Below are 83965 nucleotides of genomic sequence, written 5' to 3'. Positions count from 1 at the left end.
GAGTTACAAATAATAATATATAAAAAAACCTCGCTTTCCTCTGCAATTCACAAAGTATTGGCAAGGTTTAAATGTATTGATACTAAGCTTTTTCTGCTTTTTACATTAAAGTTATAAGGATTTAATGTCGATTATAATTTGACTTATGGAATAAGCAATCATTAATTTTGAAAAAATGACTTTTAGCGATCTAATGTGTCGATTTGCTCATTTCTGTAGTGGTATGTGTCGAGGGTGCAATGTTTTTCGATCAAAGTTATCGATATTATTGTTTTAAATTAGTTAATTAAGATAAAGACTCTGAATTTTGATCTATTGAATTAAATAGCTATCAAGTAGAGCACTATATTTGTATTATCTGCGTCGAACAAAAGGGCTTTATCGTTATTTAAATAATTTATTAAGATGTAGGCGTTCTTCAACGTCTCCATTATGACTTTATAGCTCTAAGCAGTTCGTAGTTTATCTTCTTGTATTTTTACAACAAGAAACTGCATGAAAACTTATGTTTAAAACAACTTCGATGCGGTATTTACCTTGATTTTATTAAGGTAAATCAGCGGGCAAAACTTTAATTGTGTATAAAGGAATTATGTAATGAAAATGAATAAAACGATTTTGGCTGCAGCTTTGGTATTGGGTTTTGCTTCTGTGGCTAACGCTGCTGACCAAGGTCAAGGTACTGTAACTTTCAATGGTTCTATCATTGATGCACCTTGCTCAATCGCTGCAGGTTCTGATGCACAGACTGTTGAAATGGGCCAGATCTCTAACGTGGCACTGCAGAATGGCGGCAAATCATCTGCACATGATTTCCAAATCAAATTGGAAAACTGTGACATTACTACGCTGAAAACTGTAACTACCACTTTCGGCGGTGATGAGTCATCAGCCGTTCCTGGCCTGCTGGGTATCACTGGTGTAGCTGAAGGTGCTGGTATCGCAATCGTTGATGGTACTGGTACAGCTATTAAACTGGGTACTGCGACTGCTGACCATACCCTGGTTAATGGTAACAACACCCTGGCATTCTCTGCTTACCTGCAGGGCAGCACTGTATCTGACGCTATCAAACCAGGTAGCTTCTCAAGCGTAGCTGACTTCACGCTGGCTTACCAATAAGCATCATTTTCTAATTCGACATGCGGATTTTTCCGCATGTCTTTTTCTCTTGAGAAAGATACGTGCTGGATGAGTTAGGTGATTTATGTCCAAGTCATTTTTTTTGATAGTGCCTCCTTCCTTACTGATGGCGTCATTGCTGAGTCTTCCGGTAATGGCTGATCCCATGAAAACAGATTGGGGCCGCGTGAGTATGGAAGGAAGTATTACTGATACCGCTTGCGCTATAGATCCAGGAAGTTTGGAACAAACCATTGATATGGCAATTCTGCCTATCGGTCAGTTGGTTCAAAACGGCGTTGGAGATGACCATCCCTTTGCGATCCGTTTGCTAGATTGCACGATAGTTCATCCCGATCCAGACAAATCGAACCGGCAACATTTTGCCGTGACATTTGATGGTGCCGCGGACGGTAATAATTTTGCGGTTTACGGAGAAGCCGAAGGAGTAGCAATGCAAATCATTGATGATAAAGGCAATGCATCAACTCCAGGGGTAGCATCACCGGAAATAAATATCATCCCTGCTGATCTGAAACTCAATTATGCCCTGCGGTTAGTGGGCAATGGCAAGATGCTGCGTGCTGGAACTTATCATTCTAGCGTTCGTTTCAAATTGGATTATTACTGATTTCAATGAGTAAGGTGACATATCCCATGGTATCCGCTCGTTCCATTACCTCCGGTATTGCCTGTCGTGATTTATTGCGAATTCTGATTGCTGTTGCATTAAGTGGCAATGCGTATGGTGTGTTTGCTAGTGATGATATTCAGTTTAATACAGATGTGCTGGATACCAAGGATCGCGCTAACTTTGACCTGAGCCAGTTCTCCCAACGCGGTTATATCATGCCCGGGAGTTATAACTTATTGGTTAGTATGAATAAGCAGGAACTCAGTGAACAGCCGATTGTATTCTATGTTTCTGAGAAAGATCCCAAAAAAAGTGAGGCGTGTTTATCACCTCAGTTAATTGAATTACTGGCATTGAAAGAAGATAGCTTCAAAAAGCTAACCTGGTCGCGTGATGGGGAATGTCTGGATATCAGCAGCTTGCCCGGCTTGACTGTGGAGGGCGATTTGGCCACTTCATCGCTGCACCTGAGTGTGCCGCAAGCTTGGTTGGAATACAGCGAACCGGATTGGGATCCGCCATCTCGTTGGGAAGACGGTCTTCCCGGTGTGCTGTTTGACTATAACCTGTTAGGCCAGTTGAACCGCCAGCAAAAGAGCAATACCAGCAATAACACCTTGAGCGGGAACGGAACCACCGGCGCTAACTTAGGTGCCTGGCGCCTACGTGCTGATTGGCAGAGCCGAATTGATCAGGTTTCTGGTTCACCGACTGAACGCCAATGGGATTGGAGCCGTTATTACGCCTATCGCGCTATCCCGAATTTGGGTGCTAAGTTGACGCTGGGTGAAGATTTTCTGAACTCCGCCATCTTTGATAGCTTCCGCTTCAACGGCGCTAGCCTGGCGACGGATGACAATATGTTACCGCCGAATTTGCGTGGCTATGCACCTGAGATTACCGGTGTTGCCCGAACCAATGCGCGGGTCATTGTGAGTCAGCAAGGGCGAGTGTTGAGTGAAACACTGGTCGCTGCCGGTCCTTTCCGCATCCAGAACTTGAACAGTTTTGTTTCTGGAACGTTGGATGTGCGAGTAGAAGAGCTTGATGGACAAATTCAACGATTTCAGGTGAATACCGCCAGTATTCCTTACCTGACCCGCCCTGGTATGGTGCGCTACCGCGTGGCTGCAGGTAAGCCTTCGAGTATCGGGCATCGCTCTGAAGGGCCGGTATTTGGTACCGGGGAATTCTCCTGGGGGATCAATAGCGGCTGGTCATTGTTTGGTGGTGGGATCAGCGGTGAAAACGAATATCAAGCGGCATCCATGGGGATTGGCCGTGACTTGATGGAATTTGGTGCAGTGTCGGTTGATATGACCCAATCGTGGGCCACTTTACCCGAGAAAGGCACTTTGAGTGGTGGCTCTTATCGAGTCAACTATTCGAAAAACTTTCAGGAAACAGGCAGTCAGGTGACATTTGCTGGCTATCGCTTCTCTGAACGTAATTTTATGAGCATGACGGAATATCTCGACACACGTTATCGCGGTAATACCGTGGGCGGCAATAAAGAGATGTACACCATCAGCTTCAACCAGCAATTTCAGGATCTGGGGCTGAGCGCGTATCTGAACTATAGCCATCAAACATATTGGGATCGCTCGGCGAATGACCGCTATAACCTGTCACTCTCGCGCTATTTTGATATTGGCAAAGTGAAAAACGTCAGTATGACATTCTCGGCTTTCCGGAACCGTTATAACGAAAGCAATGATGATGGGGTGTATCTGTCCTTGTCTATGCCGATTGGCAACACGGCAACAATCAGTTATAGCGCGTCAGTCAATGGCCGTGAAAACAGCCAGCGAGTGGGGTATTCCGATCGCATAGATGCCCATAACAACTACCAGGTCAATACCGGTGTAGCACGTAGCGGCGCGTTGGTCAGTGGTAACTATAATCACATTGGCAGTAGCGCGGATATTAACGCCAATGCCAGTTATCAGGAAGGCCAATACTCTTCCGTCGGTGTCGGTGTTCAGGGCGGGGCGACTATTACGGCTGAAGGCGGGGCTCTACATCGGGTGAATACGCTTGGTGGAACCCGACTGTTACTTGATACCCAAGGGGTATCCGGTGTTCCAGTTCAGGGATATGGCTCGTCAATACGCACCAACAGGTTTGGTAAAGCGGTGGTCGGTGATGTGAACAGCTATTACCGCAACCGGGCCAGTATAGATATTGATAACCTGGCGGATGATGTTGAAGCCAGAGGAACCGTAGCACAGGTCACACTGACTGAAGGTGCTATTGGTTATCGCCGCTTTAATGTGATTTCCGGCGAAAAAGCGATGGCCATGATACGCATGGCAGATGGCACCTCACCGCCATTTGGGGCCACCGTATTAAATGAAAATAAGCAAGAGACCGGCATTGTTAACGACGACGGTTCCACTTATCTCAGTGGGATAAAAACCGGTGAAACTATGTCAGTAAACTGGAATGGGAAGGCGCAATGCAGCATCACCCTACCGAAGGCACTTTCTCCGGCAATACTGGCGAATCTACTGCTGCCTTGCCAGCCGATAGCGGCGGGGAATAAGCCCCCGGCATCAGAGTAGAAAGCTTTAGTAATGAACCTGTGGATAACCGCGGGTTCCGAGAAGAGAAAATGTTCGGTGCCACCCGGTTCTGACAAAAATTAATTCGAAGGAAAAAGTAATGAAATTGAATAACAAACTGCGTATCACCACGATTTTGGTGACGGCACTTATGACTCAGCAAGCAACAGCAGCGATTGCACTGGATAGAACTCGGGCCATTCTTAATGGCGGCGATAAGTCCATTAGCTTGAATATCAGCAACCAGAATAAGGAATTGCCTTATCTGGCGCAGGGTTGGATTGAAGATGAACAGGGTAACAAGATCAATTCACCATTGACGGTGGTTCCACCGGTTCAGCGTGTAGAACCCGGTGCAATGAGTCAGTTAAAAATACAGTCCTTGCCAGCGGTGAGCCAGTTGGCGCAAGACCGGGAAACCTTGTTCTATTTTAACTTGCGTGAAATTCCACCGCGCTCGGACAAGCCCAATACTTTGCAAATTGCTTTGCAAACGCGCATCAAACTTTTCTACCGCCCAGTGGGCATCGTGCCCCAAAAGGCCGATATGTCGACACCTTGGCAGGAAAAGTTACAGCTGACTCGTCAGGGCGATCGTTACCAGGTTAATAACCCGACACCGTATTACATCACACTGGTCGATGCCAGTGAGAGCAAAACCGGGAAAACAGCTGCGGGCTTCAAGCCACTTATGATTGCGCCAAAAGCGCAGGGTATGTTGGATGTCAGTGCCGGCGCATTGGGTAGTAAACCCGTGCTGACTTATGTCAATGATTTTGGTGGCCGACCAAAATTGGTATTTGGTTGCACGGGTAGCACGTGTTCTGTGGTTGAAAGCATCAAGTAACGGTGTATTTCTGGGCGCTGCATAAAAAGACTGGGCGGATGTCAGGCTGAACAATGAATAAGGAATATGGGATGACTGTTGTTTTTAGGGGAATAGTTACCCGGCTGACTCCGATGGCCATGATGTCCATCATTAAGATGACAGCCATTGCAGGGACGGCGGCCGCAGTGATGACATTATTGTTAAGCAGCTCTGCATGGGCGCTAACTAAGACGGCAACAGTCACTGTTTCAGTCACTATTTTTGCTGCACCGCCTTGTGAGATTAACAGCAACAACACGATTAACGTCGATTTCGGCGATAGCGTCCTGACATCCAATATTGATGGTGTCAACTACATGCAGCCGGTGAACTATACGCTGAACTGTACTGCGGCAGCATCTAATGCGCTGAAAATAAGTATTAAGGGGAATGGTGCGACTTTTGATACCAGTCTCTTGAAAACCAGCAATTCAGCTTTGGGGATCAAATTGATGCGCGATGGGCAGCCACTTGCACTTAACGCGACAACCAATTTTACCTATCCGAATGTTCCTTTGTTGCAGGCGGTACTGATCAAACAAACAAATGCGACGTTGAGCACCGGCTATTTTTCCGGCACAGCGACTCTGGTTGTGGAGTATCAATAATGAAAATTAACTCACTTATTCCACGCTGTTCAGTTGCAGTAGTGCTGGTTGTTGGTAGTACGTTGGCCTATGCGGACAACATGCTGTTCTCGGGCACATTAATTAACCCCGCCCCTTGTGTGATTAATGGGGGGATAATTATTGATGTACCTTTTGGGGAAAATCTGGGTGTGAACAAAATTGATGGCATCAATTATACCCAGACAGTGCCTTACAGCATTACTTGTGAAACGGTCGGTGGCAGTTTGGCATTGGGTATCACGATCGTGAGCGCATCTGTTGCTACATTTGACCCCGCAGCAATACAAACTGATGTTGGGAACCTGGGTATCCGTATTATGAAAAATGGCGTTTCTTTTCCGCTGAATACCCGCGTTGCTTATGACAAAGATAACCCGCCGGTACTTAAAGCCGTTCCTATTAAGGCGACGGGCGCAACATTAAGTGAAGGCAGTTTTGAGGCCACCGCTACATTATTAGTGGATTATCAATAGGATCAAATGATGACTAATTTAAATCAGCTGATGCGCCGTGGGCGAACTATTTTAAGTATTCTGATTCTGAATATTTTTTGGGCTATACCGGCATCGGCTGCTGATAATATGCGTTTTCATGGCGCATTAGTTGCCGAACCCTGCACCATTCGCCCAGGTGATGAAGCCATTAGTTTGAATTTCGGTACGGTAGTCGACAAATACCTATATTCGAATCAGCGTACTTTGGGAAAACAATTCCAAATACACCTGGTTGATTGTGACATTAGCCTGGGTACAACGGCCAATATTAAGTTTACAGGCAATGATAATCTTAAATTACCCGGATTATTGTCCGTCGATGGTAATGATGTCGGAATAGCCATTGGTCTTGAAACATTGGCTGGGAAAGCTTTGCCCCTTAATCAGTCGAGTGATGATATTGCACTTGATACAGGCAACAACATTATTACCTTGAAAGCTTATGTTCAGGGTGAGCCAGATGCAATAACGCAACGCACGATTAAACGCGGTGAGTTCAGCGCCGTCGCAACATTTAATCTGCAATATTATTAATGTGATTTCCCCATTAATTTTATTTCAATACGAATATGTTAACGCTGAAACTCATTATCAACAGCTTAAATGCCGATATGCGGATAGAGACAATGGAACTTAAACGAATGACACAGCCTAATATGCGCTTAAGTAGCCAATATTTCTGGCTAATTGCTTGCGTGCTGTTTTTATTTCCACTTTATAGCCAGGCCAGTGCTTGGGTTTCGACGCAAACGCGGGTCGGACAACAATACCAAGGAACATACTCTTGGCCGAGCGAAGAAATGCAGGGGACACTTTGTACTGCTGCATCTTGTTCTGTGGCGATATGTCACTACTCGACAGCGGCCAATGCTGAAATATGTGGTAACCCATCCAATGCCTTGACGCGAGTTATTGTTTCTCAGGGCGCGACTGCCGAAGTGATGAGAGCGGCCTTTGTGGCTAAAAATGGGGTGTCGGGGAGTTGGGGTACTGTAACAACTGAGCCATTGCGTGCGGCTGGCAGCTGCTTTGGTGTGATGTATTGGCAAGGTTCGAATGATGGTAATACCAGTGGTAGGGTTATTCCCGGCTCTTATTGTGGCGCGGTTCCACCGACCCCAGAAACCTGTGAAATTACCGGTGATGTCTATATCAATTATGGTTCACTTAATCAACAGAATGTTGATGGCGCAATAAAAAGTGAGCCATTAAACATCAAATGCACAGTCAGAACATCGCTGAAATTAACTCTGGTAGGTAGCAAAAGTATCAACCTTGGACAAAGTGGCAAACTGACCTCAACATTAAAAATGTCAGGGCAAGATCTATACAATGGTGTCACGATAGACGCAGCCGCGGGGCAGACACCTTTCCCGATTGAATCAACACTTCATTCGGTGGGATTACCTGATGCGGGCACCTTTAGTGGTAGTGGAGTGGTTATTATGTCCTACCTCTAAATACAGAATCATATGTACTCATTGGCTGAGTACATGATTATTATGAATATAAAATAGCGCTTTAAATTCGCTATTTTTATATTCGTAACTCGGGTGGATTTACTGTTATTTCATTATGGCAGCAGGCTCCCGTGGCATTTATTTATATATAATTTAAAATTAAATAAATGTTATATTTTAGTTGTAATGCATTACATTAATATAGTATAAATTCACTGCGTTAAATTAATGGTTGTTAGCAATAAAACTTAAGATTAAAACGCATACTTCAATGGGCTATTAAATAATAGGCTATAAATTTTTTATTTTCCTTTAAGGATTTTTCTCATGAAAAAAATGAACATGGCTGAAGCAAATACAATCGTTGGCGGTACTGGCGTAACTTGTAAAGATACTTACGAGTGGTTGTCAGGTAGCACTACTTTGACTTGTCAGGCTATTACTACTTGTACTGACAAACACGGTAAAGTGACTAGCCGTACAGCTACAGCTAGCAACATTGCTAACTGCAAATAATATATAAATTAAGTATTCGTTAATTTTTATCGATATTTAATAGTATCCCAGGTAAGTGCGGGAGGGATTTCTGTACTTACCTGATTTATTTCTTTAAATGTGTCACTGATGCTTAAATTCAAGAATTTTCGCATTAATTGAATGTTAGAAAGATTATTTCGTGGGCATAAATGTTATTTGATTCTGTTTATGTCTTACCTGAACTCTGATTGTGAATAGAACTGAATCTATGTCTACTGAAAATAATATGTTTAGGAGTAAGGGATTTTTTATAGGCTATACACTGTTAGTTATCCTTATTTCTTCATTGATAACAACGGCCTATTTCCACTATTTCGTTCTTAATCAGGATGAACAGGAAACCCTATTCGCTGTCAGCAGCAGTGAAGTTGAAAACAGCCCAATCAAAGACGATAAAACGATTATCGAGATCTTCTCTTATGGCTGCCATTACTGCGCCATCAATGAAGAGAATGTGACCCAATTAGAAAACCGCATGCCAGAAGGGACGCGTTTTGTTCGCCTGCATATCAGCAGCGATAAAACCACCGGCTTGGGGCGTTTTGCACCTGTTTTCGCGACCTTATCTGTCATGGGTATTGAACCGCAGCATCGCCAAAGCGCTTACAAAGCGGTGCTCGAAGACAACATCGACCTGAGCGATAACAGCCAGCTCGAAATCTGGCTAAAAGCCAATGACATTGATGTTGCCAAATATCAGCAAGTGAGCCAGTCAGCTGAAGTGAAAGAGTTGCTAGCCTATATGACGGCGGTGACCGCACATTACAAAATTGATGCTACTCCGACCTTTATTGTGGGTAAAAAATGGCTAGCGCTACAGGATCGTCAATTCCCGGCGTTCTCAGATCATCTCTTGTCATTACTCGAGCACGATAAGGCGCTGGAGAAATAATGAGACTGTTAGCCGTATGGAGCTATTTCGCCTGGAGAAACCAGCTCGACAAACTGGCTTTTAGTGGGCGCTTACTCGCCCGCTGGCAGGGAAAAATAGCTATCTGGCTGTTGCGGCACGGTGATTATCGTTTCTTACTGATGCTCGGCGCTTTGCGCCGGGCTTTAGGTTTGGTTTCACGGCATCAGAAAAATCTGGCGCGGGTGGCGGCGGCGAATAGCCAGTGTCTATTAGAAAGTCACAATCGCCCATCGGCACAGAATTTTATTCGTACCGCACAGCGCCGTCAGGTGTTGGAGCTGGCCGCAACTTATGGTCAAAATCGGCGAATTTTAGCGCAGTTAGCCGCCTGTACTGAGCAGTTAGACAGCCAGGTGAGTGCGCTACATGAAGCCGGTTCGCCGGTTATTCTCGCGCCGCTGCACATGGTTTCTGATGTGCTCGCGGGCATGGTGGGTGCGGGGGCTTATCCGGGGCAGGCCACTGTGGTGGTGTCAGCCAGTGCTGAAGCTTATGAAGAGCAGGCGCGGCAAATGGGCGGAGTGAATATTTCCTATTGTTCTATCCATGCTGACAGTCGTGCAATCGCCGGTAACTTGATGGCCGCCATCATGGAAGCCGCCGAGCATAAGCGGAATATTATGATTTTTCCGGATATTACGCCGGATTACACCGTCAATAACCAGCCAGCAGAAACGGCAAAAATGCCCTGCCAGCTGTTTAGCCGCCCTGCCAATTTGCACAGCGGCATTATTCGCCTTGCCAGAGCACTGTCAGCGCAGGTGGTTTTTTATTATCTGTATTACGACAAAGAAATAAAAATTCATATTTATCCTGCGCTTAGTGCGCGGGAAATAAAAAGTAAATTACCTGAATTGATTGAAACATCAATGACGCAGCATCCGCAAGATTGGCTGTTATGGCACTCACATTCATTATTTTTTATTAATGAATAATGTCACTTACGAAGAATAGTAGAAAATGGAAAAGATAATCCCAACGTTAGTTTTTCAAAGCGAAACCAATGAGTGTGGTTTGGCCTGTATTGCGATGCTGGCACAGACGCAAGGCATTAACGCACCGCTGGAAAGCTTACGGGAGCGCTATCCTGCCTCTGCGCACGGCACGTCACTGGCTACGCTTTGTACTATTTTATCTGAGTTGGCTATACCGGCTTATCCGGTGGTGTTTGAACATCAGGAATTGTCGGCTTTACCGCTGCCAGCCATTCTGCACTATGGCGCAAACCATTATGTCTTGCTCGCCTACCGTAAAGGCAATTATGTCTGTGTCATGAACCCGGCTATCGGGCAGCAATTATTGCCAATGGATGCATTAAAAGCAGAAATCAGCGGCTACGCACTGGTGCTTGACTCAGAAACACCTGCGGACCCTGAAGCGGCTAAGAAGATTGAACACAGCAAGCGGCTCAGTGCGCTCGACTGCATGAGTTTGAAAGAAACCGCCAGTGTTCGGGGTATTTACTGGCTGATGACGTTGGCATTTCTTATCTCCCTGACACTGTTTATTATGCCGACCATGGTCAGCAGCGCTATTAATGACGTGTTTTCTTCTGCGGGCGATAAAGATTTCCCTTATTTCTATTTCCTCCTGGCGTTTGTGGTGTCCACTTCACTCGCCTTTTGCGTGCGATACATCACTGAGCGTTATATCAAACACTTTGTGGTGCTTAACAGTGTCGCCGGTTTCTCCCGCTTACTGAGCCACTCGCTTAACTTCTTTGATAAGCGCGCGCCGGGTGACATTTTCAGCCGGTTCTCGAACTGGCAGATGGCCGCCACCCAAAAAATCGAGCTGGATAACGGCTTGCGTACCGACTGGATAATCGGTGCCATCGCGCTGGCAGTGATGTGCTATATGAGCCCACTGTTGGCGATGGTATCTGCTATCGGCGTTATGTTGATGGGGCTTATCAGTATTTGGGCCATCTATCGTGACCGCTATTACACCCAGCAGTTGCAGGTAAAAAGTGCTGAGCAAAGTGATTTTATTCTGGAAACCATTCAAGGTTTTTCCACCATTAAATCTGCCGGTTTATCCAGCCAACGCCAAGGGGTGTTTGCGGGCCTGGCACTATCATTGTTCACGGCGTTACAGAAGAAGAAAATCTACGATCAGGTTAAAAATAGCCTGTATCAGCTGATTGGCAGTCTGGAAATGGTGTTCTTTATGCTGCTGGCTTTGCCATTGTTGAAGCAGGGGACACTGAGCTTGGGCGAATTCTTTGCCTACAGTTTCGTGCGCGAGATTTTCACCTCGTACATCACCAAGATTTTCTATGCCATTTTGCAAAAAAACCAGTTGCACGTCATTGATATCCGCGCGCGTGACCTGTTCCCTACCGGGCAGTCAACGCCGTCAGAGAAGAGTTCAGCAATTCCAACAGCGCCGCCAACATTTGCGCATAAGCTGGTTTATCAGAATATTCGTTTTGCCTACGACGCCAGCCAGCCGGTATTGCGCGATTTGTCCTTGTCACTGACACGCGGGCAAAGTGTGGCGATCATCGGTGAGTCCGGTGCCGGGAAAAGTACCTTGCTGAAAGTGATGGCGGGATTGATGCCGCCGCAAGAAGGGCAGGTATTGGTCGATGGCGAAGCTGTCGATTTCCAGCAGGCCCATGCGCTGTTTTTCCTGCAAAGTCAGGAAGACATTCTGTTTAATGCCTCGGTATTACAAAACATCACTTTGTTTGATGGGAATCTGGACACCGATAAACTTCAACGTATCGAGCGCTCATTACAAGGGCTGCAATTAACTTCAGTTATCAATAAGTTGCCAGGTGGTCTCAGTGCGCTGGTGCGCGAAAGCCACGCGGCACTCTCTTTGGGACAACGCCAGCGGTTATTACTGGCTCGCGCCATGTACAGCAATTGCCCGGTATTGGTACTGGATGAACCCACTGCCAATCTGGACGAAGACACCGCCCAGCTGGTGATGCAGGCTTTGTTGGCCCATTGCCGTGAATATCAGAAAACATTGATAACCGTGACTCACAGTGAAAGTGTCTTGCCACTGTTTGATAAGATTGTCCGCTTGGATGACGGCCAGTTGGCACATTTTTCTCAGCCAGCGACGTCAAATCGCCTGACACCTGCGGCGGTTAACTGATGCATATCACTATGACGAACAAGAAACTGCGTTTAGCGCTGATATTCGTGTTGCTGCTGGTTGCCAGCGGGATTGGGATTGCGCTGTCATTATCGGGTAGCCAGCAAGATGCCCCGCCGCTCACCGAAACCATTGGGCGCGGTGATATTGAAAAGTACGTCATGGCGACCGGCAGTTTAAAACCGTCATTACAGGTTAATGTGGGTGCGCAGGTTAACGGGCAGTTAACCAAACTTTATGTCAAACAGGGCGACCGCGTGACCCGTGGTCAACTGTTGGCGGAGATTGACCCAACCTTGCAACAGAATGAATTGCGCAAGTCAGAAGCCGAATTACAAAGTGCGCAGGCGCAAAAACAAGTGGCGCAAGCCCTGTTACGCCAATATCAGTTGGAGTTGCGCCGTCAACAAACATTGGTAGCGGAAAACGCGGGCGTGAAAAGTGCGTTAGAGAAAGCGCAGGCGCAATACGAGAGTCAGGTAGCGCAATTACGCGTTAACGAAGCTTTGATTGAGCAAAGCCAGGTCGCGCGGGAAACGGCAAAAGCTAATTTAGCTTTTACGCGGATTATGGCGCCGATTGACGGCGAAGTGTTGGGCATCGTCACCAAAGAGGGGCAAACCATTGTTTCCTCACAGACGGCACCGACCATTCTGGTGCTGGCGAATGTCGATACCATGACAGTCAACACCCGTATTTCAGAAACCGACATTCTTAAAGTCAGTGTCGGCCAGCCATTATGGTTCTATGTGGTGGCTGACCCCGAGCGCCGCTATGAAAGCCAGATGGGGGCTATTCAGGCGGCTTCTGCCGACAGTTTGCGCGAAGACAGCACCGCGCCACAGACCAATCAGCAACCTTCTGCGGTTTATTACAATGGCATATTCAATATCGCCAACAGTGAGCGGCTATTACGCACCTCAATGACTGCGCAAGTATTCATCATTACCGCACAGGCAAAAAATGTGCTGCGGGTGCCGCTGGCGGCTCTTGGTGAACAACAGCCGGATAAACGTTATCGGGTGGTTGTTAGTCATAATGGCGGCAGCAAAAGCCAGCAAACCACGGTGCGTTGGGTGTTGCTCGGCTTGCGTAATGACCAATATGCCGAAGTAAAAGAGGGGCTGGAACCGGGTGAACAGGTGGTGCTGACGGGGACGCCGTCGGGAGCTAACAATGCAGATTAATGCTGTTCATAGCGCTGATACTGTTCATAGCGCTGAAACTGTTCATACCGCAGATGCTAACCGCGACCCATTGATTCAACTCAAGGGGATTTATCGTCATTTTACCTCCGGCACAGAGTCGGTGGCGGTGCTTAAGGATATTTCGCTGTCAATTCACAGTGGCGAGATGGTGGCGATTATTGGTGCTTCCGGCTCGGGTAAATCGACGCTGATGAATATCATCGGCTGTCTGGATAAACCGACGCAGGGTGAGATGTCAATCCACAACATCCCGACGCGGCAGGCCAGCAGTGAACAGTTGGCGCAATTACGCAGCCAATACATTGGTTTTATTTTTCAGCGCTATCATCTGATGCCGTACCTCACGGCAATGGAGAATGTGGTGATCCCGGCACTTTATACCGCGATGACCACCGCCGAACGTCAGGAACGCGCAGCTTATTTGTTGCGCCGTCTGGGGCTGGGCCAGCATTTGTTGCACAAACCGGCACAGTTGTCGGGCGGGCAACAACAGCGAGTGAGTATTGCCCGCGCGCTGATGAATGGTGCCGGGATTATTCTGGCCGATGAGCCGACCGGCGCACTCGACAGCGCCAGCGGGCAGGAGTTGATGGGCATTTTGCACGGCCTGCACCAGTCCGGCCACACCATTATTATCGTGACTCATGACCGCAATATCGCCAATCAGGCGCAGCGTATCATCGAGATTAGTGACGGTGAAATCATTGCGGATCGCAATAATGAGGCTATCGGCACAACCGCCATTCACGCCGCATTGCCCAGCCCGGTCGCCACAGGCCGCCCACACTGGTGGTTGAGTGTGAGAGAAGCTATCAAGATGGCGTGGCGCGCCCTATTGGGTCACCGAATTCGCGCCTTTTTATCCATGCTTGGCATCATTATCGGCATCTCGTCGGTGGTTTCTTCCATGGCGGTCGGAGAAGGCGCACGTCAGGAAATCCTCAGTGAAATCAGCCAACTGGGTATCAGTAATATGGAGATTCGCCCAGGACTTGGCTGGGATAAGCCGCGCCCTGATTTTGAGCGCGCCCTCAGTGTGGCGGATGTCGATTTACTCAGCCGCCAGCCCTATGTCGAGAATCTGTCGCCCGTGGTCAGTAAAACGGTGACGGCGATCCATGGCGACAAACAAGTGATGATTTTGCTCTCCGGGGTCGGCCAGGGTTTCTTCAAGGCGAGCGGGCTGAATATTATGGCCGGCGATAGCCTGACACAACATCATGTTAACTCCCGCGAGCCGGTGGTCATCTTGCAACCCGAGCTGCGCGATACCCTGTTTGCTGCCGGGCAAGATCCTATTGGCGAAATTGTCCAACTGGACGGCATCCCATTGCGGGTGATTGGTATTGCTAAGCGCGCCGGTTCGTCCTATGGCGGATTATTGACGGCCTGGATGCCCTATACCTCTCTCACTGAGCGAATTTCGGGTGATATTCCGCTGGAATCTATAGCCGTGCAGATTGGTGAAAACTACAGCCTGAATGAAGTGCAACGCGACATCGAAAAGGTGCTCGACAGGGCGCATGGTCAGCGGGACTTTTTCATCCTGAGCAATGACCAGATGAACCGAGCCATTCAGAAAACCTCTGATTCGATGACGCTGCTGATCACCTCCATTGCCGCGATTTCACTGCTGGTGGGTGGGGTGGGCGTGATGAATATCATGTTGGTGTCGGTGACTGAGCGCACCCATGAAATCGGTATCCGCCTGTCGGTAGGTGCCCGCCCGAGTGACATCATGACCCAGTTCCTGATTGAGGCGGTGGTGATTTGTACTCTCGGTGGCCTGATTGGCATTATTGGCTCCGCGCTGGCAGGGGTGGTTTTCTCGTGGGTTACCCAAGAATTCACCATGATCTTCACCTGGCCGCCGTTAGTGATGGCCTGCAGTTTCTCTGCACTTATCGGCTTAGGTTTTGGCTTTTTCCCCGCGCGCAATGCCGCTCGTTTACACCCTACAGAGGCATTGGCACGAGAATGAAAAGATTAATTAACGCCATGTTATTTAAAAGCTTAGTGTTATTTAAAAGCCTGGTGCTAATGATGAGCTTGGTGCTGGTGGGCTGTGGCGCATTACTGAAAAGTGACTATCAGCGCCCGATGGTGTCGATTCCCGACGAATGGCGAATTAAAGACAGTGGCGGCAGTTACCTGCATCACAGTGTGCACTGGTGGGAAAATTTCGACGATCCACAATTATCAGAAAGCATCAGCCGCATGCTGGTCAGTAATAATGACTTGGCCACGGCGGGCTTGAAGTTACAGCAAGCACGTTTGACGGCCGGGCTGACCAATACCAATATGACCCCGAATGTCACTTTGACTGGCGCGGGCAGCAATACCCGATCACTGAATGAGAATACTGGGCCGCGCGAAAGTTATAGCACCTCGTTTGGCTTGAGTTACGAGCTGGATTTATGGGGTAAATTGGCCCGCGCTCGTGAGCAATCCGCATGGTTGGTCAATGCGACTGAACAGGATCGACAGGTCACCGCGCTGTTATTGATTGGAACCACCGCCGATCTCTATTGGCAGATTGCGAAATTTAATCAGCAGTTAGATTACCAACAGACGGCACTGGCTATCTCGCAAGACACCCTCAAGATTGTGCGCTCGCGCTTGGCGGCGGGGGATGCCAGTGAAATCGAGTTGTTGCAGGCGCAACAAGCTTTGCTGGATAGGCAAAATCAGTATCAAAATCTGGAGCAGCAGCGCGAAGTGGCGCGTAACGCCATGGCTTTGCTGTTTAACCGCGCCCCTAATTATCGTCAAGCGGAGCGTAAGTCATTGGATTTACAGCAACAGGTGCCGATTGCCGCCAGTTTACCGCTAGAAGTTATTGCCCAGCGCCCGGATGTACAGGCGGCCGAGTGGCGCTTGCGCGCCGCCTTAGCCGGGTCTGATGTGGCAAAACTGAATTTCTACCCGACACTTTCGCTGGGTGCCACATTAGATGCTGGTAGCGCGGTGTTTTCACAATGGTTTAGCAATCCGAGCCGGACACTCAGTGTCAACAGCGCGCTGCCTTTCTTGCAGTGGAACAGGGTGCAGCTCACCATCGACCAGTCAAAGCTGGAGGTGAAATTAGCCGCGGTCGATTTCCGCACCAAAGTCTACAGCGCACTGAAAGATGTTGATGACGCAATGATAGGGCGGCTGAGTTATCAGCAGCAAAAACAGAATCAGTGGCAGAACCTGCAACTTAGCCAGCGTCGGCTCAGCCTGACGAACAGCCAATATCAAGCAGGTGCCGTTTCATTTCAGACCTTACTGGACGCGCAGGATGCCCTGCTGACCAGTGAAACCAGTTTGCTCGAACTTCAATATAACTATTTAAATGCCACCATGAAATTGTGGTTGGCATTAGGTGGCGGTGTTGATAACAGCAGGGACAGTAAAGGAATTAAATCATGACGAATACAGTTAAACAGCGCCGGGTTGTTGTCACCGGTTACGGCTCGGTAACTCCTCTGGGCATGAGCGCGCAGCAAAGCTGGGCCGCGATTATGGATAACAAATTAGGTTATCGTTATTACGATAAATCCGAGCAGGGCATTAAATCGCGCTTTTTCGGCCTGTTGGATGCGGAACCCAATTTGAAATCAGTTCCTGCGGCTATACGCCGCCGCCTGCCGCGCTATGCCCGGTTGGCATTGGCCGCGGCCCGCGAAGCGATGCAGATGGCGTTCGCTGAGAAATCTGTCGCAGATTATTATGATTTGCTCGATTGCGGCACCATTATCGGCAGCGGCTGGGCCGGGCAGGATGAAACTCACGATAACTATGAAGGTTATTTGGAAACTGGGCTGGGCACGCCGTTCGGCTGTTTCTTGTCGATGCCTAATGCCGGTACCGCCGCTTGCAGTTTGTACTGGGGATTGCGCGGCTATCAGAATTCCCCGATTGCTGCCTGTGCCACCGGCACCATTGCAATTGGCGATGCATTTGAAATCATCCGTAGCGGGCGAGCATCAATGATGTTGGCGGGGGCGGGTGAATCTCTGCGCAGTGATGCGGCCGTGTGGAATATCGATATTTTAGGTGCATTGGCGCGCGAGCAAGAAGATGCGACCAAAGCGAGCTGCCCATTCAGTTTGGACCGAAACGGCTTTGTATTATCCGAAGGCGCGGCGGTGCTATGTCTGGAAGAGCGGGAAGGGGCGATTGCCCGTGGTGCCAACATCCTCGGCGAAATTAAAGGTTACGGTAACTATTCCGATGCCTTTGATTTCACTGCACCGGCGGAAGACCGGGTTGCACGGGTGAAAACGATTCAACACGCTTTGCAACAAGCGGGTTTGAGCGCCGATGAGATTGATTACGTGAACTTGCACGGCACCTCGACTCAGCTTAATGACCTGAATGAAACCCAATCCATTAAACAGGCCTTTGGCGCTGCGGCTTATACTACGCCACTGTCCAGCACCAAATCCTATTCCGGCCATTTGATTGCGGCGGCGGGCAGCTTTGAATCTATTATCTGTCTGCAAGCGCTGGCGCATCAGATAATGCCTGCGACCTGTAATCTGAAAAATGCCGACCCGCAATGTGACCTTGATTACATCAGCGAAGGGCATCGGCCAAAAGCTTTGCGCAACACGCTAAACCTGAGTTTCGGCTTTGGTGGCGCGAATGCCGCATTGGTTATCGGGTTGGATTAAGCATGACTGTTAACACGACGTTTAACTACAACTACAACCTCAATGATGCGGAACGTTGGGCGGCGTTTTCCGGCGATTACAACCCGATCCATTTTGATCTGCAACATGCGCAGCATTTGGGGCTGGAACAACTGACTGTCCACGGCATGCGCGCCATGCTGGATATCAAATATCAGCTCAGCACGGCGTTATTGCCGGTATTGCCGCCAGTGGAGTTTCTGCGTTTTAACGCCCGCTTACGCCAACCGGTACAGTGCCATATGCCGTATCAGCTGCAAGTCAGTCAAATGCCCGAGCAGGTGAGTGGCAATCTGATTGATATTAGCAGCGGTGAGAATTGCTTTAACGGCAAGCTGCGCAGTGCGCCCGCACTGGTACAAACTGACAATGAACATTGGGTTTCTTTGTCTGCGGACGAGGTTTTCCAGTCAAGCCAGCAATTCCTGGATGATGCATCACAACCAGCTGAATGCTGGGGGTTTTTTGATGCTCTGCTGTTTAAATTGTTGGTTGCTGCGCCGCAAACACTGGCTACCGCCAAACAGGTGTTACCGGGGATTGAAGCAGAAACCTTGATTGATGTTTTCAAGTATGTGCCGGTTATCCAGACTCACCATGATGTGCATTTCAGTGCGGATTTACTGCGCATCAATAACCCGAATCTATTTGTCCGCAGTGCATTGCACTACGCCATTGAGCCGACACTGATTGTCGGCAACCCGAATGATGGCTGGGTATTGCGCGCGGCTATTGCGGCCCGTTCCGACTTAGGGCCATTAATGACCACAGCTGTAACATTGAAAACGTGGCCGTTAGCCGCGCATTAAAAAAGGATAAGATCATGGAAAAGTATCAACACGTTTATGACACTGTATGTGAAATGTTGTGTGACGCCAAAGACTTAGAGATGTCTGCATTGTCACCTGAAATGCCACTGCATCAGTTAAAACTCGACAGTCTGGATTATGTCGAATTGATGGTGCTGGCAAAGCGCGAATTCGGCGCGACGCTGAATGCTGAAATGTTTATGGAAAATCCGGACATGACTTTAGGAGAGCTTTGCCAGAAGTTGGCCGAGCAAAAGAAATAATATTATGAGCAAGCAATGGGTGTTAATTACCGGCGGCAGCCGTGGTATTGGTCGCGCCTTGGTCGAAGAACTGGCTAAAGAGTGGGATGTGGTGTTTACCTGGCGCAATGGTGAGCAACAGAGCCGCGATGTTATCGACAGCTGTGAAGGGCTACCCGGTAAGGTGACCCGCTATCGCTGTGACGGCAGCAATGAAGCGGATGTCGATGCACTCGCGCCGCAATTGTTAGAAAAATATGGCCCACCCAGCGCGGTAATTCATAATGCCGGTATTAGCGGTGACAGCTTACATATTCAGCAGAATGGTGATAACTGGCGCAATGTGCTGGACACCAATCTGAATGCGGTTTTCTACTGGAATAAGCATGTTTTGCCAGCAATGATGATGCAGGGCGAAGGTGCCGTGTTGCTGATGTCCTCGGTGACCGCGATAAAAGGTAATATCGGACAGAGCGCTTATGGTGCCAGTAAAGCGGCGATGATTGGCCTTGGCCGCTCACTGGCGCTTGAGATGGGCCGCTTTAATATTCGAGTTAACTGCTTATTGCCAGGGGTAATCGACAGCGATATGACGCGCGACATGCCTGCCGATGCCTTAAAAGGATTGCGTAAACAGATACCTTTACGGCGTTTGGGAAGTGCGCAGGAAGTCGCTCGAGTCAGTGCTTTTATGATAGGTAATGATAGCCGCTATATGACCGGCCAGACCTTGGTGTTGGATGGTGGGTTAACGGCGTGATGAGGGTTGCCATGGAGGGCAAGGTCATCAAAGTTATCAATGTTATCAAAGCTATCAATGTCATAGGCTATTGCCAGCCCCTATGCGCTGGCAATCAAAAGTCGCTACTCGGATATATTCCATTTATGCGCTAATGTGGATTTTGTCTCGCCTGCCAGCCATTGGTTTACTTCTTTCAATAATGGCTGATTATCTTTCGCCATCATATACACTTTGTAGCTGCCGGTGCCGGGTAATATTTCCGGTGTTGCGACACAAAATACGCCTGGCTCTTTGCTCTGGTAATAATCCCCTTCGATTAAGTCAGTAAACATAATATCCGCACTTTGATCTCGGACTCCCTGCAAATTAGCCACGTTATCTTTGGTTCGGATGATTTGTGCTTGCTTGATATTGGCGTCGACAAACGATTGATTGGTACCACCGGGATTGACAATAACTTTCACCGCTTCGCGATCAATTGCCGCCAATGTAGGGAATTTTTTGGATTGCTGGCAATTGGCTAAGGCTATTTTGCCGTTCTTCACCACCGGGCTGGATAATGCGAATTGTGCTGCGCGGCCGGGTGTTTCTGTGACGCCACCCATCGCAATATCAAATTTGTCTGCCGCTAAATCTTCAGAAAGTGTTGGCCAACTGCTGGGTACAAAATTGACTTTAAGCTGCAGATTGTCACCCAGGGATTTTGCCATATCAATATCGTAACCAATCAATTTCCCCTGTTTATTATGAAAGGCCAAAGGGGCGTAGTCACCGGGAACACCAATCCGTAATTCCCCACTTTGTTTTATTTCTTGCCAATTTTTCGCTAAAACCGGTTGGCTGCTGATTAATGCTACGACCATAATTCCCAGAGGTAATTTCTTCATTTTATTCCTGCTTTTTTATAAAATTCAAAATGAGAATAACGTGATGTCTTATTTTTAATCAATGATTTTATTGGAGAATAAAAAATGGGCCTCCTGCATTACCACAAGAGGCCCTATATCAGACACTTTATTTAGAAGTTAACTCGGAAGCCGATGTTAGCCATCACTGGTGACTCGACATACGTGCCCTTGCGATAATTGGCTTCAGCATAAACCGTAGTTTGCTTAGTCAGGTTAACATCCATACCCAGCCCATACTTAGCTGTATTTCCAGATAAATCATTATTAAAATCATTAAATTGGTTAATAATTACTGTATTTGACGTAATAAACTCTCGTTCAATCGCAACTTTAGCGTAAGGGCGAATAATCGCGCCATTTTTCAGATCAAACTTCGTCCCAACGTGGGTCCCTAATTCGCCTTTTGCTGAGCGGTTATTATCAATGTTCGCCTTCATGCCATTGCTAAGTGCAATATCTTTTGCTTGTGCAGTGAAATAACTGGCACGAGCATAAGGTTCTACAAACCAATTATCAGAAAGCTTGTAATGGTAACCCGCCTCAACTGACCCACCTACTGCACTTTGGTTATAATCACTTTGTACAGAACCGCCGTTAGTCATATTGGCATTCAGTGAGTTTTTAAAGCGGTTAGCTTTCAGAACAGTATCAATATAATAGCCGCTATTATCGAAATAACTGCCATAAGCACCCAGGCTATAGCTATCAATCTTACTGTTTCCGCCACGAGCATGTTTCACGCTGTTATTGCTATAAGAGGTAAAACCGCCTAAGACTAACTGGCCTGAAGACAAACTAAATACTTTATCGGCACCTATTTCAAAGCCATCTTGCTGTAAACGATACGCAGCATCATGAGCGGCACTGACGCGAGTATTATTGGTCAAATAGCGGCCCCAAACACTGGCGTTGTCACCCTTACTGTTATTTAAATCACCTTTGCGTAAGCGCAAATTCTGCAATTCGCCATCAAAAATAAACTGATTTGCTGAAGCCATACTTAACACCGCATCAGTGGATGGCGTTGTCTTTGTTCCTGGCTCTATGGGTGCAGGTCCTGGTTCAATTGTTACAGGTACCTCGGGTTCTGGCTCTAATGGCGCAGTGGGACCTTCAGGCTCAGGCTCAGGTTCAAGACCCGCATCCAAAGTGCTGCCTAAATACCATAAGTTACCTCCGGCCCGTGCCGAGTTATCCCACTTGTTCAGACCATAGACATATGTACCACCATCAATTTCAGTGATGTTTGCACCACTGAGTGAGGCTAGAGTGAATTGAGCATGGCCACTAAGATCGTGAATAAGGTCCAATGTTGTCTCGCCTGGCGCGGTTATCTCAGCGCCAGAATCGTTTACCATCACTTTGTGCAAACCGCTGGCATTCGCGATAGTCACAAAGTTACCTTTACCTTCAGCAATTGACGTGTTGAACAGGAAAGAACCTGAGCCCGAAAGTGTCCCAATATTTAATGAGGTATAATGACTGCCAGTACCTGACTGGAATGCAACCTCACCGCCATTCAAAATTAAGTCATCAATGGTTGCAGAGGCATGATTCGCAGCATTATAGCGCACGACTAAATGAGTATCTTCACCATTAAGAACTACATTTTGTGCATAAGCCCCGTTAATTTCATCAGTATCAAGATAGACAGAGGCCGCATTATTAATTTGTGTCAGTCCGGTTAATTTACCTCCGGCTCGCACCCAAGAATAAGCGCCGTCAAATAAGGTGGTATCCTGTGATTCACCACCAGCATAAATATTTTGGTAAGAGGTGCCGTTAAATATTGCAGCATTAGCAAGCCCAGTATCATCAATGCGCTGGGAGGCTTTATCATAAAATTTCGCATCAACACTATGACCATTAGCTGCAACAATTTGTCGGCTGGAGTCTACAAATCCAGAGTCATATGATGTGGCTTTGGTATCCCAGTTATTCGACTCTTTCTTCATACCCCATAACATTTCATAGGAAGTATCTTGATAGCGGCTATTAGTAATATACGGATTAAATTCAATACTGCCATCCTCAGCAGTCTCAGTATAAATATTTCCACCCATTGCGAATTGCGTGGAAACCACTACCGCGGAATGACCTTTGGCAACCGTTTGGTCTGCTGATGTCATTACCCACATCAGACTATTATTCAGCGTGGTATTTTCTGCCCGCCCTTCATAAGTTGGGCCACCTTGATAATGAGTGCCGGTGATAGTGAAACGGCTATTATTGACCTCGGTATAGCGAATAGTACCCAGAGCTACCGCGGCAGAGAAGTAATCATGAGGTTTATATAATTCATATCCTTCACCATTAAAGATGAAATGGTGATCTTCTGTCCCTGCTGTTACGCCGTTTCCGAGAGAAATACTGTGAAATTCACCTGCACCAGATTTTGTTTGTTCGCAAATATCATTGACGGTGTAGCCTACACAAGGCGCTGCATTGACACTTGCTGTGCTCGCCGTGTAAATAATAGATGAAATAGCAATGCTCAAATAGGTTCTTTTTATATGGATATTCATTACGGCAAGATTCCTGGTTATTTTATTAAATTTATTGGTATTCACGTATTCTCAGTTGATACGTTATTATTTAGAGGTGTTTATTGATTTAATGAGTGGTATTTTTAATAAATATAATAATGATTATTTGAAATGATTTATAAATTCAAATTAATGAATGTTAATGTTCTAAATCGATGAGAGGATTGTAACAAACTAATCTTTGGCAGAGTATGGGAACTCACGAGCATCTTTGTAGGAAAAATCTTAGCTGCGCATGAAAATGATCCAGATCAATGTTAAGATAATTGACTGAATATTCGTTAGGTGCTGTTATATGTTATCGATAATTAGTGGAGAATATCCGCAGATTATCAAGGCTGCGGATATTGATGATATCAATTCTTGCTATTGATGTGGAATATATTCCCCAGTCAGGCTTTCAAGGAATGCGACAATATCTTTGACGTCTTGCGGCGGTAGGCTAGTCCCCACCTGATATTTCAACATCATTTCAACGGCCTGATTTAAATCTTCGGCTTGTGCATCGTGGAAATAAGGTGCTGTCAAAGCAATGTTCCGCAGACCCGGTGTTTTAAAACGGTGCATATCACGAGGATCTTTAGTGACATTAAAACGCCCTTGGTCGTCGGTTGTCAGCTCTTTTGATCGATCTGCAAAGTAATCACCTTTTAATCCCATGAGATCATAAGACTGCCCACCAATATTTTTACCCACGTGGCAAGTGTCACATTTATTTTGCTGGAATAAAGCCAGTCCATTTTTTTGGCTGGCAGTCAGGGCATTAACATCACCTTTCAAATAGCGGTCAAAAGGACTATTTGGCGTGGTCAGTGTTTTTTCAAATTCAGCAATAGCATCAGTAATGGTGTGCTCTGAATAGCCTTGCGGATAAACTTGAACAAATTCCTGTGTTAATTGTGCATCCTGTTGCAGCTTATTAATAATGTCATTCCACGAGGCTGATGCCATTTCCACCGGATTCAGTGGTGGCCCACCGGCCTGTTGTTGTAAATCAACGGCGCGGCCATCCCAGAATTGATTCACATTGAACACGGCATTGAAGACTGTTGGCGCATTTATTCCGCCTTTCTGACCATCAACGCCGGTTGAGGTCGCCAAATTATCGACCCCACCTTTGGAGAGCAGGTGGCAACTGGTGCAGGAGACGGTGTTATCGCTGGACAACCGCGGGTCATGGAAGAGGCGGGAACCCAATGCCACTTTTTGACTGTCGACGGGCAATGCATCTGGCAGTGGTTGCAATGTCAGATGTTGCATGTCACTGCTGCTGGTGGAAGGGAAATGTTCCGCCCGCTGTGCTTTAACCCAATCAAGAATTTGATTTCTTTCTTCAGCATTGATACCTGAAGCCCAGTGTAAAACGGCAAAACGCTGCGGTGGCATTTGTTCGCGATCAATGGCCGATTCGATTTTTGCTAAATCAGCCTCCGGTACTGCGCGATTTTCTTTAATCGCCAATAAGGTCGGTTCCAATGAGAAATATTGGCTACCTTGTTGAATATCGTAATCCATTAATTGTTTCACGCCAGGGATCGCCGCATAAAACGGCAGAGATGCACTGCGGGTATGGCAATAATCGCAACCCTTTTGATAAAACAGATTGCTGATCTGTTGGTTAGTTATTTTTGTATTGCTTACAGAGGGGGATGTATCGTGAGATAATTTTTTCTCCTCGTTGATTAATGTGTTACTGCGTGCGTTATCCGCCATGTAGATATAACCCGTTACGCCCAGATAACCTGCAATTACTAATATACCTCCACCAATTAGCCATTTTCTTATCACAGCAGCACTCCTTTGTTGTGTGGAAAGCGCTAGTCGCTTTCACATTTATGTTTTCACCCAGACAATAACCCTATTTATTAAATGGGATTATCTCTGGGTTGTGCTGAGGGAGGGTTGACTTTTATCAAGCTACTGGAGCAGCTTTGCCTATCATTGAGATAGCCCTTGCCTATGGAATAAGAGAATGGCTGGTGATGACCAAGTAAGCGCCGGATTATTGGCGTGGTGCCGCACAGTACGGTTTTATGGAACGGCCGCATATTCCGGCGTTATTATAAGGTAGTGCTGATATGGATTGTCAGTTTGAACTGGATGATGTGACTTATTATTATCACCTGCCGAGTGATCAAGTGGTGGAGATCAGCCGCCGGGTTGTTATTTAGTTGATAATAAAGCGGCTCGCCAATAAAAAGCCGCCAGCGGAAATATGATCCACTGGCGGCTTGGTTTATTATTTTACGTGTCGGGCAGAGCTAGGCTTTGGTGCCTCGCGCGGCAATAATGGCATCGGCCACATTACGTGGTGCTTCAGCGTAATGCTTGAATTCCATAGTATAAGTCGCGCGGCCCTGTGACATGGAACGCAATACGGTAGAATAACCGAACATTTCTGATAACGGCACTTCCGCCCGGATAATTTTCCCGCCACCGACCATCTCTTCCATGCCTTGCACCAAGCCACGGCGAGAGGAAAGGTCGCCCATCACATTACCGGCATACTCTTCCGGTGTTTCCACCTCGACACTCATCACTGGCTCAAGGATCACCGGCGAGGCGCGTTTGACAGCTTCTTTGAAACCAAAAATGGCGGCCATTTTAAACGCCAGTTCCGATGAATCCACTTCGTGATAAGAACCGAATGTCAGGGTCACTTTCACATCCACCACCGGATAACCGGCTAGAACCCCGGTATTGGTGGCTTCTAGCACGCCTTTTTCTACCGCGCCGATATATTCACGCGGCACCACGCCGCCTTTAGTGGCATCAACAAAAGCAAAGCCGCTACCCGGTGCCTGCGGTTCGAGGGTAAAGACCACATGGCCGTATTGCCCTTTACCGCCGGATTGACGCACAAATTTGCCTTCAACATCTGTCACGGTCTTGCGCACGGTTTCGCGGTAAGTGACTTGCGGCTTACCGATATTGGCTGCCACACCGAACTCGCGTTTCATGCGGTCGACAATTATCTCCAGATGCAATTCACCCATGCCGGAGATAATGGTCTGGCCTGATTCCTCGTCAGTCCGGATACGGAATGACGGATCTTCCGATGCCAGCCGTTGCAGTGCGAGACCCATTTTCTCTTGATCGGCTTTGGTCTTAGGTTCAATCGCTTGCGAAATAACCGGCTCAGGGAATTCCATTCGCACCAGCGTAATCACCGCATCTGGGTCACACAGGGTTTCCCCGGTGGTGACATCCTTCAAGCCGACACAGGCGGCGATATCACCAGCGCGGATTTCGTCCACTTCAATCCGGTTATTGGCATGCATCTGAACAATACGGCCAATACGCTCTTTTTTGCCGCGAATCGGGTTGTAAACACTGTCGCCTTTGCTCAGCACACCTGAGTAGACGCGCACAAAAGTCAGCTGGCCGACATAGGGGTCGGTCATCAATTTGAACGCCAGCGCCGAGAATCTTTCATTATCATCGGCCTTGCGGCTCACTTCGTTACCGTCTTCATCTGTGCCGCTGACCGGCGGAATGTCTATTGGCGATGGCATCAGTTCAACCACTGCATCCAACATGCGCTGCACACCTTTGTTCTTAAAAGCACTGCCGCACATCATTGGCTGAATTTCACCGGCAATAGTCCGGATGCGCAGACCTTGAGTAATTTCATCCACCGTCAGGTCGCCGGTTTCCAGATATTCAGTCATCAGCGCTTCAGAAGCTTCAGCCGCCTCGGAGACCATTTTTTCGCGCCACTCATTCGCGGTCGCCAGCAAGTTTTCCGGGATGGGTTCATAGCTGAACGTCATGCCCTGAGAAGCCTCATCCCAGATAATGGCGCGCATCAGCCGCAAATCTACCACGCCGGTGAAGTGCTCTTCACTGCCGATGGGGATCACAATGGGCACTGGATTGGCTTTCAGCCGATCAATCATCATCTGGCGGACGCGGAAAAAATCAGCGCCGGGGCGGTCCATTTTATTGACGAATGCCAAGCGTGGCACACGATATTTATTGGCCTGACGCCAGACGGTTTCGGATTGTGGCTGCACGCCACCGACCGCGTCATACACCATGACCGCACCATCAAGCACCCGCATGGAACGCTCCACTTCTATGGTGAAATCCACATGTCCGGGGGTGTCGATAATGTTGATGCGGTGCTCGGGTAAGGTTCCGTCCATCCCTTTCCAGAAGCAGGTCACGGCAGCCGATGTAATGGTAATGCCACGTTCCTGCTCCTGTGCCATCCAGTCAGTAGTCGCGCCGCCATCATGCACTTCACCTAGCTTATGACTGACGCCAGTGTAGAACAAAATACGCTCGGTGGTGGTGGTTTTACCGGCGTCGATGTGGGCGGAGATACCAATGTTGCGATAGCGTTCGATAGGAGTTTTACGTGCCATATTAAGTCCTTAAAGATGATGGCAATTTCGGGGTGGGCGGTTTTATGCCCTACCGGGAAGTTGTTGGCTTATGTTCAGTATTGCTGCTAATGATTTCTTGATCGCCATTAGTATAGCCCCATTGTACGAATATACACGTACAATTTAATTATTTGTTCTGAAACTGTGCAATAATAGTGGTGGGCAATGGTTGAGGGGGTTTTCATCATTGCACTAGAATTATTAGTAGGGCCAAGATGGAGTATAGGCTATATTGCCGCCCGCCAAGGGCCACTTGATATGGCCGAACCCGGCAGTTTGACGGGAGATTTTCCTGCGGATTGCTACTTATTTTATAGGAACACTATGATTGCGAATCATCCTGAGCGTGAGCAGATTCGGTTGGAAAATGTGCTGACGGCTTTAGGTAATCCACTGCGGTTGGCTGTGGTGCGTAGGCTGGCGGCGGGGGGGGAACATGCCTGTGGCACTCTGGTGCACGGGCTGTCTAAATCGACCTTAACCCATCATTGGCGCGTATTGCGGGAAAGTGGTGTTATCTGGCAACGGCCTAGCGGGCGCGAGAGTTTGTTATCACTGCGGCGCGATGATATTGATGCCCGCTTCCCCGGCTTATTGGATGTGTTGCTCAATGCGGTAGCCAATGATGCGACTACCGATGAGTCGACGGCAAAACATCTACCGGGAGAGTGAGTTGAGGGCGGTTATCATATTCACCGCCCTCGATGAGCAGGTTAAATCTCTTGGGCGTGTGCCAACACAAAATCTTCTGCTGCCTTTGACCACAACCCATCAGTTTTGCGCAAAATGACTTGTAATTCCTGTAGTAACGGCGAATCTTGTTCGGTGCTCATCAATTCACTTAATGAGGTTAGCGGCATATTCTTACCGGTATATACCAACTTTTTACCGCCGATAATTTGCGGCAAATTCAAGGTGGTTTCCGCAGCATCATTTAGCCCAAGAATGTGGGATACCACTTTGCCGGCATTGACTTTCTTCGCTTCAATTAACTTCACGGCTTCGCGCATGTCTTCGGTATTGCCCCCTGAGGTGCCGACATAATGGGTAAAGGAATAATGGAGGTCGTAGAAATTAACCGACGCCATAAAATTCTTATCCTGTGGACCAGCAAAGAAATTAAAGCAGCCATCCGGTGCTAATAAGCTCGAAGCTAATGTGACTAATTCAGCTGAAGGGACGAAAACGAAGATATCGTCATAACCTTTGCCCTCCGTCAGTGCCATTAAACGTTCAAACTGATCATCAGTTTGTTTGGTATTAAGATAATGTACTTGAGTCTGCGGCTCGCTCGGATACAAGCGGGCGGCATAATCCAGTTTTTGCTGGTGACGGTCGGTAATAACCAATAATTGCGGATTAACTGGCCCATGCAACGCGTAATCAATGGCTAATAACCCCATTGGGCCGGTGCCCCCCAGAATTAATACATTACCGCCGGGTTTGATCCCCATTTTATGTTGATAAGTGCCGGGAACCAGGTGGTAATTGGCATTAAATGCGCCGATAACGCAAGACAGTGGCTCTACGAATGAACCTTCAAAATAACTTTCACCTTCATATGGCAGCAAGCAATCTTGCTCCATAACTTCATTGGGAATAACCACATGAGTGGCTTCACCGCCGACATAAGGGAAAGAATAGCCGGGGCAATCCGGGCGGTCGGGTAATTGCAGATTAGCCTGAATCACATAACGGCTGCCGGGCTTGAATTTATGCTGCCATTTCTTACCGACTTGCAGGATATTGCCGCAAAACTCATGGCCAATAATAATCGGATTTTCCGCCACATTATCCGGCACTTTTTTATGGTCAGCCCCCAAATTGGCTTCTTTCCACGATGAGAGGCAAATACTGTCGGTCACGACAGTGGCCAAAATTTCATCATCGCCTATTTCCGGCAAGTTGAAGCTTTCCAGTCGCAGGTCATTTTTACCATATAAACGCAGTGCTTTAGTTTTCATTTGGAACCACCTCAATTATTTTTAAATATCAAACAGCAGGTCGAATAAAAAACTTCAAATCGAATAAAAAACCTCCCGGCATTAATCAGGAAAGAATACCAAGCCATGAGCCTAAAATTCCGAGGCCAAACAGGGAGAAGATGAGCCAGATAGGGTTAATTTTGCGTTTGAGTAAACGCATCATTAACAGGGTAAGCCCCAGCGCCAGCAAGCCCGGGCAAAGCTGATCCAGAATGTTTTGCACCGTCATGGTCACAGTGGTGCCGTCGTGACCTGGTGTCTTCGATATCACCAGCGGCACATTGATACTGGTCCATTTGGTGACCAATACCCCCATGATAAACAAGCCGAGAATAGATGCGCCCTCGGTCAGTTTTTGCAGCAAATTCCCGCCAAGATCTTTGACGATATTGATGCCCTTATTGAAACCGTATTGCAGTCCGAACCATTTCAGCGCCAGGCGCACAGAGTTAAAGGACAAGAAGAACAGAATCGGCCCCAGCACATTGCCATTCAGTGCCAGCGAGGCTCCCAAAGCTGCTGTAATTGGGCGCAAAGTCCCCCAAATCAGCGGGTCACCGACCCCAGCCAGCGGCCCCATCAGCCCGACTTTCAAGCTATTGATTGCCCCTTCATCAATATCAGCGCCATTGGCTCGTGCTTCTTCCATCGCGGCGGTGACGCCAATCACCGGCCCACAAACTGCGGGAGTGGTGTTAAAGAACACTAAATGGCGTTTTAACGCGGCAATTTGGTCTTCTTTCAATGGATACAAGCGCTTAATTGCGGGCACCATGTCATAGCAGAAACCCAGGCCGTGAATACGTTCGTAGTTAAAAGAGGCCTGTTGCAAATTACTGCGTAAAAACATTTTAAACAGATCAGACCGGGTTAATCGTTTGTTTAATGTGGTCATGTCGGCGTCTCCTAATCTTCTAATTCGTCAAGTTTGGCTTGGCTGGCTTGGGCTACAGGCGCTGCCGGTTTCTGATAAAGCGGGTTCAACTGGATATACAGCAAGGCAATAATCAGGCCGATGCCGCCGAACGCGAGCAGGCTGAAACCGAGATAACCTCCGACAATAAAACCGAGGAAGAAGAAGGGCATAAGATATTTCACGCCCATCATATTGAGTACCATGGCGTAGCCGACCACCACGATAAATCCGCCCGCAATTTGCAACCCATGGGTCACTACCGTTGGAATGGCACTGAGCATATGACTAACGGTATCGGCGCTGACAAAGATAGACACGATCAATACCGGAATGGCGACTCTCATGGCCTGAACCAGTAATGCCGACACATGCATAAAATCAATCATGGCAAAATTAGCTTTTTCCGCGGCTCGATCAGCTGCGTGCTGGAACGCCACAGTGATGGTGCGGGCAAAGACGGTTAATACTTGGCCAGCAGCGGCTACCGGTAGGGCAATGGCGATCCCGGTGGCAATATTCTGATGACCGACAATCACCAGAATGGTGGCGATAATACTGGCGAGCGCAGAATCAGGGGATTGCGCAGCACCCACATTCATCCAACCCAGGGCGATTAACTCCAGCGTACCGCCGAGGATAACGCCAGTGGTCATATCGCCAAGAATCAAGCCAGTAATGGTGCAAGCAATTAATGGTCGGTGAGTTTGGAATTCATCCAGCACGCTGCCGATACCGGCAATACATGAGAAAATAAAGATTAAGATTATTTGTAGTAAACTTATTTCCATGGTGGACCCCTTTGGACAATACAACACCGTCATCACTGCTATAGCCGTTGACTATAATTAAATAGTTGCATTGCCCAGGTTAATTAATCGGATTTAAATGTTTAATAAAGCCTGAGTTATTATTTGTCTGGTAATTGACGTGCCGTTATTTAGACTCCAACTCGCGTAATTTTTTAATCACATCCACGTCAGGATCGGAAGTGACTACCCGTAAATCTAAATGAACGCCGCGTTCAGCTAATGCGTAAAAGGCGTTAATATCACTTTGATCAACTGATACAGCCTTGGTTAATTGTGTTTTTCCGTGTTTAAAGGCCATGCCTCCAATATTAATGACGGAAATTTTCACACCCTGATCCACCAATCGTAAAACATCATTTGGATTGGTAAATAAATAAAAAACAGTGTCGTTAACATAATTCGGGTTGTGGTAAACGGCCACTGCTTTTTCAATGTTCACGACATTCACTTTAATTCCCGGTGGTGCCGCCTGTTTTAATAATGTTTTCCGGATTTCATCGTTATAAACTTCGTCGCTACAAATAATAATACGCCCGGCTTTGGCTTCTTTAGCCCAAACCGTGGTGACCTGACCATGAATCAGCCGGTCGTCAATTCTTGCCAGATTGATTTTCATATAAAGTCAGCCTCTTCTTCTTCGCTATTTTGTTGGTGTCGGAATGACTGCACGCACTGGGTGCCAATATCGAGTAAATAGTCTGTCAGTTCTTCTGCCGCCATCACTTGCTGGTTATCGGCAATTTCCAGTGCTAAGGGCAGAGATAACCCACTGATGACCTGAATACGGCTATCACTGAATGCCAGTCGCGCGGCGGCGTTATAAGGGCTACCACCTTGTAAATCCACCGCAATCAGCCAGGCATCATTTTTATTCTTTGCTATGACATCCTGCATTTTCTTCACTAAGTCTTCGGCGTTTTCACCTCGGTTAAACAGCAACGGGGTAATATTTTGTGTTTCGCCATACACCATATTGACCGAGTTGAGCATTGAAACTGCTAAGTCACCGTGGGCACAAAAAATGACATTAACCATTATGCCTCCTATTAGCCGCGAGTTTTGCCACCGGCAATGTTATAGGTCACACCAGTGATATAACTGGCACGTTCGGATAATAGGTAAGTCACGAAATCGGCAATTTCTGATAGTTTCCCGGCACGGCCAATTGGAATCGCATTCTTGGTATAACCGTCGCGCAATTGTTCAACGGTGATATTGCGGGTGTAGGCCAGAGCTTCTTCATAATCGAGAGTGCGCAAACCGGTTTTTTCTAAAATGCCGGGTGCGACACCTACCACACGGATGCCGTATTTCCCCAGTTCTTTGGCCCATGAGCGGGTAAAGCTGTATAGCGCGGCTTTAGTCGCGGCATAGCAACTTTGGCCTTCTGAACCTTCCAATCCGCTTTCTGAGGTGAGGTTAATAATGACGCCGTTTTTATTTTCTATCATATTGCGTGCTACAGCTTGTGACATCAGATAGACCCCTTTCTGATTCACATTAACCATTTTTTCAAATTCATTATCTTTCAGTTCATATTGACTATGACTTTGCTTGGGATCGACTAACAGTCGTGGGAGATTAATCCCCGCATTGTTGACCAGCGCATCAATATGCCCGTGTTGAGTCAAAATATTATCTATTGCTGCTTGTACGCTGGTGCGGTCAGAAATATCCAGCTGAATAAAATTCAACTGTGGATTGTTTTTAATATCACCCTCAAGTGGATTAACATCAGCTAATTGAACCTTGGCTCCTGCCGCCAGTAATTCTTCTACAATGGCATAACCAATACCTGACGCACCACCGGTGACAATAACCACTTTATCTTTTAAATTTAGCCAATCGCTCATGAAATTTCCCTGTCTATCTAATTTTGGATAATACTCGGCCACATACCGAAAGTATGATTTGTTAAAGGGTCTTTAGGTTTTAAGGGGGAGTTAACCCCACTTTCATTATTAATGAATAAATTATGCCGTGAGTTTTAATATCTCCTCGGCAGTTTCTTTGGTGGTCACCAAGCTATTAATATATTTTCCTTTAATCGCGCCGATGATCCCGCTGATTTTATCGTGAGAGTGCGCAATTCCAATGGAATAACGGGCTTTCTTAATTTTGTCTAATTGAATAGTAATGGTTTTATCCGAGATAGTGGTTTCAACCGGGTTACCCTGTAAATCATAAAAACGCGAGCAGATATCTCCGGCAACCTGCCGGTCATTAAAGTGGTCAATAACATCACTACCATAAAAAGCGCGCCAGGTGGAATTCCCTGAAATATTGGGTGAACCAATGCCAAATATAGCGATATCCAACCGCTGCCAATAATCGGCAATAGCCTGATAATGCTGAGATTGCACAATACCATCACGGATAACACTCTTTTCCAGAATGGCCGGGAAATCGATCAACAATGACTCGCCTTTTAATTTCATGGCGGCGCTGTAGACCAGCGTATTGACATGAAAGCGGCTTTCTAATTTACCTGAAGGGCCGCCAACCATAGGAATACAGGTTAATTGGCGCGATACCGGCGAGGTATCCATTTGCTCAACCAGTGTGGCAATCGCGCTGCCCCAGGAGAAGCCCAGAATATCGCCATTTTCAATAATTCTATTCAGTAATGCGCTGCACTGTTTTGCCATCAGTATTAGTTGATTTTCTGGCGATGAGTCCTGTTCGCAAGAAACAACAATTGCCTCACGTAATTTAAAGCGCGATTTCAACTGCTGTTCCAACAACAAATTTTCGTTATAGTTATAGTTGATTGAAATAGTGACAATGCCTTGTTCGCGTACTTTTTTCAGCATTCGGCTGATGCTGGTGCGGTAAATTCCCAGCGCCCGCGCTATCTCAGCTTGTGTGAAATTTTGCTCATAATACATTTGTGCAACTTTCACCATCAGGCGCAGATCATCGCTCTTTTCCATTTCAGCCTCTTGCACATTTGTGCAGATGTCATTAAGTTATCTATGACCTGATATAATCACTTTCTATTTTTTAAGTCAAAAGCACAAAATAATGAATCTCATTACAACTGTGCAATAATCCACTCATTATCATATTTAAATTAACTTCAGATATCGCACACCTGTGCAATTATCTTTAATGATATGATTTATATTAAATAATTGGAAAAGCGGTTTTTGTGTCATCCTGCTTTATTCCGAACAAATATTCGATTCCGATCACATTTTTATTTTGCGTGATAGGGTGGGTTTTGCACATATGTGCAAATAAGGTTTATTGCAGAACAACTCCCAGCGAGAATTAGCCGAGAGTTGTCAGGAAAAGGGGGTTAATTCAGCAGCGGTTTATAGTGATGGGGCTGGCGCATGGCGACCAAATCTTTACGGCGCACCACATTGGTAGGATAGGGGCTGCCCGCGAGTGAGCGAGTATCAATTGTCTGTGTGACGGCTTGTGTTTCTTGCCAAAGCAGTCGCTCAAGCCGTGGAAAAGTAAAGGTTTCTGGCCCGAATACTCCGCTATATCCTCCGCGCTCATTGATGTCATCGACGGCATTAGCAAAGGCCAGATAAAGATTATTTTCCCCTGCGCGGGTTCTGAATAAGTGCCAGTGCAGCGGGTCGGCTCCAGTCGGAATGGGGTAATTCTGCACCACAGCACTGCCCTTATGCGCGGCGGTAAAACCGGCCGGCAGGGCGGCGGAGCAGGCGATAATATCGCAACCCATCAGGGCCAAAATGCGCGCTGATTCGGGTAGCAGTGCATCATGGCCCAATAGCAATCCGACTCTGCCGAGCGCGGTATCAAACACCCGCCAGTGTTCCCCTGCGCTGGCCCACTGTTGATTTTGTTGGGAAAGATGAATTTGCCGATAAGTGCCGACTATTCCCTCTGGCCCAAACAAAACTTGTGTGTTGTAGTTTTTATCCTGCTGTTTTTCGACCATTCCCACCACCAGATACACCCGCAATTTCATCGCCAGGCGAGCTAGCGCCTGCACGGCTGGGCTTTCTAGTGTTTGAGCATCAGCCGCGCCGGCGTGATAGCCGGTCAGGGCTAATTCCGGGAAGACAATTAGTTCGCTACCTTGTTGTAAAACGGCGTTTTCTGTCATGGCGGTAATGGTCGCCAGATTGTCCTCTACCTGTTCAGTCGAGCAGAACTGCGCCACCGTGATGCGGCTCTGTTTGCCCGCAGGCAAAGGCTGTTGCCCGTAAAGCCCAAAGAAATCCTGCGGATTCCACAAAAAACTGTCACTTAATAATGAGTGATAATAGTCAGGGCGGCGCTGCTCAAACACTAACTCGCCCAATACCTGGCGCTGGCGGCTGCGGCTGATATCAACTTCGGCATAAGCTATTCCGTTGCCGTCATCCACCACCGCCGCAATGTTGCCATCAGGTTCAATAATGCAGCTGCCGCCGCTAAATTGGACTCCGCGCTCTCGCCCCCAGCGGTTGCTTTCTAATAAATAGCAGCCATTTTCCATGGCCCGGCTGATCCAGTAAGGGGCGGGTGTGCGCTCCGCCAGCCAATTGCTGATATGGCAAATCACATCAGCGTCATCCAGCGCCAGCAAGCGGGCGGTTTCGGGAAAATGAATATCCATACAGACCAACATGCCAATCCGCCCCAGCGGCGTCTCAAACACTTGATGCCCGACATCCCCTGCGGCGGCCCATTTAGGTTCTGAAATATACGGGTGACTTTTGCGATGACAGCCAATGACCCCTTGCGGCCCGATGAGTACCGCACTGTTGTAATACAGGGCGGTTTGCGGGTCTACCTCCGGCATGCCTAACACGATATAGCATTGATAACGTTGGGCTAATTCCGTAAACCGGGCGGTGCTTTCGCCGGGGACGGTTTCGACCATTGGCGCGATTTCCTGTCGGTCAAACCAACAGTAGCCGGTGGTGGCCATTTCGGGGGTGGTAATCAGACGAGCACCTTTTTGTGCCGCCTGTTCTACCAATGCCAATAACTGCTGCAAATTTGCCTCTTTGGCAAACATGAGGGGTTCAAACTGAATGGCGGCGGCAAGATAAGGGGCTATCGACATGATTATCCTCATAAATTCTGAATGATGTATTGGGGTGGCTCCGAATAATCGAAACTCAGTTTTTCCGGTTATTAGCGGCTCCTGGGGTGGTCCAGGAGAAAATATCATTGGCCTGAATCAGTGCGCATGAAATCTCTTCGACAGTAATGCGTTTGTCCATGGCCTGATGGCGCAGGATTTCGTAGGCCTGTTCTTCACCAATGCTGTGCATCCGCATCAGGATGGCTTTGGCCTCACCGACTTGGCGGACGCCCAGCACTTTTTTCTCCAGCCGCTCAATACGCTCACTCATCTGCCGCTGCTGTTGGGCATGGTGCAAAGCAAACACCATCGCCGACAGCAAACCGGAGGCGCGCAGGGGGGTGGTTATGGTGGTGTCCGCGCCCATTTTGAGTGCCTGGTCAATAAATGTGGGGTTTTCATAGGCGATAACCGCGATCAGAGCATGTTTGTTGGGAGCGAACCATGAAACATCCGGTTCGGGATTATCTGACTGTAATGCATAGAAAATTAAGTCAGTATCGGCGGGGAGTTGCTCGGGAATGGGCCAGAAAGCTTGAACTTTAAACCCCATCCGGCGCAAATGATTGGTCAGCGTTTCGCCATCGTCATCGTCGGGGTGTAACACTACACAGCGGACTCCGCGGCTGAGTAAGAGGGCGGTTGGGCTGATTCTGCTATCGCTAGGTCGCATGTGGATACCCCACTGTCGTGAGTTTCGTGACCCAATCGCCCTGAATCTGGTGGGTCATATAGGGGTCGGGTTCGACGATACGGCGAGATTCCTGCACGATAGTAAATTGCCCACTTTCATTCGCCATACCAATGCGCGGATAAAGCCCGGTATGTTGATTCAGCGGATCAATACGAATGCGGCCTTGTGGCGCATCAAACTGGCTCCCGCGCAGGGCGGCAGAAAGTGGATAAATATGGTCACTGCCGCACTCTGCCATAGCTTTAGCGAATAAATGCACCTGACTGTAGGTGGCTTCCCAATTCATGTCGGTGGTGAGTTCCGGCCCGAATTGTTGATGGAATTGTTTGAGCGCCGATTGATTGGCTTTAGTATCAATACTTTGGAAATAAGGGGCTGAACTGAAATGACCCTGTGCCAGTTCCGCCCCCATAATGGCAATCTCTGTTTCTGATGTATTCAGGCTACCAATAGGCATACGGGCAGGATCTAGCCCCGCGGCCTGATAAGCTTGATACAAGAAAGGGACGGTTTGTCCGACCACGGTGCTAAAGATGAAATCTGGCTGCTTTTTGCTTATTTCCTCAATGATGGGCAGGAAAGCTTCATAAGGAGCATTCAGATCAAGGTAGCGCTCGCCAATCACCGCGCCATCATGGCGTTGCAGAATCAGCTCCTGCATGTTGCGGTTACATTCGTAGGGGTAAATATAGCGCGAGCCAATCAAATACACGCGCGCGCCAAACTGCCCAGTTAAATAATCCGCCAGTTGCACACAGTTTTGATTGGGTGCAGCACCGCCATAGAAAATATTGTCAGAAAACTCAAAGCCTTCATATAGTTGCGAATAGAACAGCAGCCGCCGATATTTCTCTACAATGGGCGACATCGCTTTGCGGCTACTGGAGGTATAGCCGCCAAAAATCACATTAACTTCATGCTCGACAATCAGTTGCTCGGCCAGAGCACGAAACTGCGCATCGTCAGATTGTGGGTCAAAATGAATTGCATTCAGCGGCCTGCCGTTGATGCCGCCATGGTGGTTAATTTCAGCAATCGCCTGTGTCGCCCCACGCCATTGCGACAATTCTTGTGCCGCCGTCACTCCACTGAAAGAGTACAGCAAGCCAATATTGACCGGGATATCTGAGCTCATAGGCACCTGCTTACACTATTAAAAGGATGATTGTGCGAATGCGCATAACCCCCCGGCGTATACCGAGGGGTAGGGATTATTACGCTAAAAGTTCTTTGTTAAGCATCGCGCCGACGGTGTATTTGGGGTCAACCATATTGCCCAGCCGCACTTTGCCGCATTGGCTGAGTAGCATGTAGGCATCCCACTGTTCGAAACCAAAATCGGCCACTAACCAGTAAATCAGGTCACGATAAGCAATGCGGGTGGCATCCTCTAATGGGCGGGCGCTGCCGATACTCATGATGGTTTCGGCGTTTTCCATCCGTGGCCAGGAGAGTTGCCAGTTTTTAATCAAATCCACTTTGATGGTGGTGATGGAGGCGAACTCCACCGCAGTGCCGCAAATCTCGCCATCCCCCTGACAAGCATGAGCATCACCAATAAACAGGCGGCCGCCGGGGGCGCGCACCGGCAGATAAGTAATGCTGCCCGGCCCGATGTCCGGCACGTCCATATTTCCGCCGTGATTATCCGGAGTCAGAGAATTGATGGAGTCAATTTCCGGCGACACACTCAGGGTGCCGATATGCGGCTTATAGGGCAGGGTATGGCGCTCGCTCCAGTAGACTTTTTCATGGTCGAGCTTAATCATGCGCACTTTTTCCGGCAGCGGATCATTGAGCATGGCGGTCAGGTCGGTGCCGGTCAGCCCCCCAAAATGCGGGATCATGGCGCAGATGCCGTGCGGGTTAACCCCTCGCGGTAACATGGATTCAATATAGACCGCAATCACATCGCCTTTCTCCGCGCCATTGACCATGATCGGGCCATTCTGCGGGTTGAGAAACGGCATTTTGAGCAGTTGGCTTGGGATATCTTGCTCTGAGCTAATCGCCCCTTCGAAAGCATCCCGCGTGTCGACAATCACCCGGTCACCGGGTTCAATGGTCAGCACCGGCGTTGAGTAAGGGCCGATAGTGTAGTGAAACTCTTTCTGCATCTCTTCCGTCAAATGGTGGGTCACCGGTTTACGTCCCGCACCGACACCGCGTTTGACCATGATTGATTCTTCCAGCCATTTCATTAGCAATTCTCCACGTCATTAGGGTATAGCGGTATCCGGCTACAAAGCCAGATGACGGCGCATTAAAAGATCATCAGCAAGTTGTTGTTGTGAAAGGTTTTCTACCACTTGACCTTTATCCATTACCGCACAACGTTGCGCGGCCCGCTGGATCATCGCGATATCCTGCTCGACCAGAATCACCGCCACATGCAGCTCGCGGGCAATGCGCACCAAAGTGTCGGCAATGATATTGACGATAGAGGGCTGTACGCCCTCAGAAGGTTCATCCAGCAATAACACTTTTGGCGAGCCGACCAAGGCTCTGGCGATAGCTAGCTGTTGTTGCTCGCCGCCACTCATGGTGCCGGCTTTTTGTTTGAGTCTTTGACGCAAAATCGGGAAGTAATCCAGTACCCGCTCCAGTAAGTCTTGGGCAAACTCGCGGTGTTCACGGACAAATTGCATGCCGACTTGCAGATTTTCCGCCACCGTTAGCCCCGCGAAGACTTCGCGCCCTTGCGGCACATAGCCGATCCCCAGCCGGGCACGGCGCTGCGGCGAGGCTTGAGTGATATCAATTTCGCCTAACAAAATTTGCCCTTGTTGCGCCGGAACTGCGCCAATCAAAGTGCGCATTAAGGTGGTTTTCCCCACGCCATTGCGGCCAATCAACCCCAAGACTTCTGCCGCATGCAGTTGCAGCGCGACGCCATTGAGCACTTGCCCGCCGCCATAACCGCCAGTCAGCCCCTCTATGTGCAAAACCACGTTATTCATACCGCTTTCCCCAAATAGATATCTGCCACATCCTCGCGCGCCAGCACCTCAGCGGCATTGCCGTCAGCGAACACTTGCCCGCCATGCAGGACGGTGACTTGTGAAGCTATTTGCCGTACGAATGTCATGTCGTGCTCCACCACCATCAGCGTCAGGCCGTCATTTTGCATCTGCTTGATAAGTTCGCCGGTGAGATAGGTTTCATCGATAGATAAACCGGCGACTGGCTCATCAAGCATCAGCAGAGTGGGCTGTAGCGACACCGCCATGGCAATTTCCAACCACTGTTTCTTGCCGTGAGATAAATTACCGGCCAGTTGGTGGTATTCAGTGCTGAGTTTAAAGCGCTCTAATAGCTCATCGACACTGACCGCCTGCGAGCGAACTTCTGGGCGTAAGTGACTGAGTGATAACTGTAAATGCTGCTCAACAGTCAGTTCCGGGAAGATGCCGGGGATCTGAAACTTAATACTCATGCCCATGCGAATGCGCAGGAAGGGCGGCAAAGTATTCAGCCGCCGATTAAAGAAGCGGATATCCCCATTGCTTGGCGTATGTTCGCCAGTCAGCAATTTGAAAAAGGTACTTTTACCCGCGCCATTCGGGCCAATCACACAGCGGACTTCACCACGGCGGATTTGCAAATCAACTTGATTGATAACCTGAATACCGCCAAAGCGCTTGCTTAGCCCACGGGTTTCGAGGATCAAATCTTGCGCTGTTTGATTCATAGCGATTCCCCTTTTTTCTGACGAGCGGCAGACCAGCGGGTGATTTTCTCCGCCAACCAAGGTAACAGGCCGTTGGGCGCGGTCAGCACCACAAACAGCAGAATGGCACCCAGCAAAATCATGGCGTATTCGCTGCCGTAAATAGCCAGCCATTGGGATAGCCACACCAGCAGGGCGGTGATGACTGCGGTACCAAAAATATTTTTACGTCCGGCAGTCGCCACCCAGATAACTGGCATCGCGGCGGCGGTCAGCCCCATGGCGGACGGCGTGATATAAGAACCCCATAAGGTATACAGCGCGCCGGATAGCCCGGAGAGCACGCCGCCGAGCACAAACACCAGCAATTGGTAGCGGCGGATATCAATCCCCAGCATTTCTGCCCGGCGCGGGTTCTCGCGGATAGAGGCCAGTGTCAAGCCAAAATCAGAGCGCAATAACCGCCGAACCCCCCAGTAAACACCGGCAAGCAGCAGAATAATCAGGTAGTAAAAGGCATTGCCTTCCAGTGTCAGCAATGTGCCGTCGAACCACGGCAGGGAGAGCGGCGGCATACCGGACATGCCATTAAAACCATTCAGTCGCGCACTGCCGATAGACCATTGCGGGCCAGCGGTCTGCGACATAAAAGTTTCCAGCACCAGAGTGAAAGACAAGGTCACGATGCCGATAAAAATGCCGGTCACTCCGCCGTAAAACATCAGATAACCCAGTGCCGCAGCCACCGCAGCGGCCACCAGCAAGGCCATAATCAAGCCCGACCAGGTGGAGAGCACCCCATCGCCGAAATTCAACGTCATCACGCCGTAGGTGTAACCGGCCAGGCCAAAGAACGCGGTCTGCCCGAAAGATAAAATGCCGCCATGCCCCCACATTGCCGCCAACCCGATGGCACAGAATGTCCACAGCAGGAAGTAGGAAAAGTCGCCGATCATGGCGCTATCGACCACCAACGGCAGGGCGAGAGCGCCCGCCAGAATGAGCAGCGCTGCCAGCCGAGTGGTGGACGGCGTGCGTTGTTTTGCCGCCGATAAATGAACAGAAGTTGTTGTCACATGCAGCTCCTAGCGGTTACGGGTAAACAGGCTGCCAATACCGTTAGGTAATAAGCGGATAACTAAGACGGCGGTAACCAATAAGCCAACTTGCCCGGCTAATTGTCCATACCAGGAATTCAGCCCAGTTTGTATTGCGCCTAATGCAATCGCTGCAGGAATGGTGCCAACAAGTACATTTGCGCCCCCCACGACCACCGAAACAAAGGCTTGCACGATAAAACTGCTGCCCATGGTGGGAACGGCGGTCAGTGTTGGGGCATAAATGGCCCCTGCTAACCCAGCCAGCCCAGCCCCTAGCGCGAATGTCAGGGTATAAATCCGGTCAGTTTCCAAACCCAAACAAGAAGCCATGCGGGCATTTTGAATGGTGGCTCTGGCGCAGACGCCGTAATTGGTGTGGAAAAACAGCCAATAGAGCACCATTAAAATGGCAATGGCGAAGAAGGGCAGTAAGGCACGGTAAGTGGCAAACGAGTATTCGCCGAGGGTGAAAGAGCCGAAAGGTGTCGACAGCCCCTCGAGTGACGGGCCGGCAATTAGCAGCATACTTTGCTGTACAATCAAGCTGATAGCCCAAGTGGCGACTACCGAATCATACAAACGACCATAAAGATGGCGCACCACCAAGCGCTCGACTACGCCGCCGAAGAACGCCGCCGCCAAAGTACCGGCCAGCATGGCAAAAGGCAGTGGCAAGCCCGCTTTATTCATCAGAATGGTGACATAAGCCCCACACATAATGAATTCGCCGTGCGCCAGATTGATAACCCCCATCATGCCAAAAATAACCGCCAGCCCCAGTGCTGCCAGCACCAGATAGGCGAAGTTATCGCCAAACTGATAAATCACCGAATAGAGAAAGGATAGCGTTAACATGGTTTGGCAATCCTGGGTGTCCTGATTGACACCATTGAAAATGGAGAACACCGGGAAGCCCGCTCAAGCGGTGACTTCCCGACAAAGTTGCCCTTTCAGACTGCTGACAGAGCCAAATGAAGGGGAAACGTGCCGTTGGGGCCGTAACGGTGTGAGCCGTCGGAGTGCCCCTGGGTGCGGTCAACCCTTCACTCACCGGTTTTGTTAGGCTTTTTTCGGTGGAGATGATGGGGTGTATTGGCTGTTATCAGGTTTCACCGGCAAATTACAACCGGCTTCACCCAACCAATAAGGTTTGATGTCGGTCCACACTTTCGGGATCTCGATCGAGTGGTCGTCTTTCACATGAGCCAGATAGATGGTGTGGCTCAAATGATGACTTTTCGGATCGATACAGACCTTTCCTGAGGGGCCGTCAGTGCAAATATCACCGTTTTCCAGTGACTTACGCACCGCGTCCATATCTGTGCTGCCCGCCTTTTCTACGGCTGCTTTGTACAGATAAACTGCATCATAAGCATTGGCTGCTTCCTGATTAATGTAAGGTTCATTCGGGAATTTGGCATGGAAACGCTGTTTGAAATCATTGCTGGCGGGGCTATCCACCTCTTCAATGTAGTTAGCCGTGATATACATATCTTTCAGCGCCGGGGCTTTAAAGCGCTTGTGCTCATAAGCCTGGCCGACACTCACCGAGCTGCCCATAGGCAAGTTCAGTTTTGCCGCCGCTTGCTGTTCGTAATAAGAGGATTGGTTGGCCCCGACCAACAAGGTCATCACGAAATCAGGTTTGGCTTTCTGGATGTTTTGAATGGTTTGACCAAATTGTGAAACACTCAGCGGGATAAACTCCTCGCCCACCATGGTGCCGCCATTCTCTTCGACAATTTTGCGCACCCATTCAGCCGAGATTTGCCCAAAGTTATAGTCGGCGGCAATGGTGTAAACTTTTTTGCCGTACTTCTCCATCATCCACGGGATCAAGGTGGAGAATTGCTGTTCAGGCACCGCGCCGGTGACGAACACATTGGAGTCACATACCCCGCCTTCATACTGATTGTTATACCAATAAAGCTGCTTTTCGCGATCCATTATTGGGCGGATAGCTTCACGCGAGGCGCTGGAAAACGCCCCGAAAATCACATCCACTTTGTCATTTTTAATTAGGCGACGAGCCATTTGTTGGAAGCGGGTGTTATCGGATTGCGTATCGTATTTGACCAACTCGATTTGGCGTCCGAGTATGCCGCCTTTGGCATTGATTTCTTCTACAGCAAGCTCTGTGGCATGAATTTTGGGGATCACCGGTAAGGCAAAGTTGCCGGATGCATCTTCCAATAAACCAATTTTCACCGGCGTTTCTGCCGCCATCGCCATACCTGAGTAGGTCACGGCAAATGCAGCTGCCAGCGCGATTGACAGCGTGGTGTGATGACACTTTATTTTGGACCATTTTGTTCTGAACATAAGTACCCCTGGCATTGGTTAAAAAAGTGGGTCTGAAAAAAAGCCAAAAAAAAAGCCCGGCAAAGTCAGATGACATTGCGAGGGCTCTATTGCCATAACCACAAGCCGACAACGTTGGCGTTCTTGCGGAGAAGTCATGGCCACTATAAAAAGCATTTAGAGTGGTTGTCAACGAAGAATTTTCAATAAAAATCAAATAGTAAAATTGAAAATCGTTGCACTAAATCAGGGCTTTCTGTTGCACGAAAATAGCTCATTAATGTGCAAGCGCTAACGGCGGGTGAGGAAGAGCAAAGCGGTGAGATTCGCCAGGAGGAACTTGTGGAATATGGTGGTAGAGGTTAATAAATTGCACCAGTGGAGTGCTTGAAATTCATTCAAAATTTTGTCTGTTTTTATCGGTAAGATTTTTATTTATCATCAATCCAACCCCAGCGAAATCACCGAGGTTGGATTTTGATGTTAACCGCAGCGGTTACATTTCGATGCCTGAATCTGTTGGAAGAAATCATTACCTTTATCATCCACCAGGATAAAGGCCGGGAAATCTTCGACTTCAATTTTCCAGATGGCTTCCATCCCCAATTCAGGATATTCCACACATTCCAGACTTTTGATGCTGTTTTGCGCCAACACCGCCGCTGGGCCGCCGATACTGCCCAGATAGAAACCGCCGTGTTTGTGACAAGCATCCGTCACTTGTTGGCTGCGGTTCCCTTTCGCCAGCATGATCATGCTGCCGCCGTGGGATTGCAGCAGGTCCACATAAGAATCCATGCGGCCCGCGGTGGTTGGCCCGAGTGAGCCGGAAGCATAACCTTCTGGTGTTTTGGCCGGCCCCGCGTAGTAAATCGGATGATCTTTAATGTATTGCGGTAAACCTTCGCCGTTATCTAGCCGCTCTTTTAATTTGGCATGGGCAATATCGCGGCCAACAATAATAGTTCCGGTCAATGACAAGCGGGTAGAAACCGGATACTGCGCCAGTTCTTTTAAGATATCGGCCATCGGGTGATTAAGGTCGATTTTGACCACTTTGCCTTCAGTGCTGTTGCGCAGATGTTCAGGGATATATTTCCCCGGATTCTGCTCCAGTTTTTCCAGCCAGATACCTTTGCGGTTAATTTTGCCTTTGATATTACGGTCAGCGGAGCAGGAAACCCCCATCCCAACCGGGCAGGATGCGCCGTGGCGTGGCAGGCGAACCACGCGCACATCGTGAGCAAAGTACTTGCCGCCAAATTGCGCACCCAGACCTAAGTCTTGCGCGGCTGCCAATAATTCTTGTTCAAGCTGAACATCGCGGAAAGCTTGCCCGTGCTCATTCCCCTCTGTCGGCAGGCCATCATAATATTTGGTGGAGGCCAGCTTGACGGTCTTGAGCGTGCTCTCAGCCGAGGTGCCGCCGATAACAAAAGCAATATGGTATGGCGGACAAGCAGCCGTCCCCAAGGTGCGCATTTTCTCAACCAGATAGTCTTTCAACTTACCCGGTGACAGCAGCGCCTTAGTTTCCTGATACAGATAGGTTTTGTTGGCTGAGCCGCCGCCTTTGGTGACGAACAGGAATTTGTAATCTTCGCCCTTGGTGCTGTATAGGTCGATTTGCGCGGGCAGGTTGGTGCCGGTGTTCACTTCCTTGTACATATCCAGCGCCGCGTTTTGCGAGTAGCGCAGGTTATCTTCAATGAAAGTGTTATACACGCCGCGCGACAGGGCTTCGGCATCGTTACCGCCAGTCCAGACGCGTTGACCTTTTTTGCCCTGGATAATGGCGGTGCCGGTATCCTGACAGGTCGGTAAAATTCCTTTGGCCGAAATTTCCGAGTTACGCAGGAATTGCAGGGCAACATATTTGTCATTTTCGCTGGCTTCGGGGTCATCCAAAATAGCGGCGACTTGCTTTTGGTGCGCGGGGCGGAGCAGGAATGAGGCGTCATGGAAAGCATGTTGGGCGAGGAGGGTCAGGGCTTCTGGCTCGACTTTCAGAATGTCGTGGCCTTCAAACTGTGCAACCGAGACATGATTATTACTGACAAGGTAATACTCAGTATCATCTTCCTTTAACGGGAAGGGATCCTGATAGTGGAACGGTTTGTTTGACATATTTTTCTCACATTCAACATCAGTTAGCGAAAGTGTTCGATAACAGAAACAATCGTTAGTGGAACCATTAGCGGAGCCAAGTCGATATTTTTTTAACTCTGACTTTGTTGATGATCTTACTATAGATTGTCAGCGCGAGGCGACGGCTCCAGCTTCTTTATAAAGGGTGGGTCTCATTTTCCACACTTATCGATGGTTCTGGCAGGATGTTGGTGGGACACTGGCCGACCGCCAGTATATAACACTGCAATAACAGGGCTTTTCACCGCTAAACTCTGCCTGTTGAATACGCGCTTTTGGGTTCAATTGCCCATTCTATCAATAAGGGTGTCTGTCACAAATTGGTCATAAAGCCATCGAGATAACGCCATCTTCAGAGCTTTATTGATACCAAACAACTCCCGCACTACCCAAAAGAGGTAGGGTTGCTGCTGCGGGACGGGCTATTTATTATCCTAATTATAACAATTGCTGTCATAGGGCCACTGCGCTCCGTCTTAATCCCCCCTCCCGCTGAATGACTCATTTTTTTTGAATTAATCGGATTCCATCCCTTTGGGGTGTTATCTATTTTCTGGAATGCAACCAAGTGGGAATCTTATGAAAGAGACCAATGAATCCCGGCTGTTTACGGCAGAAGTCACGCGCCGAAAACTGGTCCAAACCACTCTTATCGGCGGCCTCGCCGTGGCGACTGGGGCATTTTCGCTACCGTTTTCGCGCACGGCCCGCGCGGTTCAATCTGCTATAAACTCCGCTGCTATAAACCCCGCTAATGATGGCAAAGTCATATGGAGCGCTTGCACCGTTAACTGCGGTAGCCGCTGTCCATTACGCATGCATGTGGTTGATGATGAAATTAAATATGTTGAAACCGACAATACCGGTGACGACAATTTTGAAGGTTTGCACCAAGTGCGAGCTTGTTTACGTGGCCGCTCCATGCGCCGCCGGGTGTATAACCCTGATCGGTTGAAATACCCGATGAAACGCGTCGGCGCACGCGGGGAAGGCAAGTTCAAACGTATTTCATGGGATGAGGCTTTTGATACCCTCGCCGCCAGCATGAAAGACATCATCAAGGAATATGGAAACGAAGCCATCTATCTGAATTACGGCACAGGCACGCTGGGCGGCACCATGACCCGCTCGTGGCCGCCGGGTTCAACATTATTGGCTCGGTTGATGAATTGCTGTGGCGGCTACCTCAATCATTATGGCGACTACAGCACTGCACAAATTGCTGCTGGCCTGAATTACACCTATGGCGGCTGGGCCGACGGCAATAGCCCCTCAGATATTGAAAACAGCAAGCTGGTGGTGTTGTTTGGCAATAACCCCGGCGAAACCCGGATGAGCGGCGGTGGCGTGACTTATTATCTGGAGCAGGCAAGGGAGAAATCCAATGCCAAGATGATTGTGATTGATCCGCGTTATACCGATACCGCCGCCGGTCGTGAGGATGAATGGATCCCGCTGCGACCAGGGACGGATGCCGCACTCGCCTCTGCGCTGGCTTATGTGATGATCAGTGAGAATCTGGTGGATCAGCCGTTCCTCGATAAATATTGCGTTGGCTATGACGAGAAAACCTTGCCGGAAGGCGCGCCAAAAAATGGCCATTATAAAGCTTATATTTTAGGGCAAGGCGCAGATAAAACCGCCAAAACACCGCAATGGGCGGAGGTCATCACCGGTATTCCGGCGGCGAAAATTATTAAATTGGGGCGCGAAATCGGCTCGGTCAAGCCCGCTTATATCGCGCAAGGTTGGGGCCCACAGCGCCATGCCAATGGTGAAACGGCCAGCCGGGCCATTGCCATGCTGGCGATCCTGACGGGCAACCTGGGGGTCAATGGCGGTAATTCAGGTGCGCGTGAGGGTTCCTATAGCTTGCCGTTTGTCCGTATGCCGACTTTGGAAAACCCGGTTAAAACCAGTATTTCAATGTTCTTGTGGACTGATGCCATTGAGCGCGGCCCAGAAATGACCGCCACCCGCGACGGGGTACGAGGCAAAGATAAACTGGACGTACCAATCAAGTTCATCTGGAACTACGCCAGTAATTGCCTGATTAATCAGCATGCTGAAATCAACCGCACCCATGACATTCTGCAAGATGATAAAAAATGCGAAATGATTGTGGTCATTGATAACCACATGACTTCGTCAGCCCAATATGCCGATATTATCCTACCAGACTGCACGGCCTCTGAGCAGATGGATTTCTGTCTGGATGCTTCCAGCGGCAATATGGCCTATGTGATTTTTGCCGATCAGGCCATCAAACCGCGCTTTGAATGCAAAAACATCTATGAAATGACCAGTGAGCTGGCAAAACGCATGGGGGTCGAGCAGCAATTTACTGAAGGACGCACGCAGGAGGGTTGGTTACGCCATCTTTATCAGCAATCACAACAGGCTATTCCTGAGTTGCCTTCATTTGAGGAATTCCGCGAGCAGGGCATTTTTAAAAAGCGCGATCCAGCAGGGCATCATGTTGCCTATAAAGCATTCCGTGCCGATCCTTTAGCTAATCCGTTAACCACCCCATCGGGCAAAATCGAAATTTACTCTGCTGAATTGGCACAAATTGCCGCCACTTGGGAGTTACAGCCGGACGATATTATTGATCCATTGCCAGTGTATGCCGCGGGTTTCGAGAGTTTTGACGACCCGTTAAACCAGAAATATCCATTGCAACTCACCGGCTTCCATTACAAAGCCAGAACTCACTCGACTTATGGCAACGTCGATGTACTGAAAGCTTCCTGCCGCCAGGAAATGTGGATTAACCCGCTAGATGCCAGAGAACGCGACATCAAAAATGGCGATATCGTGCGGATCTTCAATGGCCGTGGTGAAGTCCATATTGATGCAAAAGTCACGCCGCGCATGATGCCAGGTGTGGTGGCGCTGGGGGAGGGGGCGTGGTACAGCCCGGATGAAAACCGCATCGACAGGGCCGGCAGTATTAACGTATTGACCACACAGCGCCCCTCTCCGTTGGCGAAAGGGAACCCATCCCATACCAACCTCGTTCAAGTAACCAAGGCTTAAGGAGCTAACTGATGACGCAATATGGTTTTTACATCGACTCCAGCCGCTGCACGGGGTGCAAAACTTGCGAACTGGCTTGCAAGGATTTCAAAAACTTATCAACGGATGTCAGTTTCCGGCGCATTTACGAATATGCCGGAGGTGACTGGCAGCAGGATAACGGTGCATGGCATCAGAATGTGTTTGCTTACTATCTCTCTATCGCCTGCAACCACTGTAGTGACCCCGCCTGTACCAAAGTGTGCCCGAGTGGCGCGATGCATAAGCGCGATGATGGTTTTGTGGTGGTGAACGAGGATATTTGTATTGGTTGCCGCTACTGCCACATGGCTTGCCCGTACGGCGCACCGCAATATGACGAAGCAAAAGGGCATATGACCAAGTGTGACGGTTGCTATGAGCGCGTGGCAGCAGGTAAAAAGCCGATTTGTGTCGATTCCTGTCCATTGCGGGCGCTGGATATGGCCCCTATCGATGAATTGCGAGAGAAATATGGTGAGTTAGCCGAAGTCGCGCCACTGCCAGCTGCGCATTTTACCTTACCGAATATTGTCGTGAAACCAAATGCCAACAGCCGCCCGGTCAGAGATACCACCGGTCATCTGGCAAATCCGAAGGAGGTATAACATGGGTATGGGATGGCATGAATGGCCACTAATGGTCTTTACGGTACTGGGGCAGTGCGTGGTCGGGGGCTTTATTGTCCTGGGGCTGGCGCTGCTATTTGGCGGTTTGAGCCGCGGGCAGCAACAGCGGGTTTACCGCAGTATGTTTGTCTTGTGGGTGCTAATGGCGCTGGCCTTTATCGCCTCGACGCTGCACCTTGGCTCGCCGATGCGGGCATTCAACTCATTAAATCGCGTCGGAGAATCAGCACTGAGCAATGAGATAGCGGCCGGTTCGCTGTTCTTTGCCGTAGCGGGTTTTTACTGGTTGCTGGCAGTATTAGATAAGATGCCCGCCGTGCTGGGTAAGATCTGGCTAGTGGTGGCGATGATGCTGGGCGTGATATTTGTTTATGCCATGTGCCGGGTCTACTCCATTGATACGGTTCCGACGTGGGATAATCTTTATACTCCGTTGAGTTTTGTGCTGACCGTCTTTATCGGCGGGCCGATTTTGGGTTATTTGCTGCTGCAATTGGCTGATATTCATGGGCGAGCCATGCTGCAATTGCCGATGATCAGTGTATTGGCGCTGATTATCAGTATCGCCAGTGTCATTATGCAGGCGGCGAGTTTGCCGCTGATTTACAGTTCAGTACAGCAAGCTTTCGAGCTTATTCCTCTTTACGGCACCTTGATGGTTTGGCGCTTGGTGTTGTTGGTATTGGGGTTGGGATGCTGGATTTGCCCGTTAATCCGAGGTCGCACCCCCATGACTCTCGGGATGATTTTTGCCATGTTATTAATTATTATTGCTGAATTGATTGGCCGTGGCGTGTTTTATGGGCTGCATATGACGGTGGGAATGACATGATTTATCAGCATATTGAGCTGACGGGGCGAGTCTTGGGCATACTGTTTTATTGTGAGCCAGATAGCCCAGAATGCAGTGATATTGTGGCGCAATTGAGCAATGGTTCATGGGCCGCACAGTGGCCTTATGGTTCTGAAGATCAATTGCTGCCAATTGCAGCTTTGCTGGCGCAATTGGCGGGTGAAGAAACACGGGAAGAAGCCTGGCAGCGGCTGTTTATTGGCCCTTATGCTTTGCCCGCGCCGCCTTGGGGTTCCGTCTATCTCGATAAAGAAATTGTGTTATTTGGCGACTCCACCCTAAAACTGCGTAACTGGATGGCGCAGAAGCACGTAGAAGTCACATTGGAGCAGGGGGAACCGGAAGATCAGTTCGGTCTAATGCTCATGATGACCGCCTGGCTGGCAGAACACCAACCCGCCGATTTACCCGAGTTACTGGCAGATCATTTACTGCCATGGGGGTATCGTTATTTGGCGTTGCAGCAATCAGTTGCCGGGCATCCGTTTTATCAAGGGTTGGCAGAACTGGCAACTTTGACACTTACCCATTGGCAACATGAATTGCAGGTAACTCCAGCAGTGGTTGAGATATATCACTGAAGCACATAATCTCTTTAAACCCATCTTCATGATGGGTTCAGACTGCTGACCAACCCCAATGACTCGATCTCTTGTGGTGAGGATGGGCAGAAGAGTAAAGCGTCCGCGCCAGGGATGGCGCGGCTCGAGCCTACATGGATGTATTGACGGCGTCTTTACGATCTGCCTGTTTTCACCGCTGCGGGCACTTTGTCAATAACCTCATGGGTTTTTCTTATTAAAAACGCCTTTCTCAATAGTTTTCTTTATTATTTTAGTTAGTACCGACCCATTGGTGACCAACAGCTACCTTTCTTGCTCTCACTCTGCACTCAGGTATTATTGCTGTTGAGAATTATCCTTGGGCGGGCTTTCTGCTGGCTCCTGTTCTGCTTCAGATTGATCGGGCGGCGGCATAATGTCGTGGATCAATTGTTCATCAAAACTGGGATTGAGTGCCGGGGACAATGGGGAACTGACCAAGCTGTCGGGTATTGCCATATGCGGCACCGGAGCATCGTTAACAAATTCGTCTTGATCCTGTTTAATCGTTCGGCTGAATGCTATCAGACTTAAACCGCACAGTGAGAAGAACGCATACAGAATATTGCCTCCCAGAGGTGCAATCAACGCCCCCACAGCAAGGGGGCCGATACTGGCGCCTACCCCGAATGACATCAGTAAACACGCAGCTAAAGAAACTCGCCGTTCTGGGGCAATCAGGTCATTGGCTAACGCAACGACCAACGGATAAAGTGTGAACTGCAACATACTGACGATGAAGCCTAAACCCAATAAAAAATGAAACGAGATATGGGGCACCAGCGCCAGCGGCAGCGCAGTTAATGCTAGCAATAATGCGTTAATACGGAGCAATAGTGTGCGGTTATAGCGGTCGGACAACCAACTGAGCGGGAGCTGAGCAACCAATCCGGCAAAAATAGATAACGCCATAAACAAGCCAGTTTCTTGCGTTGAAAGCGACTGTAAACTGGCATAGACCGGTGCCAGGCCATAAAACGAGCCGACAATCATACCAATGACTAATGTTGAAGCCAGTATTTTGGGGATCGAGCGGATAAAGAATTTCAGCTCCATGGGCGCTGGTGACATCTGCTGGGCATTACTGCGAGTCGTCAGTGCGACCGGTACCAGACAGAGAGCAAAGAACAAAGCAATAATCATGAGTGTGCTTAAACCCAATTCAGGTTGAAGCATTAATACCACCTGACCTAATGCCATCCCAGCATAGGTTGCCGCCATATAAAAGCCAAATACGGTACCGCGCTGATTGGACTCGGCCTGATCATTAAGCCAGCTTTCCAGTACCATAAACTGGCACATCATGCACAGGCCAATAATCAAGCGTAGAACCACCCAGGCAGGGATGTATTCGGTAAGCCCATGGCTCAATACCGCAGCCGTAATAATACCGGCACAGGCCACATAGGCGCGAATATGGCCCACCCGAGCAATCAGGAAGTGGCCTACCTTGCCTCCGATAACCAAACCAATATAGTTTGCGGCGATAATTGCCCCGATCAATGCACCTGAGACATGTATGGCAGTCAACCGTAACGAGATATAGGTGGTCAATAAACCTGAGCCTAATAACATCAACACGGTTGCGCTATAGAGGGGGAAGAAGGCGTTAAGAATTTTTTTCACTGCCACGTCCTTAGTTCATCATATCCGGATAAATCACCGGTATCACTGATTGCCAGCCGCATCTTCTTTATTTTGATACTAACAGCTGAGTCTCTGAGGTAAAGCTTTGTAAGAAAAAGCGCTTTTTTTCATTGCACCCTGCGAAGCGTTTCGCATAACTGACAGTGGTTGCCGTTACGGGCTAAAGAAGTGCTACTATCAGCGCCAGAAGATTTGATTAGAGTAAGGGGCAACAATGAGCGAGAAACAATTACGTCAGCTCAGTACTGCAATTGGCCGTAAGTTAAAGGCCCGTGGTGCTTGGGTGACTTGTGCTGAGTCCTGTACTGGCGGCTGGGTCGCCAAAGCCCTGACGGATATCGCGGGCAGTTCAGCCTATTTTGATCGTGGCTTTGTCACGTACAGCAATGCGGCAAAGCATGATTTACTGGGTGTAAAAGAAAGCACATTGGCACAATACGGTGCTGTCAGTGAAGCTGTTGTCCAGGAAATGGCGCAGGGCGCATTGCACGCAGCTAGTGCGGACTTCTCAGTATCGATCAGCGGGGTTGCCGGGCCTGATGGCGGCACAGCAGAGAAGCCAGTAGGTACCGTGTGGTTTGCTTTTGCTACGCGTGACGGTCAGATCAGTGCTACAAAACAAATTTTTCCCGGTGATCGTGACGAGGTCAGGCTGCAAGCAGCTGTTTTCGCACTACAAACACTATTAGATGATTTTCTGCAAAATTAGTCTTGATACTGTATGATTGTACAGTATAATTAGTGGTAATTTCCTGCACAAAACAACATTCAGTGGTGATGATAGGGGCAATCCTGCATCCCAGAGAGGGAGTAAAAATGGCTATTGATGAGAATAAACAAAAGGCGTTAGCAGCAGCACTGGGCCAAATTGAAAAACAATTCGGCAAAGGCTCAATCATGCGCCTTGGCGAAGACCGCTCAATGGATGTTGAAACCATCTCTACCGGTTCACTTTCTCTTGATATCGCATTGGGGGCTGGTGGCCTACCGATGGGGCGTATTGTTGAGATTTATGGCCCAGAGTCATCAGGTAAAACAACACTGACTTTACAGGTTATTGCTTCCGCGCAGCGTGAAGGTAAAACCTGCGCATTTATCGATGCTGAGCATGCACTTGATCCGATTTATGCCAAAAAATTAGGTGTAGATATTGATAACTTACTGTGTTCTCAACCAGATACGGGTGAGCAAGCTCTGGAAATCTGTGATGCATTGACTCGCTCCGGCGCGGTTGATGTCATTATTGTTGACTCCGTAGCCGCACTTACACCAAAAGCTGAAATCGAAGGCGAAATCGGTGATTCTCACATGGGCCTCGCGGCACGAATGATGAGCCAGGCGATGCGTAAGTTGGCCGGTAACCTGAAGAACGCTAATACCTTATTGATCTTTATTAACCAGATCCGTATGAAAATCGGCGTTATGTTTGGCAACCCAGAAACCACGACGGGTGGCAATGCCCTTAAGTTTTATGCCTCCGTGCGTTTGGACATCCGCCGTATTGGTGCAGTAAAAGACGGTGATGTGGTTGTGGGTAGTGAGACTCGCGTTAAAGTGGTGAAAAACAAAATCGCAGCACCATTTAAACAAGCTGAATTCCAGATCCTGTACGGTGAAGGAATCAATATCAACGGCGAATTGGTTGATTTGGGTGTTAAACACAAACTGATTGAGAAAGCTGGTGCATGGTATAGCTATAACGGTGACAAGATTGGTCAGGGTAAAGCGAATGCCAGTAACTACTTAAAAGAAAACCCAGCGGTTGCCGCTGAGTTGGATAAGAAATTGCGTGAAATGCTTCTCAATGGTGGTAATGGCGAACAACCTGTAGCCACAGCAGCACTTGCTGATGAAGCCGATGAAACCAGCGAAGAGTTTTAATTTATAAGGCTATCGGCCTGGTTAGTAAATTAAGTATTTAATATGCGGCTCACCTAATACGTGGGCCGTTTTAGTAAATGATGTATCCGTTTTAGCCACCCCTGATGTGCGCGACAATCTCAATTTATGTTCATACCCAACATAATCGAAGTGGAAGCAAGTCTACAAACGAATGAATATTGCAGTCAGTAACTAGGGTGGCAACTTCTATAGATAATTAGCGTTGGGACTAAACTGAATAAGCTTGTAGCCGTGAGGCCATAGATGGGCCGAGTAATAAGTGTCGCTAACACTGCTGTGGCCCAAGTAAAAAGGATATTTATGAATGACCTACTAAGCCGTGCCATGAGGCTCCTCTCCCAACGTGACCATAGTGAATCTGAATTGCGTCGCAAGCTTGCCGCACAACCATTTTCGGCAAAAGGAAATTGGGGGAAACGCACTGGTAGTGGGGATTGCGAACCTGCCGCAGAGATTGATCCGAAAGTTATTGAGCAAATTGTTGCTTATTGCTACCAACATAATTGGTTAGATGATTCCCGCTTTGCGACCAGTTACATTAATAGCCGCAGTCGTAAAGGATATGGCGCACAGCGTATCCGCTCGGAATTGATGCAAAAAGGTGTTGATAAAGAACTTATTCAGGTTGCTTTTGAAATTAGTGAAATAGATTGGTGCTTACTTGCCAAAGAGATCGCGCAGCGTAAATTTAGTGAAGTTTTACCTGTTGAATGGAAAGAAAAAGCTAAGGTTCAGCGCTATCTGCTCTATCGTGGTTTCCTCCAGGAGGAAATTCAGTCGATTTACAATGATTTTGTCGAATGAATGCACACAGGATTTTACTTCCCCTTGAAGAAAATTTATCTTAGTCCCACTTTTTGTTCGTGAGCTTACCCTTTGTGTTGCTATTTAAAGTAACGCAATCCGCTCGCGGACTATTCTTTTAGCTTGTTTCTGGGGCAATTATGAGCAAGAGCACCGCTGAGATTCGTCAAGCGTTTCTCGATTTCTTTCATAGCAAGGGACATCAGGTTGTATCAAGCAGCTCTTTGGTCCCTAATAATGACCCTACGCTGTTGTTTACCAATGCCGGGATGAACCAGTTTAAGGATGTTTTCTTAGGTTTGGATAAACGGGCATACTCCCGTGCGACAACCTCTCAGCGCTGTGTGCGAGCAGGTGGTAAGCATAATGACCTTGAAAACGTAGGTTATACCGCGCGTCATCATACATTCTTTGAAATGTTAGGTAACTTCAGCTTCGGCGATTACTTCAAACATGATGCCATCAGTTTCGCTTGGGAATTATTAACTGGCGAACAGTGGTTTAATTTACCAAAAGAGAAACTGTGGGTAACCGTTTACGAAACCGACGACGAAGCCTATGAAATCTGGGCCAATGACATCGGGATCCCGCGTGAGCGTATTATCCGTATTGGTGATAACAAAGGTAGTGCATTTGCATCAGATAACTTCTGGCAAATGGGTGATACTGGTCCTTGCGGTCCATGCACAGAGATTTTCTTTGACCATGGTGACCACATTTGGGGTGGCCCGCCTGGATCGGCTGAAGAAGACGGTGATCGTTATATTGAGATCTGGAATATTGTCTTCATGCAGTTCAACCGTCAGTCTGATGGTACGATGTTGCCATTGCCTAAGCCATCGGTTGATACCGGTATGGGGCTTGAGCGTATTGCTGCGGTATTACAACATGTTAACTCGAACTACGAGATTGATCTGTTCCGAGATTTAATTAAAGCAGTAGCGGAAGTTACTGGTGCGACTGACCTTTCTAGCAAGTCGCTGCGAGTTATTGCTGACCATATCCGCTCTTGCGCTTTCCTTATTTCTGATGGTGTTATTCCGTCGAATGAAAACCGTGGTTATGTACTGCGCCGTATCATTCGTCGAGCTATCCGCCATGGCAACATGCTGGGCGCGAAAGAGACTTTCTTCTACAAACTGGTTGCTCCGCTGATTGCTGTAATGGGTTCTGCTGCTGCTGAATTGAAGCAACAGCAGGCGATGGTTGAGCAGGTTCTGAAAACCGAAGAAGAACAGTTTGCGCGGACATTAGAGCGCGGCTTAGCTCTGTTGGATGAAGAACTTGGTAAATTGACCGGTGATACTCTCGATGGCGAGACTGCTTTCCGCCTGTACGACACCTACGGCTTCCCGGTTGATTTAACCGCAGATGTCTGCCGTGAACGTAATCTGAAAGTGGATGAAGCCGGTTTTGAACAAGCAATGGAAGCCCAGCGTCGCCGTGCTCGTGAATCCAGTGGTTTTGGTGCCGATTATAACAGTTTGATTCGTGTCGATAGCGCAAGCGAGTTCTCTGGCTATGACCATGTTCAGCAGCAGTCAACTGTGACCGCGTTGTTCCGCAATGGCGAAGCTGTTGATGAGATTCATGAAGGTGAAGAGGCTGTTGTTGTCCTGAATCAAACCCCATTCTACGGTGAGTCTGGCGGCCAGGTTGGTGATAAAGGCGAACTGAAAAATGCGACTGCAACTTTTGCTGTGGCTGACACTCAGAAATATGGTCAGGCTATCGGTCATTTAGGGCAGTTAACTCATGGAACATTGCGAGTTAATCACAGCATTGATGCTCGGGTGGATGTTGCGCGGCGTAACCGTATTCGTTTGAACCATTCTGCAACTCATTTACTGCATGCAGCATTACGCAAAACTCTGGGCGAGCACGTTGCTCAAAAAGGCTCATTAGTTAATGATAAATACCTGCGTTTCGATTTCTCGCATTTTGAAGCAATGAAACCGGAACAGATTCGTCTGGTAGAGGATATCGTTAACGAGCAAATTCGCCGTAATATGCCAGTCCAAACCGAAGTGATGGAGTTGGATGCGGCGAAAGAAAAAGGCGCGATGGCTCTGTTCGGCGAGAAGTATGATGACCAGGTGAGAGTTTTGACCATGGGGGATTTCTCAACCGAGCTATGTGGCGGTCTTCATGCTAGCCGTACCGGTGATATCGGTTTGTTCCGTATTTTGTCTGAATCAGGGACTGCCGCGGGAATTCGCCGTATTGAAGCTGTCACTGGCGAGGGTGCTATTGCGCTACTGCACCAGCAGAGTGACCTGCTTTCGGATGTTGCTCATTTGGTTAAAGGCGATACCCATAATCTGGCCGATAAAGTTCGTGCGGTGCTGGATCGCAGTAAAATGCTCGAGCGTGAACTCCAGCAATTGAAAGATCAGCAAGCTGCTCAGGAAAGTGCTTCATTATCGTCTAGTGCGAAATTGATCAATGGTGTGAAACTTTTAGTTAGCCAGTTGGATAATGTTGAGCCAAAAATGTTGCGTACCATGGTTGATGATCTTAAAAATCAACTGGGTTCTGCAATTATTGTGCTGGCAACGACCGCAGATGATAAGGTCAGCCTAATCGTTGGTGTAACCAAAGATCTCACCGGTAAAGTAAAAGCGGGTGAGTTAATCGCCGATATTGCCCAGCAGGTCGGCGGTAAAGGCGGTGGGCGCCCTGATATGGCTCAGGCAGGTGGTACCGATGTGCAAGCATTGCCATCAGCATTAGCCAGTGTTGAAGCATGGGTAGCATCCCGACTATAAGTCAGTAAATCAATACGCCATATCTGTATGTTGGGTATGGCGTTTTTCAATTTTCCTGTCATAGTTCGAAAACAAAGTTAAACGCAAAGTTGTTTGCTTCAGCTAAACTTGTATTAGTTAGAGACTTGACCAAGCTACTTACATTTTATGTGAATGTGATAGCTTACGTTTTCACGGTGTATGATGGATAATGGCGGGGAAACTGAGAGACCCGACTCTTTTAATTTTTCAAGGAGCAAAGAATGCTTATTCTGACTCGTCGAGTTGGTGAAACACTCATGATTGGCGATGAGGTTACGGTTACTGTATTAGGGGTTAAAGGCAACCAAGTCCGTATTGGTGTAAATGCTCCGAAAGAGGTTTCTGTTCACCGTGAAGAAATCTACCAGCGTATCCAAGCAGAAAAGTCCCAACCGACGACTTACTGATTATGAAGAAGCGTCTCGTGTTACACGAGGCGCTACTGCTGTTTATTTCCCCCTCATTTCGCTCTTCATTCCCTTTTTGTGTTCTTATTTCTGTAATAATTATCTGCTCACGATTAATTTAATGGGGTGATCAGGATAATTTCTTTTTTCTCACTCTCTGGCTACACCACAATAAACTCTATCATCCCTGTTGATAAAACACTCTTTTTGACGTGAAACTGCCCATGTTGTGTGTGAATTGTGCAAATGAACGTGAGTTAGGAAAAATTGTTTGACTTATAAGTGCGGGAAAGTAATATGTGCGCCACGCAGTGCCGATGAGCTTCTTCAAAAGCAAGTTAGGCACAATTCGAAAGAAGCGTATGGTGAGGTGGCCGAGAGGCTGAAGGCGCTCCCCTGCTAAGGGAGTATACGGTCAAAAGCTGTATCGAGGGTTCGAATCCCTCCCTCACCGCCATTTACTATGCACCCATAGCTCAGCTGGATAGAGTACTCGGCTACGAACCGAGCGGTCGGAAGTTCGAATCTTCCTGGGTGCACCATATTTTGCAGTATGGTGAAATAGTCAAATGAACATCAGGTAGTGTCAAAGAATTAATTGCACCCATAGCTCAGCTGGATAGAGTACTCGGCTACGAACCGAGCGGTCGGAAGTTCGAATCTTCCTGGGTGCACCATATTAAGAAACCTCGCTACGGCGGGGTTTTCTGCTATTGGATGCCAGAAAGGCATAGAACCGAGCGGTCGGAAGTTCGAGCCGAGCGAAGCGAGACAACGTTGCTTTAGCAACGGCCCGCAGGGCGAGGCGTAAGCCGAGTCATCTTCCTGGGTGCACCATATTAAGAAACCTCGCTACGGCGGGTTTTTCTGCTTTTTAGGCCTTACGCCGCACTGCCATTTGAATGTTTTCAGCCTCTTATCTTTCTATACTTCTCACTCATTGATTTTTACTATGCGTTATAGCGCTATTTCCTATTGAGGCTGGTGTTTTTTGATTAAATTCAATTGATTATACAGTGAGCGACAATTTAGTTAGTTTGCGATAAAGTAGCTTTTCATTTTTTCCCTGGTCGTGGGGTCACGATGTACGATCGCTATGAAGGCCTGATTTTTGATATGGATGGCACCATCCTGGATACTGAGCCCACGCATCGTCAGGCATGGCGGCAAGTGCTGACGCCTTATGGTATGGCTTTTGACGAACAGGCCTTGGTCGCTTTAAATGGCGCGCCAACGTGGCAAATTGCTAGCGTAATTATTGCTAATCATCAATCGGATCTGGATCCTCATTTGTTGGCTGCTGAGAAAACTGCACTGTTTAAATCACTGCTGATGGATAATGTGAAGCCTCTGCCGCTCATAGACGTGGTTAAAGCCTATCATGGGCGTAAACCTATGGCTGTTGGCACTGGAAGCGAACGCGCCATGGCTGAGCTGCTTTTACGCCACTTAGGCTTGCGTGACTATTTTGATGTCATTGTCGGTGCCGATGATGTTACTCAACATAAGCCAGCGCCTGAGACATTCTTGCGCTGCGCGCAGTTACTCGGTGTGCCTGCACAGAAGTGTGTGGTCTTTGAAGATGCTGATTTTGGTGTTGAGGCGGCAAAAAGAGCCAATATGGCAATAGTTGATGTGCGTCTACTGTGAGTAGTACGCTAGCTATTGTTTCATTATTTGGGAGTAGCTTTCTTAGCGCAACGCTCTTACCGGGAAATTCGGAAATTCTGTTAGTCACCCTCTTAACGGCAGGGAGTGCGCCAGCCATGATGCTGGTGTTGTCTGCGACCGTCGGGAATACCCTTGGGGGGCTAACTAATGTTGTTATAGGCCGCTTATTACCGGAACTAAAGCCACAGCGCGGGATGAGTACAGCTCTTGGCTGGCTTCAACGTTTTGGCCCGGCAGCTTTATTATTGAGCTGGCTACCGGTGGTGGGCGATTTGATGTGTGTGTTGGCAGGCTGGTTGCGTATGCCTTGGGGTCTTGTGGCTTTTTTTCTGTGTCTGGGAAAAGCATTGCGTTATATCGTGTTAACGATAGTTACGTTACAAGGAATTGCCTGGTGGCAGTAAAGAGTGTGACAAACTTACATAGTCACATCTATGCAGTTTCAGTATGCTGGCGAGTTATGGTTTTCAAGAGCGGGAGGTCGATTTGATCCCGGATGTATCACACGCGCTAACTTGGCTGGAAGCGCACCCTAAAGCCCTGAAAGGTATCCGTCGTGGTATCGAGCGGGAAACATTGAGAGTGACTGCCGATGGCCAATTAGCCTCGACAGGCCATCCAGAGTCATTGGGTGCCGCATTAACACATCAGTGGGTTACCACCGACTTTGCTGAGGCATTGCTGGAGTTTATTACACCAGTAGATGGCGATATTGACCATTTGCTGGCTTTTTTGCGCGATATCCATCGCTATACCGCCCGTAAGCTGGGTGATGAGCGCATGTGGCCACTGAGCATGCCTTGCTTTATTGGCGCAGAGCAGGATATTGAGCTGGCTAAATATGGTTCTTCTAATATTGGCCGTTTCAAGACACTTTACCGTGAGGGTTTGAAAAATCGTTATGGTGCTTTGATGCAGACGATTTCAGGTGTGCACTATAATTTCTCTTTGCCGCTAGAGTTTTGGCAGGCATGGGCGGGTGTTACCGATGAAAAAAGTGGCAAGGAAGAAATTTCAGCTGGATATTTCCGCCTGATCCGCAATTATTATCGTTTTGGCTGGGTTATCCCTTATCTGTTTGGTGCTTCACCGGCCATTTGCGCGTCATTCCTGCAAGGGCGTGAAACTGCATTGCCGTTTGAACGCAATGATAAAGGAATGTGTTATCTGCCTTATGCCACCTCATTACGCTTGAGTGACTTGGGTTATACCAATAAATCACAGAGTAATTTGGGTATTACGTTTAATGACCTGCATACCTATGTTGCTGGGCTGAAGCGCGCAATTAAAACGCCATCAGAAGAATATGCAGCATTGGGACTAAAAGACGGTGAGCGTCATCTGCAACTGAACACCAATGTGTTACAGATTGAAAATGAACTCTATGCCCCGATTCGGCCTAAGCGAGTGACTCGTGCTGGCGAATCCCCTTCTGATGCTTTGTTGCGCGGTGGGATTGAATATATTGAAGTTCGCTCTTTGGACATTAACCCATTCTCACCCATTGGTGTTGATGCGGTACAAGCGCGCTTCCTCGATTTATTCTTGATTTGGTGTGTGTTGGCTGATGCGCCTGAAATGAGCAGTGACGAATTACTGTGTACCCGGAAAAACTGGAATCGGGTCATTTTGGAAGGGCGTAAACCCGGTCAGACTATCGGTATGGGCTGTAATGATACCCGTGAACCGCTAGAAAAAGTGGGTAAAGATCTGTTTGCGGACTTGCGCCGTGTTGCCGAAGTATTGGATGGTAAAGATAGCACTGAATATCAACAGGTTTGTGACGAACTTGTCGCGTTCTTTGATGATCCGAGTTTGACGTTCTCAGCGCGTATTTTGCAAGCAATGAAAGAAGGTGGTATTGGGGGTGTTGGTCTTGAGTTAGCAGAACGCTACCGAGAAATGCTGCAAACTGAACCTTTAGAATTGCTCACTGAAGAGCAATTATCTGAAGAGGGCGCAGCCTCTTGGGTGCGTCAACGTGAGCTGGAACTCAAAGATAAGCTAAGCTTTGAAGAGTATTTGGTACTTCACGGCGGCCAATAAAAAAGAAAAGGCCACATTGCTGTGGCCAAATTAACATCTCTGATAACAGGGATGATGATAACAAATGCGCGTCTTTCACCTATTAAGACGCGCGGGATAGAAAAAAGTTTCACAGGTTGCGAAAAAAGATCGAATAAAAATTATTTTTTTATGAGGAGGTGACTAAATGCCATTATTGGATAGCTTTACCGTAGACCATACCATCATGAATGCACCGGCTGTGCGTGTTGCTAAGACGATGAAAACTCCTCATGGTGACGAGATAACTGTATTTGATTTACGCTTCTGTAAACCCAATAAAGAAGTGTTGCCAGAGAAAGGAATCCATACGCTGGAGCACCTATTTGCTGGTTTTATGCGTAACCATCTCAATGGTAATGGTGTTGAGATTATTGATATCTCGCCAATGGGGTGCCGTACCGGTTTCTATATGAGCTTGATTGGTACTCCAGATGAGCAACGTGTTGCTGATGCCTGGAAAGCCGCTATGGCTGATGTACTGAACGTCACCGACCAGCGAAAAATTCCTGAGCTGAACGAATATCAGTGTGGCACTTACCATATGCATTCGCTGGAAGAAGCGCAGGAGATTGCCCAACACATTCTTGATAATGATGTGGGTATCAACGACAGTGAGAAGCTGGCTCTGTCGGAAAAGAAACTAGCTGAATTACATATCTAGTTCTTGAACGGTAAATGTAAAAAAGACGCTGCAAAAGGCGTCTTTTTTATTTCCTTTGATATCACCGAGCAGTGGAATTACCCAACATGGTTATCTGGTAGGATAGGTGTCACTCGCACCCGCTTAATCATGTTTTCTTGTACATCCAGCACATCAATCAGATAATTTCCAACACGAATCTGAGTATTTATCTGGGGGATATCCTCCAACTCCTCCAATAACATGCCATTGATAGTGCGGGCATCAACAGGGAGTGACCAGTTGAATGCTTTATTCAGTTCACGCACATTGGCGCTACCATCAATCAGCACTGAGCCATCACTTTGCGGATTAACCTCTTCTGCCAGGCTAGGAGACATGGATGTGGTAAAATCACCGACGATCTCTTCCAGAATATCCTCAACTGTGACCAACCCTTGAATATCACCGTACTCGTCGACGATCATGCCGACTTTCTCTTTATTACGTTGAAATTTCACCAGTTGCACATTCAATGGCGTGCCTTCAGGAATAAAGTAGATTTCATCGGCCGCTCGTAGCAAATTCTCTTTATTGAACTCTTTTTTCTCGGTCATCAGCCGATAGGCTTCCCGCACCCGCAGCATACCGATAGCATCATCCAATGATTGGCGATACAACACAATGCGGCCATGGGGCGAATGAGTAAGCTGCCGCATGATTGATTTCCAATCATCATTAATATCAATACCTACCACTTCATTACGCGGCACCATAATATCGCCGACAGTGACCTTCTCCAGATCCAGCACCGATATCAACATATCTTGATTACGACGAGAGATTTGTGAGTGTGATTCATTCACAATACTACGCAATTCATCCTGACTGACGGCATCACTGCGGTGTACATTTCCGCGAATACCACACAGACGCATCAACCCGCGGGTGATGGTATTAAGTAACCACACCAGCGGTAGCATGATTTTTTGTAATGGAGCCAGTAAAACACTGCTGGGGAATGCAACGCGCTCAGGATAAAGGGCGGCGATAGTTTTCGGCATGACTTCAGCAAAAATTAGGACCACAAAAGTTAATACGCCAGTGGCGATAGCAACCCCGGCATTGCCATAGAGCCGGATGCCAACAATTGTTGCCAGTGCTGAGGCCAGAATATTGACCAGATTATTGCCGATTAAGACTAAACTTATCAGGCGGTCAGGGCGGCGCAGCAGCTTTTCAACCCGCCGCGCGGCACGGTTACCCTGTTTGGACAAGTGACGTAATCGGTAGCGATTAAGTGTCATCATGCCGGTTTCGGAGGCAGAAAAATAAGCCGAAACCACGACCATAATGACCAGAATGATGATCAGCGTGCTAGTGGAAACATGATCCAACACAGTGTTCCTTAATGATGTGAAGGCCCTGCTAGTTCAGTTCAACAGGGTCGTGTGCGGATGGTTACGGCTAAGAGATCATAATTTCCTGTAGTAAGCGGCTGCCAAAATAGGCCAAAGTTAGCAAAAATGCGCCCACAAAACTGAACCAAATCACTCTACGCCCGCGCCAACCTTCATGGTAATGGCCCCACAATAAGACAATATAGACAAACCAAGCCATGATCGATAAAACCGCTTTATGGACGTTTTCTTTACTGAATATATCATCCATATAAAGCAGGCCAGTACACAGCGTTAGGGTCAGTAAGACCACTCCAATTTGGGTGATATGAAACATTTTACGTTCAATGCTCATCAAGGGCGGCATATCAGCATTAAAGGTGACTTTCTTATTTTTTAACTGGTAATCGAGCCAAGCTAATTGCAGGGCATACAGTGCTGCGATGATAAGTGTTGCATAGGCAAAGAGGGCTAGCCCAATGTGGACAAAAATGGCAGGGCTGGTTTCCAAATGGGTAATAAATTCACCCGGCAATAAGCTGGCAAGTGCCAGATTAATCATGGCAAAGCTGTAGACAATCGGTAATAAGAACCAACCGCGGCCCTGTGAGGCGACGATAGTCATAATAGTGCAGATCATCAGCCCGACAATGGAGCCGATATTCAATAAAGTCAGGTTTTGACCGCCACCGACATCAAAAATCTGATGCTTCAGAGCAATAGCATGGCACACTAGCGCCACGACGGCAGAAATCAGCGCCAGGCGCCGGTAAGCACTATTTTTCTGCACCAGACTTGGGACAATCAAGCCCAGGCTGAGCGAGTAAGCGATCAAAGCCAAAATGGAGAACACGGGCATAGCGGTATATGGGCATCGGCTAAGTGAATTAGATAGCCAGTATAGCGTTGAGAGCGTTCCTCTCCAACCGTTCTCCGATGTGAGGGCAGAGATCGTTTAAGCTTCGTGTTATAATCCCCCCATTGTGTCGCCAGAGCGGCCTGTTTCCACGTTGAGTATGAGACAATGTTTGAGAACTTAACTGATCGATTGTCGCGCACACTGCGCAATATCAGCGGCCGTGGCCGGCTGACAGAAGAAAATATTAAAGAAACGCTACGTGAAGTCCGCATGGCGTTACTGGAGGCTGACGTCGCTCTGCCGGTGGTTCGTGACTTTATTAACCGGGTAAAAGAGCGTGCTGTCGGGCATGAGGTGAACAAAAGCCTCACGCCGGGTCAGGAATTCGTCAAAATCGTTAAGAATGAACTTATTGCCGCCATGGGCGAGGTCAATAACGAGCTGAACCTGGCAGCGCAACCGCCAGCAGTGGTGTTAATGGCTGGCCTACAAGGTGCGGGTAAAACCACCAGTGTGGCTAAACTGGGTAAGTTCCTTAAAGAAAAACAGAAGAAAAAAGTGCTGGTGGTGTCTGCCGACGTTTATCGCCCTGCGGCGATCAAACAGTTGGAAACTCTGGCTGAAGGTGTTGGCATTGATTTCTTCCCGTCTGATGTACAGGAAAAACCGATTGATATCGTCAATCGGGCTCTGCAACAGGCGAAACTTAAGTTTTATGATGTCCTGATTGTCGATACCGCCGGTCGTTTGCATGTTGATGAAGCGATGATGGACGAAATCAAACAGATTCATGCCGCGATTAATCCGGTTGAAACCTTGTTTGTTGTCGATGCCATGACGGGTCAGGATGCCGCAAATACAGCTAAAGCCTTCAATGAAGCATTGCCGCTCACCGGTGTAGTATTGACCAAAGTTGATGGTGATGCTCGTGGTGGTGCTGCGCTGTCTATCCGCCATATTACCGGCAAGCCGATTAAATTCCTCGGCGTTGGTGAAAAGTCAGATGCGCTTGAGCCGTTCCACCCAGACCGCGTGGCTTCACGTATTCTGGGGATGGGCGATGTGCTGTCCCTAATTGAAGATATCGAAAGTAAAGTTGACCGCGCGCAGGCGGAAAAACTGGCGACCAAGCTGAAAAAAGGCGATGGCTTTGATCTTAATGACTTTCTTGATCAGCTAAAACAAATGCGCAATATGGGCGGTATGGCCAGCATGCTCAGTAAAATGCCGGGTGCAGGTCAGTTGCCAGATAACGTGAAATCGCAGATGGATGATAAGGTAACCGTGCGGATGGAGGCTATCATCAACTCGATGACGCTGAAAGAACGTGCTAAGCCAGAAATCATTAAAGGTTCACGTAAGCGCCGTATCGCCACCGGTTCTGGTGTGCAAGTGCAGGATGTTAACCGCTTGCTGAAGCAGTTCGATGATATGCAGCGCATGATGAAGAAAATGAAAAATGGCGGTTTGGCCAAAATGATGCGTGGCATGAAAGGTATGATGCCACCGGGTTTCCCAGGCCGCTAAATGTCATACCCAAAGTGATTGGGGTTGCAGGTAGGCAGCCAGTAAACTAATCCCGATGAACTTACTCAAGTAAGTGATTCGGGGTTAGTGCGCGCAGCCAACAACCCTGCGGTTTCAAGTACGAAGGGTATATTTCACGCTGTGAGGTAAACCAGCGTGAGGTGAGTAAAGATTTCCCGCTGAGAACAGCGGTAAACGAAGAAAATTGTGCTTATTACAAAGCTGGCGCATAGGAATCTACGCTTTAGATTGCTTTTTGCGCCAAAATGAGTAAAATTTTCGGGCTTTTTATATTGCAACTGGACCCCGTTCCCCGATGGGGTCTAGTTGTTTTATTAACTAAAGAGGATGTTATGGTAACAATTCGTTTGGCTCGTGGCGGCGCTAAAAAGCGTCCGTTCTATCAAGTAGTAGTGACTGACAGCCGTAATGCTCGTGACGGCCGTTTCATCGAACGTGTAGGCTTCTTTAACCCGATCGCATCTGGTCAGGCTGAAGCTCTGCGTTTGGACCTGGACCGTATCGAACATTGGATTGGCTTGGGCGCAACCGTTTCTGATCGCGTATCTGTGCTGATCAAAGACGCTAAGAAAGCAGCTTAATCTGTCGCGGTGGTGGTTATTATGAGCAAGCAACTCAATCCAGTGGTTCCCGAACAGCCGATTGTTCTCGGTAAAATGGGTTCAACTTACGGCATTCGCGGTTGGCTCAGAGTATTTTCATCCACCGAGAACGCCGAAAGTATTTTTGATTACCAGCCGTGGTTTATCCAGCAGGGTGGTAAGTGGCAGCATGTCGAGTTGGAAGACTGGAAGCGCCACAGTCAGGATCTGATCATCAAGGTAAAAGGCGTTGATGATCGGGATGCCGCGAATTTACTGACTAATTGCGAAATTATCGTAGATTCCCAACAACTACCTGAACTGGAAGAGGATGATTACTACTGGAAAGACCTTATGGGCTGTCAGGTAGTAACAACCACGGGTTACGAACTGGGTAAAATCATCGATATGATGGAAACCGGTTCTAACGATGTGATGGTAGTAAAGGCAAACCTGAAAGATGCATTCGGTATGAAGGAGCGGTTGGTCCCGTTTCTTCATGGGCAGGTTATCAAGAATGTCGATCTCACTGCTCAACGTGTTGAAGTAGATTGGGATCCTGGTTTTTGACCTCCGAATTAAACGGCAAAGATGAGTGGAACAAAACAATGTGGATTGGTGTTATTAGCCTGTTTCCCGAGATGTTCCGCGCAATAACCGATTACGGGGTAACTGGCCGGGCAGTAAAAAATGGCCTGCTGAGCGTGCAGTGTTGGAGTCCTCGTGATTTCACCTACGACCGGCATCGTACCGTGGATGACCGCCCATATGGCGGTGGCCCGGGAATGCTGATGATGGTGCAACCGTTAAGGGAAGCCATTCATGCAGCAAAAGCAGCGGCAGGCGAGGGAGCAAAGGTGATTTATCTGTCACCTCAAGGACGCAAACTGGACCAACAGGGTGTTTGCGAACTGGCGACTAACCAGAAGATGATTCTGGTGTGTGGTCGGTACGAAGGAGTTGATGAGCGCGTAATCAAAACTGAGATTGATGAAGAATGGTCAATTGGCGATTACGTTCTCAGCGGTGGCGAGCTGCCGGCAATGACTCTGATAGATTCAGTATCCCGCTTTATCCCGGGCGTGCTGGGTCATCAGGCCTCAGCAGAGGAAGATTCCTTTGTTGATGGGTTGCTGGATTGCCCACACTACACTCGTCCTGAGGTGTTAGAAGGGATGGACGTTCCGCCAGTTTTACTGTCGGGTAACCATGCCGAGATTCGTCGCTGGCGCTTAAAGCAGTCGCTGGGCCGTACCTGGCTTAGAAGACCTGAACTTCTAGAAAGCCTAGCTCTGACTGACGAGCAAATGGTGTTGCTGGCTGAGTTCCAACGGGAACACAAGCCCTGAAGCAACAGAACTATGAAAGGAATGTTGTGCCGCGTGCCAACTTCCTGATATATCAGTTTACCTAGGGTAAGAGACTTATTATGAGCAATATTATCAAGCAAATCGAACAAGAGCAGATGAAGCAAGACGTGCCTGCATTCCGTCCGGGTGATTCCGTGGAAGTTAAGGTATGGGTTGTTGAAGGTTCTAAAAAGCGTCTGCAGGCATTCGAGGGCGTGGTTATCGCTATTCGTAACCGCGGTCTGCATTCTGCGTTCACCGTTCGTAAAATTTCCAACGGCGAAGGTGTTGAGCGTGTATTCCAAACTCACTCCCCAGTAATCGACAGCATTACTGTGAAACGTCGTGGTGCCGTTCGTCAAGCGAAACTGTACTATCTGCGTGAGCGTACTGGTAAGTCTGCTCGTATCAAAGAGCGTCTTAACCGCACTAACTAAGGTATAGCTCAGGCTTCATCCAAAAGTTAATAGTTATGAAGGGGTTAGCCATAGGCTGACCCCTTTTTTATTCCTATACTCGTCATACTTCAAGCTGCATGTGCGTTGGCTGCCTTTCTGCAACTCGAATTATTTAAGGTATAGATCATAAATAGCAGGGATATCAGAGGGAATTAGCGCGGCATCACACCACGCTATGGATATTGAATAAATGATTACAGGCCGTAAACCAGAGTCACTGATGTTGTGGTATCAGTATTCTTTGGTGCGCTGGCCGGTGGTTTGGTGTTATAGGTCACGACATAGGCTAAACGCAATGCAAAGCTTTTATTGATAGCAACATTCAACGCGGTTTCTGAGTTCAATGTTGTTTCTTCGTTTGCCAGTGCTGAAACCCCTTCACTGAACACGGTGTTGTCAGTCAGCTGGTAAGTATAGTTACCACCCGCGTAGGCTAATGCTCTCGTCGAGCGGCCACCTTGATAATATTCATCGTGACGGACACCTGGACCAAATTCCACTCGCAGATTGTGCAGCGGAGTGGTCATAATCTGACGACCATAACCTGTGGTTAAAACAGAGCGGGAATCAAAACCGTTATAGCGATCATTTAACCAACCCGCCTGCCCAAATAAATAGTTGCTATCCGTCAGATTATATCGAGTACGGCCACCCAATTGATAACGTTCAGAAGATCGCTGATCATTAGAACTGGTATTTCGCGCCGCCCCCCACAAACTATAAGCAGTATTAGGCTGGAACCAGGTCAACGTTGAGTTAGCGGTCAATGTTGAGTTGTTGGTATTGCCTGATTGTGCGGTATAACCTGCTTCAACGGTTCCATCGAAGCTCTTTTTGGCTGTGGCTGGATCGTCTAAAGCAGTAAAAACAGTTGCGTCAGCAAGAACAGCGGTACTGACGAGGGATAGTGCGAGTGTGCTGATATAAAACGGCAACGCCCTGGTATGACGCAAAGAAAACATAATAAGCCTATGGTGAAAAAGATGGTTTTTGTGATGCGGCCAGCATTGTAGCAGTTGTGATCCTACTTACTCATAAGATATTTCAGATTGAATAATTAATTATAATAAGAGGGCTTTTTTGATGAGTTCATTCTTAAAATGTCATAAATAGAAAAGAATTTATATTTGAATACTGGCGAAAAGAAAAAATGAAAAGAGCCAGTATTGCTCTGGCTCTTAGCTCAACTGTGACTCATTAACTACATAAAAGTGGTTACCAGCAAGTAACCAGTGATGCACGAACAGATGACACCGATAAGGCCAGGAATGATAAAACTATGATTAATAATAAATTTACCAATCTTAGTGGTGCCCGAGCGGTCAAAGCCGATACAAGCAAGATCACTTGGGTAAGTTGGTAAAACAAAGTAGCCATAAGCTGCAGGGAAGAAGGCAATGAGCATTTTAGGTTCAACACCGAGCTGCAAACCCATGGGGGCGATTGCTGCCAATGCTGCGGCTTGGCTATTGACCAACTTGGAAACCAAGAACAACACAATGGCATAAGTCCAGGGTTGGCTTTTTACCACGTCTTCCAGCACCAGTTTTAAGTCGCCCATATGGGCTTGGAAGAAGGTATCGCTCATCCAGGCAACACCGAATACAGAGAATATAGCGACCATACCGGCTTTGAATACGGCGCCATTAGAGATATCGCTGGGTTTAACTTTGCAGCCAATAAGAATAACTGCACCAGCAATCAGCATCATCATCTGAATAACCAGGTTCATTGATAATGACTGCATTTTGCCTTTGACTTCAAAAGCAGGGCGCAGGTCTGCAAACGCACCCAGTAATACGACCAGTGCAATAGCAGCGAAGAATATCCAGGTAGACCAATAAGCTTGTTTCGGGAAAACCTGATTTAACAATGTATCGGTTGAGCCATAGATAAAGTCGCGCTGCTCAGGATCTTTGATTCTTGCTTGAAAATCAGGGTCTTTATCGAGATCTTTACCGCGGCGTAGGCTCCACAATGCAGCCATCAACACCCCAACTAAAGAAGCTGGTACTGATACCGCCAAAATCTCTAGAATGCTATAAGCATGGCCTATACCGTGATTGGCACCAATAATTGATACCAATGACACTACCGCCACCGAGACCGGGGAAGCTGTAATCGCCATTTGCGAGGCAACGGATGCCACCGCCATTGGGCGCTCCGGACGAATACCTTTTTTAATCGCAATATCAGAAATAATAGGGAACATGGTGTAAACAACATGTCCAGTGCCGCATAAAAAGGTTAATGACCAAGTAGTAAATGGTGCAAGTAGCGTAATATGCTGAGGATGTCGCCGTAATAATCTCTCAGCAAATTGCATCATGACATTTAATCCGCCGGCAGTTTGTAATACAGCAGCACAACCAATAACGGCTAATATTGTGAGCATGACATCGACAGGCGGTTTACCGGGTTCGAGGCCAAAGATAAAGGTCAGAATAAATAAGCCAATACCACTTATTAACCCCAGCCCCATGCCCCCATAGCGTGTACCGACTAATAGACAGAGAATTATAATTATAAATTGTAGTGTTATCATAACGTTACCTTGCTTCCAACATGAATGAAATTCGGTTGTATATTGGCTGTTTTTAAGCAATGAACATGGCTCATACTCGTTTTTATCTATCAGAGCACAATTGGCATTGATTAAAACCTTGCGAATATCAAGGCTATATTGTTCAGTTATGTAACTAATTAAATCTGAGATCTGCCTCTATTTTTATATCAGCCCGGACTTTTCTAATTAATTAAAGTGGAATGGAATGGTATTAATAGAATATAAAGGCTGGTTGTGAAAATAATGTATTAACATTGTTTTTAAATAATTCATTAATAGCACAATGACGCAACATATAAATATATTCCAAACCCAAATAGCTTTTAGTTAATTCCCAATTTCTCCTTTAAGGGTTTTAAGTAACGGCGGCTCACGGGGATATGTTTACCACTGCGGGTGATCACTTCAGCAGAACCATTATCCATCAATTGTATTTCACCCAACTGTTCAGTATTGACCATATATTGTCGATGACAGCGGACAAAGGGCGTTTTCTCTTCCAACGTTTTGAGTGATAGCTGGGTATAGCCAGATTGTACAGTTCCGATAACATGCACTCCACTGAGTTCAGAACTGAGATATTCTACTTCTTCAATTTTCAGTAAAAAAATGCGGTTGTGACCAGAGCAAGGGATATGGCGCAACATCGGCTCTGCTATTTTATGTAAATTATTATTTACACCAATACCTCTCCTTAAGCGAATTAGCGTTTTTGCTAACCGTTGATGGTCGAGAGGTTTTAGCAGATAGTCAAAGGCATGCTCTTCAAAAGCCCGAATGGCATATTCATCGTAAGCCGTGACAAACACGATGTGCGGCATAGTTTCTGGATTCAGCATTGAGGCTAATTCCAGGCCATTAATTCTTGGCATTTGGATGTCGAGAAATATCACATCGGGTTGCAGGCGCTGTATTGCGGGGATTGCTTCTAGTGCGTTGCTACATTCGGCGACAATCTCAATATCCTGTTCTTCAGTTAATCTTTCGCGTAAATCTTCACGCGCAGGTTGTTCATCGTCGACAATGATGACTCTTAACATACAGCCTCCACAAATTTTCCGCATTTTATCATGGCCTCAGGAGGAGGTTAGGACCATCTGCAGAAACTGCGACTTACCGCAAAAGTCAGACATAAATGTGCCTGTAAAGTTAGTGGTAATTATTTATTTACACATATGGATTGAAAACTTTACACATCATGATATTGTGGTGCTCTCAAACGATAAACATGCTAAACGACATCCGCTAAACAGAGATAGGTAAAGAATATGATCATGCAAAAAGATGCGCTCAATAATGTCCATATCAGTGCCGAACAAGTATTGATAACCCCGGAAGAACTGAAAAACCAGTTTCCATTGAGCCAAAATGATCAGTATGCGATTGAAGCTGCCCGCAAAACCATTGCTGATATTATTCAGGGAAATGATCCACGTTTATTAGTGGTCTGTGGCCCATGTTCTATCCATGATGTTGATGCTGCTCTGGAGTATGCGCGTCGTTTGAAAACTCTTTCTGCTGAATTGAGTGATAGCCTGTATATCGTTATGCGAGTCTATTTTGAAAAGCCGAGAACCACTGTTGGCTGGAAAGGGTTGATTAATGACCCGGCAATGGATGGCTCTTTCGATGTGGAAAGAGGATTACATATTGCTCGTCAATTATTGCTGGATTTAGTGGGCATGGGGCTGCCTTTGGCAACCGAAGCTCTGGACCCGAACAGCCCGCAATACTTAGGCGACTTATTTAGCTGGTCAGCTATTGGCGCGCGTACCACTGAATCACAAACTCACCGTGAAATGGCTTCCGGTTTGTCCATGCCGGTTGGGTTTAAAAACGGCACTGATGGTAGTTTGGGTACGGCAATCAATGCTATGCGCGCTGCTGCTATGCCGCACCGCTTCATGGGGATTAATCAGTCGGGCCAGGTTTGCTTATTGCAAACTCAGGGCAACCCACACGGCCATGTGATTTTACGCGGCGGCAAAACCCCTAATTACAGTGCGCAAGATGTCGCACAGTGTGAAAAACAGATGCAGGATGCGGGACTCGTTCCATCCTTAATGATAGATTGCAGCCATGGTAATTCGAATAAAGACTACCGTCGTCAGACTGCGGTCGCTGAATCTGTGGTTGAACAGATCAAGGCTGGCAATCGTTCTATCACTGGTGTGATGCTGGAAAGTAACATTCATGAGGGCAATCAATCATCTGAGCAACCACGCGCCGATATGCGCTACGGTGTTTCGGTGACCGATGCCTGTATTGATTGGGAAAGTACCGAAACCCTGTTACGTGGTATGCATCAGGAATTACGTTCAGCGCTGGCGGCACGGACTGCAGAGGAAAAGTAAGTATGGTGGCTGAACTGACCGCTTTGCGCGATCAAATTGATGAAGTCGATAAAGCACTGTTGGATTTGTTGGCAAAGCGCCTGCATTTGGTGGCCGAAGTAGGTGAAGTTAAAAGCCGTTATGGTTTGCCTATTTATGTCCCAGACCGGGAGGCTTTGATGTTAGCCTCACGCCGACAGGAAGCCGAGGCTTTAGGTGTCCCGCCTGATTTGATTGAAGATGTATTGCGTCGAGTAATGCGAGAGTCTTATACCAGCGAGAATGACAAAGGGTTTAAGACGCTGTGCCCTCAGTTGCGCCCGGTGGTTATCATCGGCGGTGACGGGCAGATGGGGCGGTTATTCAGCCGAATGCTTACATTATCCGGTTATCAGGTAAAAACGCTGGAACAAGAGGACTGGCCGCAGGCTGAATCTATTCTGGCGGATGCCGGGATGGTGATTGTCAGTGTGCCGATCCATATCACTGAAGAAGTGATAGCTCGATTACCAAAATTACCGCCAGATTGCATTTTGTTGGATCTCGCTTCCGTCAAAAATAAGCCGTTGCAAGCTATGCTCGCCGCCCATGAAGGGCCAGTTGTCGGCTTACATCCGATGTTTGGGCCAGATGTTGGCAGTTTGGCAAAGCAAGTTGTGGTGTATTGCGATGGTCGTTCCCCACAAGCTTATCAGTGGCTACTCGAGCAGCTACAGGTATGGGGGGCAAGATTACATCGCATCAGTGCAGTTGAACATGACCAGAATATGGCGTTTATCCAAGCATTGCGCCATTTTGCGACCTTTGCGTATGGATTACATTTAGCAGAGGAGAATGTGCAGCTTGAACAGCTATTAGCGCTGTCTTCACCGATTTATCGTTTGGAGCTGGCAATGGTGGGGCGGCTGTTTGCGCAAGATCCACAGCTTTATGCCGACATTATTATGTCATCAGAAGATAATTTGGCGCTGATTAAACGCTATTACAAACGTTTTGGCGAGGCGATCACCTTGTTGGAACAAAGTGACAAACAAGCCTTTGTGCAAAGTTTCCAGAAAGTTGAGCACTGGTTTGGCGATTATGCGGAGCGTTTCCTGGTGGAGAGCCGTTCATTATTGCGTCAGGCGAATGACAATCGCCAGTAATTATACCCGTCATCTTTCAAGCCACAGGTGTGTTGGCTGCACTCGTTTACCCGAATCACTTACTTGAGTAAGCTCATCGGGACTCACTTGTTTGCCGCCTTCCTGCAACGTGAAATCTATAGGGTATAGATCTCACGTTGCGTAAAGCCTAATGAAAGAGCCTCAAAAGCGATGTCAGCCAGGATTGACCGGCACCACGTTTTCACTTGGGTAGCAGCCTAATACTTTTAATGACCGAGTTATTGGCGTCAAATCTGCCAGCGCTTTTTGCATAGATTCAGAACGTAAGTTGGCCTGCACATCGATATAAAACATTTCTTCCCATGGATTACCATTAATTGGCCGTGATTCAAGCTTGGTCATGACGACCCCGTGATCTCTCAGTACGAGTAGCGCTTCCACTAATGCCCCTGATTGCTGACCTGTCGCCATAATTAAAGTGGTTTTTGCTGGGATTTGGTCAGAAACATCAATGGATTTACGGGCTAGAATAATAAAGCGAGTGATATTCTGCTGCTGGTTCGCCAAATTGTGTTCCAACACCTGCAAGTTATAAAGTGCGCCACCTGCTTCACTCCCTAATGCCGCTGCTTGTGGTGAGTTCAACTGCGCCACTTTTTCCATTGCAGCGGCGGTGCTTTCGCAATACTCGATTTTCCAATGTGGGAAACGGTTAATGAACTGGCTGCATTGCTGGAAAGGTTGTGGATGGCTGTAAACGGTTTTAATTTGGCTCAGATCAGTTTCGGTGGCGACCAATACACAGTGGTCAATAGGATTGGTTATTTCCCCGACAATCGACAAGCTGGTGTGTTGCAGTAAGTCATATACGTCATTGATGGAACCTGAGCTGGTATTTTCTATAGGTAATACAGCGTAATCCGCTTGACCGGTTTCTACCTGAGTAAAAATATCCTGGAATTTTTGGCAACCACATTCAATCAATTGTTCAAAGTGACGAGCAGCATATTGGCGCGCAGCTAAATGTGAGTAAGAGCCTTTGGGGCCAAGGAAGGCAATACGGGCAGAGTGTTGGGCAGTTTGATTAAGCTGATGTTGCAACAGCGCCTGCTGAGTCAATACTGAATCTTCAATAATCAGTTGGAACAGGCGGGTGATATAAAAGCCATCCAGATCATAAGGTTTTGCGGCGGTGATAAGCGCATCCAGCAAATCACGTTCACGTTCTTTATCGCGAATCGGGCGGTGATGGAGTTGTTTGGCTTTAGCCACATCCACCGCCAATTCACGCCGCTCTGCTAGCAACGCCAGCAGTTTTAAGTCTAGTGCGCTGATGCGCTCACGTAGCACCAGTAATGGATTATCGGTCATAGGGATTTGCCTTATTATTTTTTCTGGATGTTTTTCGCATAAAAAAAGCCTCCCGGCTTGGGAGGCTTTGTTGTTCGTCTTCGCATTATTTATCACACGACGAAACGCCTCCCAATCAGGGGAAGGTAAAAAAGAATGCGAAGAAAAACACTTTATTGATCATCGTTGCTGGTTACCTGTTGATGCTGCTGACGGAAATAACATGTTATAGCCAAAACAAACATAACCGCCAGTCTGAATTGCTGTCAATAAAAAACGCGCTCGAAAGCGCGTTAGATCCGAAATGAGATGGATTGTCCCGGCTATTGTTCCTGCTCGGACTCTTCTTCGACATCTACCGAATCTGCTGACTCCAGATTAGCCTCTTTAACACTGCTTGCTGCGCGACGAGCTTCACCTTTGTGTTGAACTTTATTTAATTGGCGTTCTAGTTTGGTGATAAGTTCATTAATTGCAGCATACATATCATCATGTTTGGCACTGGCAACCAAGGGCCCCATCGGTGTACTGATAGTTGCATCGGCAACGAATCCTTGCGGATCTTTAGACAGTACAATATGTGGGTTTATCAACTGGGCCTGCCATTTATCCAGTTTGGTGAGACGGTCTTCAACATGCTTGCGAATTGCTGGGGTGATATCCATTTGCTTACTGGTAATGTTGACTGTCATATGACTTACCTCTCTGTCTGCTCCGTCTTGGATAACTTCAGCATACCTCTCTTTTTCACAAAATGTATGATCAAGATCACTTATTTTTGTCACTTTTTGCAAAGGTCATGGGAACTGTGATTTAACGTCAGGAATGGGCGCAGGGGGCTTGAATCATTGATTGGAATGCCGCATTATCGATAAGTTATGTTGCTTGGATATAGTTGTAAAACGCATTATTTTTGCATTTTAGCTAGGATCTCAGTGCGATAATATAAGAACATGAATCTCATCGGTTTGTGGCGATAAAACAGAATTGAAAACGGCAGCCTGAGCTGCCGTTTGTTATTTTATCATCCCAGACCTATTTTTCGTTACAAACACTATCAGGCTGGGTTCGCCGCAATTATCTTGGCAACTTTGTCTGCCTCAGCATTGAGTTGCAATTGCTTATAAGCATTTTCCATCAACGGCAGCGCATCGCGAGTGGCTTGAGTATCAGGATAATCTCTTAGCATTTGTTCGACACGGTTAACTACCGCGACGTAAGCGCCTCGTTTAGTGTAATATTGCGCCACGGCCAGTTCATGCTTGGCCAGACGATTTTTCAGGAATGTTAGGCGTTTTTGCGCGTCAGTTGCGTATTGGCTGTTCGGATAGCTTTGAATCAACTGGTTAAAATCGCGGAAAGCGGCTTTAGCATGTTGCGGATCGCGGTCTGAACGATCAATCCCGAAGAAGCCTTGCAATGCACTGTCATCCAGAGCCATGTCAGTCAAACCACGCATATATAATACGTAATCGATGTTAGGATGTGTGGGATTGAGGCGCATAAAGCGATCAATTGAGGCTTGCGCCAACGGCAGATCAGCAGATTTATAATACGCATAAATCAAATCAAGCTGAACTTGTTGAGAGTAAGGCCCGAAAGGATAGCGGTTATCTAACGCTTCTAGTTGCGTAATTGCTCCCTTAAAGTTACCGTCCTGCAGTTTTTGCTGAGCGGTAGCATAGAGCTCAGAAGGCGGGTTATCGGGAACCACGTCCTTGTTACTGGAGCAACCGGTCAGCACCAGGCTCAACGTGGCGGCAGCCACCAGATATTTCATACGCGTCATGACGTTTTGATTATCCTCGAAGTGTTATTCCGGGAGACTGTCCGTTAAGCTCCCGACAAAGATCTAGATACAATAGCACATTATATTAAACGGCATCGCCGTCAAAACCCAACGTTAACGAACAAGAAGCTGCATATGGCACAACAAGTACAACTCAGCGCAACGGTGGCCGAATCACAACTCGGTCAACGGTTAGATCAGGCTTTGGCCGAATTGTTCCCTGATTATTCAAGATCTCGCATAAAAGAATGGATCTTGGAAGACAGAGTCACCGTCGACGGTAAAACAATTAACAAACCTAAAGAAAAAGTGTTGGGTGGCGAGCTCGTCGCAATTGACGCGCAAATTGAGGAAGATGCCCGCTGGGCGCCTCAAGAAATCCCACTGGATATCGTCTATGAAGATAACGATATTCTGGTTATTAATAAACCCCGCGGTTTAGTGGTGCATCCTGGTGCCGGTAACCCAGATGGTACAGTTTTGAATGCATTGCTCTATTATTATCCAGAAATCATGGATGTACCACGGGCAGGTATCGTACATCGTCTGGATAAAGATACTACCGGCTTGATGGTGGTGGCGAAAACCGTTCCGGCTCAGACTCGATTGGTTGAGGCATTGCAAGCACGCGAAATTACCCGTGAATACGAAGCTGTGGCCATCGGCAATATGACCGCTGGCGGCAGAGTTGACGAGCCAATTTCTCGTCACTCTACCAAGCGGACACACATGGCAGTACACCCGATGGGTAAACCGGCGACAACTCACTACCGTATTATGGAGCACTTCCGTGCTCATACTCGTCTGCGCCTGCGTTTAGAGACGGGCCGTACGCACCAGATCCGTGTGCATATGTCCCATATCAACCATCCGCTGGTGGGGGATCAGCTTTATGGTGGCCGCCCGCGCCCGCCACGTGGCGCATCGGACTCCTTTATTGCTATTTTGCGTGGCTTTGACCGCCAGGCGCTGCATGCAACTATGCTGCGTTTGTATCATCCTATCAGTGGTATTCAAATGGAATGGCATGCGGCATTACCAGAAGATATGGTTGAGCTGATTAATGCGCTGAAAGCTGATACCGAAGAATTCAAAGATCAGATGGATTGGTAATGAATAAGCTGATACTCCCCGATTGGCCATTGCCTGCTGGCGTTAAGGCATGTAGCACGACTCGTCATGGTGGTATCAGCGAATTCCCTTATGATTCATTAAATCTTGGTACTCATGTAGGGGATATTGCGGCTAGTGTAGCTGCAAACCGCCAATATTTAGTGGAACAAGCGGGATTGCCGCACATGCCCGTTTGGCTAGAACAGGTGCACGGCACTCGTGTCCTGCATCTGGATGGCAAGGCGGTTTCTGATGTACAGGCTGATGCGGTCTACAGCCACGTTATTGGGCAAGTTTGTGCGGTAATGACAGCAGATTGCTTGCCAGTGCTATTTTGCTCGTTGGCGGGTGATGAAGTGGCCGCCGCTCATGCGGGGTGGAGTGGCCTCTGTGCCGGTGTTCTGGAACAAACGCTCACTCAGTTCAATGCAAATCCTTCTTCTATTATTGCCTGGTTAGGCCCAGCCATTGGTCCGCAGCAGTTCGAAGTGGGCGAAGAGGTTAAACAGGCCTTTATCAATTTTGACGCACAATCCGCTGCTGCATTCACACCTTTCGGTTCTAAATATCTCGCCGACATCTATTTATTAGCCAAATTGCGGTTACAGGCCGTAGGTATTCACGCTATTTACGGCGGTGATCGCTGTACCTTGACTGAAAAACAACATTTTTTCTCTTATCGGCGTGATGGAATCACTGGGCGTATGGCAAGTTTAATCTGGCTGATATAACCTATTGAATTAGGACGGTCCGCTGGCGCATAACGTTTTACTTTAAATATAGTGTCGAAATAACCTTGAAAATTTGAGGGATGACCTCATCTAATCTCCAGTAGCAATTTTGACCAATATCGGAGGTGTTATGCGTCTGGATCGTCTTACTAGCAAATTCCAGCTTGCCCTCGCCGATGCCCAATCTTTAGCTCTTGGGCGCGACAACCAATTTATTGAACCGTTACATTTGATGAGCGCACTGCTCAATCAGGATGGGGGGACGGTTCGCCCATTGTTGACCTCAGCGGGGGTTAATGTCGCCAATTTGCGCAGCGACATTGAGCAAGCATTAGGTCGTCTTCCACAAGTTGAAGGGACCGGCGGTGATGTTCAACCATCAAACGAGCTGGTCCGTGTATTGAATCTCTGTGACAAATTAGCGCAAAAACGTGCAGATAAATTTATCTCGTCAGAACTATTTGTACTGGCGGTACTTGAAAGCAGCGGCACCTTAACTGACATGTTAAAAACAGCCGGTGCAACAAAAGATAAAATAAATAAGGCAATTGAAGATATGCGTGGTGGTGACAAAGTTGATGACCAAGGTGCCGAAGACCAGCGCCAGGCATTGAAAAAATTCACTATCGACCTGACTGAGCGTGCGGAGCAAGGTAAGCTCGACCCGGTTATTGGCCGTGACGAAGAAATTCGCCGCACTATTCAGGTGTTACAACGCCGGACCAAAAACAACCCAGTGTTAATTGGTGAGCCTGGTGTCGGTAAAACAGCCATTGTTGAAGGTCTGGCACAGCGAATCGTCAACGGCGAAGTGCCGGAAGGCTTGAAACATAAACGTGTGCTTTCATTAGATATGGGCGCACTGATTGCGGGTGCGAAGTATCGCGGTGAGTTTGAAGAACGCTTGAAAGGCGTGTTGAATGATTTATCAAAACAAGAAGGCAGTGTGATCTTGTTCATTGATGAATTGCATACCATGGTCGGCGCAGGTAAAGGCGACGGGGCGATGGATGCTGGCAACATGCTAAAACCTGCATTAGCGCGCGGTGAATTACATTGCGTTGGTGCAACGACACTCGATGAGTACCGTCAATATATAGAGAAGGATGCGGCGCTGGAGCGGCGTTTCCAGAAAGTGTATGTGGCGGAGCCGACTGTTGAAGACACCATTGCCATTTTACGCGGGCTGAAAGAGCGTTATGAACTGCATCACCATGTGCAGATAACTGACCCGGCAATTGTGGCTGCGGCAACACTGTCGCACCGCTATATCTCGGATCGTCAGCTACCGGATAAAGCCATCGACCTTATTGACGAGGCCGGTTCCAGCATCCGTATGCAGATGGATTCAAAACCAGAATCACTGGATCGCCTGGAACGGCGGATTATCCAATTGAAACTGGAACAGCAGGCGCTGAAGAAAGAGTCTGATGACGCCAGCAAAAAACGTCTCGAAATGCTCAACACTGAGTTAGAGCAGAAAGAACGTGAATATTCCGAGTTAGAAGAAGAGTGGAAAGCGGAAAAAGCTGCCCTCACTGGCACTCAGAATATTAAAACTGAACTGGAACAAGCCAAAATCACTTTAGAGCAGGCCCGCCGTGTGGGTGACTTGGCTCAGATGTCAGAACTTCAGTACGGTAAAATTCCTGAGCTGGAAAAACAGCTAGCGGCGGCAACGGCGCTTGAAGGGAAAACCATGAAGTTGCTGCGTAACCGGGTAACTGAAGCAGAGATTGCAGAAGTGCTGGCGCGTTGGACGGGTATTCCAGTATCTCGCATGCTGGAAAGCGAACGCGATAAGTTGCTGCGCATGGAGGAAGATCTGCATAAACGCGTGATTGGGCAGGATGAAGCGGTTGAAGCTGTTTCCAATGCTATCCGTCGTAGTCGTGCTGGGTTGTCAGATCCGAACCGGCCGATTGGCTCCTTTTTATTCTTAGGGCCAACAGGGGTCGGTAAAACCGAACTGTGTAAAGCGCTGGCAATGTTCTTGTTCGACAGTGACGATGCCATGGTGCGTATTGATATGTCCGAGTTTATGGAAAAACATTCTGTCTCTCGGTTGGTTGGTGCGCCTCCAGGCTATGTAGGCTATGAAGAAGGTGGGTATTTGACGGAAGCTGTACGCCGTCGTCCTTATTCTGTCATTCTGCTGGATGAAGTGGAAAAAGCGCATCCGGATGTATTCAACATACTCTTGCAGGTGTTGGATGATGGGCGCTTGACTGACGGGCAGGGCAGAACGGTCGACTTCCGTAATACAGTGGTCATCATGACCTCGAACCTCGGTTCAGATTTGATTCAGGAACGTTTCGGTGAAAGAAGTTATAGCGAAATGAAAGAAATGGTGATGGAAGTTGTCACTCATCACTTCCGCCCTGAATTTATCAACCGTATAGATGAGGTTGTTGTCTTCCATCCGTTGGGGCGCGCGCATCTGGCTTCTATTGCCAGCATCCAACTGGCGCGGCTATACAAACGTCTGGAAGAACGTGGCTATCAGGTCACCATTACTCAGCCTGCGTTGGAGTTCTTGGGTGAAACTGGTTTCGACCCTGTCTATGGTGCGCGGCCATTGAAACGCGCTATCCAACAGGAAATCGAGAATCCATTGGCGCAACAGATACTTTCCGGCAAATTAATACCGGGAGTTCCAGTAACTCTGGATGTAGAAAATGGGCATATCATTGCTAAGCAGTAATGGTTAATGCTTGAGGGGGTGAGAAATCGCCCCCTTTTTGTTGTCTGTGACCCGTCCTAAATAGCGTTGACACACTTAACTCGCACACTGAGAAAAATGTGATGAACCAATATGTTAAACGCACGCAACGCGATTACCCTCTATCCTTTAAATTGGCCGTTGTCCAACAGGTCGAAAAAGGGGAAATGACTTCCCGCCAGGCGCAAGACCGCTACGGTATTCAGGGTAGCTCTACCGTGCAGGCAAGAAAGATGGTCAGGGAGTCGGTGGAAACCTACAATACCCGGCGACCGCATCTGTCGTTAAAATACAAAACGCCCGATGAAGTTCATCAGGCGTTTTAAGACTGAAAAGTGTCAACCTATATCAGGACAAGTCACTTTTTCGCCGAATTCGGTGTTTTTGCCGCATTAATGAGCGGTTGAAAAGTTTTTTCAAATTAGGGGTTGCAGGCTGTCAGGAACTCCCTATAATGCGCCTCCACTGACCGGGAAC

General features: G+C 47.9%; 74 protein-coding genes, 3 tRNA genes, 1 other RNA gene and 1 other annotated feature. Of the genes, 48 read left to right on the top strand and 30 right to left on the bottom strand.

Annotated features, from left to right (window positions below):
• Positions 1-597 precede the first annotated feature (597 nt).
• From FTA91_RS00820 to FTA91_RS00730, 19 genes are all read left to right on the top strand, one after another.
• Positions 598-1122 carry a fimbrial protein gene (locus FTA91_RS00820; RefSeq protein WP_050114091.1) on the top strand — a complete coding sequence of 175 codons (525 nt, stop codon included), beginning with the start codon at positions 598-600 and terminating at the stop codon, positions 1120-1122.
• Between the two features lie 127 nt (positions 1123-1249).
• Positions 1250-1753: a fimbrial protein gene (locus tag FTA91_RS00815; protein WP_042562677.1), complete on the top strand. Its 504-nt coding sequence runs from the start codon at positions 1250-1252 to the stop codon at positions 1751-1753.
• 26 nt (positions 1754-1779) lie between these two features.
• Positions 1780-4320, top strand: coding sequence for an outer membrane usher protein (locus FTA91_RS00810; RefSeq protein WP_174635229.1), 2541 nt, complete (start codon positions 1780-1782; stop codon positions 4318-4320).
• Between the two features lie 100 nt (positions 4321-4420).
• Positions 4421-5167 carry a fimbria/pilus periplasmic chaperone gene (locus FTA91_RS00805; protein ID WP_186366591.1) on the top strand — a complete coding sequence of 249 codons (747 nt, stop codon included), beginning with the start codon at positions 4421-4423 and terminating at the stop codon, positions 5165-5167.
• Between the two features lie 71 nt (positions 5168-5238).
• Positions 5239-5796, top strand: a complete 558-nt coding sequence (locus FTA91_RS00800; RefSeq protein ID WP_050114097.1) for a fimbrial protein — start codon at positions 5239-5241, stop codon at positions 5794-5796.
• Positions 5796-6290 (top strand): fimbrial protein, encoded by a 495-nt coding sequence (locus FTA91_RS00795; protein WP_050114099.1) that lies wholly within the window; start codon positions 5796-5798, stop codon positions 6288-6290. The genes FTA91_RS00800 and FTA91_RS00795 overlap by 1 nt, the downstream gene beginning before the upstream one ends.
• A 9-nt stretch (positions 6291-6299) precedes the next feature.
• On the top strand, positions 6300-6845 hold the full coding sequence (locus FTA91_RS00790; protein ID WP_050114101.1) for a fimbrial protein: 546 nt from the start codon (positions 6300-6302) through the stop codon (positions 6843-6845).
• Positions 6846-6937: 92 nt separating this feature from the next.
• On the top strand, positions 6938-7771 hold the full coding sequence (locus tag FTA91_RS00785) for an MrpH family fimbial adhesin (RefSeq protein WP_072082575.1): 834 nt from the start codon (positions 6938-6940) through the stop codon (positions 7769-7771).
• A gap of 327 nt (positions 7772-8098) precedes the next feature.
• Complete coding sequence (locus FTA91_RS00780) at positions 8099-8287, top strand: DUF4762 family protein (protein ID WP_050114104.1); 189 nt, start codon at positions 8099-8101, stop codon at positions 8285-8287.
• Between the two features lie 247 nt (positions 8288-8534).
• On the top strand, positions 8535-9200 hold the full coding sequence (locus FTA91_RS00775) for a DsbA family protein (RefSeq protein ID WP_050114203.1): 666 nt from the start codon (positions 8535-8537) through the stop codon (positions 9198-9200).
• A complete protein-coding gene (locus FTA91_RS00770) occupies positions 9200-10156 on the top strand; it encodes a lysophospholipid acyltransferase family protein (RefSeq protein ID WP_050114106.1) in 957 nt (318 codons plus the stop codon). The genes FTA91_RS00775 and FTA91_RS00770 overlap by 1 nt, the downstream gene beginning before the upstream one ends.
• A gap of 25 nt (positions 10157-10181) precedes the next feature.
• Positions 10182-12332, top strand: coding sequence for a peptidase domain-containing ABC transporter (locus tag FTA91_RS00765; protein ID WP_145535036.1), 2151 nt, complete (start codon positions 10182-10184; stop codon positions 12330-12332).
• A complete protein-coding gene (locus FTA91_RS00760; RefSeq protein ID WP_050114108.1) occupies positions 12332-13519 on the top strand; it encodes an efflux RND transporter periplasmic adaptor subunit in 1188 nt (395 codons plus the stop codon). Before FTA91_RS00765 ends, FTA91_RS00760 begins: the two co-directional genes overlap by 1 nt.
• Positions 13509-15521 (top strand): ABC transporter permease, encoded by a 2013-nt coding sequence (locus FTA91_RS00755; RefSeq protein WP_050114109.1) that lies wholly within the window; start codon positions 13509-13511, stop codon positions 15519-15521. Before FTA91_RS00760 ends, FTA91_RS00755 begins: the two co-directional genes overlap by 11 nt.
• Positions 15518-16954, top strand: coding sequence for an efflux transporter outer membrane subunit (locus tag FTA91_RS00750; protein ID WP_328592889.1), 1437 nt, complete (start codon positions 15518-15520; stop codon positions 16952-16954). The genes FTA91_RS00755 and FTA91_RS00750 overlap by 4 nt, the downstream gene beginning before the upstream one ends.
• Positions 16951-18201, top strand: coding sequence for a beta-ketoacyl-[acyl-carrier-protein] synthase family protein (locus tag FTA91_RS00745; RefSeq protein WP_050114111.1), 1251 nt, complete (start codon positions 16951-16953; stop codon positions 18199-18201). Before FTA91_RS00750 ends, FTA91_RS00745 begins: the two co-directional genes overlap by 4 nt.
• A gap of 2 nt (positions 18202-18203) precedes the next feature.
• Complete coding sequence (locus tag FTA91_RS00740) at positions 18204-19028, top strand: MaoC/PaaZ C-terminal domain-containing protein (protein ID WP_145582774.1); 825 nt, start codon at positions 18204-18206, stop codon at positions 19026-19028.
• A gap of 14 nt (positions 19029-19042) precedes the next feature.
• A complete protein-coding gene (locus FTA91_RS00735) occupies positions 19043-19291 on the top strand; it encodes an acyl carrier protein (protein WP_038635910.1) in 249 nt (82 codons plus the stop codon).
• A 4-nt stretch (positions 19292-19295) separates the two neighbouring features.
• The gene (locus tag FTA91_RS00730) at positions 19296-20030 is read left to right on the top strand and encodes an SDR family NAD(P)-dependent oxidoreductase (RefSeq protein WP_050114114.1); all 735 of its coding nucleotides are present in this window, start codon (positions 19296-19298) and stop codon (positions 20028-20030) included.
• Between the two features lie 104 nt (positions 20031-20134).
• On the opposite strand, the gene FTA91_RS00725 is transcribed toward FTA91_RS00730, so the two are convergent.
• From FTA91_RS00725 to fusA, 4 genes are all read right to left on the bottom strand, one after another.
• Entirely contained in the window at positions 20135-20899 is a 765-nt protein-coding gene (locus tag FTA91_RS00725) for a transporter substrate-binding domain-containing protein (protein WP_050114116.1), read from the bottom strand.
• 131 nt (positions 20900-21030) lie between these two features.
• Positions 21031-23445 (bottom strand): autotransporter outer membrane beta-barrel domain-containing protein, encoded by a 2415-nt coding sequence (locus tag FTA91_RS00720; RefSeq protein ID WP_145582772.1) that lies wholly within the window; start codon positions 23443-23445, stop codon positions 21031-21033.
• Positions 23446-23832: 387 nt separating this feature from the next.
• Complete coding sequence (locus tag FTA91_RS00715) at positions 23833-25254, bottom strand: cytochrome c peroxidase (RefSeq protein WP_145535030.1); 1422 nt, start codon at positions 25252-25254, stop codon at positions 23833-23835.
• A gap of 473 nt (positions 25255-25727) precedes the next feature.
• Positions 25728-27836, bottom strand: coding sequence for an elongation factor G (gene fusA, locus FTA91_RS00710; protein WP_050114120.1), 2109 nt, complete (start codon positions 27834-27836; stop codon positions 25728-25730).
• Between the two features lie 345 nt (positions 27837-28181).
• Between fusA and FTA91_RS00705 the strand changes: the two genes are divergently transcribed.
• Positions 28182-28529, top strand: coding sequence for an ArsR/SmtB family transcription factor (locus FTA91_RS00705; protein ID WP_050114207.1), 348 nt, complete (start codon positions 28182-28184; stop codon positions 28527-28529).
• 41 nt (positions 28530-28570) lie between these two features.
• Here the strand turns inward: FTA91_RS00705 and FTA91_RS00700 are convergent, their stop codons facing one another.
• The 17 genes from FTA91_RS00700 to fumA form a co-directional block, all read right to left on the bottom strand.
• Positions 28571-29821 (bottom strand): zinc-binding dehydrogenase, encoded by a 1251-nt coding sequence (locus tag FTA91_RS00700; RefSeq protein ID WP_145582770.1) that lies wholly within the window; start codon positions 29819-29821, stop codon positions 28571-28573.
• Between the two features lie 85 nt (positions 29822-29906).
• On the bottom strand, positions 29907-30737 hold the full coding sequence (locus FTA91_RS00695) for a PTS system mannose/fructose/sorbose family transporter subunit IID (RefSeq protein ID WP_050114124.1): 831 nt from the start codon (positions 30735-30737) through the stop codon (positions 29907-29909).
• 11 nt (positions 30738-30748) lie between these two features.
• Positions 30749-31546: a PTS mannose/fructose/sorbose transporter subunit IIC gene (locus FTA91_RS00690; protein ID WP_050114126.1), complete on the bottom strand. Its 798-nt coding sequence runs from the start codon at positions 31544-31546 to the stop codon at positions 30749-30751.
• A 145-nt stretch (positions 31547-31691) separates the two neighbouring features.
• Positions 31692-32183, bottom strand: coding sequence for a mannose/fructose/sorbose PTS transporter subunit IIB (locus tag FTA91_RS00685; RefSeq protein ID WP_050114127.1), 492 nt, complete (start codon positions 32181-32183; stop codon positions 31692-31694).
• Positions 32180-32602 carry a PTS sugar transporter subunit IIA gene (locus FTA91_RS00680; protein WP_050114129.1) on the bottom strand — a complete coding sequence of 141 codons (423 nt, stop codon included), beginning with the start codon at positions 32600-32602 and terminating at the stop codon, positions 32180-32182. Before FTA91_RS00680 ends, FTA91_RS00685 begins: the two co-directional genes overlap by 4 nt.
• Positions 32603-32613: 11 nt before the next feature.
• Positions 32614-33420: an SDR family oxidoreductase gene (locus tag FTA91_RS00675; RefSeq protein WP_145535025.1), complete on the bottom strand. Its 807-nt coding sequence runs from the start codon at positions 33418-33420 to the stop codon at positions 32614-32616.
• Positions 33421-33540: 120 nt separating this feature from the next.
• Complete coding sequence (locus FTA91_RS00670) at positions 33541-34500, bottom strand: sugar-binding transcriptional regulator (RefSeq protein WP_050114132.1); 960 nt, start codon at positions 34498-34500, stop codon at positions 33541-33543.
• Positions 34501-34868: 368 nt separating this feature from the next.
• The gene (locus FTA91_RS00665) at positions 34869-36602 is read right to left on the bottom strand and encodes a nitrilase-related carbon-nitrogen hydrolase (RefSeq protein ID WP_050114136.1); all 1734 of its coding nucleotides are present in this window, start codon (positions 36600-36602) and stop codon (positions 34869-34871) included.
• A gap of 55 nt (positions 36603-36657) precedes the next feature.
• A complete protein-coding gene (locus FTA91_RS00660; protein ID WP_050114137.1) occupies positions 36658-37296 on the bottom strand; it encodes an ANTAR domain-containing response regulator in 639 nt (212 codons plus the stop codon).
• The gene (locus tag FTA91_RS00655) at positions 37286-38452 is read right to left on the bottom strand and encodes a transporter substrate-binding domain-containing protein (protein WP_145535022.1); all 1167 of its coding nucleotides are present in this window, start codon (positions 38450-38452) and stop codon (positions 37286-37288) included. The genes FTA91_RS00660 and FTA91_RS00655 overlap by 11 nt, the downstream gene beginning before the upstream one ends.
• A 79-nt stretch (positions 38453-38531) precedes the next feature.
• The gene (locus FTA91_RS00650) at positions 38532-39518 is read right to left on the bottom strand and encodes an acetamidase/formamidase family protein (RefSeq protein ID WP_050114140.1); all 987 of its coding nucleotides are present in this window, start codon (positions 39516-39518) and stop codon (positions 38532-38534) included.
• A gap of 39 nt (positions 39519-39557) precedes the next feature.
• Entirely contained in the window at positions 39558-40277 is a 720-nt protein-coding gene (locus FTA91_RS00645) for an ABC transporter ATP-binding protein (protein ID WP_050114142.1), read from the bottom strand.
• Entirely contained in the window at positions 40274-41008 is a 735-nt protein-coding gene (locus FTA91_RS00640) for an ABC transporter ATP-binding protein (protein WP_050114144.1), read from the bottom strand. Before FTA91_RS00640 ends, FTA91_RS00645 begins: the two co-directional genes overlap by 4 nt.
• A complete protein-coding gene (locus tag FTA91_RS00635) occupies positions 41005-42063 on the bottom strand; it encodes a branched-chain amino acid ABC transporter permease (RefSeq protein WP_145582768.1) in 1059 nt (352 codons plus the stop codon). Before FTA91_RS00635 ends, FTA91_RS00640 begins: the two co-directional genes overlap by 4 nt.
• A gap of 9 nt (positions 42064-42072) precedes the next feature.
• Positions 42073-42942 (bottom strand): ABC transporter permease subunit, encoded by an 870-nt coding sequence (locus FTA91_RS00630; protein ID WP_049559133.1) that lies wholly within the window; start codon positions 42940-42942, stop codon positions 42073-42075.
• A gap of 204 nt (positions 42943-43146) precedes the next feature.
• Complete coding sequence (locus tag FTA91_RS00620; RefSeq protein WP_174634978.1) at positions 43147-44313, bottom strand: urea ABC transporter substrate-binding protein; 1167 nt, start codon at positions 44311-44313, stop codon at positions 43147-43149.
• Positions 44314-44871: 558 nt separating this feature from the next.
• Positions 44872-46515 (bottom strand): class I fumarate hydratase FumA, encoded by a 1644-nt coding sequence (gene fumA / locus FTA91_RS00615; RefSeq protein WP_050114149.1) that lies wholly within the window; start codon positions 46513-46515, stop codon positions 44872-44874.
• 600 nt (positions 46516-47115) lie between these two features.
• On the opposite strand from fumA, the gene dmsA reads away from it, so the two are divergent.
• The 4 genes from dmsA to dmsD are packed head-to-tail and all read left to right on the top strand — an operon-like array spanning position 47116 to position 51656.
• Positions 47116-49575, top strand: coding sequence for a dimethylsulfoxide reductase subunit A (gene dmsA, locus FTA91_RS00610; protein WP_050114151.1), 2460 nt, complete (start codon positions 47116-47118; stop codon positions 49573-49575).
• A gap of 8 nt (positions 49576-49583) precedes the next feature.
• Complete coding sequence (locus tag FTA91_RS00605; RefSeq protein ID WP_032819231.1) at positions 49584-50201, top strand: DMSO/selenate family reductase complex B subunit; 618 nt, start codon at positions 49584-49586, stop codon at positions 50199-50201.
• Position 50202: 1 nt separating this feature from the next.
• Entirely contained in the window at positions 50203-51054 is an 852-nt protein-coding gene (locus tag FTA91_RS00600) for a DmsC/YnfH family molybdoenzyme membrane anchor subunit (protein WP_050114153.1), read from the top strand.
• Complete coding sequence (gene dmsD / locus FTA91_RS00595; RefSeq protein ID WP_050114155.1) at positions 51051-51656, top strand: Tat proofreading chaperone DmsD; 606 nt, start codon at positions 51051-51053, stop codon at positions 51654-51656. The genes FTA91_RS00600 and dmsD overlap by 4 nt, the downstream gene beginning before the upstream one ends.
• A 318-nt stretch (positions 51657-51974) precedes the next feature.
• On the opposite strand, the gene FTA91_RS00590 is transcribed toward dmsD, so the two are convergent.
• Positions 51975-53303 (bottom strand): MFS transporter, encoded by a 1329-nt coding sequence (locus tag FTA91_RS00590; protein WP_050114156.1) that lies wholly within the window; start codon positions 53301-53303, stop codon positions 51975-51977.
• A 235-nt stretch (positions 53304-53538) separates the two neighbouring features.
• Here FTA91_RS00590 and pncC point away from each other — a divergent pair, with 235 nt between their 5' ends.
• The 13 genes from pncC (at position 53539) to luxS (ending at position 63625) form a co-directional block, all read left to right on the top strand.
• Positions 53539-54033, top strand: coding sequence for a nicotinamide-nucleotide amidase (pncC, locus tag FTA91_RS00585; protein ID WP_145535010.1), 495 nt, complete (start codon positions 53539-53541; stop codon positions 54031-54033).
• Positions 54034-54140: 107 nt separating this feature from the next.
• Complete coding sequence (gene recA, locus FTA91_RS00580) at positions 54141-55205, top strand: recombinase RecA (protein ID WP_050114160.1); 1065 nt, start codon at positions 54141-54143, stop codon at positions 55203-55205.
• Positions 55206-55526: 321 nt separating this feature from the next.
• Positions 55527-56030, top strand: a complete 504-nt coding sequence (recX, locus tag FTA91_RS00575; protein ID WP_050114162.1) for a recombination regulator RecX — start codon at positions 55527-55529, stop codon at positions 56028-56030.
• A gap of 140 nt (positions 56031-56170) precedes the next feature.
• Positions 56171-58798 (top strand): alanine--tRNA ligase, encoded by a 2628-nt coding sequence (gene alaS, locus FTA91_RS00570; RefSeq protein ID WP_145582766.1) that lies wholly within the window; start codon positions 56171-56173, stop codon positions 58796-58798.
• 242 nt (positions 58799-59040) lie between these two features.
• On the top strand, positions 59041-59226 hold the full coding sequence (gene csrA, locus FTA91_RS00565; RefSeq protein ID WP_002209449.1) for a carbon storage regulator CsrA: 186 nt from the start codon (positions 59041-59043) through the stop codon (positions 59224-59226).
• Between the two features lie 364 nt (positions 59227-59590).
• Positions 59591-59683, top strand: a tRNA-Ser gene (locus FTA91_RS00560).
• Positions 59684-59691: 8 nt separating this feature from the next.
• Positions 59692-59768 (top strand) — tRNA-Arg (locus tag FTA91_RS00555).
• Positions 59769-59826: 58 nt separating this feature from the next.
• Positions 59827-59903 (top strand) — tRNA-Arg (locus tag FTA91_RS00550).
• 30 nt (positions 59904-59933) lie between these two features.
• Positions 59934-60063: non-coding RNA, RtT sRNA (locus tag FTA91_RS00545), on the top strand.
• Between the two features lie 246 nt (positions 60064-60309).
• Complete coding sequence (yqaB, locus tag FTA91_RS00540; RefSeq protein WP_050114166.1) at positions 60310-60876, top strand: fructose-1-phosphate/6-phosphogluconate phosphatase; 567 nt, start codon at positions 60310-60312, stop codon at positions 60874-60876.
• Positions 60873-61301 (top strand): YqaA family protein, encoded by a 429-nt coding sequence (locus FTA91_RS00535; RefSeq protein ID WP_050114168.1) that lies wholly within the window; start codon positions 60873-60875, stop codon positions 61299-61301. The genes yqaB and FTA91_RS00535 overlap by 4 nt, the downstream gene beginning before the upstream one ends.
• Positions 61302-61344: 43 nt before the next feature.
• A complete protein-coding gene (gene gshA / locus FTA91_RS00530) occupies positions 61345-62943 on the top strand; it encodes a glutamate--cysteine ligase (protein WP_186366590.1) in 1599 nt (532 codons plus the stop codon).
• 166 nt (positions 62944-63109) lie between these two features.
• Positions 63110-63625 carry an S-ribosylhomocysteine lyase gene (gene luxS / locus FTA91_RS00525; protein ID WP_050114170.1) on the top strand — a complete coding sequence of 172 codons (516 nt, stop codon included), beginning with the start codon at positions 63110-63112 and terminating at the stop codon, positions 63623-63625.
• A gap of 77 nt (positions 63626-63702) precedes the next feature.
• On the opposite strand, the gene FTA91_RS00520 is transcribed toward luxS, so the two are convergent.
• Together FTA91_RS00520 and FTA91_RS00515 are read right to left on the bottom strand one after the other, a co-directional pair.
• Entirely contained in the window at positions 63703-64980 is a 1278-nt protein-coding gene (locus tag FTA91_RS00520; protein ID WP_174635162.1) for an HlyC/CorC family transporter, read from the bottom strand.
• Positions 64981-65050: 70 nt separating this feature from the next.
• The gene (locus FTA91_RS00515) at positions 65051-65842 is read right to left on the bottom strand and encodes a cytochrome C assembly family protein (RefSeq protein WP_145582764.1); all 792 of its coding nucleotides are present in this window, start codon (positions 65840-65842) and stop codon (positions 65051-65053) included.
• A 165-nt stretch (positions 65843-66007) separates the two neighbouring features.
• On the opposite strand from FTA91_RS00515, the gene ffh reads away from it, so the two are divergent.
• The 5 genes from ffh (at position 66008) to rplS (ending at position 69757) form a co-directional block, all read left to right on the top strand.
• Positions 66008-67369, top strand: coding sequence for a signal recognition particle protein (ffh, locus tag FTA91_RS00510; protein ID WP_050114176.1), 1362 nt, complete (start codon positions 66008-66010; stop codon positions 67367-67369).
• 353 nt (positions 67370-67722) lie between these two features.
• Complete coding sequence (gene rpsP, locus FTA91_RS00505; RefSeq protein ID WP_002209458.1) at positions 67723-67971, top strand: 30S ribosomal protein S16; 249 nt, start codon at positions 67723-67725, stop codon at positions 67969-67971.
• 21 nt (positions 67972-67992) lie between these two features.
• A complete protein-coding gene (rimM, locus tag FTA91_RS00500; protein WP_038635823.1) occupies positions 67993-68541 on the top strand; it encodes a ribosome maturation factor RimM in 549 nt (182 codons plus the stop codon).
• A 38-nt stretch (positions 68542-68579) separates the two neighbouring features.
• Entirely contained in the window at positions 68580-69320 is a 741-nt protein-coding gene (gene trmD / locus FTA91_RS00495) for a tRNA (guanosine(37)-N1)-methyltransferase TrmD (protein WP_050114178.1), read from the top strand.
• Positions 69321-69400: 80 nt separating this feature from the next.
• Positions 69401-69757 (top strand): 50S ribosomal protein L19, encoded by a 357-nt coding sequence (rplS, locus tag FTA91_RS00490; RefSeq protein WP_004393427.1) that lies wholly within the window; start codon positions 69401-69403, stop codon positions 69755-69757.
• A 215-nt stretch (positions 69758-69972) separates the two neighbouring features.
• Here rplS and FTA91_RS00485 read toward each other — a convergent pair whose 3' ends face one another.
• The 3 genes from FTA91_RS00485 to btsR form a co-directional block, all read right to left on the bottom strand.
• On the bottom strand, positions 69973-70740 hold the full coding sequence (locus FTA91_RS00485) for a DUF481 domain-containing protein (protein ID WP_050114180.1): 768 nt from the start codon (positions 70738-70740) through the stop codon (positions 69973-69975).
• A gap of 239 nt (positions 70741-70979) precedes the next feature.
• Complete coding sequence (locus tag FTA91_RS00480; protein ID WP_050114182.1) at positions 70980-72323, bottom strand: anaerobic C4-dicarboxylate transporter; 1344 nt, start codon at positions 72321-72323, stop codon at positions 70980-70982.
• 344 nt (positions 72324-72667) lie between these two features.
• The gene (btsR, locus tag FTA91_RS00475) at positions 72668-73384 is read right to left on the bottom strand and encodes a two-component system response regulator BtsR (protein ID WP_145535678.1); all 717 of its coding nucleotides are present in this window, start codon (positions 73382-73384) and stop codon (positions 72668-72670) included.
• Positions 73385-73618: 234 nt separating this feature from the next.
• Between btsR and FTA91_RS00470 the strand changes: the two genes are divergently transcribed.
• A complete protein-coding gene (locus tag FTA91_RS00470) occupies positions 73619-74698 on the top strand; it encodes a 3-deoxy-7-phosphoheptulonate synthase (RefSeq protein ID WP_050114185.1) in 1080 nt (359 codons plus the stop codon).
• Positions 74699-74700: 2 nt separating this feature from the next.
• Positions 74701-75822 (top strand): bifunctional chorismate mutase/prephenate dehydrogenase, encoded by a 1122-nt coding sequence (gene tyrA, locus FTA91_RS00465; protein ID WP_050114187.1) that lies wholly within the window; start codon positions 74701-74703, stop codon positions 75820-75822.
• Between the two features lie 174 nt (positions 75823-75996).
• Here the strand turns inward: tyrA and pheA are convergent, their stop codons facing one another.
• The 3 genes from pheA to bamD all read right to left on the bottom strand — a co-directional run bounded on the left by pheA (position 75997) and on the right by bamD (position 78922).
• Complete coding sequence (gene pheA, locus FTA91_RS00460) at positions 75997-77154, bottom strand: bifunctional chorismate mutase/prephenate dehydratase (RefSeq protein WP_050114189.1); 1158 nt, start codon at positions 77152-77154, stop codon at positions 75997-75999.
• Positions 77155-77192: 38 nt separating this feature from the next.
• Positions 77193-77318, bottom strand: a sequence feature (Phe leader region).
• A 138-nt stretch (positions 77319-77456) separates the two neighbouring features.
• Positions 77457-77825, bottom strand: a complete 369-nt coding sequence (gene raiA, locus FTA91_RS00455) for a ribosome-associated translation inhibitor RaiA (RefSeq protein ID WP_038635800.1) — start codon at positions 77823-77825, stop codon at positions 77457-77459.
• Between the two features lie 365 nt (positions 77826-78190).
• Positions 78191-78922 (bottom strand): outer membrane protein assembly factor BamD, encoded by a 732-nt coding sequence (gene bamD, locus FTA91_RS00450; protein WP_032821201.1) that lies wholly within the window; start codon positions 78920-78922, stop codon positions 78191-78193.
• A 135-nt stretch (positions 78923-79057) separates the two neighbouring features.
• Here bamD and rluD point away from each other — a divergent pair, with 135 nt between their 5' ends.
• From rluD to FTA91_RS20380, 4 genes are all read left to right on the top strand, one after another.
• On the top strand, positions 79058-80035 hold the full coding sequence (gene rluD, locus FTA91_RS00440; RefSeq protein ID WP_004393439.1) for a 23S rRNA pseudouridine(1911/1915/1917) synthase RluD: 978 nt from the start codon (positions 79058-79060) through the stop codon (positions 80033-80035).
• On the top strand, positions 80035-80766 hold the full coding sequence (yfiH, locus tag FTA91_RS00435; RefSeq protein ID WP_050114191.1) for a purine nucleoside phosphorylase YfiH: 732 nt from the start codon (positions 80035-80037) through the stop codon (positions 80764-80766). The genes rluD and yfiH overlap by 1 nt, the downstream gene beginning before the upstream one ends.
• A gap of 130 nt (positions 80767-80896) precedes the next feature.
• A complete protein-coding gene (clpB, locus tag FTA91_RS00430; protein ID WP_050114193.1) occupies positions 80897-83470 on the top strand; it encodes an ATP-dependent chaperone ClpB in 2574 nt (857 codons plus the stop codon).
• A gap of 101 nt (positions 83471-83571) precedes the next feature.
• A complete protein-coding gene (locus tag FTA91_RS20380; protein ID WP_072082576.1) occupies positions 83572-83814 on the top strand; it encodes an integrase core domain-containing protein in 243 nt (80 codons plus the stop codon).
• The last annotated feature ends 151 nt before the right edge of the window (positions 83815-83965 follow it).

Origin of the sequence: Yersinia thracica (genome assembly GCF_902170565.1) — a bacterium.
In the GTDB taxonomy this organism is placed as follows: domain Bacteria; phylum Pseudomonadota; class Gammaproteobacteria; order Enterobacterales; family Enterobacteriaceae; genus Yersinia; species Yersinia thracica.
This window is presented reverse-complemented; position numbering and strand designations above follow the sequence as displayed.

Coding starts and splice junctions, on each gene's coding strand:
- FTA91_RS00765 (WP_145535036.1), top strand. CDS start 10,182: ATGGAAAAGATAATCCCAACGTTAGTTTTTCAAAGCGAAACCAATGAG.
- FTA91_RS00760 (WP_050114108.1), top strand. CDS start 12,332: ATGCATATCACTATGACGAACAAGAAACTGCGTTTAGCGCTGATATTC.
- FTA91_RS00485 (WP_050114180.1), bottom strand. CDS start 70,740: ATGTTTTCTTTGCGTCATACCAGGGCGTTGCCGTTTTATATCAGCACA.
- FTA91_RS00745 (WP_050114111.1), top strand. CDS start 16,951: ATGACGAATACAGTTAAACAGCGCCGGGTTGTTGTCACCGGTTACGGC.
- rpsP (WP_002209458.1), top strand. CDS start 67,723: ATGGTAACAATTCGTTTGGCTCGTGGCGGCGCTAAAAAGCGTCCGTTC.
- FTA91_RS00735 (WP_038635910.1), top strand. CDS start 19,043: ATGGAAAAGTATCAACACGTTTATGACACTGTATGTGAAATGTTGTGT.
- alaS (WP_145582766.1), top strand. CDS start 56,171: ATGAGCAAGAGCACCGCTGAGATTCGTCAAGCGTTTCTCGATTTCTTT.
- pheA (WP_050114189.1), bottom strand. CDS start 77,154: ATGACCGATAATCCATTACTGGTGCTACGTGAGCGCATCAGCGCACTA.
- FTA91_RS00755 (WP_050114109.1), top strand. CDS start 13,509: ATGCAGATTAATGCTGTTCATAGCGCTGATACTGTTCATAGCGCTGAA.
- FTA91_RS00695 (WP_050114124.1), bottom strand. CDS start 30,737: ATGACCACATTAAACAAACGATTAACCCGGTCTGATCTGTTTAAAATG.
- dmsD (WP_050114155.1), top strand. CDS start 51,051: ATGATTTATCAGCATATTGAGCTGACGGGGCGAGTCTTGGGCATACTG.
- FTA91_RS00680 (WP_050114129.1), bottom strand. CDS start 32,602: ATGGTTAATGTCATTTTTTGTGCCCACGGTGACTTAGCAGTTTCAATG.
- FTA91_RS00815 (WP_042562677.1), top strand. CDS start 1,250: ATGGCGTCATTGCTGAGTCTTCCGGTAATGGCTGATCCCATGAAAACA.
- FTA91_RS00645 (WP_050114142.1), bottom strand. CDS start 40,277: ATGAATAACGTGGTTTTGCACATAGAGGGGCTGACTGGCGGTTATGGC.
- FTA91_RS00480 (WP_050114182.1), bottom strand. CDS start 72,323: ATGATAACACTACAATTTATAATTATAATTCTCTGTCTATTAGTCGGT.
- FTA91_RS00720 (WP_145582772.1), bottom strand. CDS start 23,445: ATGAATATCCATATAAAAAGAACCTATTTGAGCATTGCTATTTCATCT.
- FTA91_RS00650 (WP_050114140.1), bottom strand. CDS start 39,518: ATGAAATGGCTGGAAGAATCAATCATGGTCAAACGCGGTGTCGGTGCG.
- luxS (WP_050114170.1), top strand. CDS start 63,110: ATGCCATTATTGGATAGCTTTACCGTAGACCATACCATCATGAATGCA.
- FTA91_RS00775 (WP_050114203.1), top strand. CDS start 8,535: ATGTTTAGGAGTAAGGGATTTTTTATAGGCTATACACTGTTAGTTATC.
- FTA91_RS00690 (WP_050114126.1), bottom strand. CDS start 31,546: ATGGAAATAAGTTTACTACAAATAATCTTAATCTTTATTTTCTCATGT.
- tyrA (WP_050114187.1), top strand. CDS start 74,701: ATGGTGGCTGAACTGACCGCTTTGCGCGATCAAATTGATGAAGTCGAT.
- FTA91_RS00675 (WP_145535025.1), bottom strand. CDS start 33,420: ATGAGCGATTGGCTAAATTTAAAAGATAAAGTGGTTATTGTCACCGGT.
- FTA91_RS00655 (WP_145535022.1), bottom strand. CDS start 38,452: ATGAGCTCAGATATCCCGGTCAATATTGGCTTGCTGTACTCTTTCAGT.
- rimM (WP_038635823.1), top strand. CDS start 67,993: ATGAGCAAGCAACTCAATCCAGTGGTTCCCGAACAGCCGATTGTTCTC.
- FTA91_RS00640 (WP_050114144.1), bottom strand. CDS start 41,008: ATGAATCAAACAGCGCAAGATTTGATCCTCGAAACCCGTGGGCTAAGC.
- yfiH (WP_050114191.1), top strand. CDS start 80,035: ATGAATAAGCTGATACTCCCCGATTGGCCATTGCCTGCTGGCGTTAAG.
- FTA91_RS00800 (WP_050114097.1), top strand. CDS start 5,239: ATGACTGTTGTTTTTAGGGGAATAGTTACCCGGCTGACTCCGATGGCC.
- pncC (WP_145535010.1), top strand. CDS start 53,539: ATGAGCGAGAAACAATTACGTCAGCTCAGTACTGCAATTGGCCGTAAG.
- recA (WP_050114160.1), top strand. CDS start 54,141: ATGGCTATTGATGAGAATAAACAAAAGGCGTTAGCAGCAGCACTGGGC.
- btsR (WP_145535678.1), bottom strand. CDS start 73,384: ATGTTAAGAGTCATCATTGTCGACGATGAACAACCTGCGCGTGAAGAT.
- gshA (WP_186366590.1), top strand. CDS start 61,345: ATGCTGGCGAGTTATGGTTTTCAAGAGCGGGAGGTCGATTTGATCCCG.
- FTA91_RS00780 (WP_050114104.1), top strand. CDS start 8,099: ATGAAAAAAATGAACATGGCTGAAGCAAATACAATCGTTGGCGGTACT.
- trmD (WP_050114178.1), top strand. CDS start 68,580: ATGTGGATTGGTGTTATTAGCCTGTTTCCCGAGATGTTCCGCGCAATA.
- fumA (WP_050114149.1), bottom strand. CDS start 46,515: ATGTCAAACAAACCGTTCCACTATCAGGATCCCTTCCCGTTAAAGGAA.
- FTA91_RS00750 (WP_328592889.1), top strand. CDS start 15,518: ATGAAAAGATTAATTAACGCCATGTTATTTAAAAGCTTAGTGTTATTT.
- dmsA (WP_050114151.1), top strand. CDS start 47,116: ATGAAAGAGACCAATGAATCCCGGCTGTTTACGGCAGAAGTCACGCGC.
- FTA91_RS00790 (WP_050114101.1), top strand. CDS start 6,300: ATGACTAATTTAAATCAGCTGATGCGCCGTGGGCGAACTATTTTAAGT.
- recX (WP_050114162.1), top strand. CDS start 55,527: ATGAATGACCTACTAAGCCGTGCCATGAGGCTCCTCTCCCAACGTGAC.
- FTA91_RS00630 (WP_049559133.1), bottom strand. CDS start 42,942: ATGTTAACGCTATCCTTTCTCTATTCGGTGATTTATCAGTTTGGCGAT.
- ffh (WP_050114176.1), top strand. CDS start 66,008: ATGTTTGAGAACTTAACTGATCGATTGTCGCGCACACTGCGCAATATC.
- FTA91_RS00685 (WP_050114127.1), bottom strand. CDS start 32,183: ATGAAAATCAATCTGGCAAGAATTGACGACCGGCTGATTCATGGTCAG.
- FTA91_RS00785 (WP_072082575.1), top strand. CDS start 6,938: ATGGAACTTAAACGAATGACACAGCCTAATATGCGCTTAAGTAGCCAA.
- FTA91_RS00770 (WP_050114106.1), top strand. CDS start 9,200: ATGAGACTGTTAGCCGTATGGAGCTATTTCGCCTGGAGAAACCAGCTC.
- fusA (WP_050114120.1), bottom strand. CDS start 27,836: ATGGCACGTAAAACTCCTATCGAACGCTATCGCAACATTGGTATCTCC.
- FTA91_RS00600 (WP_050114153.1), top strand. CDS start 50,203: ATGGGTATGGGATGGCATGAATGGCCACTAATGGTCTTTACGGTACTG.
- rplS (WP_004393427.1), top strand. CDS start 69,401: ATGAGCAATATTATCAAGCAAATCGAACAAGAGCAGATGAAGCAAGAC.
- FTA91_RS00620 (WP_174634978.1), bottom strand. CDS start 44,313: ATGGCGGCAGAAACGCCGGTGAAAATTGGTTTATTGGAAGATGCATCC.
- FTA91_RS20380 (WP_072082576.1), top strand. CDS start 83,572: ATGAACCAATATGTTAAACGCACGCAACGCGATTACCCTCTATCCTTT.
- FTA91_RS00730 (WP_050114114.1), top strand. CDS start 19,296: ATGAGCAAGCAATGGGTGTTAATTACCGGCGGCAGCCGTGGTATTGGT.
- FTA91_RS00725 (WP_050114116.1), bottom strand. CDS start 20,899: ATGAAGAAATTACCTCTGGGAATTATGGTCGTAGCATTAATCAGCAGC.
- FTA91_RS00515 (WP_145582764.1), bottom strand. CDS start 65,842: ATGCCCGTGTTCTCCATTTTGGCTTTGATCGCTTACTCGCTCAGCCTG.
- clpB (WP_050114193.1), top strand. CDS start 80,897: ATGCGTCTGGATCGTCTTACTAGCAAATTCCAGCTTGCCCTCGCCGAT.
- yqaB (WP_050114166.1), top strand. CDS start 60,310: ATGTACGATCGCTATGAAGGCCTGATTTTTGATATGGATGGCACCATC.
- bamD (WP_032821201.1), bottom strand. CDS start 78,922: ATGACGCGTATGAAATATCTGGTGGCTGCCGCCACGTTGAGCCTGGTG.
- rluD (WP_004393439.1), top strand. CDS start 79,058: ATGGCACAACAAGTACAACTCAGCGCAACGGTGGCCGAATCACAACTC.
- FTA91_RS00820 (WP_050114091.1), top strand. CDS start 598: ATGAAAATGAATAAAACGATTTTGGCTGCAGCTTTGGTATTGGGTTTT.
- FTA91_RS00670 (WP_050114132.1), bottom strand. CDS start 34,500: ATGGAAAAGAGCGATGATCTGCGCCTGATGGTGAAAGTTGCACAAATG.
- FTA91_RS00805 (WP_186366591.1), top strand. CDS start 4,421: ATGAAATTGAATAACAAACTGCGTATCACCACGATTTTGGTGACGGCA.
- FTA91_RS00470 (WP_050114185.1), top strand. CDS start 73,619: ATGCAAAAAGATGCGCTCAATAATGTCCATATCAGTGCCGAACAAGTA.
- FTA91_RS00810 (WP_174635229.1), top strand. CDS start 1,780: ATGGTATCCGCTCGTTCCATTACCTCCGGTATTGCCTGTCGTGATTTA.
- FTA91_RS00740 (WP_145582774.1), top strand. CDS start 18,204: ATGACTGTTAACACGACGTTTAACTACAACTACAACCTCAATGATGCG.
- raiA (WP_038635800.1), bottom strand. CDS start 77,825: ATGACAGTCAACATTACCAGTAAGCAAATGGATATCACCCCAGCAATT.
- FTA91_RS00700 (WP_145582770.1), bottom strand. CDS start 29,821: ATGAAAACTAAAGCACTGCGTTTATATGGTAAAAATGACCTGCGACTG.
- csrA (WP_002209449.1), top strand. CDS start 59,041: ATGCTTATTCTGACTCGTCGAGTTGGTGAAACACTCATGATTGGCGAT.
- FTA91_RS00660 (WP_050114137.1), bottom strand. CDS start 37,296: ATGCGACCTAGCGATAGCAGAATCAGCCCAACCGCCCTCTTACTCAGC.
- FTA91_RS00665 (WP_050114136.1), bottom strand. CDS start 36,602: ATGTCGATAGCCCCTTATCTTGCCGCCGCCATTCAGTTTGAACCCCTC.
- FTA91_RS00795 (WP_050114099.1), top strand. CDS start 5,796: ATGAAAATTAACTCACTTATTCCACGCTGTTCAGTTGCAGTAGTGCTG.
- FTA91_RS00705 (WP_050114207.1), top strand. CDS start 28,182: ATGATTGCGAATCATCCTGAGCGTGAGCAGATTCGGTTGGAAAATGTG.